The sequence below is a fragment of the Chryseobacterium indologenes genome (genome assembly GCA_016025055.1).
In the GTDB taxonomy this organism is placed as follows: Bacteria; Bacteroidota; Bacteroidia; order Flavobacteriales; family Weeksellaceae; genus Chryseobacterium; species Chryseobacterium indologenes.
The window spans coordinates 3,344,944-3,460,286 of sequence record CP065590.1; the positions used below are offsets into that span (position 1 = coordinate 3,344,944).

Sequence of the window (115,343 nt, forward strand, 5' to 3'; positions counted from 1 at the left end):
GTGGCATAAGCTCATTATCCGGGAAGAGCTGTGCTGCGGCAAGTTGGGTAAAACTGGCGTGAGGCCCCAAAAATGCAATCTTCATAAATAAATATATAGGGTATTGTTATAATTAAAAAGCAAAGGTGCGAATTAAAGTTTAAAGTTCAACGAAGAAAAGCCGGGCTTTCAGGGCTTTTCTTCCTTCCGGATCCATATTTAATAATAAACGGTAAACAGTGGGATCGTATAATCAATTATAGGCGGTAATTTTCCTAGTTTTTGATGTCCTCTGTCTCTTGCCAGTTATCTTCAATAAACTTCATCAGAAAATCAGGACATTTAATGATCTTATTGGTGTTGGCATCAAGGAAGAATAAAGTGGTGGAAGCCTCTGTGATTTTAATATGCTCTTCATTGTAGATCTCATACTCAAATTCAATTTTTACCCCCGGAATTTTTTTGATATACGTATGAATTTCTAATTTCTGATCGTACAAGGCAGGGCGTAAATATTTAATTTTATAGTCTGAAACAGGCAGCCAAATTCCTTGGTTTTCAATTTCATTGTATGAAATTCCTATGCTTCTGAAGAGCTCAACTCTTCCTACTTCGAAGTATTCGGCATAGTTACCATAGTATACATATTTCATAGGATCTGTTTCCCCGTAACGTACTCGTATTGAGTGTGTTGTGTGTATCATTTTATGTGTTAAATTATACATACAAATATATTTTTAAATAATCAATACCTGCAATATTTTTTTTGAAAAGAAAAAAATTGGACCTTTGTCTTCCTTCTAAAAACAGTACAAACAAAGAATAATCGGGGCATAAAAATGGATGACAATTTAATGATGATATGGCAGAAGTGCCTTCAGTTTATGCGTGATAACCTCAACGCAGCTGAAGATAATTCTGATCTAAAAAAACTTGAGAAATCTTTCGATATGTTATTTGATAAGGTTCAGCCGCTTTCATTAGTAGCCAATAACCTTACATTGATCGTGCCGAGTGATTTTTACAAGGAATATATCGAGGACAATTACCTGTCCTTACTTTCTGCTGCCCTGAAAAAAATGTTGGAAAAGGAGTTAAATTATGGTATTCCGTAATGGAAAACAGACCAAAAGGTGAAGAAAAACCGGTTACCATGAATATGAAGGGACAAAGTGTTCCTACTCCTAAAACACAGGAAACAATGCCTCAGGGCTTTTCCGCTAATATTGTAAATCCTTTTGTTGTACCTGGAATAAGAAAAGTAAACATCGATTCTAATCTTAAACCTGATTATTCATTCGATAGTTATGTAGAAGGAGAAAGCAATAAATTTGCAGCTACAGTAGCAAGATCTATTGCCAAAAGACCTGGTGCCACTGCATTCAACCCTTTATTTCTGTACGGAGGTTATGGAGTAGGAAAAACTCATTTAGGCCAGGCAGTTGGTCTTGAAGTAAAAAACCAGTTCCCGGATAAAGTGGTTCTTTATCTGTCTTCAGAAAAATTTATTCAGCAGTTTATTTCAGCTGCAAAAGCTCATAAGCAAACAGAATTTGCCAATTTCTACCAAATGGTGGATGTACTGATCATCGATGATATTCAGTTCTTATCAGGAAAATCTGCAACACAGGACAGTTTCTTCCATATTTTTGATCACCTGCATCAAAACGGAAAACAGATTATCCTTACCTCGGATAAAGCTCCTGCTGATATTATGGATATTCAGGACAGGATTGTATCCCGATTCAAATGGGGACTTTCCGCAGAAATAAAATCTCCTGATTTATCGACAAGAAGACAGATTATTGAAGACAAATTAAGCAGAGACGGAATTGTTCTTCCTGGAGATATGTTGGATTTCCTTGCGGCAGAAGCAAAAACTAATGTAAGAGAACTTATAGGGGTAATCAACTCCGTGATTGCATATTCTACAGTATATAAGAGAGACCTGAGTCTTGAGTTATTAAAAGAAACCATCAACAGAATTGCAGCCAACCAGAAAAAGGTCATCAATATTCCTTATATTCAGGAAGTGGTATGCGACTATTTTGGAATCAAAAAGAACAGCTTTTATCAAAGACAAGAAAAAGGGAGATAGCTTTACCAAGACAACTTGCAATGTACTTCTCTAAAGAATTTACCAATTCCACATTTACTAAAATTGGTGAAGAAATGGGAGGGAAGGATCACTCAACAGTAATGTATGCTTGTGATACCATCAAAGATGTATCAAAAATTGATAAAGAAATCAAGAAATACGTTAAAGATCTTACAGAAAGAATCAAACAATAGATTCTGGATCAAAAAATAAATTAAAATGGAGAATACTGGTATTCTTCATTTTTTATTTAGTTTTGTCTATAGAATATAAATTTTGCAATCATACAATCATGAGAATTTTGATGGTCTGTTTAGGAAATATATGCCGAAGTCCTTTGGCAGAAGGCATTATGAAAACCAAATTGCCTGAAGGTTTTGAGGTGGACTCTGCCGGAACTATTTCCATGCATGAGGGAGAACATCCTGACAAGAGGGCCATTAAAACTGCCGCCAATCATGATATTGATATTTCCAGACAAAGATCAAGACCCATTATCCGGAAAGATTTTGAAACTTTTGATAAAATCTACTGTATGGATATTGACGTCCTTGAAGATGTGATTTCTAAAACTAAAAATGAGGAAGAAAGACAAAAGGTTTCCTTATTTTTGGAAGCACTCGGTGACCATAAAAACGCTGAAGTTCCTGATCCGTATTGGGGTGATATGAGAAATTTTGAAGAGGTTTTCCAACTTTTGGATAAGGGGTGTAATGCCATCAGAAACCAAATTATAACCTCATAATCATGAAAACACTTCTGTTTTTCTTAGTATGCTTTAGTTTCTCCTTTGCGCAAACAAAAGATGAAAAAGAGATCCGTAAAGTAATGGATGACTTTATGGAATGTATTAAAACCAAAGATGAAACAAGGTATATGTCTTTATTTCAGGAGCCTGTACTCTGGACCGGAATTTATAAAGACAGAACGCAGGCTAAGCGTCTGGAAAAAAATCCTAAGGCAGAACATTACTTTGCCGATGATTATAAAGCCTTTATCAAAGGTTTTAAAGATAACAAGTCTGAAGAAAAATTTGACAATATTACAATTATTGAAGATGGGGCTATAGCTTCTGCCAATTTCGATTACAGTTTTTGGTATAACAGTACAATGGAAAACTGGGGAAAAGAAATCTGGACGTTGATGAAAATCAACGGAGTCTGGAAGATTACCTCCGTCACTTTTTCCATGGATCTGGAGAAGTACTTTCCGCAACCCTCTTTAAACGAAAGAACAAAAAAATAAAACAATGCTTTTTTTACTCCCTGCTTATTTATCAGAAAACACTTCTATCACTCATTTTGCTCCTGTAATACAAGAGTATATCATGCAAACCGATTACTTCTTTGTGGAAAATGAAAAAACAGCCAGAAAGGTCGTTAAGTTCTTTGCTCCGGAAAAAAAACAGGCGGATTTGAAGCTGTTCTTACTGGATAAATATACTGAAAACAACGATATCAAAGAGGCTCAGGAGCTGATGCTGAAAGGGCAGGACTTCGGACTATTATCAGAAGCAGGATTACCTTGTATCGCAGATCCGGGCAATCTGATGGTAAAATGGTGTCACGAGAAAAACATCCGGGTAATTCCTATTTCAGGGCCTTCCTCTATAATCCTGGCTTTGATTTCCAGTGGCTTCAACGGTCAGGAATTTACCTTCCATGGATATCTTCCGATTGATAAAGGAGAAAAAAAGAAGCAGATTCTTCATTTGGAAAGCTTAGTTCAGAAAACAGGATACTCACAGATTTTTATGGAAACTCCTTACCGGAATAATGCGCTTTTTGATGATCTTTGTAAGTTTTTATCACCCAATACAAAGCTCTGTATCGCTGCGAATATTAATGATCCGGAACATGAATTTATCAAAACAAAAACGATCAAAGAATGGCAGAAACAAAAGCCTGAACTACATAAAATCCCTGCTGTTTTTGTGCTTGGAAAATAAACTAAACTCCCGTAGATCTGATACCTTCAGAGTACGGGAGTTTTTTTATTCCTAAACAGGAGTTTTTAACTCAATCTTATAATATTTCCATATTTGGTGATAAATGTTCAGCAATTTTACGTATTTTTATCTGACAGAATATTAAAATAGTTAAGCATAAAATATTATGAATTATAGATTTTATTATTTATTTAAGATATTAACTTATTTATTTTAATCTATTTAATTTTAATTGAATAATTTATAATTTTAATTGTTTTAGTGAATCTGGATGAGAATATTTTGCATCAATGAGTAAGGATTGCATGGTTGCAACATTCATTTTGTATACAGTTGATCCCATATGAGAAACACCAAATATTTAAATATGATTACACGTAAAATTTTTTTTCCGGTATTGCTGTTTTTGGCAATGCTGCTCCCTTCTTTAAGTCATGTCTCTGCACATGGATATAATGAGTCCTGCCTCCAGAGGATATCAGGGAAGTCTCGATAGGGCCACATTAGGCTATTCTACTGCCTTTGGAATATACGGCTCGGTCATTAATGAGCCTGGTTTTCTTGAAGCTCCGAAAGGCTTTCCCGCAATGGGGCCGGCAGACGGAAAGATAGCGTCTGCTAACGGAAGTATAGGAGGAGATACTACGCTTGATATTCAGACTGCTGACCGTTGGAAGAAAACCAATATTACCACCGGGGTGAATTCCTTTATCTGGAAGTATCTGGCTTATCATGCGACCACAAAATGGCATTATTATATGACAAAACAAGGTTGGGATCCCAATAAACCCCTTAGCCGGCAGGATCTTGAGCTTATTGGTACGGTAGGGCATAATGGTACGCCACCACAGGATAATGTTTCTCACCAGATTACAATTCCTTCCAACCGTACAGGGTACCATGTTATCTTGGCAGTTTGGGATGTAGCAGATACGACCAATGCATTTTATAATGTCATTGATGTTAATGTAACATCAGGAACGGGAGTTTCTACTCCGCCGGCTACCCCTGCAGGATTAACGCAGGTGGGAGTAACCAGTTCTTCAGCTAAAATAAGCTGGACTCCACAGTCAGATGCAGTAGCCTATACTGTTTTTCGAAACGGACAAAACATTCAGCAGGTCAATACAGCTTTATTTGAGGATGCCGGTCTAACGGTTAATACGGTGTATACCTACGAAATACAGGCGAAAGGTCCTTCCGGCCTGACTTCAGGAAAAAGTGCACCACTCAGCGTAAAAACAAATAGTGAAAGCAGTCCTGAAAAGCCTACACAGCCTTCCAATCTTCATTCAATGGGGGTTACTGAAAATTCTGCTTCACTGATGTGGACTGCATCAATCCACTCGCAGGGCATTAAAAACTATGATGTCTTTGAAAATGGTGTCAAAGTTGGTGAAACAGGACAGACCAGCTTTTTACGGACGGGTCTGGTGCAGGATACAGAATATCGTTATACAGTAAGATCTGTTGCCATGAATGGTCAGGTCTCCGAGATGAGCAATGAATTAAAAATCAGAACTAAAAAGACAATACCGGGTAATGGTCAAACCTATTGTAGTGCAGAACAGTATAATATAGCCAATGCATATCCTACAGCCGGGGTAAAAGTCTTCTATGCCTGTAAAATCTGGAAAAACAAATGGTATGCAAATCCGGGAGAACAGCCGGGAACCAATATGGTATGGGAGGAAGTGAGTGCATGTACCGAAGGTCCCGGTTGTGCATCAAGCGGTCCGGCTACTTATTGTGGTGCTCAGGATTATAATCCTCTGAAAACTTATCCGACAGCGGGAGCTAAGGTTTTCCATGCCTGTAAAATCTGGGAAAACAAATGGTACGTTAATCCGGGAGAAGTTCCGGGAAGCAATCCGGTATGGAAAGTTGTAAGTGACTGCTCTGAAGGTAAACCTTGTAAAATATCAGATCTTATCTATAAAGAAAATGATCTTTCAGTGATTGTATCCGATTATGTGATCAGTTTTGCACCTGAAAGTTACTATTCTAAAATAAACCGGGTAGATATCATTACTCCTCAGGGACTGCAGGTCATGACTTTTATGAATCCTGAAAAGAATAATATGAATGTCGGCCACCTTCCATCCGGAATCTATTTTGTGAAAATCCTTTACAAGGATCGTAAAAGTATCACGAAAACCATCAGGAAGTAATAAAGGGTATAAAAAATAAAAAAACCGTCTCTGTAGACTTTTTTTTTGTTACCGGGTTGAATGTGACATGAATTTAAAATTTTCCCTTTATCAAGTTATCTTCAGTTATTTACTTTTAAAAATTTAACAGCACTTAACAAGACTATTGCATTATTCTTGTTTACAACATTTTACTGAAACATGATAAATTGTTGATAATGCAGTAAAAGTCCGGGCATCGAAGATGCCCGGACTTTTTATATGATAATATCTGAAGCTTACAGAATTTTACTTTCTCTTTGTCTTTCTGTTTTTCCATTTTTTCCACAGAAAAACCACAATCGGGATCAGTAAAAAGAATGGCCACAAGGAAATAATTCCCAGCATAAAACCCACAAAACTATTCCAGCCTTCGGTTACAGAATCTACAAAACGGCTTCCAAAGCCTATTGTAGAGGTGGCTGAACTTCTTACTTTTTCTTTGTAAAGGTTTACTTTCAGGGTGCTGTAATATACCCGGTCATCGATAAATCGTAATCTGCCTTCAGCTCCATCAATTTCATCTTCCAGCCCACGGATCTTTTCCTGAATTTCCAGCATATCCTTTGTCGTGGCAGCACTTTTCAACAGATCACGATACTTTTCAAGATAGAGTTTTTTATTAGCTAATTTGATAGAAATATCGGTGTATTCTTCAGTAACATCGTCAGAAGAAATACTTTTTGAGAGAACAGAACCTATTCCATCAGCAAATGAATTGATGATTGCATCAAAGTTTTTATGCGGTACACGTATGGTGAGGTTGAGATTTTCATCAAGGTCTGAGTTCTGAAATTCTTCCTTTTGAATATAAGCATTGTTCTTTTTTACAATTTCATTTACCTGAGCCTGAGCTTTCTTAATCTCACCAACCTGAATCCTCATATTTCCGTTTTTAATGATTTTTCTGGATAGGGTATCTGTTGTTTTAACCTCAGGAGAAGAGCCTGTAGTCTTAGCATCCGGAAGAAGTTTTTCGGAAATAGATGAAGGAAGCGGCGGAGCTTCTTCAGTTACCATTTCTGCAAGGTCAGCATTAGCGGATCGTGTTTCAATACCGGATTTACTACAATTGATAAAGGCTAAAAAAAGTAAAGGCAAAAATAATGTTCTCATGAAATGTTAGTTTTTTCATGATGAGGTATCAAAAATCATGCTTAGAAGCATAAAAAGTCTGAAAACTTAAAAAACTAATATTTTACACCGGTTTTTTTAAGGATGTAAGTTAAAAGCCAGATAGGGCCTACCAGAACGAACTGTACATCTTTCACTAAGGTTGGCTTTTTGCCTTCTATTTTGTGGCCGATAAGCTGGAAGATCCAGGTCACCACAAAAACAGCAAGATAAAGAATCCACGATTGCTTTCCCATAGTAATATTAACCTGATAAATAAAATGTTCCATAAGGACCATTATGGCGATCATAACAACTCCGATTAACAAAGAAAGTCTAACATAAAATAGGGTAATAAGAACCATACTGATCAGACTCACCATGCTGATGCATCCAAAATAGGAATTGCAGAAATGCGGTGCGGGAATAAGCGATACAAAGCCTAAAATAGTCCAGAAGATCAGAGGAACACAGATCCAGTGAATACATTTGTTAATTGCATTTCTATGGCTCTTACTATATTCTGCAAATAATAAATCAACCTTTCTCATACTCGTAGGAATTTGATAAATGCTAAAATAATAAAATTTTGCAATCAGTGATAAGAATGCTTATTTTTGTGACATGTCTGCCTTAGAAAAGTTCGGAGTTGAAATCTTTACACAGCGTAATATTTTTGAAAGAATTGCGGTGGATAAGCCATTCAGGCCGGATAATCCATCTTTTATTTTCATTAAATCAGGGACAATAAAACTCAGACAACATTTCAGCGACCTTGAAGTTTCTGCCAATATGTTTATGGTAACCGATCCCCAGACGATCTACGAAGTAGTGTCTGTAAGTGATGATTTTCAATCCCGGATGGTTTCTTATAAAAGAGAATTTATATCGGCATTATCTTTAAAATTTAACAGACTAATCACCTACCGCTATTTCAGGCAACAAATGAATAAAGGGGTTCCTTTTCCCGAAGATGAAATGGAAGTGGTCTGGAAAAGTGTCAACTTCCTCAAATATATCCTGGATTCGGAAACTGAAATGCTCTATAAAAAAGAAATGGTAGAACACCTTTTTTCCGTCTTCTGCTACCAGATGGCCGGCATTATTTCAAAAGAAGATAACAATTCTATGAATCAGATGTCGCGTCAGGAAGAAATTGTTTTTGTTTTTCTTACCAATGTTGCAGAACATCATCTTAAGGAGAGAACAGTGGAGTTTTATGCCGAACGGCAGTCTATTACAACCAGACATCTTTCAAGTGTGGTGAAATCCATTACAGGAAAGTCGGCGAGTCAGATTATTGCTTTAATCGTGATCAATGAAGCGAAGGTGCTTTTAAACTCGTCAACTAAACCGGTATCGGAGATTTCATCTATCCTCGGATTTAGTGATCAATACTCGTTTTCTCACTTCTTTAAAAAACATCTTAACGTGAGTCCCTCACAGTACAGAAATCAGTTCGAAAACTAAAATCTTACATTTGAACATCTTTTTCCAAAAATCAAACATTTGATTGATTTTGTTATTGACCTAACTTTGCATCTGTAAAACAAGGTAAAATGACACAGAAAATAAAAACAGCACTATCTGTATTGATAGCAGCTTTTCCTGCGCTGTTTTTTTCACAACAGATTAAACAGATGACCGCAGCTGAGATTGCCGAACTGGCAGTTCAGAATCATCAGCAGCTGAAAGTTTCAGCTCAGAACATAGATATTGCGCACCAGAATATTAACGTTGCAAAACTTCAAAAACTTCCTACCATTACGGCCTCTACAAGTCAGTTTTATTTAGGGGACGCAGTAGCCATCGATAAAGATTTTTCAAATTCTACAAAGATTCCGATGCCTCACTATGGAAGCTCTTATGCTGTGCAGGCAACACAGCTGATTTTTAAAGGAGGATTGGTTAACAAATCTATCGAAATGGCAGGACTTCGCGAGCAACTTTCCGAACTGGATCTGGAGAAAAATAAACAGGATGTAAAATTCCTTGTGATTTCAAATTATCTGGATGTCTATAAAGTAATAAACCAGCAGGAAGTTTTTCAGAATAATAAAAAACTTGCTCAGGAACGTCTTAAGAATATTCAGAAATTTTATCAGCAAGGAATGGTAACCAGAAATGAAGTGATTCGTGGTGAACTGGCTATTAAAAATCTGGACCAGGGAATTCTGACGCTGACAAATAATAAAAAAATCCTTAATTATAATTTAAGCCTTGCTCTGGGACTTCCCTCTGATACAGAAATCGTTCCTACTGAAAATTTAGAAAACAAAGAATCCGGAATCGGAATGGATTATTACATGAATATGGCTCATGATAGCAATCCCGCATTAAAATCTGCAAGAAAAAACATCGATATTGCTGATAAGAATATTGAAATTATCAAAACAGATAATATGCCTACAGTAGCAGGTTTTGGAGGATATACCTTACAAAGACCTATTACGACAAGAAATCCTGTTCTGGATATGTATTCAGGAGGATGGCAGACCGGTGTGTCTTTGAGTTACAATATCGATACGCTCTTTAAGACCAAAGAAAAGGTTAAGCTCGGTGAGTTACAAAAGAATCAGGCAAGTGATGCCGTAACACTGGTACAGCAAAATGTAGATATGGCAGTGAATGCAGCCTATACAAAATATCAGGAATCTATTCAGCAGGCAGATATTCTCAATGATTCCAAAAGACTGGCAGAAGAAAACTACAAAATTACGGAAGCCAAATACTTGAACCAGCTGGCTGTGCAGGCAGAAATGATTGATGCGCAAAACCAGAAATTGCAGGCAGAGCTGGATTATGCCAATGCGGAAATCAATGTTTTGTACCAATATTATAATCTTTTGAAATCTACCGGAACTCTTTAATTTTTTAAAACTGAAAATCAACACAATGGAAAACAAGGAACAAACTACTCAAAATACAACTCCAACTCCGGCAAGACCAAGTGGAGACGGCAAAAAAAAGCAAAACAAAAAAAATAAGATCAGAGCGATCATTTCAAATGTTATCGTTTTTCTGGTGATCGGTTTCGGTCTGTTCTGGTTAATAAGGGAATATTTCCACATCGGGAATAAGACCTATACAGAAGCAGCACAGGTGGAAGAATTTATCAACCCGATCAATACCAGAGTTTCCGCTTATATTAAAGATATCAGGTTTATTGAGCACCAGAAGGTTAAAAAAGGTGATACTCTGGTAATCCTTGATAACCGTGAAATTCTTACCCAGTTAGGGCAGGCGGAAGCGGCGTACCAAAATGCAATGGCCCAGAAAACAGCGACAAGCTCTTCCGTCAATACGGTTTCCAACAATATCAATGTCATGGAATCTAATATTGCCGGAGCAAAAGCCAGACTATGGAATGCAGAACAAAACTTAAACCGGTATAAAAATTTATTGGCTGCGGAAGCTGTGACCAGACAACAATATGATCAGGTGAAAACCGAATATGATGCTCAGAAAGCCGCTTATGAAACGTTGGTAAATCAAAAGCAATCTGCCAGCCTTTCTACGACTGAGGTAAAAAGTAAACTGGGAATCAATGATGCAGAGATTAAAAGGACAAAATCTGCTTTAGACATGGCAAGAATCAATTTGTCGTACACCGTGATTACTGCGCCTTATGACGGAGTAATGGGCAGAAGAACCATTTCGGAAGGGCAGTTGATTCAACCGGGCCAACAGGTAGCTACCATCGTTCTTAACGGACAAAAGTGGGTGACAGCTAACTTTTTAGAAAGCCAGATGCCTAATATCAAAGTGGGGAGAAAATTACCATGACCGCCGATGCCTTAGGCGGACAAAAGTTTGAAGGAGTTGTCACAGCAATTTCTGCAGCTACAGGATCAAGATATTCCAGTGTACCGACAGATAACTCTACCGGAAACTTTATTAAAGTTCAGCAGAGGATTCCGGTAAGAATTGAATTTACAGGTTCCAATAAAAAGGAGAACCTTGATAAATTAAGTGCCGGGATGAATATGAACGTGAATATTAATTAAGACTAAAAGATATCAGAGGTCAGATTTCAGACTTGATATGATGAATAAAGATTAAAGGCTGAATTGGTAAAGTCTGTTATCTGATATCTGTAATCTAGTATCTAGAATATGTACAACAAAGGATTATATAACGACTGGGTACCAAAACCCGTACAGCTTTTGCTGATTGTGTTGCTGCTTGCAGTAGTAATGCCAATCGGTGGAGTCTACACAGGGAATATCAGTCATCTGGTGAGTGGTACAGGAGCGTTAACAGAATATTTTATGTGGGCCAATTATGCAACCACCATTGGGATGGGAGCGTGTATGCCTGTGGTTCTCAGAATCAAGATGAGATTTAAAGTCCGCGACAAAATGGTACTGTTGCTGGTGTCATTAGGGTTGTTAAGTTACATCAATGCCACCACTTTACAACCTATGATTTTCGTATCTACTTCTTTATTGATTGGGTTTATGAAAATGATGGTAACCATAGAATTGTTTTTACCGCTGATGGTTATGATCGGAAACCGTGGAATGTTTTATGGATTGTTCTATACATTCGTTTTAGTGATGAACCAGGTGGCAGCGTATTATGCGGCAGACTTTTCCCTTCTCTACAACTGGCAGCAGTTCTATATTTTTACGGCCGTTTTATGTTTTATGTTAGCATTGATCCATTGGATTTTTATGCATAATAAGTATTTTGCCCTGAAAGTTCCGTTACATTATATCGATTGGTTAAGCATTCTACTTTTCATTTCCACCTTTATGTTTTCGGCGTATGTATATGCATTCGGACGACAACAGGATTGGTTGAATTCGCAGAAGATCATCAATGCAAGTATTGCGGCTTTTGTGAGTTTTGCATTGCTTTCGATTCGTCAGCTGACCTTGAAAAGACCCTATCTTTCGTTCAAAATTTTCTCTAAAAATAATGTACAGCACGGCTTATTTATGCTGTTTTGGCTGGGAATGTTCTTAGGAACGGCTTCCATTCAGAATACTTTTGCAGTAGGGGTGCTGGGGTATGATCAGGTGACCAATGCAAGATTAAGTTTACTGATGATCCCCGGAATTATTTTAGCGGGAGGTATTGCGGTGTTTTGGTTTTAAAAAGAGAAACCGCTGAAAATGTATATTTTTTCAGGTTTTTCAGCAATGGTAGGTTATGCCATCATCATGTACTTTTCAATGGTGCTGGAATTCAATTACGAAAACTGGTACCTGCCTATGTTTCTGAAAGGATATGGTATGTGTTCCTTATTTATTTCAGTCTGGTTTTATACGTTGGATAAATTGGAAATGGATGAAATGCTTGCTGCGATAGGACTGGTATTAGTCTGGAGAACCTTCCTGGCCGTAGGGATTTTCTCAACACTGTATTCATGGTTTCAGTACAGATTCCAGGTGAATGCAATAGGTGATCTGGCGGTTTATATGGACGGAATGACTGTGACTCCACAGAATGTTGCTGCCAATATGAAGGCTATTCAGCTTAATGCCATTATTATAGCAACTAAAAAGATATTCGGATACATTATTTTAGCCGGATTCGGGGTGCTGTTTTATGTGATCACTCACCATTTTGGGGCAAAACGTTTTCAGTATTTCAGATTTGTACGGGTTCTGGGTGGTAAATCCGTGATTGCCAGAAGAAGACTTCGGGAACGGAAAAAATTATTAGAAGAAATAAAAGACGCAGCAGGGCCTGCGATGTAAAGATACCTTGTTTTTTACTAGTAAAATCCTGGTCCTGTTTGGGGCTGGGATTTTACGCTTTTATATAGACAGTCTTAAAAATGGAAGGTAAAATGTTTCTTCACTCTTCACTCTTCAGATATAAAATCGATTCTGCTTTTTATGATGTCATGAAAAATTTCACACCAACTTATTTTTATTTAGAAACAATAAAAATTATCTTTGCAAGATTATAAAAACTATTACGTAGAAGAATGAAAAAGCAGTATGCATTCATAGGGCTGTTGGCATCGGGAATCCTATTTTCCCAAACAGCGAAGGATTCTATAACCTCTAAAGGCATTGACGATGTGGTGATCGTAGCCTCCAGAAAGCCCACCAAAATTTCAGAAATTCCTGGTACTGTCTGGGTCGTACAAAAAGAAAAAATACAGGAACAGGCAAAAAGTGGAGTTCCGATCAAAGAAATGCTCTCTATTTTAATTCCGGGCATGGATATTGGGCCTCAGGGAAGAACCAATTACGGACAGAATATGAGAGGACGTTCTGCACTGGTAATGATTGACGGAGTCTCATTAAACAGTATCCGTACAATCAGCCGTCAGCTGGATGCCATTGATCCTTTTAATATTGAAAGAATTGAAGTGCTCTCGGGAGCCAGCTCTATTTATGGAGGCAATGCGACAGGAGGAATTATCAACATCATTACCAAAACACCATCTAAAAAAGGAATCAGTGGGGAAACTGAATTGGGCATACGTACAGGTTTTATGGGAAAAGATGACCATGATTTCCGTGCGGCGCAGTCTATTGCAGGGAAAGGCGAAAAATTATTCGGTAGACTGGGAATTGCCTACCAGCAAAACGGAGGTGCTTATGGTGCAGATGAAAAACAGCTTTTTACAGACATTACCCAAACTGACCTTCAATACAACCAATCTATTGATATCTTAGCTACAGGAGGATATCAGTTCAATAATAAACATAAAATAACCGCTTCCCTTCAATATTATAATTCAAAATTCAATGGTGACAGGAGCTTGTTTTTGGGAGAGAATTTAAGTGCATTTACACAGAAGAAAGCATCGTTGCTAGAAATGAGAGACGGATTTTCATCTGATAAAAATGTAGGAACAGAAAGATATATGGGGACAATAGCCTATACCGGAAACGGAATTTTAGGAGGTCAGGATTTGTATGTGCAGTTCGCAACACGTGGCGAAAAACTGGGATTTTATCCTTTTCCGGGAAATATAACAATGAAGGACAGTAAAAAATTGGCTTATATGTCTTCTTCTCAGCAGGATACTTATTATTCCGGAATCAAGGCTTTGTTATCCAAATCATGGCGAGGACTGAATGTTACCTATGGAGCAGACATCGATTTTGAAAAGTTTGAAGGAAATCAATCGGTATATAACATTGCTAAAACGATGTCAAGTGGCGGATTGATCAATGAGACCCAATATAGATTAGGAAGATATCCTACCAATCATTCACAAAGTTATGCAGGATATGTTCAGGCTAAATATAATATTCTTCCCAAACTACAGCTTAATGCCGGGGTTCGATATCAGAATATCACTGTCAAAATGGATGATTTCGTAGGTTCTGAGCAGCAGACACAGGTAGCAATGGGCTATGGGCAATCTGCATCTGCAATTCCGGGCGGGCAAAGTTCTTACAACGTAACGCTGGCTAATGCCGGATTATTATATAAGTTTAATGAACAGCACCAGGTTTGGGGTACCTTTTCTCAGGGGGCAAGCCTCGCAGATCCGGCAAAATACTATGGTATCGGTAAGTATGAATTGCAGGGTGCCAATTGGAATGTGATATCCAGTATTAATGTCAAAGATCAGCCTTTACAAGCCATTAAAACCAATCAGTTTGAGCTGGGTTACCGTATTAATGAAGGAGGGTTGAGAGCTCAGATTGCAGGATTCATGAGTAATTCGGACAAAAGTGTAACGGTTGACAAAAAGACCTTCCAGATCCTTGTTAATGATTTGAAATTAAGAAATATGGGGATAGAGGCTGAAATTTCCTATTCCATGAATAACGGAGTTTATTTTGGAGCAAGCGGTCTTTTGATCAGATCTGAAGTAGATAATAACGGAGAATGGAAAAAACAGGAGATCTATAATGCTTCCCCCTCAAAATTGGTGACGTATATCGGGTACAATATCAATAGCTGGTCATTCAGATTCCAGTCTTTGCAGAATTTCAAACTGACTGATGAATTGAATAACGTCATTGACGGATATAATACTTCCGACCTGATGGTGGGGTATCGTTTCCGTTGGGGAAAATTCAATCTTGGAATCCAGAATATATTCAATACCGATTATCAGACCATATGGAGCAAGCGTTCCCAGGTTTTATATTCTTCTTACGGACTTCCGGAATTGTTTAATTATAAAGGAAGAGGAAGAACATTTAATCTGTCTTATACATTTGATTTTTAAAAATAAGGTTAAAGTGTTACTGCTTTAATCTGAATACTTTCCAACAAATCCGGTTTCCGACTAAAGAAATGAAACCGGATATTAACTTTAAAAATTCAGTTATGGCTAAAGTTTCAACAGGGCAGATCATTGCCGAAGTAACCAGAAAAGAATACATCACTGATCATTTTATCAGAGTGTATCTGTATTCGCCTGAAGTTCCTCAATTCAAAGGAGCTACTGTAGGTGATAACAATAAAATTGCAATTCCGCCGGTAGGATTGAATGAAATTCATTTTCCCACACTGGATGAAAATCATCAATGGGTGTATCCGCCGAAAGAAGTGGCACCGGTGATCAGGACCTATACCCACAGAGGAATTGATCTTGAAAAGAATGAGCTGATCATCGATTTTGTAGACCATGGAGACGCCGGGCCGGCTTCAAAATGGGTACGGGAAGCGGTAGCAGGCTCGAAGCTGGGGATCATGATGCGTATGAGCGAAAAAGAGCTGTATCCCGAAGCTGAATGGTATTTGCTGGTGGGAGATGCCACAGCAATTCCTGTATTAAGTGCTATTTTAGAAACACTGCCTGAATCAGCAAAAGGAGTCTGCATCATTGAAGTTCACGGGAAAGAAGACGAACAGCACCTTGAAACCAAAGCTGATATAGAGTTTACATGGGTGCATAATCCTGAACCGCAAAATACAAGCGATATTGCTGAAGTAGTACGGAATATTACCATTCCTGAAACCACGAAATTTGGTTATGTAGCCTGTGAATTTTCGAGCGTTAAAGAAATCAGAAACTATCTCAGAAAAGAGAGAAACTGGACCGCGAAAGAATTGTATGCCTATTCTTACTGGAAAGCAGGGGTAGCAGAAAATGAATCGCAGGCGGACAGACATAAAGAAAAGGATTCAATAGAATAGATTAGGCAACTGTAGCTCATCACTGCAAATCCTAAGACTTAAACTTTGAATTATGGCTTTCGAAGCTGTATCTTTGTACCTTTGACAACTACTATGAAAGATTTAATGGGTAGAGCAATCTGGGATTATTATCACAATAATACTCCTGAAGATTTGCAGACTGAAACTTCAATTTCTGAGCTGGATGAACTTCCGGTAGAATATTTATTCAGAGATTTTGATAATATGAATGCAATAGAGCAGAAAGCGCTTCAGCTATCCGAGGGAAAAGTCTTGGATATTGGAGCCGGAGCCGGATCTCATTCTTTGTATCTTCAGAATGAAAAAAATCTTGATGTTTCAGCATTGGATATTTCACCAAAGTCTATTGAAGTCTGTACACTGAGAGGAGTAAAAAAGGCTGTCGCTGAAAATATTCTCAACTTTTCGGGAGAAACTTTTGATACCATTCTCTTGCTGATGAATGGAACGGGAATTTTTGAAAGCCTGCCTAAAATTGATACTTATCTTCAAAAACTGCATACCCTGCTCAATGATAACGGACAAATCTTAATCGACAGCACGGATATTCTCTATATGTTTGACCGTGATGAAGACGGAGGAGTTTATATTCCGGCCGGAGGATATTACGGGGAACTGGATTATATTGTGCATTATAAAGGTGAATCCGAAGAGCCGATCAAATGGTTGTACCTCGATTTTAATACATTGAAAAACGCAGCAGTGAACAACGGCTTCAATATTGAAAAAGTACTGCAGGATGAGGATTCTTATCTGGCAAAACTGACTAAAAAATAAAATTATACAATAGAAACGGGTTGTAGCCCGTTTTTTTCATATCACGACAATTGCTCTATTACCAAAAGAAAAGGCTGCTTCAAAATGAAACAGCCTTCAATTTTATATCAATGGACAATTATCCGATCTCAATACCGTTTTCAACACTACTGTCATCCGGTGTTACGAAAGATAATTTACCGTCCGGTTTTGTAGTCAATAACAACATTCCCTGAGATTCAATTCCTCTGATCTTTCTTGGTGCAAGATTTAATAAAATCATTACCTGTTTTCCGATTACTTCTTCAGGCGTAAAGCTTTCTGCAATACCTGAAACTACAGTTCTTACGTCTACTCCTGTATCCACAGTCAGTTTTAGTAATTTATCTGCTTTTTCAACTTTTTCAGCTTCTGTAATCGTAGCTGTTCTTAAGTCTATTTTAGTAAAATCATCAAAAGTGATCTCCTCTTTCATAGGGTTGGCGTTAGGATTTGTTTTTTTATTGTTTTGTTTAGTTTGTTCAAGCTTCTGTACTTGCGCCTCAATTACTTCATCACTTATCATTTCAAAAATTAATTTAGGTTTGTTAATTTTTGTACCAGCAGCTAAAAATTCATAGTTTTCAAGGCTTAAATATTCCCATTTAGTTACCATAGGAACATTAAAGAGCTCTTGGATTTTTTTAGATGTAAAAGGTAAAAATGGTTCACATACGTTTGCTAAACAACCAACGACTTGTGAAGCTATATATAAAATAGTTTTTACTCTTTCGGGATCATTTTTTTGTAATTTCCAAGGCTCCTGATCAGCTAAATACTTATTTCCAATGCGAGCTATATTCATCATAACAGCCAAAGAATCTCTAAAATAATAATCTTCAAGTCTCGTTGAAATTCCATTAGAGTAATTGCTTAAATCTGTTAAAACTTGCTTATCTTCTGTTGTTAAATCTGTAGCAGGTGACGGAATTACTCCGTCATAATAGTTATTAACTAAAACAGCAACTCTGTTGATGAAGTTTCCGAAAATACCTACCAACTCAGAATTATTCTTCGTCTGGAAATCTTTCCATGTAAAGTTATTATCCTTTGTTTCCGGAGCGGAAGAAAGAAGTGCATATCTTAAAACATCCTGCTGACCGGGGAAATCTTCTACATATTCATGCGCCCATACTGCCCAGTTTCTTGACGTTGAAATTTTATCATTCTCAAGGTTCAGGAACTCAAATGCCGGAACGTTTTTAGGCATGATGTAATCTCCGTGCGCTTTCATCATCGATGGGAAGATGATACAGTGGAATACAATATTATCTTTTCCGATAAAATGTACAAGGTCACTGTCTTCACTTTGCCAGTAATCTCTCCAGTCTTTTCCGTTTTTCTCGGCCCATTCTTTCGTGAAAGAAATATACCCGATCGGAGCATCAAACCATACATAAAGAACCTTTCCTTCAGCGTTCGGAAGAGGAACAGGAACTCCCCAGTTCAGGTCTCTGGTCATGGCACGTGGTTTTAAACCGTCGTTTAGCCAAGATTTTACCTGCCCGTATACGTTAGGCTTCCAGTCGTCTTTATGACCTTCAATGATCCATTCATTTAAAAAGTCCTCATACTCATTTAAAGGAAGGTACCAGTTCTTTGTTTCTTTTAAAATAGGAACATTACCGCTTAACATTGATTTCGGATTGATCAGTTCTGAAGGAGATAGGGTAGAACCACACTTTTCGCACTGGTCTCCGTAAGCGTTTTCGTTGCCACAATTAGGACAAGTTCCTACAATATAACGGTCAGCAAGGAATTCTCCCGCCTGCTCATCAAAATATTGTTCTGAAACTTCTTCCGTAAATTTCCCTTTTTCATACAGAACCTTAAAAAAGTCCTTGCTCGTTTCATAATGATTTTTAGAAGTCGTTCTTGAATACTCATCAAAAGAAATTCCCAGATCTGAAAAGGATTTTTTGATGATCCCATGGTATTTGTCAACAATATCCTGTGGGGTTACACCTTCCTTTTTAGCTCTTATGGTAATAGGAATTCCATGTTCATCCGAACCACAGATAAACGCTACATCTTTTCCTAATCTTCTCTGAAATCTTGCGTAAACATCCGCAGGAATATAAACACCTGCCAAATGTCCTATATGAACCGGCCCGTTTGCATAAGGCAATGCTGCCGTAATCATCTTTCTGTTTGACATTTATAGTAAAGTTTTAACTGCAAAGATAAGGATTATCTCTTGAATACCGCTATTTGTGGAGTTATTATGATCTATAATGAATTTTCAGGACTTCTATATGAAATAAAGTTAAACATTTGTTTAACTTTTATGTTGCGAGAAGAATTATATTATGCAATGCATACTATCCAATAAATTATTGGACTTGAAACAACTAACTTATTTCGGTTTCGTAATATACACAATTTTAACTTAAATTATATTAAAATTATGCTAATTCTATTTTTTTTTAAATTGCGACAAGGCTTTAAGCCAAAAAAATCAATAAAACGAAACTATATTAAAAATAAGATTGTGAAGAATTTTACAACGGTATTAAAAGTTGCGCCCGCTTTTTTATTGGCCAGTACAATAATGCACGCGCAGACCACAGACTCTATCACGAAGGAGAAGAAGATCGAAGAGGTTGTATTGATCGGGTATGGGAAACAAAAAAAATCTGACCTTACAGGTTCCATTACTTCGGTTACAGCCAAAGACTTCAATGGTGGAGCTACTTCTGCAGGCCAGCTGATCCAGGGGAAAACACCGGGAGTACAGATTACCAATAACAGCGGTGCTCCGGGTTCCGGTACCAAAATCAGAATCAGGGGAACATCTTCGCTCGGGGGAGAAAACTCACCTTTGATTGTTATTGATGGCGTACCTCAGGATTTTGTCGGAGTAAACGGGGTGTCAGACCCTCTATCCCTGATTAACCCTAACGATATTGAAACATTTGATATCTTAAAAGATGCTTCTGCAACAGCAATCTATGGAAACAGAGCTTCCAACGGGGTAATTTTGATCACTACTAAAAAGGGAAGTGCCGGAAGATTCAAGGTCAACTTCTCAACAGTGACTTCACTTTCTACCAAAATGGGTAATGTAGATGTTTTAAATGCTGATGAGTTCAGACAATTTGTAAATACGTACGCTCCGGCCAACTATAAAACAAAGCTGGGGAACGCCAATACCAACTGGCAGGATGTAATTTATCAAACAGCATGGGGAACAGATAATAACGTGTCTTTCTCAGGAGGTATCAAAGCCTTACCTTACCGTTTATCGATAGGCTACAACGAACAGAATGGTATTGTAAGATCCAATTCATTCAAAAGAACTTCCGTAGGTCTGAACTTAAACCCGAAATTCTTTGATAACCATTTATCAGTAAATGTAAATGCAAAAGGTACCTTTACCGACAACAGATTTGTTGACGGAGGAGTGATAAAAGCAGCTACGTATTTTGATCCCACACAACCTGTATACTCAGGAAACTCCAAATATGGGGGATATTACGAATGGCTGGATAATAACTCTCCCAACGGATATAATGTGAACGCAAGCTCAAATCCACTGGGAATGATCGATGGACTTCGCGATGTTTCTTCCGTAACCAGAGGGTTAGGAAATATTCAGCTGGATTATAAGTTCCATTTTCTGCCGGATTTGCATTTTAATGTGAATGCAGGTTACGATTATACCAAAAGTGAGGGGCATAAAGTAAAAGACGCCAGATACAGAATAGGATACGAAGATAAAGGAAGTGAAAACTTCTATTCCATGGAAAAGAAGAACAAGTTGTTGGAAACTTATTTTAACTATACTAAGAACATTTCTGCCATTAATTCAGGAGTAGATCTTACTGCCGGATATTCTTATCAGGATTTCAATATCATCATTCCGGGAGCAATGACTTACAGAGGGATCGGAAATAATACAAAAGATGTAGATTTCGAAAGCAGGAATACCTTGATCTCTTTCTATGGTAGAGCTATCTTCACCATTGCAAACAAATATGTTATTTCCGGATCAATCCGTAGAGACGGTTCTTCCAGGTTCTATAACCTGACCCGGGATAATGTTTGGGGAGTATTTCCCGGAGTATCTTTAGCATGGAAGCTAAACGAAGAAAACTTCATTAAAAATATTTCAGCGATCAGTACTTTAAAACTGAGAGCAGGATGGGGGAAAACAGGACAACAGGAACTGCCGGCACTTGGGGTGAATGGTAATAAACCAAATAACTACCCGGCACTTGGAGCCTACAACCCAAGTAATCCTGGAGCTTATTATCAGTTTGGTAACGAATATTATTATATGTTCCGCCCTGCCAACTTCAATCCGAATCTTACTTGGGAAACAACCGTTACCAAAAACATAGGATTGGATTTTGGTTTTGCTAAAAACAGGGTAACAGGATCCATTGACCTTTTCAGAAAAGATACCAAAGATTTATTGGTATTTGCTGATGAACCGGCAGGAGGCCTGAGCAACGCCAGCTGGCAGAATATCGGAGATATGAAGAATGAAGGGATTGAAGGAAGTGTTACCGTAATCCCTGTTAAAAATGAAAATACAACCTGGGAACTGAGCTTTAACGCAACCCACTACAAACCCATCATTACAAAATTGAAAGACAGAGGAGGAGAGTCCTTTAATATGGAAGTAGGAGGTATTGAAGGAGGTTCAGGAAACAGAATTCAGGCTCATGCCGTAGGATATGCTCCTAACTCATTCTGGGTATATCAGCAGGCATATGATGCAAGTGGAAACCCGATCAGTGGAGGTTACGTAGACAGAAATGGAGATGGGGTCATCAACACAAAAGATATGTATTACTACAAATCGACAACTCCGGACGCTATCTTAGGCTTTTCGACCAAGTTATCACATAAGAAATGGGATTTTGCACTAAGTGCAAGAGCAGTGCTAGGCAACTATGTATATAATAATGCGGCTTCCAACAGTTCTTTAAAGTCTGCTTCTACCAACGAATATCTGCAGAACGTATTCTCATCAGCCGCTGATTATAAGTTCTCGGATTTCCAGTACAGATCTGACATTTATGTGGAAAATGCATCATTTTTCAGACTGGATAATATCAATATCGGATACAACTTTGGAGAAATATTCTCAAAAGGAAGTAATCTGAAAGTGTATGGTATGGCACAAAATGTTTTTGTGATCTCTAAATATTCAGGCTTAGATCCTGAAGTATACGGCGGGATAGACAACGGATATTATCAGATGCCTAAAATTTATTCTATAGGCTTTAACTTTCAATTTTAAATAAGAAGCAAGATGAGACTTAATAAGATCAGACTTAAAAATATAGTATTGCCAATTTCCGCGGCATTTCTTTTGACAACAGCGGCTTCATGCCTGAAAGACCTGGAAAGAGAGCCGGTAACGGATCAGATTGGAAACAATATATATAAAGATTTCTCCAACTACAAAAATGTATTGGCCAAGCTATATGGTGGTCTTGCCATGGGCGGACAGATCAGTGGTGACGGAGATCAGCCGGATAGTGATATTAACGGGATTAATGGGGGCTTTTCCCAATACACAAGATTGCTGTATACCCTTAATGTTGTGACCACCGATGAAGCCGTTATCGGTTGGAATGACGGAAACCTGCATACCATGCACAAAATGACATGGGATGCTTCGAACGAATTTATTGCAGCAACATATTACAGAATATATACGGAAATTGCATACTGTAATGAATTTTTAAGAAATGTTACAGATGAAAAGCTGGGCACGAACAATATTACAGGGGATAACCTTACCCAGGCAAAACTAATGAGAGCGGAGGCCCGTTTCTTGAGGGCACAATCTTATTTCCATGCGCTGGATATGTTTGGAAACGTTCCATTTGTTACCGAAGCTTATTCTCCGGCAGTGACAACCCCGCCTTCAAGAATAGAGAGAAAAGATTTGTTCAAATATATCGAAACCGAACTTTTGGCTATCGCTGATGAATTGAAAGATCCGCGAACAAACGAATACGGAAGAGCAGATAAAGCTGCCGCATGGGCTTTACTGGCAAGACTGTACCTGAATGCTGAAGTGTATACCGGAACTCAAAGAAATACAGATTGTATTACTTACTGTAATAAAGTAATCGGAGCAGGATACTCTTTAAAACCAAAATATGAAGACCTGTTTTTAGCGGATAACAACATCAGCAATTCTGAGCAGATTTTAAGTGTAAACTTTGACGGAATCAATACACAGACCAACGGAGGAACTACTTACATGGTGCATGCAGCGGTAGGAGGCGAAATGAAAGCGGCAGACTACGGAATCAACGGCGGTTGGTATGGGCTGAGAGCGACCAAGTCATTTGTAGGCTTATTCCCGGCTAACGGAAGTGATAAAAGAGGAAGATTCTTTACCCAGGGACAGAATCTTGAGATCAATGACCTGGCATCTTTCACCGATGGTTATGCATTTATAAAATATAAAAATGTTAAAAGCAACGGATCTCCGGGAGCTCATAACAACTGGGTAGAAGCTGACATTCCTTTGTACCGTTTGGGTGATATCTATCTGATGTATGCGGAAGCAGTACTCAGAGGCGGAAGCGGAGGCAGTCAGGCTACAGCTGTTGAATATGTCAATAAACTTAGAGAGCGTGCCTATGGTGATGCCAGCGGAAATGTAACCTCCATCAATCTTGATTTTATCCTGGACGAAAGGGCAAGAGAATTATCCTGGGAAATGACCAGGAGATCAGATCTTATCAGATTCGGAAAATATACAACAGGTGCTTATCTGTGGCCATGGAAAGGAAATGTTAAAGAAGGAAAAGCCGTAGACAGTTACAGAAACCTGTTCCCGATTCCGACAAGAGACCTTATTGCTAATCCGAACCTGGTACAAAACCCGGGATATTAATACAAAATAAAATTTATAAAGAGTAAAAAACGCTGCTCTGTGCAGCGTTTTCTTTTCCTAAAGTTTAATAAATAGTCATTATGAAGAAAATTACAGTTGGAGCCCTTTTGCTCTCGATGATGTTTGTAGGTGTGAAGGCACAATCTTTAAAATCACCGGACGGGAAGTTTGAAATGAATTTTCAGTTGAAAGACGGGATTCCGTTTTACAATCTGAAATATAACGGCTCAGTAGTAGTGGAAGATTCTAAATTGGGGTTAAGATTATTTAAAGACAAAGCGATAAAGTTCGCTTCTGAAATAGCAAAACCGGAAGATGCAAAATTTGACTTAAATAACGGTTTTGCCAAAGTAGATGAAAAAAGAGATTCTAAAAATGAAACCTGGCAACCGGTGCTGGGAGAAAAGAAAAATTATATCAATAACTATAATGAATTGGCGGTAACGCTGAATCAGGCTTCAACAGACAGAAGTATCGTAGTGAAATTCAGATTGTTCAACGATGGATTAGGATTCAGATATGAATTCCCACAGCAGAAAAATCTGAACTACTTTGTGATCAGGGAAGAAGATTCTGAAATCGATTTTCCAACCGACATGAAAGCGTGGTGGATGGTTGCAGACTATGACTCCCAGGAATACCAGTATCAGGAGACAAAAGTTTCCGAAATTCCCGCAAAATGGGATAAAGCATTCGATGCCAATGCCTCTCAGACCTTGGTGAAAAATGCTGTTCAGTCTCCGCTGATGCTTAAAAAAGAAGGTAAAAATCCGCTGTATATCAATGTTGCTGAAGCAGCAGTGTTAGACTATCCGGCTTCACACCTGGAAGTAGATGCGCAGAATTTTAAATTCAAAACACACCTGACCGCTGACAGGCAGGGGGCAAAAGGATATATCCAGACTCCTTCCGTAACACCCTGGAGAACGATCATCGTGGCACCAAAGGCAGAAGAAGTGATGGATTCCAAAATGATCTTCAACCTTAACGAGCCTACAAAATATAAGGATACCTCGTACATTCACCCTACAAAATATATGGGTGTATGGTGGGAAATGATCATTGGCAAATCTCAATGGGCGTATTCTACTGCTGAAAACGTACATTTAGATAAAACAGACTTTACCAAGCTTACTCCGAACGGAAAACATGCTGCCAACAATACAAAAGTGAAGGAGTATATCGACTTTGCAGCAGAAAACGGATTCCAGGGATTATTGATTGAAGGCTGGAATATCGGTTGGGAAGACTGGTTTGGAAACTCCAAGGAATATGTTTTCGATTTTGTCACTCCTTACCCGGATTTTGATATCAAAATGCTAAATGAATATGCCCATTCTAAAGGAATCAAACTGATTATGCACCATGAAACTTCAGGTTCTGCAACGAACTATGAAAGATGGGCGGACAAAGCATTCCAAACAATGAATAAATATGGTTATGATGCTGTGAAAACAGGATATGTAGGAGATATCATCCCAAGAGGTGAGCATCACTACTCTCAGTGGACCGTCAACCATTATTACAGAATTGCTGAAAAAGCCAATGACTATAAAATTATGGTCAATTCCCACGAGTCTGTACGCCCTACAGGGGAAAGCCGTACCTACCCGAACTATATCTCTGCAGAAGCAGCCCGTGGTACGGAATATGAAGCTTTTGGAGGAAACAAACCCGATCACCAGACCGTTCTTCCGTTTACAAGATGGATGGGAGGTTCTATGGATTATACGCCGGGGATTTTCCAAACCAAGTTAGATTATTATTTCCCTGGTGACAAACGATTTGTGAAAACGACATTGGCTAAGCAGCTTGCATTATATGTAACCATGTATATGCCTCTTCAGATGGCTGCAGATTTACCAGAGAACTACAAAAAACATATGGATGCTTTCCAGTTTATTAAAGATGTAGCAGCAGATTGGGATGATACGAAGATTTTATCGGCTGAGCCCGGAGATTACGTCATCACAGCCAGAAAAGCAAAAGGTACTGAAAACTGGTTTGTAGGAGGTATTACAGATGAAAACAAGCGTGAGTACACAGTAGATTTCTCATTCCTGGATAAAGGGAAAAAATATGAAGCAACGATCTACGAAGATGGAAAGGATGCCGATTATATCGATAATCCTCAAAGCTACAATATCTATAAAAGGAAATTACCAGCAAATCAAAGATTAATTTCAAAATGGTAAGAAGCGGTGGTTTTGCCGTCTCTATTAAACCGGTAAAATAATCTGAAGAAATAAAAGACCGGGACTAACACCTTCTTTTAACCTGTTTTTTCCGGTCTTTAAATTTGTTGCTTTCTCATTGAATTCGGTGCTCTTTTGTTTATTTAATGAAAAAAAAATAATTAAATTGAAAAAAAAGTTTTGTTTTCTAAAATGTTTCTTTATATTTGGTAATGTAAGTAAAATTATTAATCAAAAACTAATTAAACATGAAAAAGAAAGTTCAAATTTCTAAAAACCTTGAACAAAAGGAAATTCTTAAAAAATCAATCCAAAACTCTGAAAAGAATGTAGACCTGTATAAGTCTATCTTTGGAGGAAGAGAGATTGATGCCGTAATCGGAACTTGTGGTGTAGTAGCTATTTCGGGAGCTTCTGCAGCTTACGACAGAGCTCACGACACTTTTTTAAGAGCTTAATAATTACTTTTTTATAAAAAATTTAAGTTCTTCGTTAGTCAAATAGCGAAGAACTTTATTATTGATAGAGATATGGTTACTTCTTTTGTTCTGAAGGTTGCAAGCAGATGCAACCTCAACTGTTCTTATTGTTATATGTACAATTTAGGCGATAAAACCTACTTGAAACAGCCTAAATTTATGTCCATAGACACGATAACAATATTCGCAGAAAAATTATTACGCTATAGCACTGAAAACAGCTTGAAAGCCTTTCAGATTGTATTTCATGGAGGTGAACCTCTGCTTTTCCCTAAAGAATTTTACAGGGAAGGTATCAGGATATTTACAGAAACCCTTCCCGATGCCTATTTTGATTTTGTTATTCAAACCAATGGAGTAGGCCTGGATGAAGACTGGTACAGCCTTTTTGATGAGTTGAACATCCGGGTCGGAATCAGTATGGATGGACCTAAAGAATATCATGATAAATACCGGGTTTTTCATAATGGAAAAGGATCGTATGATGAGGTCCGTCACGCCATTCAGATCGGATTGGATAAAGGGATGCATGGCGTTTTGTCGGTAGTGAACCTCAATATTAACCCTCAGGAGCTTTACCAGGAATTTAAAAATCTCAATATCCCGAGTTTTAACCTCCTTCTTCCGGATGGTCATTTTGATAAGTTGCCGGATGATATCCTTCCGGAAAAGATCAATACTTATGGGTATACTCCGTTTGCAGATTGGCTGATAGAGCTGTTCCGGATATGGAAAAATGATCCGGAAAGACCTAATATGAGATTTTTCAAAACGCTTATCCAGCTGGTTGCAGGTGAAGAAGTGGGAGATCAGATGGTAGGATTGAAAAAAATGGAGTAGCAGTGGTGGAAACCAACGGGAACCTTGAAGTTGCAGACTCTATCAGAGCCTGCTATGAAGGTATTACCCGGAATGACATCAATATTCATACCCATGAAATTGCTGCCATCCTCGAAGATCCGCTTTTTGATATCTACATCAACTCTCATCAGATGGTGAACGAAAAGTGCCTTCAATGCCCGATTTATGAAATCTGTGGCGGAGGATTTCTGCTCAACAGGTATTCTAACGAAAAAGGTTTCGATAATCCTACTATTTATTGTCATGACATGATAAAGCTGGTCACCTACATCCAGAATGACCTGATCGACAGTCTGCCTGAAGAGGCCTGTGAAAAAATGCAGCTCACCAGAGTTTCATATGATGATATCGTAGAAGAATTGGAAAGCATAGATTATGGTTTTCCCCAGAAAGAATTTAAAGAAAAATTATTAGCCTATAGTTTAGCATGAATTTAAAAGAAGGTATTAGAATTTACAATCAGCAGATTGAAAATATAGAAGGCCAGATCAGTATCAATTCGGGGGTTTTACCTGTTGATAACACCAATCCTGAAATCGAATACTATCACAATGCCTATTTGCCCAACCTGGAGTGGCGCTCACTCACAGATCCGGAGTATAAAAAAATTCTGACACCTGATGAGGATGGCAGAATGTTTAACACGTTGGGAATGGGGACCGTTCCGCTATCGTTGGAAAAGTTGTTTAAGAGCCTTAAACTTAATGAATGTGAATCCCTTTTTGACGTGCCGAAGCAGTTTGAAAAAAATGAAGATCTTATTAAAAAACTGAATGACGAACTCAACGTCTTTTTAGAGCAGAAATCTTCAGGAGGAAAATATAAATTTCACAGAATCGCCAGGTCACTGCCTGATATGCAGAGTACGACTTTTCACCACACAGGTCAGAATACTTTTAAATATACAGGATTACACATTGATAAAAGTATTTCATTTACCCCTCACACCGCTTACAAATCAGATAACAGAATTTCCATTAATATAAGCGCTGAATCAAGATTCCTTTACTTTATTAATCTTACTTTAAGGCAGATCTACACTAAAGTTCAGAAAAAATACACCGGAAAAATTACTTCAGAGAATATTGTGGAAGAATTTTTTAAACTTTATCCGGATTATCCTGTAGTAAGGCTGGAGATTAAACCTTATCAGTATTATATCGCCCCAACGGATAACTTTATTCATGACGGAACGACATTAGGAAACAAATTTTTTGATATTACGATGGTTTATACAGGAGTATTCGACAGATACTAGACACACTTGCCAATAGTAAAATATGACATATGGAAAAACTAAAACCGGGAATTAAAATTTACCTGAACGGAAAAGAAGACACTGTTCTTATCAATTCAGGCACGATACACCATTCAAAGCAGGCTCCCAACGAACTGATTTTTAAAAATGAAAAATTTATTCAGCAGTACGAGGCAGAAGCGCATCTTCCTAAAAGAGACTGGCGTATACCGACTGAAGAGGAATATAAAATATTTACCGGAAATCATAAAAATAAAAAGGATTACAACTCTGTTTTTACCGGAGAAATGCCCCAAAATTTAAAAGAGCTTTTCGTTAAACTTGACTTACATTCCGCGACCTCAGAAGCTGAAGTATTTGAAAAATTCAGGGAAAATGAAGCATTGGTCCATGAGATGAATATCAGACTCAATGCATTTCTTGAAAGCATTTCCCTAGCCCCGTTTAAATTTATGAGCCTTGCAGCCAATTTTGCCAACAGTGAAATTGTCTCTTTAGACAAAAGAAAGCTGCCGGACGGGTATACCATTCATGATATCAGGTTTATAGGAGTGCATAAAGACAGTTCTAAAGATATGACTTTACACACAGCTCATAAATATGGCAACCGTATTGCCTTTAACCTTGGAAAAGAATCAAGATATTTACTCATTATCAACCTCTCTATGCTTCAGGTGTATGATATGATCAAAAAGAAAATCGATATCAGGGAAAACGAAGTCAACAACAAAAATATTACAGCGTATTTTCTAAAACTTTTTCCTGATTATCCCGTTTTAAGAATAGAGCATAAGCCTTATCATTATTATATTGCGCCTACGGATAATTGTTTCCATGACGGATCTACCATGGGAAGTACGTCCCTCGATATTCTTATGACGTATCTAGGTAAATTTTTAATATAATACCGAACTTTATGATGAAATATACATTCACTTTTTTATTATCATTTTTATCGGTTATTCAGATCATGGCACAGAAAAAACTCCCGGTACTGAAAGCGAATTCCTCAAAAGCAATTTTTATTGAAGAAGATAACGGACTGAAAACGGACTGGAATATTGATCCGTCTGTGAAACCCGATGTATACACCGTTTCCCGGATCATCGATGGCTCGAAGACGATCAAGGTAAAAACAGATATTGATTCTATCAGGATAAAAATAAAAAAGGGGAGAAAAAAGACTTTATCATACTTCTGAAAGGAAAAGACTCATGTTTTACCAGGATCGAAAGTGTACCCTCTAAAGATTTCAGTAGGACGACGCCCCGCTTTTCATGATACGATCCGTCTGGGGATTAATGAGCAGAATACCATGTTTGTAAAAGCAGCTTTGAACAAAACCGACTCTCTTACCCTTAATTTTGATACTGGAAGCAGCAATCTTTCCCTTACCCAGGAAACACTACAGAACAAAATTAAACAATCTTTAAAATCAGGTGTGAATATACTTTCCATCGGAAACAAAAATTATCAGGATTTCAGGATTTTTAAAGTGGAATTAACCGGGCATGGAACAGATGGGAGGTTCGGCTGGGATCTTTTTGACGGAATGGTAGTAGAGCTTGATTACGACCTGGGAAATATGATCGTTCATTCCCAACTTCCTGAAAAAGTAAAAAAAGACAAAGCCTATGAAAAACTAAACATTACTTTTTATGATAAATTATTTTTTGTCGAAACCACCATTCAGCAGGGTGCCGTAAAGAATAAAGACTGGTTCCTCTTTGATACCGGTTATCAGAGAACGGTAATGCTGGATGGCCCTCTGCTCAAAGAACAAAAATTTCCTACTGATCAGATGAAGATTATAAAAAAAGTCATTATGAAAGGCGCCAAAGGAAACGAAATCCCTGTTGTGACAGCCAACCTTGAAAGTCTGAGTCTGGGAAAATACAGCCTTAAAAATATTCCTGCACAGCTACTTTCCGAAAGCAGGCCGGTGAATGATAAAAAAATGAATATTCTGGGGAATGAAATTCTTAAAAGATTTAATGTTTTCCTGGATTTTCAAAATAATATGGTGTATATAAAGCCCAATAAACTGTATAATGAAAGCTATATTGAAAAGCAATAAACGGTCATAATAAATATTATTCCTTAACTTTATAATCCTTAATGGTTTTACCTTTAAGGATTTTTTATGTGGAAATTTTCTATTTTTAATGTTGATGGCTAAAATTTTTAATAAACAAAATGTTTTTCTCCTGCTCCTCATCGGAATGGTTTTCATGGGATACCTGATCCCTTTTCGTGAATCTTATAATTCTTATTTTAATCTTTCAGCCTTTATAGATTGGGGAATTGCAGCTATTTTTTTACTGTATGGTCTTAAACTCAACCTTAAAGAAGTAATTAAAGACATTACCAACTGGAAGCTGCATTTGCTTATCCAGTCAGGTACATTTATTCTATTTCCTCTGTTGGTGCTGATCTTTTATCCCTTGGTGAAAGGATCCGCATATCAGGAGATCTGGCTTGCCATATTTTTTCTGGCTTGCCTGCCTTCTACCGTTTCATCTTCGGTAGTAATGGTATCTATTGCTAAAGGAAATGTAACTTCTGCGATCTTTAATGCCTCCATTTCCGGTTTGATTGGTATTGTGATGACTCCGCTTCTCATGAGCTTTTTCTTAACTTCTGAAGCAGGATCGGGAAACCACGGAGACGTGTTGCAGCAACTTCTGATTAAAGTTTTATTACCCATTATTCTCGGAATCTTATTGAATCCGGTTTTTAAAAAGTGGGTAACAAAATATTCAAATAGTATCGCGGAATTTGACCGATTGATTATTTTACTCATTGTTTACGAAAGCTTTTCAACGGCATTCATAGAAAATATTTTCAGCTCAGTTCCTCCGGTGACCTTTCTGATTCTCGCATTCAGTGTCGTTTTCCTGTTCTTTACAGTATACAATATTCTTAAGTTGATTGCCGGTAAGATGGCCTTCAAAAGGGAAGATATCATTACAGTAGCTTTCTGCGGGTCAAAAAAATCCCTTGTCCACGGAAGTCTTTTCCTGTTGGTTTTAGGTATTCCTGAGGATAAAAAAGTCTTATTTCTGCTTCCTGTCATGGTATATCACAGCTTTCAGTTGTTTTACGTAAGCTGGCTGGCAGGCAAAATTGCAGAAAAATCTTCAAAAATTAACCCAAGCTAGCACCAAAGCCTGGGTTGATTATATCTTTTACCATTAAGTATATTCCGGAACTTCCGGCTGTTGAGGTTGGCCGCCATCTTTCTTGCTGATCATCTTTTCTCTATACTCTTTTTGATATTGCTTTACCGTTTTTCCCGTACCGTCATGTCTCCATCCGGGTGAGAAAAAAGATATTTGATTCTTGTGATAAAAGAAATTCCGGGTTGTCTGATATCCTTTCCAATCCTTCTCCACTCATAAAATAACATGGTAGCCGGGTCTTTCGATTTTATTTTTGGATATACTCCGTATTTTACTGGAACTTCAGGATCTTCCTTTTCGAATGTTCCGAAAATTTTGTCCCAGATAATCAGCCCCATTCCCATATTTCGGTCCAGATATTTGATGTTACAGGCATGATGTACACGATGATGTGATGGCGTTACTAAGATATATTCCAGAAAACCCATGCTTTTAATAGATTGGGTATGTACAAAAGTTCCATAGATCTGTATCGCAGAATAAGCGACCAGGATATGCCACGGATGAAAGCCTATGAATGCCAGCGGAGAGAAGAACAAATACCTGTACAAAGGTTGAAATACCGGGCTCCTGAAGCCTGTACTGATATTGAAATAATCGGAATTATGATGAGTAATATGTACCGCCCAGAAAACGCGGGAGTGATGGTCCACATAATGATGAACATAATAGGCAAAATCCTGGGCAAGGAATACCGCAATCCAATACCAGATTCCTTCCTGCCAGTCGAAAATACGGTGGTGATAAAAAAACATCATGACAAACAGAGAAAATCCCTTCATGATAATATCTAATCCATAATTGAGCAATGCAAAAAGAACATTGGTCGCCACATCTTTTGTTTCATAGATTTTCTCCTTATTAAAATGACTGTAAGCCATCTCCATAAAAATAATAGCAGCAAACACCGGAATCGTCCATGTATAGACAACATCCGGCCCTTCGACCTCGAACATAGTACTTAGGTTAAACATTTTTTTCTGTAAATCTAAAAATAAAACTGATTTGAAATTATTATTTTTAGATTAAATATTGCTTTCCGTTACTATTTTTAGTTAAAAAAATAAAATTTAAGTAATTTTATTTTTCATAAGGGTCATATTTTTAAAGATGTAAGCAATCGGTAAGGTGCAGAAGAGATCTATAATTCCCCTGGTACCAATTTTAGTGCTGATCTTTGATTTTTTTTTGTAATTTGCTGGTAAGTTGTTCATAATTAAATTGTTGTATGTTTGATGGTAACTTGTTGGTTTTCAGAATAATGAACGGTTTTTCAAATGCAGTAAATGAACTCATGACGACCTGTTAAATGGAAAACTAAGAATATTTATGAAAAAAATACCCCTGATTTTCGCACTCTCAGCAGCCTCAATCGCTTTTTCTCAGTCAAAAATCATAGAAAAAGTTGAGCCGGCCTTCTGGTGGAAAGATATGAAAAATCCTGAACTTCAGATTTTGGTCTACGGCAAAGATGTTGCCCATAATGACATTGTGCTTTCCGACAATATTCCCGTTAAAGATATTCAGAAAGTAGAAAACCCCAATTATGTCTTCGTTACCGTTAATACCAATGAAATCAACGTTCCCCAATTTACAATCAACATTAAAAAAGGCAAAAAAAATCTGGGAAGCTATCATTATGAATTGAAATCGAGAAACCCGGGTTCCGCAGACCGTGGCTCATTCAGCTCAAAAGATGTGATGTATCTTATTATGCCGGACCGTTTTGCCAATGGTGATGAGAAAAATGACTCGAGCCGTGATCTAACCGAAAAAGCAGATCGGACGCTGCCAAACGGCAGGCATGGTGGAGATTTAAAGGGAATCATCAACAATCTGGATTATATTCAAAACCTTGGGGCTACAGCCGTATGGCTGACTCCGGTTAACGAAGACAACGAAAAAGTCTATTCTTATCACGGGTATGCACAGACCGATCTATATAAAATAGATGCCCGCTACGGAACCAATGACGACTACAAAAACCTTTCCCGTGAGCTTAATAAAAGGAATATGAAGCTGGTAATGGATTATGTGACCAATCACTGGGGTATTTCACACTGGATGATTAGGGATCTTCCTTCAAAGGACTGGATTCACTGGTTCGCCGATGGTGAAAAAGGTTTTAAACGCTCAAATTACAAAACAACCACTCAATTTGATCCCAACGCTTCTGAAATTGATAAGAAATATGCGTTAAACGGCTGGTTTGATACTACAATGCCGGATATTAACCAGAAAAATCCATTGGTGTTAAAATATTTAACCCAAAATGCCATATGGTGGATTGAATACGCAGAATTGGGAGGTTTTCGTGTAGATACTTATCCGTACAACGACAAAGAAGCAATGGCCAAATGGGCTAAGGCGATCACTGACGAGTATCCGAAATTTAATATTGTAGGTGAAACCTGGCTATACACTTCCGGCCAGATCTCTGCATGGCAGAAGGATTCCAAAACAGGAGAGGCTGCAGGATATAATTCGAACCTGCCATCGGTAATGGACTTTATGCTGTTTGCAGATATGCCCAAAGCACTACAGGAAAAAGAAAGCTGGAATACAGGCATGATAAAGCTTTACGATTCTTTCACCAGCGATTTCCTGTATCCTGATATCAATAACCTTCTGATTTTTTTTGAAAACCACGACACCGAAAGATGGAATGAAATCTTTAATGCAGATCCCAAAGCTTATAAAATGGGCCTTACCCTCATTTCAACCGTTCGCGGAATTCCCCAGATTTATTACGGGTCAGAAATAGGAATGCGCGGAGATAAAAATAAAGGGGGCGATGCAGACATCCGACGTGATTTTCCTGGAGGATGGAAATCTGATCAGCAAAATGCTTTTAATCCTGCCACACAGACTCCCGAACAAAAAGAATTCTTTGATTTTACCCAAAAAATACTCAACTGGAGAAAAAATAAAGAAGTGATTCATACCGGAAAAACAAAAAATTACGTTCCTCAGGATGGAGTCTTTACTTACTTCAGATATAATGAAAAAGAAAGTGTCATGGTGATGCTCAACAACAATGATAAAGACCAACAAGTGGATCTGAAACGTTTTGAAGAATCATTACAAGGATTCTCTAAAGGAAAAGAGGTGATGTCGGGAAAAGAATGGCTACTTCAGAATAGTATCGTTATTCCGGCCAGATCATCATTAATTATTGAACTGAAAAAATAAATTATAAACTATATGAAAAAATCAATAAGTATTTATGCTGTTCTGTTATTTTTAATAGGATCTGCATTGCTTTCCGCACAAGCCAAAAATACATTTGAAAAAGAAAAATCTGAGATCAGTACCATGCTTGATGCCTTTAATGTGGCTGCAGCCAAAGCAGATTATACAACTTACTTCAACTATTTTGCAGATGAGTCCACATTTATTGGAACAGATGCGACCGAAGTTTGGGATAAAAAAGCTTTCATGCTATGGGCAAAACCTCACTTTGATAAAAAAGAACATGGAATTTTACAGCATTGAAGAGAAATATATACTTCAGCAAAGACGGAAAAATGGCCTGGTTTGATGAATTATTGGACACGCAGATGAAAATTTGCAGAGGCTCAGGTGTCGTTGAAAAAATCAATGGAAACTGGAAGGTAAAACAATATGTACTTTCCATGACCATTCCTAATGATGTGGTGGATAAGGTTGTTGATGAAAAATCGGCCCTTGAAGATCCCTTAATTCAGGAATTAAAGAAATAAGAATGAATTCTTCCCAAAATTCTATTTCAAAGAAAATAAAACCCAATCTTTCCATGCTTCAGATTATCAATATGAGTATGGGGTTTTTGGGTATTCAGATGGCTTTCGGGCTACAGAACGGAAATGCAAGCCGTATTTTGGCCAACCTCGGAGCTGATGTTCATCAATTGTCCTGGTTTTGGTTGGTGGCCCCTGTTACAGGATTGATTGTTCAGCCAATTATCGGGCACATGGGAGATAATACCTGGAGTCCCTTAGGAAGGAGAAAGCCCTATTTTCTGATAGGAGCTGTTTTGTGTTCAATAGGACTTGTATTACTGCCGAATGCAGTGTCGGTCACTCATATGTTTGCTGCCAATGCTCTTTTACTGGCTGTTATCTTCCTTGCGATGATGGATGCATCGGTCAATATAGCAATGGAACCTTTCAGGGCGTTGGTAGGAGATATGCTGCCAAAACATCAGGGAACAATAGGATTTTCCGTGCAGACCATCCTGATCGGAATTGGAGCGGTACTGGGCTCGTACCTGCCGGATTGGCTGACAAAGCTCGGGATTTCGAATGAGGCACCAAAGGGTTTCGTGGCAGATAATGTTATCTATTCCTTTTATATTGGCGCAGCATTGCTTCTCATAGCCATTTTATATACAATTATTACGACCAGAGAATATTCTCCGCAAGAGTTTGCTGAATTTGAAAACGGAAAAGAAACAGAAGAAACTCCATCGAAATTTTCAGATATTTTTAAAGATTTTGCCAATATCCCTGCACAGATGAAAAAGTTGGGGATCGTTCAGTTTTTCTCATGGTTTGCTTTATTTACCATGTGGGTATTCACCACCAGTGCTTTAGCTACCCATCATATGGGGCTTTCTCCCGAAGATACCCATTCCAGAGCATTCAATGATGCCGGGGATCTCACAGGTAAACTTTTCGGGATGTACAATCTCTGGGCAATTCCTTTTGCTTTTCTGTTAACCCCGATTGCAAAATGGATCGGAAAAAAACAAACACATGCCCTGGCTTTATTTTGCGGTGGTTTAGGGCTGATCTCTATGTATTTTATCAAAGAGGTAAGTAATCTCTGGATTTCAATGGTGGGACTTGGGTTTGCCTGGGCTAGCATTCTGGCAATGCCGTATGCAATGTTGATTGAAGTAATTCCTCAAAAGAAAATGGGCGTATACATGGGGATATTCAATTTCTTTATTGTCATTCCTCAGATTATCAACGGATTATTCGGAGGGCCTGTCGTTAGCGGGATCTTCGGTAAGCAGGCAATGGATTATGTAGTGGTAGGAGGTATCTGTATGTTGATCGGAGCACTGGTAACCATGATTTTTGTGAAATCTGAAAATGAGACGCCGAAGGAAATTGAAGAAGAAATTCAACAGGTACACTTTTAGAAGCTGAAAATTAAAAGTGGAGAATTGAAAATTGTGAATGATTGTCGTCAACGAAATTATTTGTCAAAATATCCATAGAAGCGGGTTTTAGCCCGCTTTTTTTATCCGTTTATTAATTGGCTTTAGCCGAAACCTATATGTGTAGTAAGTCAGAGTTCAATGGTTTCCCACAGATTTCACAATAACACAGACTTTTATCCTTACTTATATATACAACATCATTCCCTCAATTTATGGAGCAAATAATTACAGTCTGAAATTTTATCGCAGCCAAATCATTGTGTCTTATAGAAGATAAATAGCTTTTGGCCTTTGTATATCCAACCTGTCCATCTTTATTCCCTCAACTCTTTTGTCATAAATTTCCTTTCTTACCCTACATCAACTTTTTTAGCCTCCACATCGCGTACATTTGTACCATAAATAATCACAGAAATGAAAACAGTATATCATAAAGCAGATTCAAGAGGCCACGCCAACCACGGATGGTTAAATTCTTATCATACATTCAGTTTTGCCAACTATCAGAACAGAGACAGAACAAACTTTGGAGTATTAAGAGTATTGAACGATGATACCGTTTCCCAGGGAATGGGATTCGGAACGCACCCGCACAGAGACATGGAAATTATTTCCATTCCCTTGGAAGGAGATCTGGAACATAAAGACTCTATGGGAACTACAGCCGTGATCAGAAAAGGTGAAATTCAGGTAATGAGCGCCGGAACCGGTGTGAAACACAGTGAATACAACAAAAATAAAGACGAAGAAGTGAAATTCCTGCAAATCTGGGTTTTTCCAAGAGAGCTGGATCTGGAGCCAAGATATGATCAGAAAAGTATCAAAGAAGGTGAAAAGATCAACGGATTCCAGCAGATTTTATCTCCTAATAAAAATGATGACGGAGTCTGGATTCATCAGGATGCCTGGTTTAATCTGGCCAACTTCAAAAAAGGAAACGGCAAAAATTATATGTTGAATAAAAAAGGAAACGGCGTGTATGCATTCGTTTTAAAAGGAAGTGCAAAAGTAGGAGACCGCATTCTGAACGAAAGAGACGGATTGGGGATCTGGGATACTCAGAGCTTTAATATCGAAGCCGTGGAAGACACGGAAATATTATTGATGGAAGTCCCGATGGAATTACCTTCTTATCTTAAATAAAAAACTAAATTTGTATCCTTAAAAAATAAAAAATTACAGAAGACCGTAAGCAAAACTGACACGGTTTCTTAGAACTAAAAATAAGTACAACATATGAAAATTTTAGCAATAGCAGGAAGTAATTCAGACGTTTCCATGAACAAACAGTTGGTGGCATACGCATCAACATTATTTGAAAATGCAGAAGTAGAAGTAATCGACCTGAATCCTTTTGAAATGCCGATCTATAAGCATGAAAGAGAATTAGCAGGCGGCGTTCCCCAGGAAGCCCATGATTTTGCTGCAAAAATTGACGGAGCAGATTTATTGCTGGTCGCTTTAGGAGAGCACAACGGAACATATTCTACAGCATTCAAAAATGTATTCGACTGGGTATCCAGAATTAAAGACAGAACAGTATGGAATGAAGTACCAATGCTATTGATGTCTACATCACCAGGAGGAAGAGGTGGAGCAGGAGTTTTAGAAGCAGCTTCCAAGCGTTTCCCTTTCCACGGTGGAAATGTGGTAGAAACTTTTTCACTTCCTTTCTTCAATGATAACTTTGATAAAGCTTCTCAAAAAATTTCTAATGAAGAGAAAGACAGTGAATTAAAGGAAAAAATAAAGAAGATTGCAGCCATTGAATCTATCCTTGAAAAATAGAATTTGAATATTCATTTAAAATTACTATTTTTGCAAAAAGAAAAGAGATGAAAATTCAGACCTCCTATAAACAATGTTTTTCTCATAAAGGGAAAATTGTGGGCTCTGAAATTCTGAGATAAAATAACGGCCGATAATCTGAAAAGATTGTCGGCTTTTTTGTTTTCTAAATTTGAGTATAAAAGTTAATTGAAATATTAAAAGATAGGAAGACACAAGACATCAGATACAAGATAAGAATCATCTGAAATCTGAGATCTGAGATCTGAAATCTAAAAATCTAAGCAGACATGAGCAACACTTACAAATCAGCAGGAGTAGACAAAGAAGAAGGATACAAAACGGTTGACAAGATCAAAAAAGCGGTCGGAGAAACCCACAATGCAAATGTATTAAACCATTTGGGTAGTTTTGGTGCTTTCTATGAAATCGGAGGATACAAAAATCCCGTTCTTGTTTCAGGAACAGATGGAGTAGGAACTAAGTTGAAAGTAGCTTTGGATACCAGGAAATATGATTCTATCGGTATCGATTGCTTCGCCATGTGTGCCAACGATATCCTTTGTCACGGTGCTAAGCCTTTATTCTTCTTAGATTACTTGGCTTGTGGAAAGCTTGACTCTGAAATTGCTGCAGAAATCGTTCTTGGAATGGTGAATGCTTGTAAGGACAACAACTGCGCATTAATCGGTGGAGAAACCGCTGAAATGCCAGGGATGTACCAGCCGGGTGATTATGATGTTGCAGGATTCTGTGTAGGAATCGTAGAAAAAGATCAGATCATCGACGGTTCCAACATTAAACCGGGAAATAAAATTATTGCATTACCAAGCTCAGGATTCCACTCCAATGGATTCTCTTTAGTAAGAAAAGTATTCCCGAACTTTGAAGAGGAGTTCGAAGGAAAACCTTTATATGAAACACTTCTGGTTCCTACAAGACTATACTATAAAGACATCCACAAAGTATTGGAAGAAGTAAAAGTAAGCGGTATCGCTCACATTACCGGTGGTGGTCTTTATGAAAACGTTCCGAGGATTATCCCTGAAGGACTTTGTGCTTCAATTGACGGGGCCAAAGTAAGAATCCCAAGTGTAATGCTTGAATTGGAAAAAAGAGGTGGAGTAGCACGTGAAGAGATGTTCGGAACATTTAATATGGGGGTCGGTATGGTGATCGTAGTAGACGCGGAACATGCTGAAAAAGTATTACACCTTTTAGATGATGCTTATGAGATAGGAGAAATCACGGAAGGAGCAGAGAAAATCGATTTGAAATTTTAAATGACATCAGATTTCAGACACCGGACATCAGACTTCAGGTCTGTCATCTGATATCTGTCATCTAACATCTGAATAATGAAGAACATCGTTGTACTCGTATCCGGGTCAGGAACCAATCTGCAGAGAATCATTGATACCATTGAAGCAGGAGAAATCCAAAATGCAAAAGTAAGTCTGGTGGTTGCTGACAGAGAATGTTTCGGATTGGAAAGAGCCAGAAATCATAATATAGAAAACATACTGATTCCAAGAGGAAAGAATTTCAGCAGCGAATTGGCTAAAGTAATCCCGCAAGATACAGATCTGATTGTATTGGCAGGATTCCTATCCATTTTAAAATCTGAATTCTGTGAAAACTGGAACGGTAAAATAATCAATATTCATCCGGCATTGCTCCCGAAATTCGGTGGAAAAGGAATGTGGGGAATGAACGTTCACAACGCGGTTATCGAAGCCAAAGAAACAGAAAGCGGGGCAACGGTACATTTTGTGACTTCGGGTATTGATGAAGGAGAAGCTATTCTTCAGAAATCTTTTGAAGTAACAGCAGATGATACTCCTGAAACATTAGCTCAGAAAGTTCACCGGATTGAATATGAAATATTTCCGGTAGCGATCAATAAGGTCCTGGGAAACTGATATTGTAGCAGTTTACCCATAATTGTAATTGTCATTCTGAGCATCGCGAAGAATCTCATGGTTACATTAAATAAAAAAATCTAAGTAAAATAAAAAGTAATCCGGAAGTGAAAGACCCGGATACAGTTTGAAATAACTGTGAAAAGTAAAAATTGAAAGTAATGAGTAAAAAGAGAGTTTTAATCAGTGTTTCTGACAAAAGCGGATTAACAGAATTCGCGCAGTTTTTGGAAGCTCAGAATTATGAGTTGATCTCCACAGGAGGAACGTTCAAACATTTGAAAGACGCTGGTTTAAATCCCATTCAGATTGATGAGGTAACCAATTTTCCCGAAATGCTTGACGGAAGAGTGAAAACACTTCACCCGAAAGTTCACGGAGGTCTTTTGGCGGTTCGTAACAACGAAGAGCATATGAAGACTGTTCAGGAGCACGGAATTGGTTTGATCGACATGGTTATCGTAAACCTTTATCCTTTCTTTGAAAATGTAAACAAAGACATTTCTTTACACGAGAAAGTAGAGTTTATCGATATCGGAGGTCCTTCTATGCTTCGTTCTGCAGCGAAAAACTTTGATTCTGTAACAGTAATTACTGATGTTGAAGACTATGCAACTGTGAAAATCGAAATGGAGCAAAATGGAGATACCTACATTGAAACTCGTAAAAGGCTTGCAGGAAAAGTATTCAATCTTACTTCTGCTTACGATGCAGCGATCTCAAGAATGCTTTTAGATGAAGAATATCCTACTTATCTGAATGCATCTTACAAGAAAGTATCTGATCTGAGATATGGAGAAAACCCTCACCAGACAGCTGCTTACTACGTTTCTACTTTCGAAAACGGAGCGATGAAAGACTTCGAACAATTGGGAGGTAGAGAACTTTCTTTCAACAACCTTCGAGATATGGACCTTTGCTGGAAAGTGGTAACGGAATTCAAAGAAGAAATGGCTTGTTGTGCCGTAAAACACTCTACACCTTGCGGAGTTGCCATTGGAACCTCAGCACTGGAAACCTATCAGAAAACTTTCGAATGTGATCCCGTTTCCATCTTTGGCGGAATTGTTGCTATGAACTATAGGATCGATGCTGCAACAGCTGAAGAATTAAACAAAACATTCCTGGAGATCGTAATGGCTCCGGACTTTGATGAAGAAGCTCTTGAAATTTTAAGAAAAAAGAAAAACCTTAGAATCATTAAAATTGTAAACCCTGTTTCCGACAAGAAAACATGGGTGAAAGTTGATGGTGGTATCTTGGTTCAGGATAATGATTTGCATTTCTCTGATGATATTAAAGTAGTAACGGAAACTCAGCCTACAGAAGAGCAGAAGAAAGCCTTACTTTTCTCTCAGAGAGTAGTAAAATATGTGAAATCAAATGCTATTGTAGTTTCCAACGGGATCCAGGCTTTTGGAATCGGTGGAGGACAGGTAAACAGAATCTGGGCTACTCAGCAGGCTATCGAAAGAGCAAAAGAAAAATTCACAGGAGATTTAGTATTAGCTTCTGACGCATTTTTCCCTTTCCGTGATGTAGTAGATTTCTGCGCTCAGGAAGGTATCAAAGCCATTATCCAACCTGGTGGAAGTGTAAAAGATCAGGACAGCATAGAAGCTGCCAACGAACACGGTATTCCGATGATGTTTACCGGTGTCAGACACTTTTTCCACTAATTAAAATAGAATTAAAAAATAATTGGGGATTGTATTTATAGCATTCAAAATTATATATTTGTAAATTAGACTAGATAATAAATAAAGTATGAGAATATTAATCATAGGTGAAGGCGGTAGAGAATCGGCTTTGGCGACAAAACTTCAGAATGACTCAAGGATTTCTAAAATGTTTTTTGCTAATGGGAATGCTACCACCGATGTAATAGGAAAAAATGTTCATTTATCAGAAATCAAAGAATTGAGAGATTTCGCTATTAAAGAAAAGATCGACCTTACCATTGTAGGTCCTGAAGCTCCTTTGGTGGCAGGTATAAAGGATGAATTCAAAAAGCACGATCTTAAAGTTTTTGGCCCTAATCAGAAAGTAGCAAGCTTGGAAGGAAGTAAAGCTTTCTCCAAGAAATTCATGCAGACCTATGATATCAAAACAGCTAAAGCAGTAGTATTTGATTCATACAACGAAGCCAAAGAATATGTACAGACACAGCAGTATCCTCTAGTGATCAAGGCAAGTGGTTTAGCAGGTGGAAAAGGAGTTGTTATTTGTGACAACCTTGAAGAGGCTGAAGCTACTATCCACGATTTCATGATCAGAAGAATCTATGGTGATGCAGGTATCCGTTTAGTTATCGAAGAATATTTACAAGGTTTTGAAGCTTCTATCATTGCGTTTTCAAACGGTGATAAACTTTTCCCTTGTATTGCTGCCAAAGATTATAAAAAAGCCGGAAATGGTGATACAGGACCTAATACAGGAGGTATGGGTTCAGTAGCCCCAAGCCCGGAATTCACCCAGGAGCACTATGCAGATTTCGAGAAAAATATCCTTGAACCAACATTGAAAGGCCTTAAAGCTGAAGGATTTGGATTTAAAGGAATAATTTTCTTCGGACTGATGGTGACTAAAAACGGTGCTTACCTTCTTGAATACAATATGAGATTCGGAGATCCTGAAACTCAGGTATTGATGGCCCTTATGGAAAACAACCTGTTGGATGTAATTCAGGACTGTATGGAAGGAAAAGATATCGAGCTTAAGTTTAAAGACGAAAAAGCGGTGTGTCTGGTAATGTGTTCAGGAGGATATCCTAGAAACTTTGAAACAGGCTACGAAATTGTAGGCGAAGATAAATTAAAGCATAGTAAACTATTATATGCAGGCGCTGTCAGAAAAGGAGATAAAGTAGTTTCCAACGGTGGTAGAGTACTGAATATTGTAGCTACGGGTGCTACCTACGAAGATGCCCGCAAGAACGCTTACGAAGATGCAGGACATGTACATTTCGATTACGGCTTCTACAGAGAAGACATCGGAAAGTTTTAATAAAATCACGAAAAAAGATTTGGAGCCATTCCAAGTCTTTTTTTGTAAAACAGTTAATATTAGAAATAAGATTTAAGATTCCAGACTTCAGACCAAAAATCTGATATCTGATGTCTTACATCTGATAACTTTCAAACAAATCAATTATCAAAAATGAACAACGGTATTATTATTTTAGATTTCGGATCCCAGTACAACCAGCTTATCGGAAGAAGAATCCGTGAGATGGGGGTATACTCTGAAATCTTACCTTACAATACACCTTTACAAGATATTTTAGCAAAACAACCAAAAGGAATCATCCTTTCCGGAGGACCAAGCTCTGTAAATGCAGAAAACGCTCACCTGGTTGAAAAAGAATTATACGAGCAGGGAGTTCCCGTATTGGGAATTTGCTACGGAATGCAAATGACGGCGCACCTTTTAGGAGGAAAAGTAAATAAAGGTGAAAAAGGAGAATACGGTAAAGCAAATCTTGAAATCGTTAAAGAAAGTTCTTTATTGAAGGGCGTAACTCAGAACTCCGTTGTTTGGATGAGCCACTTTGACGAAGTAGGAGAATTGCCGGCAGGTTTTGAATTAAATGCAAAATCAGGAGTAATTGCTTCTATTGCTAATGAAGACAAAAAAATATTCTGCGTTCAGTTCCACCCTGAAGTTTCTCACACGGAAGAAGGAGGAAAAATGCTTGAGAATTTCGTGTTTGGAATCTGTAATTCAGAAAAAAACTGGAAGCTGACCAACTATATTGAAAAAACAGTTGAAGAAATCCGTGAGAAAGTAGGAGACAACAAAGTAATCCTAGGTCTTTCAGGAGGGGTTGACTCATCTGTAGCGGCAGTTCTGATCCATAAAGCTATCGGTGATCAACTGACTTGTATCTTCGTAGATACCGGATTATTGAGAAAGGATGAAGGTAAAAAAGTGATGGATCAGTATGGAGAGCATTTCCATATGAACATTAAAATGGTGGATGCTAAAGAGAGATTCCTTTCAAAATTAGCAGGAGTAGACGATCCTGAAGCAAAGAGAAAAATCATAGGAAACGAATTTATCCACGTATTTGATGAAGAATCTCACAAAATTGAAGGCGCTAAATTCTTAGCTCAAGGTACCATCTACCCAGACGTTATCGAGAGCCAGTCGGTGAACGGACCATCTGCGGTCATCAAGTCTCACCACAATGTAGGAGGACTTCCTGAAGATATGGAATTCGAATTATTAGAGCCACTAAGAGAGCTTTTCAAAGACGAAGTAAGAAGAGTAGGAGAAGAATTGGGAATTCCTCACCATTTGGTATACAGACACCCTTTCCCTGGACCTGGATTAGGAATCAGAGTATTGGGAGCGGTAGATGCTGAGAAAGTAAGAATCCTCCAGGAAGCTGATGATATCTTCATTGAAGAGTTATATAAAAACGACCTTTACGAAAAAGTATCTCAGGCATTCGTAGTATTACTTCCTGTAAAATCTGTAGGAGTAATGGGCGACGAAAGAACATATGAATACACTGCTGTAGTGCGTTCTGCCAACACGATCGACTTTATGACAGCGACATGGAGCAGACTTCCTTACGAGTTCCTGGATACGGTGTCAAGCAGGATCATCAACGAGGTAAGAGGAATCAACAGAGTAGCTTACGATATTTCAAGCAAACCACCTGCAACAATTGAGTGGGAATAATTTTTGACTTGTATATAAAAAATCCTGCCCGTTTGGGTAGGATTTTTTTTATTCAATATTTAAATATTTTTTGTAAAGGGATTACCTTATCATTCAATAGGGAGATTATGTTGCTTTAAAAATGAGAGTTTATCCCAATACCCTCTTTGGAATATGATTTTATCGTTTTTTACATGAAAAAATCCACATCCACGTAGTCCCAAAGGGTCTTTCCATTCCATTATAGTCCACTCTCCATCTTCAAAAATATTTTCTACGATGCAAACCATTTTGGCTGTTGCAAATTCATTTGCAAACATTTCATAAATAGCGGTCTTACCTTCTACTGGCTTATTTGAAACTTGGTGGTTTACCGCATCTTCTGCATATAGTTCTGCAATACGAGCCGCATCAGCTGCATTAAAGCTGTCTATCCATTTTTTCAAAACTTCTTTAGGTGTCATATCATTCTTGATTATTTGTCTGGTACTTACTTCTGAAATATCTTTTGCATGTTGTATATCTGATTTCAAAGAGAATAAATTATTAATTTAATCGTAAAGTTATTCGAAAAATATTGTTTGAAATCTATAATGATGGTTTTTTTTTATTTATTAATCAATAGGTTAGAGTAAAAAATCTTAAAATAAAAGCAGGTATACTGCTTATCAATTTTCAGGAAGTATTTCCTATTAAAACTATTTCAATGAAGAAATGATAAGTAAAATATTTAAAGCAATTAATAAGCAATATACCAGTTTGAAGACTAAATGCTTATGGAAAACAAGATAATTTACTAACATTGTAATCATTAAGTAAAAGTAAATGAAACTTTTGCTTCCCGCGGATTTATTTCAGATGCTGAAAACAAGTTTAAATTATGTGAAATATTGGCTGATGAATCTTCGTAAAAGATCCTTAAAATAAAAATAATGGTGGCGCTTATGAGTAAAGTTACTGCGTATGGTTTCATCCAGCTAATAAAAATTTAATAATAATCATTACTGTCCGATAAAAAGTATAAATACATTGAAAATATCAATATTTACAGCATGAATTAACAGGTCGCTCCTCCGGAGCTATAATTTTAAAACAAATATATCCTATTAATAGTTAGCTCCCATTGGAGCTGGATTTGATCCCGTCGGGATCTGCTGTTAGTAGAAAAAAAAGAAGTTCCTATAAAAATAAAGCTCCTGAGGAGCGGCCTGTTAATTATGCTTTAATCTAATCGGACAAGAATGATTTTTAATTTACATTGTAAAAATAAAAATCTTCAGCATAAAAAGCATTCAAATTTTCCATAAAGTCAAAATAAACATTGTAAATATCAGGATTTACAGATAGATATGGATTAGATAGTGTATGGACACTAATGTATTCTATATCGTGAAACGTATGAAGAACATTTTTTACTTGTAAAGCAAATTGGCTTTCGATAAAAATCAGAGGATAGTTTAAACAGATATATCCGATAGTTTTATTTTCAAGGCGTAGAATAGTAATTTTTTCTGTATCCATTTATATATCAGCATTATAATGGAGTGTAAGCACCTCCGTTGCAGAGCTAAAATCAGAATCTTTCCAGTAATTATTTGAATAAACTGCTGCTTGTAAAGTTTCGGTGATATCCGCTGTTAAATTTTGTATAAATAGTTTGGGAAGTACTTTGTATAAGGATTTAAGTAAAATATTTTCCCTAAATTTAAGTAAAATTACATCAAATGCAAATAGAAACGAGACCCCTGACCGTTCAGGATTATGAAGAATTGGCAGAAACCAAGAAAAGGGCTTATCCACAAATGTCAGAATCCATTTGGTCAAAAAAAAGTATTGAAAAACTAACCAGAATATTTCCTGACGGGCAAATCTGTATCACCGTAGATGGAAAGCTTGCCGCAGTAGCACTTTCTATTATTGTCAATTACGAAGAGTTCGGTGACGATCATACCTATAGTGATATTACAGGAAATTATACCTTCAATACCCATTCTTCAACGGGAAATGTTTTGTACGGAATTGAAGTCTTTGTAGACCCCGAGTTCAGAGAATTACGTCTGGGAAGGAGATTGTATGATGCCCGAAAAGAACTTTGTGAATTGCTTAATCTGAAATCAATCATACTGGGAGGCAGAATTCCGAATTATCATAAATACAGTCACGAACTTTCCGCCAGAAATTATATCCGAAAAGTCAGAGACAAGGAAATCTATGATCCTGTACTGTCTTTCCAGCTTTCCAATAATTTTCTGCCGATAAAAATTCTTAAAAAATATCTTCCCGAGGATGAAGCTTCAAGAGAAAATGCCGTTTTGCTCCAATGGAACAATATTTATTACAGCAAAAATCCTAACACAATGCAGGATAGTATCATTCGTTTAGGGTTGGTACAATGGCAGATGAGGACGTTTAAAGATATTGACGCCTTTTATGAGCAGGTAGAGTTTTTTGTGAACGTAATGGGAGATTATAAATCTGACTTTGTACTTTTTCCGGAACTCTTCAATACACCTTTGCTGGCGCCATTTAATAATCTTTCTGAAAGAGATAGTATGATAGAACTGGCCAAGCTTACAGAGCAGATTAAAGGTAGGATTTCAGAATTGGCCATCAGCTATAATGTGAATATTATTTCCGGAAGTATGCCCGTTTTTGAAAATAATGATCTGTACAACGTAAGTTATCTTCTCCATCGTGACGGACGAGTGGATGAATATAGAAAAATCCACATTACCCCAAATGAAAAGAGATATTATGGAATGAAAGGAGGGAATGAAATTAAAGTTTTTGATACCGACTGCGGTAAAATTGGACTGGTGATCTGCTACGACGTTGAATTCCCTGAATTACCAAGAATTCTTGCCGATCAGGGGATGAAAATACTATTTGTACCTTATCTTACAGATACCCAGAATGCCTATATGAGAGTGCGTCACTGTGCCGCAGCGAGAGCCATCGAAAATGAATGCTATGTAGCCATTGCAGGCTGCGTCGGAAACCTTCCGAAAGTAAATAATATGGATATTCAGTTTGGCCAGGCAGCAGTCTTTACCCCGTCAGATTTTGCTTTTCCATCCAACGCTGTAAAAGGAGAGGCTACTCCCAATACGGAAATGACATTAATCGTAGATGTAGATTTAAATTTATTAAAGGATCTTCACCATAACGGGTCTGTTCAGGTAATGAAAGATCGTCGAAAAGATTTGTACGAAACATATCTGAAATAGAAGACAAGAAATAATATAAAGAGCTATCTCACCTGAGAGGGCTCTTTTTATTTTAGGTAAAAACGATAACCCGGGCGAGATAATAAAATGAGGTCAGCTGAAAGGACAACCTCGTGGAAAGGAGTTATGAAGTCTCTTTTTGTCTCAAAATCTTCTTTTCTTGCTGGGGGGCTCTAATTCGTAAATGCGGAAGTTTCTGTTTTTTATATCAGTGGGAAACAGGGTTGTCGGGATATCCTTCCGGATTGAGAATGGTGATTGTTTTCTTATAAAAAAATATCCGAAGAAATTATTCTTCGGATTTATAGTAGCCTTATTAAGGCAAAATTTTATTTCAATATTACATATACTGAGGGCATACTACTGCAGGGCATATAAGTCTTGGACATCTCGGTCTTCCGTCAGTAGGGCAGCACTCGTTAGAACAATTACCGATAATGATACCGTTTCCTGAAATTCCTTTTAATTGCTCTCTTGATAGTTTGTTGTTACGTAAATTTTTCATGTTGTAATGATTTTATTGATTTGTTTTAATATTTGTACCTGGTAAATATAGAAAAATATATTATACATTAAGATAAATGTTGTTTTTTTATTATTATGACTGGTTTTATTGTCGTTAAAAGCGTTTTTTAGCCCTGTATTTTTAATTGAAACGAGGATAATTATTATGTTTCGCCTTCCAAAATATGCTTTTATATCCATAAAGCTTGGAGTCATTTTAGATAAAAACTAGTATTAGGAATAGTTTTTGGAGTAAATTGCACTTACTATTGACACACTATGTTTGATAAACAGCAAAGAAAACTGAAAAGATCAGCCCGTTTGATTTCCGTATTAAGTAAATATGGATTTAAAGATCTGCTGGCAAGAATGAATGGAGGAAATAAACAAGAAGAAACCTCCGGAAATTCAGATGAAGTCATTTCAAAAGGCACCGTTTACGAAAGAATCAGACTGGTTTTGGAAGAATTGGGCCCCACCTTCGTAAAACTCGGGCAGTCGTTCAGTAACAGAGAAGATCTGCTGCCTCCGGAATTGATTCAGGAGCTGCAGAAACTACAGGATAATGTAGAAACTGTAGATATGAATGTAGAAGAAGCCTTGGAAAACGAATTCAATATTTCCGTTAAAGATTATTTTCAGGAAATCCAAAAAGAGCCTCTGGCCACCGCTTCCATTGCCCAGGTGTATAAAGCTGTTTTAAAAGATGGAAGTCCGGTGATCCTGAAACTTAGGAAACCCGATGTACAATCAGTCATTGAGGATGATTTGTTGCTCATCAAAGATCTTGAAAAGCTTGTGTCAACTTATTCTGAGATAGGTGAAAAACTGAATCTTAAACAGGCTATTTCTACTTTCGAAAAATCATTACTGGAGGAAGTTTCGTTGATTAACGAGAGAAATAATATTCAGCAGTTTCGTCTTAATTTTAAAAATAATAAAGAAACTTACGTTCCGAAAGTGTACGAAGAGCTTTCCAACAATAATATTCTTTGTATGGAATTCATCGACGGAATCAAAGTGACCGATAAAAGTATCCTGCTGGCCAATAACATTGATCCTGTAAAGGTTTCTGAAGTAGGGCTGAGGTTGTTTGTATCGCAGATTTTAGATTACGGCTTTTTTCACGCAGATCCGCATGCCGGAAATATCCTTGTAAAAAAGATGGGAAGGTAGTTTTTATAGACTTCGGAGCGGTAGGGAAAATTCAGCCCAACGATAAAGAAATTCTAGAAAACCTGATCGTAAGCTTTGTCGCTAAAAATCCTCACAAAATTGTACGTTATCTGAAAAAAATGGCCGTCAGTTATGAAATTCCTGATGAAAAAAGATTTGAAAATGACGTAGAAGAAGTCTTAAATTTCGTTCACAGTTCCTCATTGCAGGATATTAACGTACAGGTTATTATCAACAAGATGAAAGACATACTGAAGGAAAACAGATTGTATATGCCTGATTATTTCTATCTTCTTTTCAAAGGAATCAGCCTGATCGAAGGAGTCGGGAGAAATATTAATCCTGATCTTGATATTGTAAAAAGCCTGAATCCATATACCCGAAAGATTTTTACCAAAAAAATCAACCCGAAAAATATTTTGAAAACCGGCGTTGACAGGATGATGAATTTCACGGATAATGTTGATGAAATACCAAGGGAATTGCGCTCCGTTCTGCAGAAACTGGACGAAAATAAATTCACGGTCTCGAGTGAAATCAAAAATATTGAAAAAACGAACCAGCTCATCAAGTCAAGTGTTATCAACCTGATTCTGGCCATGGTACTGGGGGCGAATATTATTGCGACAGCCATTGTATTTTCCTCAGAATCGGGACCAAGGATAGGAGAGTTGTCTCTTGTGGCTGTTTTAGGATTTGTTTTTTCACTTATCCTGGTATTGATCCTGTTGTTGAGAGTGACAAGAAAATAGGAAAGGGAAGGAAAATTGAAATTGAGAATGGAGAATTGCATGTTGCATGCTATAATTTTTTATCCGGGTAATTAGCCTATTATCTATATCTTTATATATTGGCTTTCGGAGGATTCCGGCCGTTGAAAACTTTTAAAACAAAAATAACAATGAAAATATCAATTATGCTTGCTCTGTTGTGCTGTAGTTCATTGACATGGGCTCAGGAAAAAAAAAGCAGAGAATGTCTCAGGAGATTTTGACGGAAACGGAACAAAAGAATATGCTTATACAAAAGTAAGTGATTGCACCGATGAGTGTGATGGCAAGTGTGAAACCACGGTCTATTTTAGTGATAAAAAAATAAAACCATTCGTTGTTTCTCCTGCTTACGACGGAACTTTATACAATCTTGGAGATCTTAACGGTGACGGAAAAGACGAAATCGGCGTCTATCCCGGATGGTGTACAAGCTGCTGGCGCGGTTTTCTCGTTTATACATCATCTAAGACAGGGTGGAAGCTTTTGGTTCCTTCTATAAGCACCCATTGTAACCAGTGGGAAGCAGATCAATTCCCTATTAAAAAAGATCCTAAAATAAAAGGAAATGTAATCATCACCTCAAGCGAGTGGAAGGATGATGATATTAAAATAAGCAGCAAAAGCGTTAAGGTTAATTGAGAATTGAGAATTGAAAATGGAGAATTGAGAATTGAGAATTGGAAATTGCCTCTTATAACCTTTAATTCCTGAAAAGGACTACCTTTTCACTTCCATTTTCCATTATACATATTAATACCTATCTTTGCAAAATGGAAAAACTCACTTTTGCAGATTTTGACCTGCCGGTTAAAATTCTTGATGTTTTAGCGGACCTGGAATTATTTGAACCCACACCTATTCAGGAAAAAAGCTTGAAGCCTATTCTTTCCGGAAGAGATATCATGGGAATCGCACAGACCGGGACCGGAAAAACATTAGCATACCTTTTACCCGTTCTTAAAACATGGAAATACAGTAAAACAGGAAACCCAACTGTTCTTGTACTTGTTCCTACAAGAGAATTGGTAGTACAGGTCGCTGAAATTCTTGAGAAACTAACAGAAAATATTACTGCAAGAGTAATCGGAATATACGGAGGAAAAAATATCAATACCCAGAAATTGTTGTTCAATGACGGATGTGATATCCTGGTGGGAACTCCGGGAAGAGTAATGGATCTTGCCATTGATAATGCAATTTCCCTGAAAGAAGTTCAGAAACTGATCATCGATGAATTTGATGAGATGCTTAATTTAGGTTTCAGACCACAGTTAAGCCACATTTTTGAAATGATGAAGGAGAAGAGACAGAATATCCTGTTCTCTGCAACAATGACGGAAGCTGTGGATGAAATGCTTGATGTATACTTTGCCAATCCGATTGAAATTTCATTGGCAAAATCCGGAACTCCACTTGAAAAAATAGAACAGACAGGGTATAAGGTAGAGAATTTTAATACTAAAATCAACCTTCTTGAACATTTGCTGAAGAGCAATGAAGATATGTCTAAGGTCTTGATTTTTAATAATAATAAAAAACATGCCGATCTCCTGTTTTCTAAAATTGATGAACTTTTCCCTGATCAGTTTGATGTAATTCACTCTAATAAATCTCAGAACTACAGGCTTAAAGCAATGAAGAGATTTGAGAATGAAGAAATCAGAGGATTGATCACTACCGATGTAATGGCCAGAGGTCTTGATATCTCAGATATTACGCATGTTATCAATTTTGAAACGCCGGATATTCCTGAGCAATACATCCACAGAATTGGTAGAACAGGTAGAGCGGATAAAGAAGGTAAAGCAGTTACATTTGTTACTAAAAAAGAAGAACCTTTGATTCTTGACATTGAATTGTTAATGGATAAAGAATTAAAATTCCATGACTTCCCGGAAGGTGTGAAAATAAACCCTGCTAAAATCGCTTCTGAGAAAGATGAAGTAGTGATGAAAAACCCGGCACAGGTTAAGCTTAATGAAGGAGGAGGAGCTTTCCACGAGAAAAAGGCTAAAAATACAAAAGAAAACTGGGGCGGGCCATCGAAAAGAAAAGCACCGAAGAAATTTGGAGCCAACAGGGCACAGCAAAAAGCAATCTCTAAATCCAAGAAAAAGAAATAGTCGTTAACGGCTCTTAAAGCAGGAAATAATTTCTGCTTTTTTTGTTTTAGTGTACGTGTTTGAAAAATAACAATTTATAGCTGATTGTGAGATGGGCAGATATTTTTTTATCATTTTTCTTATTGCATTCGGAAACAAAGGCTTTGGACAGAACGAAGCTTTAAAAGTGAATCATATTTATTTTGTACTGGATTCTGTTTCGTATAACGAAATCAGGGGAAGTAAACAATTAGCAAAATGGAGCAGCCTGGATAAAGGACTTCCTGATTTTCTGCCGATAAACCAGCAAAGTACTACATTATATTTGCGTGGAAAATCGACATATATTGAAGTCATGGGACCCGATAACAGATTCGGGGAAAAAGTAGGTTCTGTAGGAATTGGCTTTTCCTGGGATACGTCGGGAACATTTTCTGATGATATTGGAAAAAAATTAAAAAACAATAACCTTGTATTCAGCAAAAATAATGCAATGTGGAATTTTGCGGGGATAGAAGTACTATGGTATTCTGCATACTCTACAGCTTTAGAGGGAAGTATTGCCACGTGGTATGCTTTCTATAACCAGGAATTTTTAACCCGGTTATACCATAAAAAGTATGAGTTTTTTACAAGGGAAGCTTTTTTGGAAAAAATATTTGATCAGAAAAGAGAGATTACCGATCTCTCAGCCATCGTTCTTAACTGTAATACTGAAGATTACGATAAGCTGACGAAAGAACTGGATAGCTTTGGAATCATACCCGCCACCAAACATAAAGATTCTGTTGTTTTTCAGATATATTCAGTCCGGATTACGATTATTCTGACCCCCAATAAAACATCCGGTATAAAAGAGCTGAGGCTAAAAACAAAAAATAAATTGAATAAAAGCTTCAAATTGGGAAAAGTAAACTTCATGAATGATGGCAAAGAGCTGATAATGACATTTAATTGAGCTTATCATCAAAAACCTTTTAAATAGCTTGTAAAAATAGAGCCCTCCAGGTGAGGGCTCTATGCTATTTCAAATAAGGATAGATTACTTTTGCCCATATTGTATAACCCTCGGGCGTCAAATGGAGCATATCATCCAGGAAAATATCTTTTCTTACATTCCCATGGGAATCTTCCATTGCCTTGGTGACATCAATAAATTTTGACCTCGGTTGTTTTTTCATAAAAGCGGCAATTTTTTTATTGGCTTCTTTCATTTGTGGCCAAAGGACTTCTCTGCTCGGGGAAAATTTTATTGAAATATAATCCACCTCAATCATAGGAAATTTTTCACGTACTTTTTTATAGAACGTTATATAACGGTTGACCACTTCATCTGCCTTTAATTCGTGATTGTCTGCAAAATCATTATCTCCGCAATAAATAATAATTTGTTTAGGTTGATAAGGGCTTAGCAGATCCTCTGCAAAATCATTAAGATCTGTTAATCTTGAGCCTCCAAACCCCCTGTTGATAATTGTTTTATCCGGGAAGTAAGCGGCAACATCAGTCCATTTCGTAAAAGAGGAACTTCCTAAGAGGAGAATAGCATTTTTGGGAGGTGGATTTTGTTGGTTTTCCTTTTTGAAATTTTGGATGTCTTGCCAGAACATTGGTTTTTGTTCCTGCGAAAAGGCAATACTAAAACACAGCAGTAGAAATGCTGACAGAATCTTCTTCATTATTTTCAGATTTAAAATTGAAAGTAAAAGTAATAAAAAACTCCCGATCAACGGGAGTTTAGTATTTATCTTTTGTAGGTAATATAGGTTACGTCGGGAATTTTATCACCGTCCTGGTCGTAGTTCCCAAACTGCTGGGCTACTCTCAGGTCACGACTCGTAAGAATATCGACTTTGAAATTTCGATTATCATCATTGTCAAATTTGATACCCAGAATTTTGGCGTCTGCATCATACGTATATTTTCCTTCATTTTTTTGAGACATTTTACAGTCCGCTCCGGTTCCTGTAAATGCTGTATAGCTTACATAAAAATCAGTTCTGAAAAAAGAGTATTTTTCGTAGAACATCCGCTAGGAGTAGAAGAAGAAAGTACTGTTTTATTATCTTTTCCGGAAATAACCTCTGTCTTCACTTCTTTCCAATCTCCTTTCATCATATCCATTTCGTAAGCCTGAAGATCATCGTCTTTACAAGAAGTAAGTGCCAAAGCTGAAAAGGTAAATAAAAGTAGCTGTTTTTTCATTTTCACAAATTTAAGAATATGCTAAAATATAAATAAATTTGAAATATCTGCAATGAAATTGAGCTTTTTTAAACGAATGTTTATAAATAACAGGATTTAAGGTGCCATATTTAAACGGTGAACTCCTGTTTTTAACTTTCAACTTGTTATTTTACCCTTTAATAGCTCATCTCCACAATTTTGTAAGCATCCTGAGGAGTCAGCTTTCTGTACTCTCCGAGACCCAGCCAGTTTCTGTCTGTAAAGGCTTTTTCTACCCTTTCCGCAGTACCGTTATACTCTTCCGTGTATTCTGAAAGTTTAGTTTTTATATGCAGACTGTGGAAGAATTCCTCAAGCTTTTTAATTCCTGCTTCGGCTTTTTCTTCTACTGTTCCCTCTTTAATTCCCCATACTCTCTCAGCGTATTGCGCCAGTTTCCCTTTTTTATCTTCAAAATTGTAACGGTAATGGGAAGGAGCGATGATGGCTAATGTTCTCGCATGGTCAATTCCAAAATAAGCCGTTAATTCATGTCCCATGGCGTGTACTGCCCAATCGGTGATAACCCCTTTCTGGATAAGCCCGTTCAAAGCCATTGTACAACACCACATAAAATTTCCTGCAGCATCATAATTGAAATCATCGGCCAGCACTTTCGGAGCGGTTTCCTGAAGACTGATCAAAATACTTTCTGCAATCCTTTCCTGAAGATCTGCTGAAGACGGAGCTGTCATATATTGTTCCAAGACATGCGTGTAAGCATCAGTAATACCATTGACAATCTGGTTTTTAGGAATAGACCTGATCACTTCCGGATCCAGAACAGAGAATTGAGGAAAAAGTCCCGGACCGCCTGAAGAAAGTTTTTCATTGGTTTCTCTCCTTGAAATCACATATCCCGAATTCATTTCCGAGCCGGTTGCCGGTAGGGTTAAGATGCTTCCGAACGGCATTCCTTGTCCTTCAAAAGTTCTTACCTGTTTTCTCAGGATATCCCAGGGCTCACCATCGTAATTGGCCGCTGCAGAGATGAATTTAGTTCCGTCGATTACCGATCCGCCTCCCACAGCAAGAAGATAAGTGATGTTTTTTTCTTTGATGAAATCCAAAGCATTGATTAAAACTTCGTACTCAGGATTGGCAGGAACTCCGCCAAATTCGTACAACTCATGATCTTTCAAAGCATCCTTCACCTGATCATAAACACCATTGCTTTTGATACTTCCTCCGCCATAGATCATTAATATTTTAGCATCTTTAGGAATTTCTTTGGAAATTTTTGCAATTTCACCCTTCCCGAAAAGTATTTTTGTTGGATTTTTAAACTCGAAATTAAGCATTGTTCTTAAATTTATTTTAATTCAAATGTACGGAATGAAAAAGGAAAATTGAGTTAATGAAATTTTAAAATTCCTATTGCCGGATTTAATGAAAGCTATTACGTATTCCTGATAAAAATTAAAAATAATTATGTAGCCCCAATGATTCCGGATTATCTGATATTTAGCCTTCCGAAAGATAAGATTTTGCTCTTTTGATAAAACTTTCCTTATCTTTTTTAATATTATCCAGCAGCTCTTTTTTGTCATCAGGAATCGTAAGGTATTTATCACCCCAAAGATTGATCTCAACGATCAGAGGAACCAGGTCGATACCCTTTTCTGTAAGGTGATACAGAATCTTCAGTTTATTATCAGGATGATCTTTTTTGGTAATAATGCCATTTTCCAGGAGATGCTGAAGTCGGGAGGCCAGAATATTGGAGGCTATTTTTTCATCCGCTTTCTGAAGTTCCCCATACGTACATTCTTTTTTAATCATCAGATCCCGGATGATTAATAATGACCATTTATCTCCCCATATTTCGAGGGAGCAGCTTATAGGACAATCGGATCTTTTCTTACTCATCATGTTAATATTGAAATAATACTTGCAAATTGAAAGTGTTTATTTTAAATTTGCTTTTATTTTGCAAGTAAAATTAATCATTAAAAATTAATAAATCAAATGGAAAATTATGATATTGCCGTCATCGGTTCAGGTCCCGGCGGATACGTAGCTGCAATAAGAAGTGCACAGCTCGGATACAAAACCGTGATCATTGAAAAATACGATACCCTTGGAGGAACCTGCACCAATGTAGGTTGTATTCCCACAAAAGCTTTACTGGACAGTACGCATCATTATGCCGAAGCTCATCATACGTTTGCTGAGCACGGAATTAGACTGGACGAAATACGTCTCGACTTTTCCCAGATGTACAAAAGGAAATCAGATGTCGTTTCAAAAAATACCGATGGCCTTACTTTTTTAATGAGTAAAAATAAGATTACCCGCCTGAAAGGAACGGCTGGTTTTATCAATAATTCAACCATACGAATACAAAGTGAAAATGAAACGGTAGAGCTTACCGCTAAAAATTACATTATAGCTACAGGGTCAAAACCGTCAACTATTCCCGGCGTACAGATAGATAAAAAAGAATCATTACTTCCACGGAAGCTCTTTCTTTAGATGAAAAGCCAACATCTATGGTAATTATCGGCGGCGGAGTCATAGGGGTGGAAATGGCTTCTATTTTCAACAGAATCGGTACCCGGGTAACTATACTTGAATATGCAGATCATTTGATTGCCACTATGGATCATGAATTAGGAAAAAGTCTTCATAAAATTCTGAAAAAGGAAGGGATTGATATCCGTTTGAACCACGCAGTCTATAAAACCGAAAGTTCGGAGTCCGGAACTAAAGTCTTTTTTAAAGATAAAAATGGTGCAGATAATGAGCTGGCAGCTGATTACATTTTGGTTGCCGTGGGAAGAAGTCCGTACGTAAAAGGCCTCGGACTTGAAAATACAGGGGTAGAGCTCGACAGTCGGGGATTTATTAAAGTGAACGAAAGCAATCGTACGGCTGTATCTCATATTTACGCCATCGGCGATGTGACCGGTGGAGCTATGTTGGCCCATAAAGCGGAAGAAGAAGGCGTTTTTGTAGCGGAAACTATTAATGGTCAGACCAAGCATTCTATTCATTACAATCGTATTCCTTCAGTAGTGTACACCTGGCCTGAAGTAGCTTCTGTAGGGTATACGGAAGAGCATCTGAAAAATAATAATATCCCTTACCAGGTAGGAAAGTTTCCTTTCTCAGCGAGCGCACGGGCGCGGGCTGCCATGGATACGGAGGGATTTGCCAAAGTATTGGTTGATCCTAAATATGGTGAAGTTCTGGGGGTACATATTATCGGGGCCAGGGCCGCAGATCTTATCGCTCAGGGAGTGATTGCCCAGGAGTATGAAGTAACTGCTGAAGATATGTTCCGTATCTCCTATGCCCATCCAACTTATTCAGAAACGTTAAAAGAAGCTTATCTGATGGCTTCCGGCCAGGGAGCTGTAAATATATAGCCAAACAATAATATATAGACTTTTTGATTGCTACGGATGCGCGGATTATTTTATTAGTGCATCCGCGGCATTAAAATATAATGAATAAAACTATTCTTTACATCGGTTTATTACAAGGTAGAGCAGTCATCGCCTTTTGCGTAGATACCGTTGCTTTTTGCTTCAAGTTTTCCGTTTTTTCGATTGATTTTTATCAGAAAAGATTCTTTGACTGCAGGGCAACCTTTAGATTGTAAAGCGTATAATGAAATATACCGGTCATCAATTTTATAAGCCCCGGTAAAACGGTTCTTCGGATCTACAGAATATCCATATGTTTTAGCAATTAAAATAGCCTCAGGAAGATTGTCAATACTTCCTATAAAATCCCTCAGTTGTACTTCATCGGAGAAATAGACGGACCTTTCCTTTTTGCACGCAAGGATATAGGAGAAGCAATTATTACCCATACATTTTTGAAAAAAACCTTTTTCCGGAACAGGTTCATTGATGGTCATAAAATCAGGAGCTTGACTTTCATAAATAACTGCTTTTTCATAATCGGTATCATTGCTGAGCACACGCCAATATGCATAATCTTTATCCGGAACAATGAAAGGATAAAGATAATCAACAGTATCCATAATATCAGGGATCTTTTTGTAATCAGCAGGAACCTTGATCTGGCTGTAAAGCAGATTGGAGAAGATCAGGGAAAATGCGATGATTGCTTTCATAGAGAAGGTGTTTCGGTTGCAAATGTAAAGATTATTGCAATACAATTTTATAATATCCTTTTTCATCCGTGACATCAATTTTTATACCTGTAAAAGTCAGTTTATTGATTTGAAAACCATCACATCCCCCTTTAAATTCTGATGACTGTATTGAGAAATCAAGGTTTTTAATATTAGAAGAGAATTTATAATTTTTTGTTCCGTTATAAGCACCTACATTTTCTAAAATAATCTTATCGTCAGAGGTTTTGGTTAATTGTACACTGATATTATTTTCATCCTGAATGGAATAGGCTGCTAATGTTCCGTTGGTTATAAGATTTTCATTATTGGAATTGACAAACTCAAAAATGACGGGCAGTGGCGCATTATAACAATCTTTTCCACAGGAGATGACCAGAAATATTATAAGTAAGAAGGTACATATTTTTTGCATAATTATGGTGTGAAAAGTAAAATTACTTAATAATATTCTGCAGTCAAAATTATATTACCGATGAATTATTAAAACGGACTCTGAATATTTTCAAAATCCGTCCACGATCATACGTCTGAAGCAAACCTAGATTTACAAAAACTTCATCGGATATCCGGCTGTGACATTCCTATTGATAATTTTTTTAAGCTTAGATTCCATCATTTTTTTGGTCAGAGGTTTCAGACGGTCAGTATATAAAATTCCCAAAGTATGATCGTATTCATGCTGCACAATTCTTGCAGTTTGTCCCGTAAAGGTTTTCGTATGTTTGATAAAATCCTGATCAAGATATTCAATAGTAATTTCCCAGGGTCTTTCTACCTTTTGCGAAAGTCCCGGAATGCTCAGGCAGCCTTCATAATCCTCCCATGTTTCTTCCGATGTTCCGATGATCCTTGCATTGATGAAAGTCTCTCTGATTCCTTTGTCATCTTTCCCGAAATATAAGAGCTGATCTTCTGTATCCATATTTTGATAGACGATCCGGCTGTCTGCTACAAAAAGCTGCAAAGGTTTTCCTACCTGGGAACATGAAAGACCACATCCGTTAGCATTTTCCATGGTCTCCCACATATCTTGTATGAGTTGCTGAACTTTGGGACTATTTTCAGTAACTATTGAGCATTTTTGTCTTAAAACCGAGTTTCCGTATGCTATAATTGGTAAATTCATTGTCGTATTTTGCTGCAAAGTTCTTAAGAGCAAAACAAGTATACAATGAACCTATGTTAATTAATTTGTCTGCGGATCCTGCTTAAGGCCTGTGGTGTAATCCCAATGTACGAAGCTATATACTTTAAAGGAACAAGCTTCAGCAGTTCAGGCTGCTCTGTAAATAATTTTAAATAGCGCTCCTTGGCTGTAAGTTGTAATAAGGAAAGTTCACGTTTGTTCTTAGCGAGGAATAATTTTTCAGAAGCAAAACGTCCCAGATGATTTCCTACATGGGTCTGGCTGTATACCTGTTGCAGGTCATCATACGAAATTTGCCATACCACGGTCTCCGTCAGTGCCTGCATTTCATAGTCTGAAGGAGTTTGGGTAAGGAAAGAATCATAGGCACAGGTAAACTCCTTTTCAAATCCAAAATTGAAAGTGTAGCCATATTCATCATCAGGAATATAGGATCTGACCAATCCGGATTCAACAAAAGACAAGAAATTTTCAATATTTCCTTGCTGGGTTATTACTTCATTTTTAGCATACATCTTTCTATGGAAATGCCCAGCAATAAATGCCCATTCCGATTCCTGTAGTTTGACGATTTGCTCGTAGTATGCTCTGATGTATCCCATAACATTTTTTGATTGATTTTTACCAGAAGATCAATAATACTAATGCTATTATTAGCTATATTTAGAAATTAATTAAAGTACAAAGTTACGAAATGTTTACCGGGAATTAAGATGTATGGGACGGATCTCTTTTTGTCATTTGTCAATTCAGTTAATTCCAAAATCACTTACATTTGTTATTATGATACACGACCAACGCGCAGAAAAATTCAGGCAGATTGTGGAAAATAAGTTCCAGATCTATAATTCATTATTTATGAGCCTGCCTTATGATAAAATGACGAATATCGGGATGCTGCTCCCATTCCTGTATGAAGAAAGCAGAACCGGCTATGATGCAGGAAAAACACCTGAAGAGATTGTCGAAGAATTTTTTAAAAACCACACCGATCTTCAAAGTGAAGAGCAGAAGCTTGAACTTCTTTTTAAGATCATCCAGTATATCGAAAGACAGGTTGTTTTATTCGACAGTATTGAAGACGCTGCTTTCCCAAATCTTCATTCAGAAAGTGATAATGGGACCGTTACCAACCTTTTTGAACGTTCTTACCAGGATCATAAAATTGAAAAGGTACGTGAAAAATTAAAGGATTTCAGCGTAAAAGTGGTCTTCACTGCTCACCCTACGCAATTTTATCCTAGTTCGGTGCAGAGAATCATTCAGGATTTAAGGGGAGCTATTGCCGGTGATTCTGTGACACAGATCGATATGCTTTTGCAGCAGCTGGGGAAAACACCTTTTGTGAATAAAGAAAAACCCACTCCGATAGATGAGGCATTGAGTATCATTTCTTATCTGAGATATGTGTATTACGATACCATTGGAGAACTGTTTACGAAAATTAAAAAAACTTTCGGGAACGGACATTTTCATCTGCATGAAGATATTATCCAGCTGGGTTTCTGGCCTGGCGGAGATAGAGACGGTAATCCCTTTGTGACAGCTGATGTTACCAAAAGAGTAGCAGAGGAACTGCGCTCGGCTATTTTGAAATCCTACTACAGTCATTTGAAATTTATCCGAAGAAGATTAAGTTTCAGAGGTGTTTCTGAAGTGTTGACTAAGTTGAGCGAAAAGCTGTATACTGCCATTTTTGATGGAAAAAATATCACTTCCGAAGATATTTTAAAGTTTACGGATGAGGCAGAAAAGATATTGATCAACGAGCATAATTCTTTGTTTTTAGATCTTTTGATAAATTTCAGAGATCGTGTGAAGATCTTCGGGACACACTTTGCCACGTTGGATATCCGTCAGGACAGCAGAATTCATCAGCAGGTCATAGATGAGGTTTTTGCTAAAGTATCCGGCGAAGAAAATGCCGATGCAGAGCAAAAATTTACTCGATTAATTCAGACCTCCGGGAAAGTGAATGCTGACGATTTTAATGATATTGTAAAAGATACCTTATTAACGGTTTCACAGGTTTCTGAAATTCAGCACCTAAACGGATTGAGAGGAATGAACCGATATATTATTTCCAATTCAGATGCAGTGAAAGATGTGATGAACGTGTATGCATTTTTCAAAATCTGTGGGTATAAAGATGAAGAGATCAATATGGATATTGTTCCGCTTTTTGAAACCATGGAAGGACTCGCCAATGCTGAAAATGTGATGAAGGAGCTTTACCATCATCCTGTATACAAAAAGCATCTTGAGAGAAGAGGAAATCAACAGACCATTATGCTGGGCTTCTCGGATGGAACAAAAGACGGAGGATATCTGAAAGCCAACTGGGAGATTTACAAGGCAAAAGAAGTTCTGACAAAACTGTCCGAACAGAATAATATTAAAGTTGTTTTCTTTGACGGTAGAGGAGGTCCGCCGGCAAGAGGAGGAGGGAAAACCCACGACTTCTACGCTTCACAGGGAAAAACAATTGCCAATAATAAAATAGAACTGACCATTCAGGGACAAACCATTACCAGTATTTTTGGAAATAAGGAACAGGCGAAATATAATTTTGAACAATTACTTACTGCCGGAGTAGAAAATGACGTATTTAAAAACGCTAAAAAAGACCTTACGGAAAAAGAACGCGAACTGATAGTTGAGCTTGCCGAAATCAGTTATCAGAAATATTCTGACCTTAAAGCCCATCCGATGTTTGTTCCTTATCTACAGGAAATGAGCACCCTTGAGTACTACGGAAAAACCAATATCGGGAGCCGTCCATCCAAAAGAGGAAACGGCAGTGAGTTGAAGTTTGAAGACCTGAGAGCAATTCCTTTCGTGGGCTCATGGTCGCAGCTAAAACAAAATGTTCCCGGTTTCTTTGGTTTCGGATATGCCATGCAACAGCTGAAAGAGCAGGGAAGGTTTGAAGAAGTAAGAGAGCTCTACAAAGGATCGGATTTCTTTAAAACTTTAGTTCTGAATTCGATGATGAGTATGAATAAATCCTACTTCCCGCTGACTTATTATATCAAAAATAATCCGAAATTCGGTGCTTTCTGGAATGTGCTTTTTGATGAATATGAGCTTTCAAGAGAAATTATGCTGGAACTGACAGGCTTTAAATTACTGCAGGAAGAAGATCCTTTGTCAAGAAAATCTGTGAAGATTCGCGAGAAAATCGTACTTCCGTTATTAAGTATTCAGCAATATGCGCTTATGAAAATTCAGAAAGGAGAGGGTAACAAAGAGGCCTATGAAAAGCTGGTCACCAGATCCCTGTTCGGAAATATTAATGCGAGTAGAAACTCAGCATAATGTAAAACTTATACGATAAATTATATTATCATGTATCAATGGGAACGGGCTTTAGCCCGTTCTTTATTATAAACGGCGTCCATTGTCTTTAACCAAAAAAATATATGATGTTTTTTGATAAAAATTAATCTTTGATGAGTTTTTCGTAAATCGTTTTATTTTTTGTCCGGAGTTTCAAATAATAGGTTCCCTTTGCAAAACCCTCCACGTTTACGCTTTTTTGTTGATTGTTTTTTTGGATCAGCCTTCCCAGGTTATCATATATTTCCAATGATTGTATTTCATCTTTAGATACTATATGGAGAATGTTTTTGACAGGATTGGGATAAATTTTCAATATCTCTTTTTTCGAAGATTCGGAAGTACCCAGCACAGCATTGTAAATACTGCCAAAATTAAGAATTCCATATCCCATTTGATCCGTGTGATTAGGATAGAGTGAAGCGGTTTGTCTTAATTTTGTTCTGATCTGCTCTCTGTTCATATTCGGAAAAGCCTGGATAAAGCAAGCCACTCCTCCGGCAGCGATGGGTGTTGCAATAGAAGTTCCGTTCACTGTTATAGTGGCGTTATCGAAAACAGTCGTAGTGTTCGTTCCCTGTGCACTTCCATCAGGTTTTATGACCCCCGCGGAATTCGGTCCGAAAGAAGAAAAAACTGAAGAATTTCCTGTAGAATCTACTCCTCCGATAGAAAATACATTCGTATTGTCAGAAGGTGTCAAAAGGTAATGCCAAGGTTTATCTCCTGAATTTCCGGCTGCTGCAAGTACGAAAATCCCTTTTTCAGCAGCAATCCCGGCAGCACGGGCGATAAAAGAGATGCTTCCGTTCATATCTGCATACGTATAATTGTACTTTGAGTCATCAAAAACATGATATCCCAGTGATGAGGTGATGATCTCGACCCCTTTTCGATCGGCTTCCTCTGCAGCTTCAATCCAGTATAGTTCTTCTTCTGGAATTTCTACGGCTGCGTTTTCCGTTCGGTAAAGATAAAAATCAGCGTCAGGAGCAGAACCTACGAAAATATTTTCAAGATAGCCTCCAATAGCTCCTAAAATCGCAGTACCATGAGAATTTAAAGTGGTATTGTAAATATCACCGGTTTTTGTTACAAAATCATAGCCTGCTTTGATCTGATTGTTATTCCATATTTTTGAAAAGGCAGCTCCGGTATTTACTGTCGGAAATCCGGAATCGATCACGGCAATGGAAATTCCGGTTCCTGTAAAACCTGCTATATGGAGCGGCCTTATATTAACCTGGTCAATCTGTGCGGAACCGGAACCATAATTGAAATTTGTCAGTATTTTATTGGAAGTTGCCTGATCATCCCACTTGTGAGAAGGAAGCTGTTTGACTGTGGTTGATGCATTTCTGGCAAAACTTTCTACAGACAATACAAAGGGTTGGGTCTGCAAAAGAGTAATCTGGGCAGGAGTTGCGTTTACAGCAGCACCATTGAGCCATTTTGAGTAGTCGGTAACGGTAAAGCCTAAATTCTGGAGATTCTGAATATAAGATTGTTCGATAGGGGCATCCTGGTCATTTAAAGAAATTCCCAGTGTCAGTCGTCTGTTGAGGGACTTTTGCGTCAGCTCTGAAAGAGGGTTGGCAAAGAAGGCTGCTTTATTCGGTTTATCTTTAAAATAGACAAAAACAAGTTCAGTTTGAGCAAATGCACTGGAGTAACCTGTTAAGATACAAAACAATAAAATTTTTTTCATAGTATTATTTTGTATAAAGATAAAAACAAAATCAATAAAATTTTTGATAGGATTTTAAATTCCTTATTTTTACAGAAATATTTATTATATGAAAAAGATTCAGATGGTTGACTTGCAAAGTCAGTATTACAAAATAAAGAATGATGTAGACAATGCAGTTTTAAATGTAATGGATTCGGCAGCTTTTATTAACGGCCCTGAAGTAAAGTCTTTCCAGAATGAATTGGAGTCTTATTTAGACGTAAAACATGTGATCCCATGTGCCAATGGTACAGATGCATTACAGATTGCCCTGATGGCTTTGGACCTTAAAGAGGGAGATGAAATCATTACGGCTGATTTTACTTTTGCTGCAACGGTAGAAGTAATTCACCTTCTTAAACTGAAATCGGTTTTGGTGGACGTAGACTATGATACCTTCACGATTTCTACTGAGCAGATTAAAAAAGCAATCACTCCAAGAACAAAAGCGATCATTCCGGTACACATATTCGGACAGTGTGCCAATATGGAAGAGATTTTGAAAATCGCGGAAGAGAATAATTTATACGTTATCGAAGACAATGCTCAGGCGATCGGTTCAGAGTATACATTTTCTAACGGAGAGGTAAAACAGGCAGGAACAATGTCTACGGTAGGAACAACTTCTTTCTTTCCATCCAAAAACTTAGGATGTTATGGAGATGGTGGAGCTATTTTTACCAACAACGATGAGCTGGCTCACCGTTTGAGAGGAATTGTAAACCATGGAATGTATGAAAGATACTACCATGATGAGGTAGGAGTGAATTCCCGTTTAGACAGTATTCAGGCAGCAGTTTTAAGAAAAAAACTTCCTCACCTGGATTCTTATAATGAAGCAAGAAGAAAAGCAGCAGATTTCTATGACGAGGCGTTTGCAGGAAACCCGAATATCCTTACTCCCAAAAGAGCTGAAAATTCTACCCATGTATTTCACCAGTATACCTTAAGAATTCTTAACGGGAAACGTAATGAACTACAGAAATTCTTAACTGAAAAAGAAATTCCTGCGATGATTTATTATCCGGTAGCTTTAAGAAAGCAAAAAGCTTACTTCCAGGAAAGTAATGATGCAGATTTCGTGAATACGGATAAGCTTTTGGATCAGGTAATTTCTTTACCGATGCATACAGAACTTGACGAAGAGCAGCTGAAGTATATTACGGATGCAGTGCTTGAGTTTATGGGATAATGAAAAAAGAATATTTAAATTTGGAGCTGTAAGAGCTATTGTATTAGTGTTAAGTTTTTTAATACTTATCATGACGGGTTTTGCAACTTTTGATGTATATATTCTTTTTAAAAGTGAGGGAGACGTTTTTGTCGGAGGATATTCTGCAATAGCTTTATTAGGTTTTATTTATTAAGCTGTATAAGATTAATAATGGTTTTACTAAAATCTTCAAAAAGTATATTTATATTGAATGTGCTTTAACAGTTCTCTCTTATTTTTATTTTCTCTTATATTAAAGGGAAGAGATCCTACTGAAGCAAGCACTCCTTCATTAAATGATGTAACAATTGTTGGATGTATATATTTATAATTACTTTAATAATGGTACTATTTAATAAATTCAGGTACAAAGAACGATATGGAAATATCGAATTTATAGGAAAACATGAAGAATAAAAAAATGGTAATACTTGTTACCGGAGGACTTGGATATATCGGTTCTCACACTGTAGTAGAGTTAATGAACAATGACTTTGAAGTAGTTATTGTAGATGATTTATCTAATTCAGAAAGATTTATTTTAAATAATATCGAGGAAATTACAGGCAAAAAGCCTGTTTTTTATCCCTTCGATTTAAAAAGAAGAGAGCTTCTTACTCAGGTTTTTGAAGCCCACAACATTGATGGTTGTATTAACTTTGCTGCTTCGAAAGCAGTAGGAGAGAGCCAGGTAATTCCTGTAGATTACTATGAAAATAATTTGTTTTCTCTGATCAATATCCTTCAGGAGTTTAAAGAAAGAGAAATTTCAAACTTTATTTTCAGTTCATCCTGTACCGTCTATGGGCAGGCTGACAAAATGCCTATAGATGAAAATACACCTTTGAAATTACCGGAAAGTGTTTATGGAAAAACAAAGCAAATGGGGGAAGAAATCTTAATTGATTTTGCAAAAGCTTATAAGAGTAAAATTTCTTTATTAAGATATTTTAATCCCATCGGAGCACATGCGTCGGGAAAAATAGGAGAATTACCAATTGGTGTTCCAAATAATTTAGTACCTTACGTGATGCAAACTGCTGCAGGAATTCGCGAGCAATTGAATATCTGGGGAGATGATTATCCTACAGAAGACGGTACCGCGATTCGTGATTATATCTATGTAGTAGACCTGGCAAAGGCTCACGTAGCTGCTTTGAAAAAACTGATAGAAGATCAGTCGGCAGATACTGTGGTCGATATTTATAATCTGGGAACAGGGAAAGGATCTTCTGTTTTGGAAGTGGTAAAAGCTTTTGAAAAAGCAAATAATGTAGAAGTTCCTTATCAGATTTGTCCCAGAAGAGAGGGAGATGTTATTGTGGCGTATGCCAATCCTGAGAAAGCGGAAAAAGAACTGGGATGGAAGTCAGAAACATCTTTGGAAGAATCTCTAAGGACCGTTTGGGAGTGGCAGAAGTACCTGAAGACCAGAAATTAAAATACAGAAACTATGGCTTGGAATCCGGAAGTATATGACCAGTTTAAAGAAGAGCGTTCGGCGCCATTCTTTGATTTATTGAAGCTTGTAGAGTCAAAGACCGGCTTATCTGTGATCGACTTAGGATGCGGAACCGGCGAACTGACCTCAAAGCTTTTGGACTATCTTGAAGATTCTAAAGTATTGGGAATTGACTCTTCTGAAGAAATGCTTGAAAAAGCAGCTCACTTTGCAACAAGCAGACTGCATTTTGACAAAAGAAGTATCGAAGAACAACTTCATATGGGTGATACCTATGATCTTATTATTTCCAATGCAGCCATTCAGTGGTGTAGTAACCACAAAGAGCTTTTTCCAAGAATTATCAGTAAAATTAAACCTGGCGGGCAATTGGCCGTACAGATCCCATCCAATCACGAATATATCGTACACCAGTTATTAAGAAAAATTGCTGGAACAGAACCTTATAAAACAGCTTATAACTCCTGGGAAAGAGAATATACTGTTTTAAAAGTCGAGGACTATGCCCGAATATTATTCGACAACAAAGGAAGAGAAATCACGGTATTTGAAAAAGTATTCCCTCATGTTCTTGAGGATGCCGCAGCAGTATATACATGGGCTTCAGGAACAGCAATGATTCCATATATTGAAAATCTTCCTGATGATTTGAAAGAGCAATTTAAAAACGATTATAAACAACAATTACAAAACAGCTTTCCTGAATCACCGGTTTTTTATCCCTTTAAAAGAACGTTTATTTCAGCGAAATTTTAATTTAATATTAATATGAAGACACAAAGAATAGGTATTACATTTTCCTCATTTGATTTATTACACGCCGGGCATATTAAAATGCTTGAAGAAGCTAAAACAGTTTGCGATTATTTGATCGTAGGACTTCAGATTGACCCCTCTCACGATCGCCCGAATAAGAACAAACCGAGCCAGACGATTGTTGAACGCTACATCCAGCTGAAAGCTGTAAATGCGGTAGACGAAATTATTCCTTATTACACAGAAGAAGATCTTTTAGACATTCTGAAATCTTTTGTAATTGACGTAAGAATTATAGGAGACGATTATCTGGACAGAGACTTTACAGGAAAGAAATACTGTGAAGAAAAAGGAATAGAAATTTTTTATAACAAAAGAGACCACAGGTTTTCTACCAGTGATCTGAGAAGAAGAATTTATGAAGCAGAGAAGGACAAATACTCCAAGCCTGAACCTGTAAAGTAAACAGATAAAAAAATCCCGAAAAACAATTTTCGGGATTTTTATTTTTTGAATTACATGGGACCACCCTGTTGGTCGTCACCTGTTTCATTGGAATTGATATCTTTTTTCTTCTTCGGCTGCTCTATTTTTTCTCCTTGTTTAAATCTGTATGTCAGGGAAATAGAGAATTGTCTTGGCTGCCATTGCATGTAGTTTCTACGGGTATAGTCACTGTTGAAGCTAAATACTTCTCTGCTTCTGGTATTGAAGATATCCTGGATATTGAAAGATATCGTTCCGTCGCCCTTCCAAATTGTTTTTGAGGCTCCGAAATTCAACGCATACATGTCCTGGGTATTCTGGTTAGCAGATTTTTGTGCCCCTCTGTAGAATCCTTGCAGCTGCACACTTAACGTTTTATCAAGTTTAAACGTTGTATTAAGACGTGCTCTTGTAGAAAAACCGCTTCCCGTGAAGTCCATAGATCCTGTTTTTTTAACACCGTTTACATCTGTTGCATCATAATAGGCGATTCCGGTAGTTTTATATCCGAACATATCTAAGCTCCCCATTATTTTTAACCATGCAAAAGGATCATAGGTAAAGTTGAGGTCCAAACCATATCGATCGTCGTTTCCAAGGTTAATCGGTTTGGTATAGAATACACTCATGCTTTCGTCTGGCCTGTATACCAACATTTTGGTGTCATCAGTAGCATGTCTGTAATATAAAGTAGGATTGATCGTAAACTTCTTTCTGGTGATGTTATAGCCTACCTCATAAGAATCCACATACGATGGGTTCAGGTCAATATTTCCTTCAAAAATATTCTGGCTGTTGCTGTAGTTCGGGAAAGGAACCATAAAGAATGATCTTGGCCTGTCAATTCTTCGGGAATAATTTACTAAAATCTGATTGTTCTTGGATATATCATAGCTTAAGAATACACTCGGAAACAAATTATTGTAGTTTTTCGTTTTATCTATAGCCGGTGTATTCGGATTCTGATTGGCATAATTGATCTTCACATTAGAAAGCTCATCCCTTAATCCTAACTGATAACCAAAGTTGCCGATTTTACTCCTGAACTGAAGATAAAAGGCATTGAAAATCTCACGGTAATCCGTGTTGTTATTATAATCAGGAATGTATTTGTTATTGGAAGTGCTGCTTACGAAATTATCATAAGTGTTATCATTTACATCCAATCTGTATCCCGCCTCAAGTTTTGAATTTTCTCCTATCGGCAATTCATAATCTGCTTTTCCAATGATGGTCTTGCTTACAGAATGTCTTCTGGTAATATCCAGTACATCAGGACGCAGATCATTCGTTTCAAGGATATTGGCGCTGTTATTACTTCTGTTTCTCTGTAAACTTAGTGAAACGGATAAATTCTGTCCTTTGTCATCAAATTTATGATCTAATCCCACATCCCCCTGGAAGGCAAGATTATTGAATAAGCTCTTAGAGTCCCTTAGTCCGTGAGGGTTAAGAAGACTCCATTTTCCGGCTGTAGTCTGAAGGTCTGCAGGATTATCTCTGTAAAACCTGTAGAAGCTGTCATAAGTGTCCAGAAGCTCATTGCCGTCTCCCTCAAAAGTTCTTACCAATCCGGTTAAATTGATGGATGTTTTATCGGAAAGGTCATATACAAATCCTGCGCTTACGTTGTAATTTTTATTGTAAGTTTTATTGGTGGAGTTTTGAAGTTGATGTACCGGTACATCGTTCGGTTGTTCTCCTTTTATAATATCAGGATAAGCGAGACTGTGATAGGTTGTTTCAGAATTATTTTTTGTTCTGTTTTCCGTATAGCCACCGCCACCGTTCAAGAACCATGTCCAGTTGTTTTTTCTCCAGCTTAAATTCGTATTTAGCGCAGTTCTCGGAAAATATCCCAAAGTGCCGACCACGCTACCGTTAAACCCTATTTTTTTATTCTTTTTAAGAATGATATTCAAAATACCTGAAGTTCCGCTTGCTTCAAACTTTGAGGATGGGTTGGTGATAACTTCTATTCTTTCAATCTGATCCGCGGGAATACTTTGCAATGCGTTGGCTCCGTCATCAATTCCCAGCAGGGAAGAAGGTTTTCCATTGATCAAAAACTTCACATTGGTGCTGCCTCTCATAGAAACCGTTCCGTCGGTATCTACAGAAACAGAAGGCACATTGGTTAAAACATCCTGCAGGCTACCTCCTTTACTTACAATATCCTGTGATGGGTCATAAGTCTTTTTGTCAAGCTCCACTTTATAAGGCTTTGTTGCCGAAGCAGTGATCACCACTCCCTGCAGTTCCTGTGTTTTACCATCCATGGTTGTAGTGGCCTCAGGTTCTATGGATAAAGCCCCGATATTTCCGTTGGTCGTAATATTTTTGCTGACTACGTTTTTTTTGTAATCAATAGCTTCTACGGTGATGTCGTATTCTCCTGGAGCAAGCTGCAGTTTATACTGTCCTTTTTCGTCAGTTAATATCGCATCACTTAAAGATTTGTTTGCTTTGTTACTGAAAGTGACAGAAGCATAGGGTACAGGCTGGTTTTTCTTATTGACAATAGTTCCTGTGATTCCTGCTTTTTCTTGCGCAAAAGCCATTGCCGCTGCAGAAAGTACTAACGTAAGTCCTAAGGTTTTTCTGGTGAAAATATTGACAATTTCTGTCTTATTCTTCATAGGTTATTTTTTTGTATAAAATCGTGAAGGGATAACCCTAATATTTTAAAAATCTTCAGTGAGTTGATTTATAAAATATTATGATTCTTTATTATTTTTCTAACTGTATAAAATTTCAGGTGCTTGCTGAGCCTATTTTATATTTTTTGAGTTGAGCCAGTCCTGATAGGCCTTAGCATTCACAGCGTGTTCTTCCGCACTTGCTGTAAACTTGTGATATCCAAATCTGGCAGGATCGGCACACATAAATATATAATTATTGTTTTCTGCATTTAAAACAGCATCTACCGAATTTTTATCCACCACACAAATCGGTCCCGGAGGGATTCCTGCATTTGCATAGGTATTGTATGGAGATGGGGTAGACAGATGCTTATATAATACTCTTTTAATAGGTTCTTTAAAATTAGTCTCCTTATTGATCGCATAGATTACCGTAGGATCAGACTGGAGTTTCATTCCTTTTCTGTATCGGTTCAGGTATAATCCTGCAATCGTTTTCATTTCATCTTTTTTCCTCCTGATTCTTTATAGACAATAGAGGCAAGCGCGTAAATCTGATCTCTTGTCAATCCAGACCCTTGCTCTTTATTTTTTCTTTCACTGGTCCAGAATTCATTGTACTGATCATCAAACTTTGCAAAAAATTCTCTCGGGCTTACCGTCCAGAAAAAATTATAAGTATCAATGAAAAAATATTTTTTAAATCTTCAGCATTTTTATATCCTTTCTCCTGTGCAATTCCGTCCAGATCTTTCACAAAATGTAAAGAATCCAATTCTGTTTTTCTGGTCACTTTACCAATCATCTGGTACATATCTCCGAAATCACCGATTCTGAAGGAATTAGGCGTTTGATTACCGGCTTTAATCATATTGATCAGATCTGTATTTCCCTTACCACTCTGGATATGATATCGGCCCGCTTTAAAATGAGCATCAAGACCTTTATCCTTAGCTACTGCTTCAAAAGACTCAATGTCTTTGATATAAGGAGCTATAGAATCCATGATCTGTTTGAAGTCTGCTTTATGAGAAATCAACACGTAGCCTTCTTTTTCTACATTGCTTCCGTAATATTTATTATAAAATCTCAAACCAAAAAATCCTGCCACCACAAAGACAAGCAGAATAACAATGAGAATTGCTTTTTTCATTCTTATACTATTGATTAAAAGTTTTGTTTTTAAAGAAGATCTACTTTACCTCTAAAAACTTGCTTCGCCGGACCCTCAAGCCAAATGTTGTGAAATGAATCTCCATTTTTTTCAGCATACACTTTAAGGTTGCCGCCTAAAGTTTTAACTTTTACAGAGGTTAGATTGTCATTTTGTAGAAAAGTTAAAGCAGAAGCTGTAACTCCTGTTCCACAGCTGTAAGTTTCGTCCTCAACGCCTCGTTCATAGGTTCTTACAAAAATTTCATTTTCAGAAATTTTTTCCACAAAGTTCACATTGATCCCGTTTTCTTTATAATTTTCTGAATTTCTGATCCCGTAGCCATTATCATACACATCATAGTCAGCCAGCTTATCTACATACTTTACGTAATGCGGAGAACCGGTATTAAGAACGGAATCATTTCCGTCATGAGAAACAGTTTCTACATCAATCATTTTCAGTTTGATAATTCCGTTGTGAATTTCTGCCTCATGCTCTCCGTCTATTGCTATGAATTTGCATCGGTCTTCGAATATATCCAGGAAGAAAGCAAATGCGACAAGACATCTTCCTCCGTTTCCACACATCGTACTCTCACCGCCGTCAGAATTGTAATACACCATCTTAAAATCATAATCAGGATCATTTTCCAGCAGAATAAGCCCGTCGGCACCTATTCCAAAACGTCTGTCGCACAATTTTTCAATGATTTTCTTGTCTTTAGGAAACTGAAGGTCACGGTTATCTACCATCACGAAGTCATTTCCCGTTCCCTGATATTTATAAAATTCCATATTGTTTTTGTCTTAAATGAAGAAACAAAATTAGTATATTTAAAATGAAAAACGAACAGTGTTAACTGTTCGTTTCCTTATTTATAATCGTTTTATCTAAAACCACCGGTATTTCTTTCTGAACCGCCTGAGCTACCTGAACTCGTTGATCCGCTTGATCCACTTCTGAATCCACTACCGCTCGAAGATTCTGAACGGTAACTGCTGTTGCTGTTACTGCTGCTTTCATTTCTGAAACCTCCGTTGTTCGAGTTTGTGCTTCTTTGATTGTTTTGAAAACCACTACCTTGTCTGAAGCCTCCGCTGTTTTGATTTCCCTGGTTGTTCTGGTAACCGCTGTTGTTTTGGTTTCTGAAACCTCCGCTGTTGCTGTTGTTTCTGCTACTGTTATTATTTTTGTTGTAGAAGCCACTACCATTGTTGCTGCCTCCGTTATTATAAAAACCACTACCACTGTTGGTCTGACCTCTGAAACCGTCAGGTCTTGAAGTTCCTGATCCCGATCTTCTTTCTACATATACCTTCCTTCTGGAGTTGTTATAATTGTAGTAGTAATACGGAGCTCCGTTATCGTAGTAATAATTAATATTGTTTCTATAATAATAGCCGTCATTTCCCCAGTATCCGCCACTTCCATAATATCCGGAAGGTGCATAATAATATCCATTATTATAATATGAATCACCATAACCTCCATTGTATCCATAGCCATCCGAATAGGCCATACAAGATGTTAAACTACTAATAGCTATAATACTGAACGCTATTTTTAATAAATTTTTCATGACTTTATTGTACTTTTTTCTTTAAAACTTTTTTTTCCAATTTAGATATCCTAAGATAGCCATTATAGTAAATACCAAATATTGAACCGAAGTGATTCCAAGACCCTTAAAAATCATCATAGGGATACAAATAAGATCTCCGATAATCCAGAAAATCCAGTTCTCAATGCGTTGTTTGGCCATAAACCACATTCCTACTAAAAATATGGATGTGGTAAAAATATCCATCCAATTGGCCCAGTCGAGATGATATAATCCGAAACTAGCTCCTTCCATATTATCAATATAAGGTTTGCAATAATAAATAAAAGTGACAAATGCCAGGCTAAAGACAAAAAGAAAACTTGCAAAAACCCATTCTTTTCTGGTGGCCCATGTAACGTCCACATGCACATGATCTTCTGAATTTTTTGCCCATAAAATCCAGCCATAGATACTCATTATTGTATAGTATACATTAATCAGACAATCTCCGAGCAATCCGAAGTTGAAGAGAATATATACATAGATCAGGGTAGAAATAATGCCGGTAGGGTAGACCCATATATTTTTCTTAATGGAAAAATATACGCTCAATGTTCCGAAAATAGCACCTGCCGTTTCCAGTGCGATTTGTAAAGAATCGTAGCTTTCATAAGGCTTTACAAAAAGTTCATATAAATTCATGCGATCAAAAATAAGCAAAAATAAGGACTTTTTAAAATGGATTAAATAATGTGTTGTTTGGGTTTTTAAGACATTAATGTAAAATAAATCATGAAAGTTTAACGATAAACGTGAGAGTTCCTAAATTTTTTATATTTTCGTGAATCCTTAATAAATAAAAAAACATGTCGAAAATTTGGGTTAAGAAGCCACTAAGTGCCTATGAGGCAGATATGAAGAAAAGTGAGCTGAAAAAAGTCCTTGGAAAATGGAGTTTAACAGCAATTGGAGTAGGTGCTATCATTGGTGGTGGAATCTTTGTTCTTACCGGAACCGGAGCCTATTATCATGCCGGGCCGGCACTGGCAATCTCTTTTATTATAGCAGGTCTTGCCTGTGTTTTTGCAGCATTATGTTATGCGGAATTTGCATCTATTATCCCTGTTGAAGGTTCTGCATATGCTTACGCTTATGGTACGGTAGGTGAAATTTTCGCCTGGGCCATGGGGTGGTGTCTCATCCTCGAGTATGCGATGGCCAGTATGGCTGTTTCGGTGAGCTGGTCCGGATATTTTAATAAGTTTTTGAAGATCTTTAACATTCATTTGCCTGCTTATCTCACTTCAGATCCTGCAAGTTATACAGGGGAAGGTTTTTCGATGAACCTGCCTGCATTTATTCTTGTATTATTAATTACTGCATTGTTGGTAAAAGGAACTAAAGAAGCTGCAGGAGCAAATAACCTGATCGTTTTAATGAAAACTTCTGCTGTTATTTTTGTGATCATAGCAGGTGTTTACATCATATTTTCTAATAATGACCTTTATAATGCGGTTGACGGAGTTAAAAACTGGAAACCTTTCATTCCGGATCAGATAAAAATTAAAAACTCTGAAGGTGATATGGTTTCAGCCTATGGTATTCAGGGAATTATTTCCGGAGCAGCAGCCATTTTCTTTGCTTATATTGGTTTTGATGCTGTATCTACACAGGCTGGAGAAGCGATCAACCCTAAGAAAGATGTGCCTTTTGCCATTATCGCTTCATTATTGATCTGTACGGCTTTATATATTTGTGTATCTCTTGTATTGACAGGGATGATGCATTATTCTGATTTTGATCCTGAAGGAAAATATCCTGATGCAATTAAAGCACCGGTTGCCTATGCATTTGAAATCGCCGGAAAACACTGGGCAAGTAATATTGTAACCATTGCAGCTACCGTAGGATTGATCTCTGTAGTAATGGTAATGATGATGGGGCAGTCAAGAATCTTCATCGGAATGGCAAAAGATGGGTTAATTCCAAGATTCTTCGGTGAACTTCATCCAAAAACAAGAACGCCTTACAAAGGAATTATTCTTCTGGGAATAGTGGTAGCACTTATTGCTGCCCTTACTCCAATTTCAACATTAGCCGATATGACCAGCTTTGGAACTTTGTTTGCGTTTACCCTGGTTTGTATCGCCGTTTGGGTGATGAGAAAGAAAGAACCTACTTTAATCAGACCTTTTAAAGTACCTGCTTACAAGCTGGTAGTAGCTTTGGGAGTGATTATCAATCTATACTTAATATACAACTTAAGTGATCACGCAAAAGAGCTTTCAGGAGCTTGGTTGTTGTTAGGTGGTGTTGTATATTTCGCTTACGGAAAAAGAAACAGTAAACTTAACAATCCTGAAAAATATCAGGACGAAAAATAATAATATAAACCGCTTCGGCGGTTTTTTTTAGCCCTATCACTATGAAAAAAATATTTTCCCTGGTATTTCTGTCCGCAGGAATCTGTACATTTTCTCAACAAATAGAAAGTGTTGAAACTCTTTTAAATGATAAAATAAGCATTCGTGCACTGGAACTGTATGACCATAAAGTGTGGTATAGCGGAACCGATTCTAAGTTTGGATTTGTAGATATAAAAGATACTAAGAATCAGAAACAGATTACATTATCACCAGATAAACTTCAGTTCAGAACGTTGGGACAGGATAAAACTGATTTTTATACCATTAATATTGAAAGTCCCGCTCGTTTTTTTAAAATCAGTAAAAAAGATCTGACCTCTGAAATTGTGTATACAGATACGGCAAAAACGGCGTTTTACGATGCACTGCATTTTGTCAATGATAAATTAGCTTATACTTTCAGTGATGCTGATAAGGATAATATACTGAAACTGGCCGTATATAAAGACGGAAAATGGGGAATGTTGAAAAATGATGTTGTCTTAAATCCGGGTGAAGCCGCTTTTGCAGCAAGTAATACCAATATCTCATCCTCCAGAAATTATATGTGGATTGCGACAGGTGGAAAAGCATCAAGAATTCTAAGGCTGGATTTTAAAAATGAAAAATTCGAAATTTTCACAACTCCTTTTGTTCAGGGCGAATCTTCACAGGGAATGTATTCAATAGACTTTTATAATGACCAGTTTGGAGTTGCCGTAGGAGGAGATTACACCAAACAGGATGCAAATATTGATAATATCGCTACAACCTATGATGGCGGGAAAACATGGCAGATACAGGCTTCAGGACAAAATGCAGGGTATACAACTTGTGTGAAAATAAAACCGGGCTCGAAAGGGAAAGAAATGATTGCCCTAGGAGACCGGCACATCAGCTATTCTTCAGACTTTGGAAAAACATGGAAGAAAATTTCTGATGAAAAAGGACTTTTCGTTGGGCAATGGGTGGATGGAAATAGGGTAGTAGCTGCCGGCAATAACAGGATAGTACTCTTGAAATTAAAATTTTAAATATAACGAATAGAATTTATCATTATTACACCAATGCCCCGATACGGCGTATTTAGATTCATTATAAAATAGAACCTAATATAATTCATAGATTGAAATTCATAACTAATGGTTAATTTTGTAGGATGGAAGTTGAACGATGTTAAACTTCCCCACCGTATAAAATTTTATTTTCAAAATGAATTCTTTAATAGATAAGTATAATATTCCCGGGCCGCGTTACACCTCTTATCCTACCGTTCCGTATTGGGATGAGTCAAGTTTTTCTCCGGAAAAGTGGAAGGAGACTGTGATCAGATCTTTTCATGAGACCAATGTAGCAGAGGGAATTTCTATTTATATCCATTTGCCTTTTTGTGAAGCTCTATGTACGTTTTGTGCATGTCATAAACGCATTACAAAACAGCATAGCGTTGAAATTCCTTACCTGGAAAGTGTATTGAAAGAATGGAAACTATATCTTGAACTTTTCAATGAAAGACCAAAATTAAAAGAGCTTCACCTGGGAGGTGGCACTCCGACGTTCTTCTCACCTGAGAATTTAAGAATATTGCTGGAAGGTATTTTTACAACAGTAGATATTGCAGAGCATCCTGAATTTTCTTTCGAAGGACATCCGAATAATACTACTAAAGAACATCTTCAGACTCTATATGATCTGGGCTTCAGAAGGGTAAGCTTTGGAGTGCAGGATTATGACCCTAAAGTACAGAAGGCGATTAACAGAATCCAGCCTTTTGAGAATGTGAAAAACGTAACAGAGTGGGCTAAGGAAATCGGGTACAGAGGTATCAGCCACGATTTGGTTTTCGGATTGCCACACCAGAACTGGGAAGCGATGGAACATACCATCAGAAAAACGATGGAATTGAAACCTGACAGACTCGCGTTTTATTCTTATGCCCATGTTCCATGGGTAAAAGGTGTTGGCCAGAGAGGTTTCGATGAGAATGATCTGCCTAGTGGAGAAGAAAAACGCCGTCTGTATGAAGATGGTAAAAAACTTCTTCAGGATTTAGGGTATATCGAAGTAGGAATGGATCACTTTTCTCTTGAGCATGATGATCTGTACCAGTCTTTGATCCATAAGAAACTTCACAGAAACTTTATGGGGTACACCTCAAGCAATACACAGCTCATGGTAGGATTGGGAATGTCTGCTATTTCAGATTCATGGTATGCTTTCGCTCAAAACGTAAAAACAGTGGAAGATTATCAGAAAATGGTTGAAGAAGGAGAAATCCCTGTAGTGAAAGGCCACGTTCTGAACGAAGAAGACCTGATTGTAAGAAGACATATTCTGAATCTTATGTGTCAGCTTGAAACCACTTTCACCCGCAATACGTCTTTCCCTGAGCTTGAAAATGCCCTTGATATGCTGAAAGAAATGGAAAATGACGGATTGGTAGAAATCAACGGTAAAGAAATTAAAATCACAGAAGCCGGAAGAGCTTTCACAAGAAATGTAGCGATGGTTTTTGACCTTCGTATGCTGAGGAATAAACCTGAGACGAGAATTTTCTCTATGACTATATAAAACAAAAGCGGTTCATCATCTGAACCGCTTTTTTTATTGATTGTAAAATCTTGTTCGAAAACATCTGTTTGTGAGGCCGATAATTAAAGCATCGTAAAAATCGGTCATTTTATTTAATAATCAATTTTTGACTGTATGATTTAAGATCTCCTGATTTCAGGTTAATAAAATAGACTCCGGCCGGAATTTTCGAAATATCAATACTTTTGTTCGCCGCATTTGCTTCCAGTACTTTTCTGCCCTCTGTGTTGATGATTTCTACACTTGCTTTTTTATCTTCTACTCCTTCTATAAAGATTTCTTTACTTGCCGGATTAGGATAAACACTTATTTTTTCTAAACTCTTATTGTCCTGTGTTCCCAAAGTTCCCGTGGTCACTTTGAAAATTTTTCCGCTATTCACTGCTGCAACGTAAAGTTCCTTCTGATAATCCTGCCCGAAGGTAGAAAAATTGTTTCCGGTGTAAGCTGAAGTCCATGTAATGGTATTATTCTCATCCAGAATACCGATCTGAGTAGAGCAGTAGTCTGCAAAGAAATATTTTCCCTGAAGTGACGGATACTGGGCACCCCGGTAAACATATCCTCCTGTGATGGAACATTTGCCTCCGGAGTGGTCATATACCGCAACAGGGAATGTCATTGTTGATTGTGCGGGACATCCTGCCGTGTTGTACGCATTATTTCCTTCATAGCAACGCCATCCGTAATTGAGCCCTGCCTGTGTGATAGGCATTTTATTGATTTCCTCAATGGCACCTTGTCCTACATCGGCGATCCATGCATTTCCGGTCGTAAGATCAAAAGAAAATTTCCATGCATTTCTTAGGCCATAAGCCCAGATTTCATCCAAACCATCTACACCAGCCCCTGCGAAAGGATTATCTGCCGGAATATTATAAGGCCCGGTAGCATCTACGTCGATTCTCAGCATTTTTCCAAGAAATGCATTCTTGTTTTGCGCATTGTTGTTGGGGTCGCCACCACTGCCTCCGTCACCGGTAATGATCCATAATTTTCCATCCGGTGCAAAATGAATGCTTCCTCCATTATGGTTGTCGAAAGGTTTTGGAATATTCAGGAGAATTTTTTCAGAATTGGCATCAGCTACATTCGGATCAGCTGCACTTACAGAATATCTGGCTACAACTACATTTCCTGCCGGGTTGTTATAATACACAAAAAAATACCCATTCGTTGAGTATTGCGGATGGAATGCGAGTCCTAAAAGTCCTCTTTCGCCTCCAAAAACAATTTTTGAACTGATGTTGAGAAAATTTGTAGTATTTACAGCTCCGTTGGGTTGTACAATTTTTATAATCCCGTTCTGTTGTACGACAAATAACCGGCTGTCATTGGCGTTCGTAATCTCCACGGGACTGGTTAATCCCGAGACAAATTCTTCCAAATTAATGCTCTGCGCATTAACGATTAAGGAAGAAAAAATACTTAATGCAAAAAGTAGATTTTTCATAATATTTTGATATTTAGTGCGTTGATGTAAGAATGAAAATTTTATACCAATTAAAAATTGAAAAATTTATTACTATACCATGAAAAAATTGTTAAATCTAAAATAGAGGTCAGGATGTCAATATATCTGAAAATAAACCATTTCTGTTGTTAAAAATTCATAAAATACAAGAAAATCATTATATTTGCCGACTTAATTTAACGTAGTTATAACAAAATGCAAGGAAAAGGACTTATTACAATTGTTGCTATTGTCCTGGGGTTGATTTGCTTAAACGAGCTATTACCAACCTGGTACGCCAGCAAAATTGAATCGCAGATCGAAGCTGCGAAAGGAAACGAGAAAGAGATCAAACGAATCAAAGAAGATACTCTTAATCTTGGGTATACGAAGCTTTATTATTCAAAAGCTAAGGATAAGGAAATGAAATTGGGTCTTGACCTAAAAGGAGGGATCAACGTCCTTTTGGAAATCAACCAAAGAGATCTGGTAAATGATTTAACAAATTATTCTACCAATCCTGTTCTTATTGAGGCTTTAAACAAGACTGATGAAGTTCAGAAAAACTCAACAAAATCTTATATCGATAACTTCTTTGAGCAGTTCGATGTAATAAACAAAGCAAAAGGAACGAACCTTAAGCTTGCAGATCCGGAACTTTTCGGTAACACCAATTTATCTGAAATCAAGTATAATACCACTGATGAGCAGGTAAAAAGTATTGTTAAAAGAAGAATTGATCTTTCTGTAGGAACGGCTTTCGAGGTAATCAGAACGAGAATTGATAAGCTTGGAGCGATCCAGCCGAACGTTCAGAGAGTACCTGGTACAGCCAGAATCTCTGTGGAGATGCCTGGTATGAAAGACATTGATAAAGTAAAGAAAATGCTTCAGACTTCTGCAAAACTTCAGTTTTGGGAAGTACAGCAGGTTCCTGAAATCGGGCCTTATTTCCAGACGTTGACAACTATGGTTGCTGCAAAAGGAGATTCAATGGGAGTTGCAAAGAATGTAAACTTCATGAACCTTTTACAGCTTGACAAATTAAGAAGTAATGGTGTTGCTAACGTAAAATTATCTGATACCGCTGCTGTAAATAAAATTCTAAACAGCAAAATAGGTATTGCTTCACGTCCTGCAAACATTAAATATACACAGTTTATGTGGGGTTACAAGCCTGAAGCTACAAGTCCTGATGATTTGGTATTGTATGCGATCAGAAGTAACATCAATCAGAAAGCTCCGGTGGACGGTGCTGTAGAATCTGCAAACATTAGCTATGACGAGCTTGGAAGAGTAGTAGTAGACATGCAAATGGATTCTAAAGGTGCTAAAGAATGGAAAACTTTAACAGAAAAAAACGTAGGGAAGCCGGTTGCTGTAACGCTTGATGGTAGAGTATATACGGCGCCAAACGTTGTTAATGCCATTCCTAACGGTAGAACTCAGATTTCCGGTAACTTCTCTCAGGAAGAAGCTAAAGAATTGGTAGATGTTTTAGGAGCTGGTAAATTACCTGCAGGTGCAAAAGTAGTACAGGCGACTCAGGTAGGTCCGTCTTTAGGACAGGAGTCTATCAACGCAGGTATGATTTCATTTGCCATTGCATTCATGATTATCATTGTTTATATCATTTTCTATTACGGTGGTGCCGGTGTGTACGCAGTAATTGCAATGGTTATCAACTTATTCTATATTTTCGGAATTATGGATTCCGGAGACTTTACCCTTACGCTTCCTGGTATCGCAGGTATCGTATTGACGATGGCGATGGCGGTAGATACGAACGTAATTATCTACGAAAGAACGAAAGAAGAATTATTTGCAGGGAAGAGTATCCTGGAAGCTTATAAAGATGGTTTCAAGCATGCATTAAGTGCGATTATTGACGGTCACTCAACAACGTTGTTGACCGCTGTGGTATTATTCTTCTTCGGAACAGGTCCTATTAAAGGATTTGCACTGACGTTGATGATCGGTATTATCATGACATTGTTCACGTCTGTATTGTTATCAAGAGTAATGATTTTCCACAGACTGAACAAAGGGAAGCACCTTTCTGTATGGACTCCGCCTACGAAAAATTTATTCAGAAATACCTGGATAGATTTCATCGGAAAGAGAAAATATGCATACATTATTTCTGCTGTTTTAACGGTGATTTCTATTGGTTCTATGGTAACCCATGGTTTCAAATACGGGATCGACTTTACAGGAGGTAGAAATTATGTGGTAAGATTTGATAAAGCTGTAAATGCTAATGATGTTGAAGAAAAATTAGTAAAACTATTCAAAACTGAAGACGGTAAAAACTCTTCTGTAGAAGCTAAGACATTCGGAAACGCCAATCAGTTGAAAATTTCTACGGATTACCTTATTGAAGATGAATCTTTAAAGGCTGACCAGACGATCGAGCAAAAACTATATGAAGGATTGAAAGCAGAACTTCCTGCCAACATTACTTTAACGGATTTCAAATCTGCAGATAAAGATCACGCGGGGATCATCTCTTCAGAAAAAGTAGGTCCTACAGTAGCTGATGACATTCAGACACACGGTATTCTTGCTGTAGTAGCTGCATTAGCTGGTATCTTTATCTATATTTTATTCAGATTTAGAAAATGGCAGTTCTCTCTGGGTGCTGTAGCAGCATTATTCCACGATGCGGTTATTATTCTGGGAACGTATTCATTACTTCACAAATACATGCCGTTCAATATGGAGATCAACCAGGATTTCATCGCTGCCATCCTTACAGTATTAGGATACTCTATTAATGACACGGTGATTATCTTTGACAGAATCAGAGAGTATTTGAGAGAGAAGAAATCTTTAACATTAGCTGGATTATTTGATGACTCTATTTCAAGTACATTAGGTAGAACATTCAACACTTCATTCACTACAATTCTTGTGATCCTTGCGATCTTCATCTTTGGTGGTGATAACTTAAGAGGATTTATGTTTGCCATGTTAATCGGTATTGGATTCGGTACGTACTCATCTATTTTTATTGCATCAGCAATTGCTTATGACTTCCTTAAAAAAGGAAAAGAAGATGAAGTACACGGGAAGACCACTTCCAATAAAGAAGTACTTGCTTCGAAGTAAGACAAACTACAATAAATTAGTAAAGGCCGTTTCTTTTTGAAGCGGCCTTTTTTTAATTTAAAACTTCGATATTCAATGTTTTTTTTACCAATTAACTTATCATAATTTAGAATCATTATACTTTTCTATTTGATTAATTTTGCACCATCATGGAAAACTCAAAGAAAAAGGCAGCCATTGGCTTTATATTTATTACTTTATTGATTGATATTACGGGATGGGGTATCATTATTCCTGTGGTCCCTAAACTCATCGAAGAATTGATTCATGCAGATATCAGTGAGGCTGCAAAATATGGCGGCTGGCTTGGATTTGCCTACGCTTTTACTCAATTTATATTCTCTCCGCTCGTGGGGAATCTTAGTGATAAATACGGGCGAAGACCGATTATCCTGATTTCTCTTTTCGGGTTTGCTGTAGACTATATTTTCCTCGCACTGGCTCCCACGATCTGGTGGCTGTTTTTAGGAAGGATTATTGCAGGAATTACCGGAGCAAGTATCACGACTGCGAGTGCCTATATTGCAGACATTTCGAACGATGAAGACCGTGCCAAAAATTTTGGATTAATCGGGGCGGCTTTCGGACTAGGCTTTATTATTGGGCCTGTAATTGGAGGAGTATTGGGACATTATGGAGCCAGAGTACCTTTCTATGCAGCGGCAGGTCTTTGTCTGCTTAATTTCTTGTACGGATACTTTATTCTTCCTGAAAGTTTGGATAAGGATAAAAGAAGAGAATTTGACTGGAAGCGCGCCAATCCCATCGGATCATTTAAGTTTTTAGGAAAGCATCCTGAGATTTCGGGATTAATTGTTTCGTTAATTCTAATCTATATTGCAGGCCACGCAGTACAAAGTAACTGGAGCTTCTTTACCATGTATAAATTCAACTGGACGGAAAGGATGGTAGGAATTTCACTGGGGGTCGTGGGCTTATTGGTTGGACTCGTACAGGGAGGTCTTATCAGATGGACGACTCCAAGGCTGGGAGAGCAGAAAAGCATTTATTACGGATTGGCATTTTACGCTGTCGGAATGTTATTGTTTGCTTTTGCGTCAGAGGGTTGGATGATGTTTGTATTTTTAATTCCATATTGTCTGGGAGGAATCTGTGGGCCGGCCCTGCAATCCGTGATTACCAAAAGTGTTCCTTCTAACGAACAGGGAGAGCTTCAGGGAGCATTGACCAGTCTAATGAGCGCAACCTCTATTATCGGTCCTCCGATGATGACCAACCTCTTTTACTTTTTTACGCATGATGAAGCACCGTTTAAGTTTTCAGGAGCGCCATTTTTCCTTGCGTTTATATTAATGGCAGTGAGTGTGATCGTTACGTATTCCGTGTTTAATAAAAAGAAAGATAAGATTAAAGAGCTTTAGAAAAGATAAAAAGTCAGAAAATAAGGTTAAGGTGTTGATTACTTTAACCTTATTTTTTTGATCATCATTCAAGGGTTATTTTCCAAAATATTCTATAATTTTACAATAATAAATCAGTTGCAGAGCTGAGAAAATAAAACACATAAATTATGAATCAGTCAAAGCTTGAAAAATACCTGGAGAGAATCTATTATTCAGGTGAGCTGGGAAATGATATGTCGGTACTAAAGAAAATTCATCAGCTGCATCCTAAATACATTTCTTTTGAAAATATCGATTCTTTTACAGGAAAAGTTCCGTCTCTGAATGCGGATGATATTTTCACCAAATTGGTCGTGAACGGCAGAGGAGGCTATTGCTATGAACAAAATCTGCTCTTAAGCGAAGTCCTGAAATTTTTGGGCTTTAACGTAAAGCTGCAATTGGGAAGAGTAGTATGGAAAAGGGAAGTGGATAGTATGGCTGCCAAGAGTCACCTGTTGCTGATCGTCAATAATGACGGACAGGACTATCTGGCAGACTGTGGTTTTGGAACTGTAACATTAACCACACCTTTGCTTTTACATGAAGAAGAACCCCAGCAGACACCTAACGGTTTGTTTAAGATTTCACAACAAAACGGGATGTATGCATTATGGACCTGGAAAGACAAATGGCTGCCTATTTACAGGTTTGCCCTCAAGCAGGTAGATCCAATAGACCTTGATATCGTGAACTGGTATCTTTCTACGTATCCTGAGTCCAATTTCAAAAAGAATCTTGTTCTTTCTAAGGTGGACGAAAATGCAAGGTATACTTTTACCGGTCATACGTTAAATATACGCAGAACCACAGGAGAAAAAGAAACGGTTTCTATAGAAAATAACGAAACCCTGTATCAAATGATAAGAGAAACTTTTGGGCTGCAGGAAAATGCCGTTGAGCAATTAAAACAGAAGTTGGAGAAATAATAGCGATAGTTTAAAAAATAAAAAGGAAGCCAACCGGCTTCCTTTTTTTAATCATTTTGAATTCTGAAGTTTATGGATAAAGTGATTTGGTACCATTGGCTACAATATTACTTCCCAGTCCTGAAAATGATACTGAGAATTTACTTGCATTAAAGCTCAGAGAGCCTGTAGGAGTACAAAGTCCCAGTGCATACTGGCATTGTCCGAAAGCTCCTGTCCTTCTCAGGATTTTACTTTCACTTTTTGCTTTTCCTAAACTGATATTTCCCCAGTCATTTACATCAGCATTAGAAACAGAGGAACCTGTGTAATAAATGGTGATCTGATACCCGATTTCACCTCTTTTAGATCCCCAAAGCCAGTTGGCAGTCCACCATTCCTTATACCATTTGGAAACTACTTTTGAAGCCTGATTGGTGTCTGATATTTCGGTTTGCCCTCTGGTATCCATCATCACCAGGCCTCCAAAGACATTGTCCCAGATTATTCCTGAATCATTATAAAAGCATAATGTGGTAAATTTTCCCGCTTTGCTGTTCCAGGTTACTTCCATAACATTGGTTCCGGTTTTAATTTCGTCGGTAACTGTTTCTTTTAATCCTTTTTGAGCAAGAATTAAATCGTCTCCGGAGTATAAATCACTTATTTTTCCAATTTTTACCGAAGATGGTTCCATGATATTTCCCATGGCAATAAACTGATCTCTATCAGCGACCAGATTTTGAGAAATCTCAATACCTTTTACAGTAGAAATTTTACCTATGACATTGATTGCTGTAACCTGTAAATCATTTTTCAGATACTTTTCAATATTTTTCTGTGATTCATTCAGTTGAGCTTGCACAGTTTCAGGAATTACAGCAGAAACCGGAGTTGTTTCTTTTTTAAGATCAGCTGTTGAAACTTTAGCCTGAACGCTTTCCTGTTGAGCTGTTTCATTATTTTCATCTCGGCAGCTGTTAAGCAGCAATACTGAAAATACGGCTAACACTTTAAAAGTAGTAAGTAGTTTTTTCATAAAATATTATTTTGTTGTGTGTAGTAAATATACTAAAATGTTATATTATTCTCATTGTTTTGAATTAATTGTTTGTTAATAATTGATAATTGTTTTAAAATAGTAAGTATCAGGGAATAATAGAGATGAAGCTTACTCTATGAAATTCAGAGATAGAAATAGTACAGGTGAGAAATGGAAATAATAAAATCAGCAGCCAATACCTGCTTTGTACGTTGCTTTCATTTTCAACCTTCAACTTTCCATTGAGTAAATCTTAAAATTTGTTTAAAATTTTTAGTTTACGACAAATAAATGTATAATCTTTTGTAATTTTACCCCATGGAATTAAGCATTGGAGAAATGGCACTCATTGCCATTGCAATCGTTGTATTATTCGGACCGGATAAACTTCCTCAGATTGCGCGTGACTTAGGTGCAGGCGTGAGAAAAATGCGTGGAGCAGTGGAGGATATTAAAACGGAGATCATGAAGGAAACGGATAATCCGGTTTCTGAGATTAAACGTGAAATTGAAAAAGTGAAAGATGCTGCCAAAGATTTCAATCCGGTGAATGATATCAAGAAAGATATTTTAACAGAACCTACTGCATCCAACGAACCTCCGAAGCAGAAGCCTTCTGAAGATGAGACGTATGAAGGGCCTGTAAGCAGATAAGGTATGGAAGAAATTATTCTGGAAGATAAAAAGGTTTTTTTATACCTTAATAATCTGGGGGATCCCGCTTTTGATCAGCTCTGGATGTTGATTTCCAGCACATGGATATGGGTTCCGCTTTATATTATATTTCTTTATTTTTTATACAAAAATTTTAAACTAAGATCTTTAGTTTTCATTCTTATATTTTTGGCGCTTGGGGCAACGGTTTCTGACCAGTTGGCCAATGTATTTAAGTACGGAGTGGCAAGGTTAAGGCCATGTCATGACCCTTCTTTAGAACCTTATATGAGAATTGTAAAATGTGGCGGGCAGTACGGATTCTATTCTGCACATGCTTCCAATACATTTTACCTGGCTGTTTATTTAGGGATTTTATTAAAGAAGAAAGTAAGATGGTTCCCCTATGCTATATTGGCGTGGGCAATAGTTGTGTCTTACAGCCGGATTTATTTAGGAGTGCATTTTCCTATAGATGTGTTGGTGGGAGCGTTTGCTGGTTCTTTAGTGGGAGTGATCTTTGGTGCACTCGCGCAAAAAGTGATCAACAAACAAAACATAACACCATGAAAAAATCTTTTTTACTCCTTGTTTGCCTTGGAGTTTCTTTTCTGAATGCCCAGGATAAAACTCTGGCAGAAGACTGCTTTAAAAAGGCAGATTATAAATGTGCTGAAGAGCAATATGCAAAGCTGGCAGAAAAAGAACAAATCCAGAAATTCAAATCCGAATATTATGACAAGCTGGGAACCGCGCAGAGAAGACTGGGAAAGACCGCACTTGCCTTTAAATCTTATGAATCAGCTTTGAAATCAAATCCGATGTCTGCCCCGGTCTATGCTGATCTTGCATCACTGCACAGCCAGAAAGGGAACAAAGCAAAAGCACTGGAATATATTGATAAAGGTCTTCAGGTAGATGATAAAAACCCTGAGTTCTATCTTACGCGTTCCAAAATCTATGACAGCCAGGGAAAAAAAGATCTGGCTATCAGGGATCTTAATCAGATTTTGAGTTTTGCCCCGGATAATATTTTTGCAAAAACGGGCCTGGCAAATTTAAAAAAAATAACGGCGACCTTGAAGGTGCCCTGAAAGACTATAACCAACTTATTGCTGAGAAACCCGAATCATTATTATACAATAGCCGGGCAGAAGTATATTTAAAAATGAAAAAATATAAAGAAGCTCTTGCAGACGTCAATAAAGCCGTTTCCATTGATCCGAAATTTTTGCAGACGTATGTGACTAAAGCTTTATTATTATTTGATACTGCTAAACCAAAAGAAGCTTGTGAGAATCTGGATAAGGCAGTGTCACTAGGCTATGAGAAAGCCGTTCTGGCCGAATATTATGCGAAATGCATCAAAAAGTAAAAAACTTAAAACTATAATAACAGATACACAGGAGCCTGTTGTCAAGTAAACAGCTTATTGTGGATTTAAAATATATATTAAAGAGGAAGGATATATGCTGAATATTGTTCTTGTAGAACCCGAAATACCCAACAATACCGGTAATATCGGAAGATTATGTGTAGGTACTGAAAGCAGGTTGCACCTGATTCATCCGTTTGGATTTGTCATCAACGATAAAAATCTAAAGCGTTCCGGATTAGATTATTGGGTACATCTGGATGTTTCCGAATACGACAATGTTGAAGAGTGGATGAAGAAAGTTCCCGATTTGTCAAGAGTTTTCTTAATGAGTTCTCATGCCGAAAAATCGTATTTGGATAATGAATTTCAGGATGGTGACTGGCTGGTATTCGGGAAAGAAAGTGTGGGATTGAGCCAGGAAGTTTTGGCGCTTTTTGAAAATCATCTGACGATTCCGATGTCAAACTTAATACGCAGTTTTAATATTGCCAATTCTGTAGCTTTTGTCGTGGGAGAAGCCAAAAGGCAGATCAATGTAAAAGCTGGAATTTAGCAGATAAATTGTGGTAAATATAAAAAAAAGCCTCATGATTTTGAGGCTTTTTTTTATTGGAAAAAATTTTTAGTCGTTGTGATATGGCTTTCCCTGAAGGATCTGATCAGCACGATAAAGCTGTTCTACAATAAACAACCTTATCATCTGGTGGGTAAACGTCATTTTAGAAAGAGACATCTTTTCATTGGCTCTGCTGTACATTTCCTCTGAAAAACCATAAGCACCACCTATGAGAATATGTACTTTTTTAACGGAAGAATTCATCCAGGCATCAATTTTCTGGGAAAACTCTCGGCTGGTCAGCTGTTTCCCTTTTTCATCAAGAATCACAACCAGATCATTTTTATCAATATGGTTTAAAAACAACTTTGCTTCTTCCTTTTTAAGAAGATCCGAAGACAGGTTTCTGGCATTTTTTACATCCGGAATTTCTGTAATTTCAAAATTCCAGTGTTTGGGAAGGCGATTGAGATAATAATTAATTAAAGAGGTAATTTCCTTATCGTCCGTTTTGCCGATACAAAGTAAACTGATTCGCATTATAAGAAGTTTCAGGCCGCAAAGATACTGCTTTAAAGTGGAAACAGGAAAAAGACAAATGAAGGATAAGGGTATTCCTGTCTTTAGTATCTATTCCGTCAAGCTGCCCCGGAATCTGTTTCTGTAATCGACGGGTGTACATCCTGTTATTCTTTTAAATAACGTCCTGAATGTTTTCAAATCACTATATCCGATGCTATAAGTAACATCAGCGATATTGGCTTCTCCCGTTTCCAGTGCTTTTTTGGCAGCTTCTATTTTTATTCGCTGAATATATTCTATAGGATTCAGAGCAGTGGCATTTTTAAACCTCCGGATAAAATTTCTTTTACTCATGTTGACTTCGCCTGCAATTTGCTCTACAGAAATGTCTGACTTGAACTTTTCCTCAATATAGCGCTGCGCTTTGTGAATTTCAGGATCATCATGGAGACGCTGGCCAGAAAAAATACTAAAAACACTTTGTGAAATACGACCGTAATCTAACGCGTAATATTTACTTAGCTCAACTGATATTTCTTTAGAGGAATTCTTTTCTATAAAATAAAGCAGAGCATTGAGGGATGAAAAGCCTCCTCCTCCGGTAATAATAGCTTTTGAATGAGTTACGACATGATCCGGTTTAAAATCGATCAGAGGATATCTCTTTTGGAGATCTTCCATTGCTCCCCAGTGGGAGGTAGCCGGCATTCCATTTAATATACCTGATTCAGCCAGGAAATAAGCACCGGTACAAAGGCTGATGATTTCAGCTTTCTGATCATATTTTTCCTTTATCCAGTCAACAAGTTTTCTATTTTGCACCAGTAAAGAATCAATAGCCTCTTGATCCGTATTCATAGGGGGAATAATGACAACTTCCGTATCGAAATGATCCGAAATGATTTTGCTGCACTCAAATAAAATGGGAAGGGCAGATTGTACCTTTTTTGCTTCAATACCTATTAAATCAATTTGAAACGGCACAGGCATTCCTTTTCTTACAGCAGCTTCATTAGCACTTGTAAGCAATGCCAGGGTGTTGGAAATCGCAGTAGATAATACGCCTTCATATACTACGAGTGAAATATGCTTCATTATAATGATTTGGTAGTTAAATATACTTAAAATCTGGCACAAAATCCACTCTTTAATGTCATTTTTACGTAGTAATCTTTAGGGCAGGTGGTCATAATTTTACAAAAAGATTTATTATGAAAACAATATTTGATCCTGCAACAAGAGAGGAGCTGGTAAGAAGGATTACTATGCTCACCCCGGAAAATAAAGCTGAATGGGGGAAAATGAACCAGTACCAGATGATAAAACATTGCACGACATGGAATGATTGGGTCCAGGGAAACGGAAAATATCAGTACAGGCAGGAATTCTTAGGCAAGCTTTTTGGAAAAATGGTTTTAAAAGGTATTACCAGGAATGAGAAGCCTCTGGGAAAAAATGCACCGGCAGGTATTTTCACCATTAAAGAAACGGATGGTGATACTGAGTTGCAGAAAAAAGTATGGCTTGAGCAGATCAGGGCATATGGCAATTTTTCAAATCCCGGCTTCATCCATGATTTCTTTGGGAAAATGACCATGGAAGAGATCGGTATTTTTGTATATAAACATATGGACCATCATTTACGGCAGTTCAAAGCATAGAAATGATATGAATTAACGTATTGTAAATATTTTTAAGATAAATGTAGAGCCCATTCATCTATAAATGATAAAACATCGGCATTTTTATGATTTGTCATCTGCCGGTGCCAGGTTTATACAATTCACCTTGGAGAAGAGCAAAGGGAAATTGTTTATATTTGTAAGCAGAGAGATAAAATATTTAAAAGCTCATGTAGCGATTCCGGTTTTGAGTTTTTTTAATCTTTCTTTTTAATTGTGAAATGGCAACATAGATGAGTATAAAAGTTCCCCGATTTGTCCTGAAGATTCAGGAATTTTTTGACAACATACATATTCCTGTTTTAGGGATATCGCTTTGGCAGATGTTTCAGATTTATATTTCGGGAATTTTTAAAGGAAAAATAGGACGAAAAGCAGCGGCGATTTCATGGAGTTTTACCATCAGTCTGTTTCCTTTTATCCTTTTTTTGCTTTCTGTTTTGCCGTACATGCCCCATTACGATAAATTGCAGTTTTATATTTTTGAAGTACTGATGCATAATGTTTTCCCTTCCAATATGGAAAGTGATGTAAGGGATTATATCGAGCACAGCATAATCCCTAATATGAAAGGAATCAGTAATCTGACCATCGTGTTGGCCCTGGTTTTTGCAACAAACGGTACTTTTTCCCTGATCAACGGGTTTAATGAAAATTCGGATGAAAAACTGAGTGATGTAAAGGAATTTATACTGTCTTTTTTATAACAATAGGCTTTATTACCATTGTATTTTTAACCCTTTTTGGGGTTTATTATGTAGAAGTTGTAATGAAACTCTTTGCTCCGGCTTATGATATTCCGTGGCTGGTGGATAATTTGTCAAGTATCATAGGGTTTGTATCCTTTCCGTTATTTTACTTTATTCTTCTGACTTTATTTTATTGGTTGGGAACTGTAAAGATTGCCAGATTCAGACAGGCGATTCCCGGGGCTATTCTCACCACCATATTGTTTTTCCTTACCACATATGTATTTGCAATTTATGTAAAAGATATAGCAAGGTATAACGTTCTTTACGGGTCCATCGGAAGTATGATCCTGCTGATGGTATGGGTAAATGTGAACGTGTATCTTCTTTTATTCGGAAATGAACTGAATATGGCTATCAGAAAATTAAGAATAGAAAAGCTACTGTCTGACGAGATTCAGCGGGAAACCATTCAGTATCATACAGGAATCGCTGAACCTGATTTTGACAACAATGAAGAACACCGGAGAAAGCTGGAAGACCGGAAAAAGAATTAATCTTCTTCCGGCTCCATATTTTCTTTTGAACTTATGCTTAAGATTGTAAAACCTGCGATCGCAGCCACAAAAGAGGCAATTAAAATAGCAAATTTAGCTTCATCCTGAATCTCAATCTCTCCTTTAAAAGACAGCAGTGCAATAAAGATAGACATGGTAAATCCTATCCCTGCCAGTAGGCCTACACCGATCATTTGAGTCCAGTTGCTGTTTTGTGGTAAGGTGCTGAGCTTTAGTTTGATGGCGATCATCGAAAACAGATTGATACCGATAAGCTTTCCGAGAATTAACCCTCCAATAATTCCCATTCCCAAAGTACTTGTAATTCCTGTAACCATATGACTTGTAAAAGTAATATTGGTATTGGTAAGCGCAAATATAGGCATGATCAGGAAGCTTACGGGGATGTGAAGCTGATGCTCCAGTTTCTCTAAAGGAGAAATTTCTACATGAGAAGCATTCGTAGGAATACTAAATGCCAGTAAAACTCCTGCAATTGTTGCATGAATTCCTGAATGATGAAGGAAATACCATAAAAAAAGACCTGGAATAATATAAAATATAATACGCGTAACTTTTAGGAAGTTTAACAGGAATAATAAGGCTGTCACTCCCAAAGAAAGCAGTAAATAACTCCAGTGAATCTGCTCGGTGTAAAAGATGGCAATCACCAGGATCGCTCCCAGGTCGTCTACGATAGCCAATGCTGCCAGAAAAATCTTGATAGAGTTTGGAATTTTCTTTCCCAGCATTGAAATAATAGCAAGCGAAAAAGCAATATCTGTAGCCATCGGAATTCCCCATCCGTTGCTGTATTCAGTTCCTGTGTTGAAAATACTGTAGATTACAGCCGGAACCAGCATTCCTCCCACGGCCGCAAAAATCGGTAATGAAGCATTCCTAAAAGATGAAAGTTCTCCTTCTACCAGTTCTCTCTTGATTTCAAGGCCAACCAAAAGAAAGAAGACAGCCATCAGCCCGTCATTGATCCAGATGCTCACAGGGTATTCAAGCCCAAACAGGTGAGTACCTGCTTCTTTGTCCAGGAAATGTTGAAAGCCTTCTGCTAAAGAGGAGTTGGCGATAAGTAATGAAATCAGGACACAGAAAATAAGGATAATTCCTGATGCCTGGCTGTTGTTGAAAAATTTTTTAAAATAAAGAGATAAATTCATATTTATGATTGTAGTCGTCTCACTCTTGAAACACCGTTGATATTTTTTAGTTTTTTAAAGGTTTCTTCCAATTGGCCTTTATTTTTAACTTCAAGCGTAATGTTTCCGGTGAAAACGCCGTTATTAGACTCAATGGACATGCTTTTCATGTCCATTCCCATGCTTCCACTGATTACTGTAGTGATATCATTGATCATTCCCATTCGGTCAAGTCCTTCAATTTCAATCTTAACTCTGTTTTTGAAGCTTTCAGCATTGACCCATTTGGCCGGAATGACACGGTAATCGTATTGTGCCCTCAGGTTGATTGCATTGGGACAGTTGTCGCTGTGCACCTTAATTCCGTCTGAAATGGTAATAAATCCGAAAATTTTATCACCCGGAATGACCGTACAACACTTGGCATAGCTGTAATTCAGTTTTTCTTCATCCTTTCCGAAGACGATCATATCGAGATTTTCCTCTTTCGGTTCTTCAAAATGATGGTTTTTCGTAGGAGATTTTCTGAATCTTGAAAGTAAGTTATTGAATACGTTTTTACTTTCAATATATTTTCTTAAGCTGCTGACGTCAAGCTCGTTGCTTTGGAATTTAAGGAATAACTCCTGAGATGATTTAAGATTAAAAAACTTCTGAAGTTTATTAATTTCTTCGTCATTAAAGTTGATTTTCGCATGTCGCAGTTTTCGCTGCAGGATTTCCTTTCCTTCTTCTACCAACTGGTTTTTCTGAGAGTTCAGATAACTTTTGATTTTTGACTTCGCTTTGGAGGTAACGACAAATTCCAGCCAGTCAGACTTTGGTTTCTGATTTTGGGAAGAAAGAATGTCTACCTGATCTCCGTTCTGGAGAATATAGGAAATCGGAACCAGTTTTCCGTTGATCTTTGCTCCTAAACATTTCATTCCCAAATCGGAATGCACAGAAAATGCAAAATCCAGAGCCGTAGCATTGGTAGGAAGGATCTTAATTTCTCCTTTCGGGGTAAATACAAATACCTCTTTGGAATAAAGGTTAAGTTTGATATTATCCAAAAGTTCAGAAGTAGAAAGATTCTGCTGCTGTTCCAATACTTCCCGGATTTCTGTTACCCATTTTTCAAAATTACGGTCATCAGAGCTTTGTTTGTATCCTTCTTTATATTTGTAATGGGCAGCAACCCCTTTTTCAGCGATTTCATCCATTCGTTCCGAACGAATCTGTACTTCAATCCATTTTTTATCCGGACCCAGAACAGTTAAATGTAAACTCTCATATCCTGTAGAACGTGGCTGAGTGATCCAGTCACGCATCCTTGATGGATTACTGTGGTATACATCGGTAACGATAGAGTAGATTTTCCATGCCAGGAACTTTTCATTTTTAGCATCAGATTTATAAATAATTCTGATCGCATAATTATCAAAAACCTCTTCAAATGAAACACCCTGCTTCAGCATTTTTCTGTAAATGGAAGAGATGGCCTTGGCGCGGCCTTTGATTTTGAAATTCAAGCCTTCTTCCCTTAGCCTTTCCGAAACTTCTTTTGTGAATTCCTGAATATATCTTTCACGGTTTTCCTTGGCCAATTCCAATTTTTCCGTGATTTCATTATAGATTTCCGGGTTATTGTATTTTAACGAAAGATCTTCCAGTTCGGACTTGATGTTATACAATCCCAGACGGTGAGCCATCGGAGCATAAATATAAACCGTTTCTGAAGCGATTTTTTTCTGCTTATCGGGAGCCATGCTTTCCAGGGTTCTCATATTGTGAAGACGGTCCGCAATTTTAATGAGGATGACCCTGAAATCTTCAGAAAGCGTCAATAAAAGCTTCCTGTAGTTTTCAGACTGCACAGAGATATTCTGATGGTTCATGATGGATATTTTCGTTAATCCGTTCACGATAGCAGCAATTTTTTCTCCGAAGATTTTTTTCAGATCTTCATAGGTGTAGTCAGAATCCTCGATCACGTCATGCAGGAGCGCACACGCAATAGACGTTGCTCCCAAACCAATTTCTGTTGCCACAATTTTGGCTACAGCAATGGGATGGTAGATGTAGGGCTCTCCGGTTTTTCTCCTTTGATCTTTATGGGCATCCAACGCAATATCAAATGCCTTTCGGATAAGTTTGTTGTTTTCCTCATCCAAAGTTCTGTATGTGTTCGAAATCAGATCCTTATATCTGGCAAGGATCTCTTTGTTCTCTTGTTCTAAGTCGTAACTCATTTGTGCAACTGCCTATATTTGAACGAAAATACGAAAATTTTTACGTTTTTCAAACATAAAAGATCCGCAGAAGGCTCTACGGATCTTTTGCAGTTATTAGCTTTTAAGTCGTTTAAAACTTTACTTCCGAGTTCATACCGTCACTTGACGTTTTTATTTTTATATCAGGACTATTATGGATATCAGCCCTGTTTCTCGCATCAATGTATTTCTTAATAGTATCATAATTGGTCTCTGCCATACTCATACCCTCAAACAAATAGGTTTTTAGAGCCGTATTCTGAATAAAAATATTCCGGGCACTTTCTATCTGACTGTTGTCCTTTACAGTAACACTTGCCAGATACTGAGAATTATGAGAATTATTATTAAGGTATATCATGTAATCTGAATCTTCAAATCCTGAATTTTCTAAATCACTTTCAAGCTTCTTGTAATCGCTGTGGTGCTCAAATAGCCCCGCTAGTATATTTGACATAGTTAATTGGTTTAAAGTTATGACTAAAGTTAATGATTATTTTTCTATTTATTTAATAAAAATTGTTAATTAACATTCTGATCATAACATAAATTACAATTGATTAAAATTATACTAAACAAACGTTTGATTTATAATGATTGTAGTAATTTTTTTTGATCAGTCTCGAAAATTGGGGAATGTGGGCCTCTACGTTTTGTGAAATTTTAGAATACTACCAAGCGGTGTAAAGAATGGAACCTTTTTCTATTCAGATTAACAATTTTTTTTTTGCTAAGTTCCGCAACTTTTGTACTTACTCCGTTTTTTTTTCAATTATTGAACGTGATGATTGAAAACTCTGAATTTTTCGATGTGGGATAAAAAATAAAAGCCCTGGCAGTGACTCCGGGGCTTTCTATTTGTGTATATTAAATTCTTTCGTTCTTTATTTCTTCTACGATTTCAGGGTTTAGAAGAGTAGAAATATCTCCAAAGTTACTGAAATCACCTTCTGCGATTTTTCTCAATATTCTTCTCATAATCTTTCCTGAACGTGTTTTAGGAAGCCCTGAAACAAATTGTATCTTATCCAGTTTGGCAATCGGTCCGATCTGATCAGCAATCAGCTGGTTGATTTCTTTCTTAAGATTTTCCTTATCACGGCTTTCTCCGGTTTCTTTAAGGGTTACATAGCCATATAAACCGTTTCCTTTGATGTCATGCGGGTAACCTACGATGGCAGATTCCGCAACGGCAGGATGCTGATTGATGCTGTCTTCGATAGGAGCCGTTCCCAAATTGTGTCCGGAAACGATAATCACATCGTCTACACGTCCTGTAATTCTGTAATAACCCACTACATCCCTTAAAGCACCGTCACCGGTAAAGTATTTTCCCGGAAAAGCAGTGAAGTAAGTTTCTTTATATCTTTGGTGGTCTCCCCAGATGGTTCTTGCGATCCCCGGCCATGGAAAACGGATGCATAGATTTCCGGTCACCTGGTTTCCTGTAATTTCGTTACGTTTATCATCCATCAGCACCGGTTGGATACCCGGTAAAGGCAGGGTAGCATAGGTGGGTTTTGTAGGGGTAACAAAAGGAAGTGGTGAAATCATAATTCCTCCCGTTTCGGTTTGCCACCACGTATCTACAATAGGACATTTTTTCTTACCTACATGATCGTTAAACCAGTGCCACGCTTCGTCATTGATCGGCTCACCCACAGATCCGATCACCTTTAATGTGCTTAAATCATGCTTGTCTACCCATTCCGTACTTTCTTTTGCCAGTGAACGGATAGCGGTAGGAGCGGTATAAAATTGTGTGATTTTATGTTTTTCAATGACTTCCCAGAAACGATCCGGCTCCGGATAAGTAGGAACTCCTTCGAAAATAACTGTAGTGGCACCATTCAATAAAGGTCCGTAAAGAATATAAGAGTGGCCTGTAATCCAACCGATGTCGGCGGTACACCAATAAATATCATTTTCCTTATAATTAAAGACATTTTTAAAAGTATATGCGGTATAAACCATATAACCGGCAGAAGTATGAAGCATTCCTTTTGGCTTTCCTGTAGATCCTGAAGTATACAGAATGAAAAGAGGATCTTCTGAGTCCATGATAACCGTTACGAAATCCGGGGAAGCTTTATCGTATAAGTCGGCCATCCAGTAATCGCGGCCTTCTTTCATGTTGATTTCATTATGAGTCCTTTTCACTACAAGCACCTTTTCAACCGTTGGTGTTTTTTCCAGGGCTTCATCCACAATAGTCTTTAAATCCAGAACTTTACTGCCTCTATAACTTCCGTCTGAGGTAATGACCATTTTAGCTTCGCAATCATTTACTCTTGAGGCCACGGCCGCTGCCGAGAATCCTGCAAAAATAACGGAATGAACTGCTCCCAGTTTGGCACAGGCCAGCATCGTAATAGCCAGTTCGGGAATCATAGGAAGGTAGATGCATACCCTGTCGCCTTTTTGAATTCCCATTTCACTGAGAACATTGGCGGTTTTATTGACACGGGTGTAGAGTTCGTTATAGGAGATATGTTGTGCGTCTTCTTTCGGATCATTCGGTTCCCAGATAATAGCAGTTTTATCTCCTCTTACAGAAAGGTGTCTGTCAATACAGTTTTTAGTAATATTAAGTTTGGCATTTTTAAACCATGTGATTTTGGCTTCATTCATATCGTACTTAACAACCTTGCTCCATCTCTGATACCACACAAAGTTTTGATCGGCTACCTTATCCCAGAATTTTTTAGGATTTTTGATAGACTTCTTATATTCTTCAAAATAATGTGGTAAGTCTTCTATTAAGTAATTTCTCATATCCCTTTCGTTTTTGAAATTTGAATTGTTTATATTTTAAATTTATGTTTAATTTCCGGTTTTACCCCTATATTCCCTGATTTTTTCCTGAATTTCCTCAATGATTTTTTCGTCATCTATCGTCGATGGAATCTGGAAATCTTTTCCATCCAATAAGGTTCGGATAAGCTTTCTTAAAATCTTTCCCGAACGGGTTTTGGGTAAACGCTTGACAACCATAGCGTTTTTTAAAAATGCAACAGCACCAATTTTTTCGCGAACCATTCCGATGATGTCTTTTTCAACTTCTTTTTCAGAAATGCCCGATCCGTTTTTTAAAACCACGGCAGCAAAAGGAACCTGACCTTTTAAATCGTCATCAATTCCCACTACTGCACATTCTGCCACATCAGGGTGTGACGAGACAATTTCTTCCATTTCGGAAGTAGAAAGTCTGTGTCCGGCCACATTAATGACATCATCAACTCTTCCCGTAATGAAAATATATCCGTCTTCGTCCCGTATGGCGCCGTCTCCTGAAAAATAATACCCTGTATACTGAGAAAGATAGCTGCTTTGGAAACGCTCATCATCTTTCCAGATTCCCAGCATAGCTCCTGGAGGAAGCGGAAGTTTTATAACCAGATATCCTTCATGGTGCGGATCGAGCTCTAAGCCGTTTTCGTCAAATATTTTAATATCATATCCGGGAATAGGTTTTCCTGCAGAAGCTCTCTTGATATGATAATCTTCACCGGAAGTCAGTAATCCCAGCATAGGCCAGCCAGATTCGGTCTGCCACCAGTGATCAATAGCAGGAACTCCGATGTGCTCTGCAAACCAGTCTAAGGTCGCCACATCACATCTTTCACCGGCAAGAAATTGCTTCCTGAAGTGGCTAAGATCATATTTTTTTACCAGTTCCCCGTTCGGGTCTTCTTTTTAATGGCTCTGATAGCAGTAGGCGCAGTAAACATCACAGAGACTTTGTATTCTGAAATAATTCTCCAGAACGTTCCTGCGTCAGGAGTCATGATCGGTTTTCCTTCAAAAATAATCGTTGTATTTCTATTAATTAATGGTCCGTAAACAGAGAAGCTGTGTCCGACTGCCCAGCCAAAATCGGATGCTGCCCAATACGTTTCTCCGGGTTCAACACCATAAACGTATTTCATAGAAAATTTCAGGGCTGTAGCATAGCCTCCGGTATCCCGGACAATTCCCTTAGGTTTTCCTGTTGTTCCTGAAGTGTAAAGTACATAAAGAGGATGTGTAGACTCAACCGATACACAGTCAACCGGCTTTGATTTTTGAACCAATTCTTCGTAATCAATCAAGCCGTCAAACATTTCGTCTTGATTGTCAACTAATTTTCTGTTGTAAACAATAATATTATCGACTTTGTCCTGTGCAAGCTCGATTGCTTTTTCCACGAGAGGTAAATAAGGGATTCTTTTGGCGATTTCTATTCCTGCTGTTGCTGTAATTAAGACTTTAGGTTTGCAATCGTCAATTCTTACAACTAATTCGTGAGGTGCGAAACCTCCGAAAACGACATTGTGAATGACACCAATCCTTGCACAGGCCAGCATGGCAAAAAGCGTCTGCGGAATCATCGGCATATAGATAACAGCAGTGTCTCCTTTTTGTAATCCTAATGAAGAAAGGCCTCCTGCAAGTTTTGAAATTTCTTCCTGAGCTTGTTTGAAGGTGTATGTTTTCTTCTGATGAGTTACAGGAGAGTCGTAAACAATCGCTGTCTGATCCCCAAAACCATCTTCAATGTGTTTATCTATGCATAAATAGCACATATTAAGCTGCCCGTCCGTAAACCACTCAGGGTAATTATTCTGATCAGTTGAAAGAATCTGTTGTGGAAACTGAAACCATGGTATTGCTTCAGCTTGTTCCTTCCAGAAAGCTTCCTTATCTTCTATACTTTGTTTAAATAAAATATCTGTATCCATATCAATATTCGTGTATTTGGTGGTTTCTGTCATTGCAGGTTGTAAAGCAACAAAGTAATCTTCTGTTTACCCAAACATCTCCTCAATCTGCTGCATCAGCTTCTTAATTGAGTAGGGCTTCGTTACGTACGCATCGGCTCCCATTTCCATTCCTTTTTCAATATCCCGAGGATTGTTTTTAGCGCTCAGGAAAATGACCTTTGTGTCTTTTAGTTTTTCATCCTGCTTAATGATGTCCAAAGTACTGTAACCGTCAAGATTAGGCATCATGATATCGAGAAGAATGACATCCGGAACCATGGTTTTCAGAAAGTCGAGCACTTCAGTTCCGTCCCGTGCAATATAAACATCATAGCCGTTTTTCTTAAAACTGTATTCGAGGGACATTAATATTTTGTGTTCGTCATCGGCAATGATTATCTTTTTCATACATAGGTTTTAATGGTGTTCAACTTCATTTTTTATCTCTTTTATAGTTTTTTCAGGAATGCTTATGATGAAGGTCACACCCAGTCCACTGTTTTCAGCTTTGATGTTTCCACCGTGCGCTTGCACAATTTTTTTAGAAATAGCAAGACCCAGTCCGCTTCCTGTAGGTTTTAAAATATTCTGATTTCTGGATTGATAAAACTTGTCAAAAATCATTTCCAGATCTTCTTCAGGAATGTGTTTCCCGGTATTGAAGAAGCTGATGATTAATTTTTCGTCTTTTTCTGATAATTTGGTTTGAATGGTGCCTTGTTCATCCGTGAATTTTAAGGCGTTTCCCAAAATATTCTGAAACAATTGAATCATCCTCGCTTCATCATATTCAAATATAAACTGATTTAAAAGATTAACTTCACTTAAATGAATGTTTTTCTGCTGTATCAGGTGAAGAAGAGGGTTTACGGCTTTTTTATACGTTTCAATAATGTTGTTTTTCCGGATATGCAAAGATATTTCCCCGTGTTGCAGCTTATCCAGATACAGGATATCGTTGATGATTTCACTTAAGCGGTCAGATTCTGTAATAATATTATTTAAAAATTCCTGTTTGATTTCAAAAGGAATGTCATCGTCATCTGCCAAGATTTCTCCTGCAGAACGGATGGCAGTGATAGGAGTTCTTAATTCGTGAGCTACAGAATCAAGGAAGTCGTCTTTCTGGCGATCTTTAATGATCAGGCTTTCGTTGGCGGTTCGCAAATCGTCGGAAAGCTTTTGTAATTCTTCAGATTGTTCGGTAAGTTTTTTATTTAAGCTGATATTTTCCTGAGACTCTTCAAGGATATTCAATACTTCCTTCAAAGATATTTTATCTTCTTTCGTAACGCCTTCAATTAAGATTTTGGCTGAAGCAGTACCGATTCGTCCTGCCAGAAGGTTTTCTGAGAATTTAATAAACCGCGAATCTGCGGTTTCGGTTTGGGAATCAATATTATATTTTAAATTGAAAATCCGCAGTGCCTGTTCTGTTTTATTTTTACCCAAAAATCGTTCAAGAATATTTTTAATATCCGAAACATAAGCCGTTCCGCGCCAGATAAATGCGTTTTCATGATTTTGAATATATTTATCTATATCTACATAAAGCTCGGCAAAATTCCGTTCCCTGTAATTTCCTTTTGTACTCACTGAAATAATGGTGAATAAACCGGTATTTACCAAAAGAGACCAGAAGAAAATCTGGGAAATCCTGCCGAGATAAGGAATGGCGAAAAAACCGAAACCATCATACATATCTCTTAGAATTCCCTTGAGTTCCTGGTTGTAAGAAAAATAATACTGTGGAATAATTAATCCGAAATAACAAATGACCAAGCCGGCAGCCAACCCGACAACAGCTCCTTTATAACTTCCGCGTCTCCAGAATAACGCGCCAAAAAAAGCAGGGGCCAGCTGTCCGATGATCACAAAAGAGATAAGGCCCACTGAATCCAGTGATGTCTTTAAAATAAAATATTTATAGAACACAAACGCCATAATGATCAGGGCAAAAATGCTGAATTTCCTGATATTGGTAATGTTTCTTGTATTTTGTTCCTCATTTTCAGATTTAAACTTACCAAGTAAACCGTAAGGAATAATCAGGTTGTTGGAAAGCATGATGGATAAAGTGATTGCCGAAATGATAATCATCGAAATACACGAGCTTAATCCTCCAAGGAAAACTAAAACGGTAATTAAAGTATTGCCAAAATGCTGCGGAATTAAAATAGAATAGAACTCCGGATTGACTTTCTGGCCGTCAAAAATCAGCCTTCCTCCCCAAGCAATCGGAAAAATGAATACCGTAAATATCAGGAGATAAAGAGGGAAAAACCAGATCGCTGTTTTGATATGTTTTTCCTGTCTGTTTTCTACGATCGCCGTATGAAACTGTCTGGGAAGGATGCAGATTGCCGTTGCAGAAATCATGCATAAAACCATCCAGTTCATTGCGCCCTCAATCCCGTTGAAGGTATTTTTTTCTTTAAAATCTTCAAACCGACTGGCCTTTTGGTAAATATCCGAAAACCCGTCGAATACGTAATAAATAACAAAAAAGCCAAGGATGATAATGAAGAATAGTTTTAAAAAACTTTCCAAAGCAATCGCTGAGATGATCCCTAATCGTTTTTCAGACGCATCTACATATCGTGTTCCGTAATACGATGAAAATAAAGCAATCAGTATAACTACGAATGTGGCGTTGTCAGTGAGGATATCCTGAGACATCGCTGTTTCTGTTACGAGGTGAAAAGTTTCAGAAATTGCTTTAATCTGCAGGCCAATATAGGGAACAATCGCTAAAAGGCATACAATAGTGATGATGGCACTCAGGCTTCTGCTGTTTCCGTACCGTAACGAAATGAAATCTGCCAGACTGCTTATTTTATTAACCCTGGAAATTCTTACGATCCTTGTATTAATATAAATCCATGCAGGAATGATCATGATGGGGCCAATGTAAATAGGAAGGTAATTAAGTCCGCTTGTCGCAGCTACGCCGATACTTCCGTAGTAGGTCCATGCTGTACAGTATACAGCTAATGATAAAGCGTAGATGTATGGATTATTGATCCAGAGCTTGCTTCTTTTCTTCTCTGCCAGATGAGCAACTAAGAACAGAAGAGCCAGGTAAAAAAGAACCACGAAAAATAATGCAAAACTATTCATCATACTTTTTTACGATGGTCAATGAGATGAGAATGGAAATCATCCAGACTGCGAACAGGTAGATTAAAATCATCGGGTACCCGAAAACTTCCTTTTCGCTGTTGAAAAGAAGTGAGATGGGAATACTGAAAGCAATCATTAATCCGATGCTCAGGATAATCAGTTTTTGTTCGTGTCTCTTTTTCATAAGTGATAATCGAAAAAAGATAATTGATGAACAAATGGGTTGTGGTATCGTTCATCAATTATCATTCATCTCTGTTAATTATATTTTGTCGTCAGAGTATTCCCCTGTTAAGGCGTAATAGCCAAAAACAGCCAGTCCGCCTGAGATAATGGGCATCAGTACAAACAGAATGATAATTCCGAAAACCAGATCTTCTTGTTTTCCTGAGGAAATCTTTGGGATTCCCAGCACTGTAATTCCAAAATATCCTACCACCACAGCAATGGCGATCCAGAGAATACCTAATATTTTTTTTAGTCCGTTCATTTTAGTAGTTTAAAATTAATAAAAATTTGATTGATTCAGTGGTTAATCGTGAAGATTATTGTTCTTATTTTTAAGATAAAACAATCCGATGATTAAACATACTGTAGCCACTCCGATCGGATACCAGAGTCCCTCGAGATACCAGGTGGCGTGGCCCGCGTCTTTTCCTGTGGTAACCAGATAAGTGGCTACTGCCGGAAGAAGTCCTCCAAACACTCCGTTTCCAATATGGTACGGTAAAGACATTGAGGTGTAGCGGATTCTCACCGGGAACATTTCTACAAGAAACGCTGCAATAGGTCCATATACCATGGTTACAAAAATCACCTGGATAAATACTAAAAAGATCAGGTACCATTTAGTGTCATCACTTAATTTTAAACTTTGCGAAACCTTTGCTTCTTCCGCCTTTCCGTCTTTCATAACCGGTCCGGTCGGAGACCAGTGGGTAATGCTGTCTTTCTTGATTAATGTTCCATCGGTATACAACGTCTCTTTATGAAAGGTGATCAGGCTGTCGGTCGCAATATCTTTATGAATTTTTGCTGTTCTTTTTCGGTAATTCCGTTGGCGGCTATCGTTTTGCTTTCCAGATTGACGCTTTTAAACATGCTGTCATAAATCGGTCTGTAGGCGAGGATCGCGACCAGCATACCGGTCATCATCACTGCTTTTCTACCAATTTTATCAGACAGCCAACCGAAAAACACGAAGAATGGTGTTCCTAGAAATAGAGCAGTGGCCATGAGGGAATCTACCTGCGCGGATTCTACATTCATTACTTTCTGAAGGAAACTCATTGCATAGAACTGTCCCGTGTACCATATGACTCCTTGTCCCATCGCTGCTCCAAAGAGAGCCAGTAGAACGAATTTAAAGTTATATTTATTTCCGAAGCTTTCTTTTAAAGGATTTTTTGAAGTTTTTCCCTCGCTTTTAGCTTTCGCAAAAAGAGGAGATTCTTTCATGTTTTTTCTGATAATGTAAGAAACCGCAACCATTAAAATGGAAATCCAGAAAGGAACTCTCCATCCCCAGGTATCAAATTCTTCAGCAGAAAGGGTGGTTTTGGTAATTAAAATAACGATCAGTGAAATGAAAAGCCCTGCAGTTGCTGTAGTCTGAATCCACGACGTCCAGTATCCTCTTCGGTGAGGTTGTGCATATTCTGCAACATAAGTGGCTGCGCCTCCATATTCACCTCCAAGTGCTAATCCCTGTAAAAGTCTTAAAATAAGAACTAAAACCGGAGCCATAAAGCCTATGGTTTCATAGCTGGGAATACATCCGATCAGGAATGTAGAAAATCCCATAATTAATAAAGTAACCAGGAAGGTATATTTTCTGCCGATTATATCTCCGAGTCTTCCAAAAAATAAAGCCCCGAATGGTCTTACCACAAATCCTGCCGCAAAAGTGGCTAAGGTTGATAAAAATGCTGCCGTGGGATTATCTGCGGGGAAAAACTTGGTGGCCAGAACAACAGCCAGACTTCCGAAAATATAGAAGTCGTACCATTCGATCAGGGTGCCGAGTGAGGAAGCAGTAATAACGCCCCATATAGTGCGGTTTTTCTGCCGGTCGGTCATGTTTTCGTAGCTTTCGTGGTGATTTTCACTCATATTGATTGATTTTGATGTTAGTGGAAAATACTATTTAATTCATCCGAAATTGTAGGAAATTGAAATTGATTTTTAAACCATTAATAGTCTTTAAATGAGTAAGGAAAACTGAGATAATGGCTTCAGTTTTGAAACTGCATGCTTATTTTTCATATTTAAATCTTAGCCGCCTTAAAACTTTCACTTTTCTTAATGATTAAAATTATTTTACAAGTAGATTTGAAACTGTACAATAAATTCTCCTTTTGAAGAAGGGCTTTCTGTAGGGCTTGTGTAAACCGGCCTTGTTGAATATTGGGTCGTGATTTTTGCATGATGCCCGTCGATAAACCAGTTGGCTCCCACATCGAATTGGGAAGAAGATTTGTCAAAAGCCTCAAAGCTCTTATGGGTGTACGCCGCAAAAGGCTGTATTCTGATTTTTGGCTTTTCTGCCTGACTGGGTAATAGCAAACCGGCCTGTGCGTAGATAATATTACCTGTTCCGATCGTTGGTTGTAGATTTCCGGGTCCTGCGATGGCTTTGTTGCCTATAAAATTAGGATCGGGCGCTGCAATATTCATTGTTCCCAGGTTTCTTACGTAATTCGGGCCGAAATTGTAGTTATAATATCCGGCATATGCAGAAACGGCCATTTTGTTTTTTGCTTCTCCCAGTGGAATGTCTGCAAACGCATCTACAGCGAAAAGAGTGATGTCATGTTTTTCGATGGTTGAATTCACGGATGTTCTTGTACCATCCGCCTGATGATAGAATCCCGCTCCCACATTGAAAACTTTCTTCGTTCCCAGATAAGAACCTACCTTAAAGGGAAGAGTATTTGATTCTTCGTCAAGGAATTGATATTCAACATATCCTGCCTTTGAGAAGCTCGGGTTGCCATTGTTGTCTACCGCAACAGCTTTTGACGGGTCTGTAACATTGACTGGGGTGAGGTCTGTAGCAAATGGCTTGTTTAAACTAAAACGATATTCAAGTTTTCCGTATTTTCCTTTAGCAAACATCCCAAGCTGTCTGGCAAACTGGTCGGAATTATCGATAAGGGGCCATGAGAAAACAGGCGAGTCAATCGTAAGGAAGTTCAGTGTTGACGCCATGGTCATACGGGAAAGCCCCATATAGTAATGAAGTCCCGCCCCTAAAGATAAACTGAATTTTCCGGCTTCTCCAGGTAAAATAACTGCGTATTCGTTCCAGGCATCATGAAAAAACAATTGAGTCTTCTTTCCGTTTCCGTATCCTCCTGTACCTGTAGTTCCTGTTGCTCCGCCATTGATAAAAGTCTGGTTGTTGATTCCAAAATGAAGGAGAATCATATATCTTTTGGAGATCTGGGCATAGGTCAGGGCGCGTAATCGTCTGTTTCCGATGCTCCAGGAATTGTCTGTGGGCTCCCCTCCAACCATACTTCCCGGATTCATAGAGGTGTTGCGCAACCAAAGCTGATCCCAGAGAATAAATCTGATAAATTTATCTCCGGCAGGATTAAGGTTGACTTTTAATCCATTGCCATAATCAGGAGAGCCCTGCGAATATAAGGATCCACTGATTAGTGCTACTCCAATGAATGTAAGTAATTTCTTCATAAATTATCAATTTTTGGCGTTGTTTTTTGTGAAAGCCAAATTGTAATTAATAATTTATTTATGAAAATTTAATATATATTACTGCTAATACTATAGGTAAAAATTGAGAATTGAAAATTGAAAGTTGAAAATTATTTTATATATAATTGTTTATCAGATGTTTGTTTTTAATTTTCTATTGTTATTTTCCGCTATTTTTTGAATCTTTCCCATTTGATCAGCATGTACTTGTCTGCAAATTGAGTAATGATAATTCCTGAATTTTTAATATTTTCTTCCTGGGCAATATACTCAATAAGCTCGTTTTGCTTGAGGATTTTATAGACAGGATGAAATTCAGAATGGGGAGGTCTTGTGATGTTGTATTTTTTAATCCACGAGCTGATGGTGACATGAGAAACACCGATAATTCGTTCAATTTCACGATAACTTAAGCCTTCCAGATAAAGCTGCAGTGCTTTAGTGACATAATAATCGTCAATCTGTTTTCCGAGCTTTTTTACCGTAAAATAATAGTTGCAATTCTTGCAGTGAAAACGTTGTTTTTCATTAATGATCCCGCTTTTTACCACTTTGCTGCTGTTGCATTTTGGACATGTGTTTTCCATAACTATATTATTTTAGCAAATATATAATAAATTAGCAAATATTGATTTTTGGTTAAAGATAATTTTACCTGTGTAATTTTTTAAAACCAAAAAAATATCTTTTTTATTTGCATTTGAAAGAAAATATATTTTAAATTTGCCAAAAAATTTAGATAAATAAATGGAAATAGAAATTTCCTCATGCGAACATCTAATGTATGTGAGTGAAATACAGCAGGAAATGTATGATTCTGCACAGCGTAGAGGAACGGGAATCGCAAAACGTTCTATCGAATATTTGAGTAAGAAGATTTCAGAGGGCAATGCTGTGGTGGCCACTGAAAACGGAGAGTGGGTAGGTTTCTGTTATATAGAGACCTGGTCACATGGGAAGTTTGTAGCCAATTCGGGACTGATTGTATCGCCCAAATTCAGGAACGGGGGAGTAGCGACTCAGATCAAACATAAGGTTTTCCAGTTATCTAGAGAAAAATACCCGGAAGCAAAAGTATTCGGGTTAACAACAGGACTTGCGGTAATGAAAATCAACAGTGATTTAGGATATAAGCCGGTCATTTATTCTGAACTGACTCAGGATGAAGAGTTTTGGAACGGTTGTAAGAACTGTGTGAATTATGAAATTTTAATGATGAAGGAACGTAAAAACTGTCTTTGTACAGCAATGCTTTTCGTTCCTGATAATAATAAAGTAAACGGTGTTGTCCATAAGCAACCAGAAATTAAATATAACAATGAACAAGAAAGTCATCTTAGCGTTTAGCGGAGGTTTGGATACTTCCTATTGTGCTAAATATCTTAGTGAAACACTAGGGTATGATGTGTACGCAGTTACTGTAAATACCGGAGGTTTTTCGAAAGAAGAAGAAAAAGAGTTGGAGAGAAAAGCTTTACATCTTGGGGTAAAGGAATACAGGTGCGTGGACGCTCAGGAGGATTATTACAATTCATGTGTGAAGTATTTGATTTTCGGAAATGTATTGAAAAATAATACCTATCCTCTTTCTGTAAGTGCTGAGCGTACGATTCAGGCCCAGGAAATTGCAAAATATGCAATGGAAGTGAATGCGGACGCTATTGCCCACGGAAGTACAGGGGCCGGAAATGACCAGGTTCGTTTTGATCTGATCTTTCAGGTGATGTGCCCTGATGTAGAAATTATTACGCCAATCCGTGATATGACTTTGTCCCGTGAAGAGGAGATTGAGTTTTTGAAAAACCATGGCTATGACATGGAGTTCCATAAAGCCCAGTATTCAGTCAATAAAGGTCTTTGGGGAACTTCTGTAGGAGGAAAAGAAACTTTGACGTCAAGAAATTATCTTCCGGAAGAAGCTTTTCCATCTCAGGTAAAAGAAACTCAGCCTTCAGAGCTTGAAGTTGAATTTAAAAACGGAGAAGTGATTGCTGTGAACGGCGAGCGTTTTGAACATTCAGTATATGCTATCCAAAAAATTGAAGAGTTAGCTTCTGTTTACGGAATCGGGCGTGATATCCATGTGGGAGATACCATTGTGGGAATCAAAGGAAGAGTAGGATTTGAAGCTGCGGCCGCTTCGGTTATTATCAAAGCACACCATTTACTGGAAAAGCACACGCTTTCAAAATATCAGCAAATGATGAAATCCCAATTGTCTGACTGGTATGGAAACTGGCTGCATGAAGCGCTTTTCCTGGATCCTGTGATGAGAAATATCGAATCTTTCTTAACCGATTCTCAGAAAACAGTAAGCGGAAAAGTATTTATAACACTTCATCCATATCGGTTTGTTTTAAACGGAATTGAGTCTGATCACGATTTGATGTCTGATCAATTCGGAAGCTATGGAGAGGCGAACAGAGCATGGACAGGAGAAGATGTAAAAGGATATACCAAGATTGTAAGCAATTCTTTGAATATATATCATCAGATCAACCAAAATATCAACTAGAGTTCCGAAGGAACGATTTAACCCAGGGTAGGAAGCAATCCTATCAGATTAAAGCATGAAAAAAACAGTAGGAATAGTTGGTGCCAATGGTTATACAGGAAGCGAGTTGATTCGTATACTGGCTTTCCATCCTTATGTGACATTGAGTTTTTTATATAGTCGTTCGAATTCGGGAACAAGAATATCGGATTTGTACCCGGATTTAACGACGGTTTGTGATCAGGTATTAACCCATCAGACAGAAGAGGTTGATGTTCTTTTCCTTTGTCTTCCGCATAAGGAAAGCCAAAACTGGTTAACACAAAATCCGGTTAAGGATGAAACTTTGGTCATTGACCTTGGAAATGATTTCCGTCTCGATGGAAATTTTGAAAACAGAAATTTTATCTACGGATTGCCGGAAATACATAAAAAACAACTGGTGGGGTCGAAGAGTATCGCCAACCCCGGATGTTTTGCAACGGCAATTCAGTTGGCATTACTGCCGTTAGCGGAAAAAGGACTGTTGAACGAGGTTTATACCACAGGAATTACAGGTTCTACAGGTGCCGGACAGTCTTTACAGGCCACGACGCATTTTACCTGGAGAAATGATAATATATCAGCGTATAAAACCTTGACCCACCAGCATGTGGATGAGATTTTACAACAGTTGATTGCATATAATAATAAAGAAGTAAACCTGAACTTCGTTCCATGGAGGGGAGATTTTGCAAGAGGGATTTTTACAAGTTCCACCATGAAGACGGAAATGAAATTGGAGGAAATAGAACAATTGTATCAGGAATTTTATGCAGGACAGCCTTTCGTGACGGTAAGTCTGAGGGCGGTTGATTTAAAGCAGGTTGTCAATACGAATCGCTGTGTGATTCAGATCGAAAAGAGTGGAAATGTTGCCGTTATTCATTCAGCGATTGACAATTTGTTAAAAGGTGCTTCAGGACAGGCAGTACAGAATATGAATATCGCAATGGGCTGGGAAGAAAATGCCGGATTACACTTAAAACCTATAGCATTTTAAACCTGTTAATGTAAAAAGTATTAATAAAGTCGGAGGTTACGGATCATAGATTACAGGTATTAAGAGAAATGATTATCTATTAATGGTCAACTTTCAACTTTCAATTTTCAACTAAAAAGACATGAATTTATTCAACGTATATCCATTATTCAATATAAACCCGGTTAAAGCTCAGGGATCTTTCCTTTGGGACGATAAAGGAAAACAGTATCTTGACTTTTACGGAGGTCATGCGGTAATCTCTATCGGACATAACCACCCGCATTATCAGACGAAGCTGAAAGAACAATTGGAAAAAATTTCTTTCTACTCCAACTCCGTTCAGAATGAATTGCAGACGGAACTCGCAGAAAAGCTTGGAAAACTGTCAGGATATGAAGATTACAATCTTTTCCTGTGTAATTCAGGAGCTGAAGCTAATGAAAATGCATTGAAACTGGCTTCTTTTCATAACGGAAAGAACAAAGTTTTGTATTTCTCAGGTTCATTTCATGGGAGAACTTCTGCAGCGGTCTCGGTAACAGATAATCCCAAAATCGTCGCACCTGTCAATTTCTCTGAAAGATTTATCAAATCAGAATGGAATGATATTGAACAGCTTGAAAAAACTTTCGAACAGCATGGAAACGAAATTTCTTCCGTAATTATCGAAGGAATTCAGGGTGTAGGTGGAATTATGATTCCAACACCGGAATTTTTATCGAAAATCAAAGACCTGTGTGAAAAATATAACACGGTTTTGATTCTGGATGAGGTACAGTCAGGGTACGGAAGAAGCGGATATTTCTTTGCACATCAGGAATTCGGAATTGAACCGGATATCATTACAACGGCAAAAGGAATGGGAAATGGTTTCCCTGTCGGCGGAGTTTTAATTCATCCGAAATTTGAAGCAAGCAATGGCTTACTGGGAACGACATTCGGGGGAAATCACCTGGCATGTATCGCTTCAATTGCTGTGCTGGATGTGATGAAAGATGAAAACCTCATCGAAAATGCTCAGAAAATGGGCGGGTATATTGAAAACGAAATTAAAGATTTACCACATATTAAATCGATCCGAAGGAAAGGATTGATGATCGGAATAGAACTCGATAGAGACTGTTCAGAAGTAAGGAAAAGCTTGCTGTTTGATCATCATATCTTCACCGGAAACTCCAATGATAAAAGTGTTTTAAGGATTCTTCCTGCACTGAATATCAAAAAAGAGGAGACGGATCTATTCATCAACGCTTTGAAAGAGGTGTTGGCAAATATGTAACGAGAAAGAGTAAAATAGCAAAAAAGAGCAGGAACGCTATAATCAAAATGCTTGTTTGTCATTCTGAAAGCAAACTGAAATGAAGGATATGAAACTGTACAAAATAATATTTCCCTTTCATCAGAATGACAAACTCTTTCCAACGACTAAGCGAAATCTCAATAAAAGAGTACGCGACAATCTTTAAAATCAATTTTAAAATGAAAAAATTTACAGCTGTAAGCGATGTTGAAAACTTACAGGAAATCATAAAAAAAGCTTTAGAAATCAAAGCAAATCCACTTTCTGAAACAGAAAAAGGAAAGGGAAAGACCATAGGACTTGTATTTTTAAACTCAAGTTTAAGAACCCGTTTAAGCAGTCAGATTGCAGCTCAAAACCTAGGGTTAAATGTTTTAACGTTAAATGCAGCCCAGGAAGCGTGGAATCTTGAATTTGCGGACGGAGCAGTAATGAACGGTGATACGGTAGAACATATCAAAGATGCCATTGAAGTTTTGAATCAATATTGTGATATTATTGCCGTACGTTGTTTCGCAGGAATGAAGAGCAAAGAAGATGATGTGAATGAAAGTATTCTGAGCCAGTTTGAAAAACATGCAAAAGTACCTGTTATTTCCCTGGAATCTGCAACTCGCCACCCGCTTCAGAGTTTAGCAGACTGTATTACCATTACGGAAAACTGGAAAAAAGATCACAAGCCAAAAGTAGTTCTTACCTGGGCACCGCATATCAAGCCGATCGCCCATGCTGTAGGAAATTCTTTTGCAGAATGGATGCAGGAAATGGATGTTGAGCTGCTGATTGCCAATCCGGAAGGATATGACCTGGATCCTGTTTTTACAAAAGATACAAAAGTAATTCATGATCAGGATGAAGCATTGAAAGATGCGGATTTTATTTATGTTAAAAACTGGTCATCCTTTGACGACTATGCTGCGATGCCTGAAGTAAAAGGAGACTGGATGCTGACCAACGAAAAGCTGGAGAGTACCAACAATGCCAAAGTAATGCACTGCCTGCCGGTTCGTCGTAATGTTGAATTAAGCGATGAAGTAATGGATGGCGAAAATTCAATTATTTACCAACAGGCAAAGAATCGTATTTTCTCAGCCCAAGCCGTCTTCAGTGAAATTTTAGACAGTATATAAAGTCCCGAAGGGACGATTTAACCCCAAGATAGGAATCCATTCCTAATTAGTTCTAATGTAAAGTAAAAATGAAACAGAAAATATACATCATAAAAATAGGCGGAGCGCTCATTGATGATGAACGATTACTGGATCAGTTTTTAGATCAGTTTTCCGATATCAAAGAAAGAAAGATCCTTGTGCACGGCGGAGGGAAGCTGGCTACCACCTTAGCTGATAAGCTGGGAATCGAGCAGAAAATGATCAACGGAAGGAGGATTACCGATAAGGAAACA

82 protein-coding genes and 16 pseudogenes (2 of these 98 only partly in view) are annotated in these 115,343 nt (G+C 37.7%); 60 read left to right on the plus strand and 38 right to left on the minus strand.

Translation table 11 applies throughout. The features are described 5' to 3' along the window. On the minus strand, positions 1–85 hold the beginning of the coding sequence (gene pheA / locus H3Z85_15400) for a prephenate dehydratase (GenBank protein QPQ50782.1). Its footprint begins 764 nt before the window's first position; 85 of the gene's 849 nt are visible here — the first part of the coding sequence; the start codon lies at positions 83–85; its stop codon lies off the left edge, out of view. A 169-nt stretch (positions 86–254) separates the two neighbouring features. Next, positions 255–683, minus strand: a complete 429-nt coding sequence (locus tag H3Z85_15405) for an acyl-CoA thioesterase (protein QPQ53915.1) — start codon at positions 681–683, stop codon at positions 255–257. Between the two features lie 135 nt (positions 684–818). On the opposite strand from H3Z85_15405, the pseudogene dnaA reads away from it, so the two are divergent. The 5 genes and pseudogenes from dnaA (at position 819) to H3Z85_15430 (ending at position 6,196) form a co-directional block, all read left to right on the plus strand. Next, a pseudogene (dnaA, locus tag H3Z85_15410) lies at positions 819–2,271 on the plus strand (chromosomal replication initiator protein DnaA). 98 nt (positions 2,272–2,369) lie between these two features. Then, the gene (locus tag H3Z85_15415; GenBank protein QPQ50783.1) at positions 2,370–2,822 is read left to right on the plus strand and encodes a low molecular weight phosphotyrosine protein phosphatase; all 453 of its coding nucleotides are present in this window, start codon (positions 2,370–2,372) and stop codon (positions 2,820–2,822) included. Beyond that, positions 2,822–3,322 carry a nuclear transport factor 2 family protein gene (locus H3Z85_15420; GenBank protein ID QPQ53916.1) on the plus strand — a complete coding sequence of 167 codons (501 nt, stop codon included), beginning with the start codon at positions 2,822–2,824 and terminating at the stop codon, positions 3,320–3,322. The genes H3Z85_15415 and H3Z85_15420 overlap by 1 nt, the downstream gene beginning before the upstream one ends. Before the next feature lie 4 nt (positions 3,323–3,326). Beyond that, on the plus strand, positions 3,327–4,025 hold the full coding sequence (locus H3Z85_15425) for an SAM-dependent methyltransferase (GenBank protein QPQ50784.1): 699 nt from the start codon (positions 3,327–3,329) through the stop codon (positions 4,023–4,025). Positions 4,026–4,480: 455 nt separating this feature from the next. Next, positions 4,481–6,196, plus strand: a complete 1,716-nt coding sequence (locus tag H3Z85_15430; GenBank protein QPQ50785.1) for a lytic polysaccharide monooxygenase — start codon at positions 4,481–4,483, stop codon at positions 6,194–6,196. 267 nt (positions 6,197–6,463) lie between these two features. On the opposite strand, the gene H3Z85_15435 is transcribed toward H3Z85_15430, so the two are convergent. Continuing rightward, positions 6,464–7,330 (minus strand): DUF4349 domain-containing protein, encoded by an 867-nt coding sequence (locus H3Z85_15435; protein QPQ50786.1) that lies wholly within the window; start codon positions 7,328–7,330, stop codon positions 6,464–6,466. 74 nt (positions 7,331–7,404) lie between these two features. Next, positions 7,405–7,878, minus strand: coding sequence for a DUF962 domain-containing protein (locus tag H3Z85_15440; protein ID QPQ50787.1), 474 nt, complete (start codon positions 7,876–7,878; stop codon positions 7,405–7,407). A 73-nt stretch (positions 7,879–7,951) separates the two neighbouring features. Here H3Z85_15440 and H3Z85_15445 point away from each other — a divergent pair, with 73 nt between their 5' ends. The 7 genes and pseudogenes from H3Z85_15445 (at position 7,952) to H3Z85_15475 (ending at position 17,194) form a co-directional block, all read left to right on the plus strand. Next, positions 7,952–8,797, plus strand: coding sequence for a helix-turn-helix transcriptional regulator (locus H3Z85_15445; protein QPQ50788.1), 846 nt, complete (start codon positions 7,952–7,954; stop codon positions 8,795–8,797). A gap of 89 nt (positions 8,798–8,886) precedes the next feature. Then, entirely contained in the window at positions 8,887–10,197 is a 1,311-nt protein-coding gene (locus H3Z85_15450; protein ID QPQ50789.1) for a TolC family protein, read from the plus strand. Between the two features lie 25 nt (positions 10,198–10,222). Next, positions 10,223–11,334: pseudogene (locus H3Z85_15455) on the plus strand (HlyD family secretion protein). A gap of 108 nt (positions 11,335–11,442) precedes the next feature. Continuing rightward, positions 11,443–13,035: pseudogene (locus H3Z85_15460) on the plus strand (MFS transporter). Positions 13,036–13,268: 233 nt separating this feature from the next. Further along, entirely contained in the window at positions 13,269–15,482 is a 2,214-nt protein-coding gene (locus H3Z85_15465; protein ID QPQ50790.1) for a TonB-dependent receptor, read from the plus strand. Between the two features lie 101 nt (positions 15,483–15,583). Beyond that, the gene (locus H3Z85_15470; protein ID QPQ50791.1) at positions 15,584–16,396 is read left to right on the plus strand and encodes a siderophore-interacting protein; all 813 of its coding nucleotides are present in this window, start codon (positions 15,584–15,586) and stop codon (positions 16,394–16,396) included. Positions 16,397–16,489: 93 nt separating this feature from the next. Continuing rightward, complete coding sequence (locus H3Z85_15475) at positions 16,490–17,194, plus strand: class I SAM-dependent methyltransferase (protein QPQ50792.1); 705 nt, start codon at positions 16,490–16,492, stop codon at positions 17,192–17,194. Between the two features lie 118 nt (positions 17,195–17,312). Here the strand turns inward: H3Z85_15475 and metG are convergent, their stop codons facing one another. Then, the gene (gene metG, locus H3Z85_15480) at positions 17,313–19,370 is read right to left on the minus strand and encodes a methionine--tRNA ligase (protein ID QPQ50793.1); all 2,058 of its coding nucleotides are present in this window, start codon (positions 19,368–19,370) and stop codon (positions 17,313–17,315) included. 333 nt (positions 19,371–19,703) lie between these two features. On the opposite strand from metG, the gene H3Z85_15485 reads away from it, so the two are divergent. The 10 genes and pseudogenes from H3Z85_15485 to H3Z85_15530 all read left to right on the plus strand — a co-directional run bounded on the left by H3Z85_15485 (position 19,704) and on the right by H3Z85_15530 (position 32,034). Continuing rightward, a complete protein-coding gene (locus H3Z85_15485) occupies positions 19,704–22,463 on the plus strand; it encodes a SusC/RagA family TonB-linked outer membrane protein (GenBank protein ID QPQ50794.1) in 2,760 nt (919 codons plus the stop codon). Positions 22,464–22,475: 12 nt separating this feature from the next. Continuing rightward, entirely contained in the window at positions 22,476–24,080 is a 1,605-nt protein-coding gene (locus H3Z85_15490; GenBank protein QPQ50795.1) for a RagB/SusD family nutrient uptake outer membrane protein, read from the plus strand. 80 nt (positions 24,081–24,160) lie between these two features. Further along, positions 24,161–26,316: pseudogene (locus H3Z85_15495) on the plus strand (glycoside hydrolase family 97 protein). A 207-nt stretch (positions 26,317–26,523) separates the two neighbouring features. Continuing rightward, positions 26,524–26,733, plus strand: a complete 210-nt coding sequence (locus tag H3Z85_15500; GenBank protein QPQ50796.1) for a hypothetical protein — start codon at positions 26,524–26,526, stop codon at positions 26,731–26,733. Between the two features lie 135 nt (positions 26,734–26,868). Next, positions 26,869–27,594 (plus strand): radical SAM protein, encoded by a 726-nt coding sequence (locus H3Z85_15505; GenBank protein QPQ50797.1) that lies wholly within the window; start codon positions 26,869–26,871, stop codon positions 27,592–27,594. A gap of 5 nt (positions 27,595–27,599) precedes the next feature. Beyond that, positions 27,600–28,046 (plus strand): hypothetical protein, encoded by a 447-nt coding sequence (locus H3Z85_15510; GenBank protein QPQ50798.1) that lies wholly within the window; start codon positions 27,600–27,602, stop codon positions 28,044–28,046. Next, entirely contained in the window at positions 28,043–28,873 is an 831-nt protein-coding gene (locus tag H3Z85_15515; protein ID QPQ50799.1) for a hypothetical protein, read from the plus strand. The genes H3Z85_15510 and H3Z85_15515 overlap by 4 nt, the downstream gene beginning before the upstream one ends. A 29-nt stretch (positions 28,874–28,902) precedes the next feature. Continuing rightward, complete coding sequence (locus H3Z85_15520) at positions 28,903–29,778, plus strand: hypothetical protein (protein QPQ50800.1); 876 nt, start codon at positions 28,903–28,905, stop codon at positions 29,776–29,778. Between the two features lie 14 nt (positions 29,779–29,792). Further along, positions 29,793–30,950, plus strand: a pseudogene (locus H3Z85_15525) (aspartyl protease family protein). A gap of 94 nt (positions 30,951–31,044) precedes the next feature. Continuing rightward, complete coding sequence (locus H3Z85_15530) at positions 31,045–32,034, plus strand: bile acid:sodium symporter (GenBank protein ID QPQ50801.1); 990 nt, start codon at positions 31,045–31,047, stop codon at positions 32,032–32,034. A gap of 33 nt (positions 32,035–32,067) precedes the next feature. Here H3Z85_15530 and H3Z85_15535 read toward each other — a convergent pair. Continuing rightward, positions 32,068–33,029 (minus strand): annotated as a pseudogene (locus H3Z85_15535) (sterol desaturase family protein). Between the two features lie 355 nt (positions 33,030–33,384). On the opposite strand from H3Z85_15535, the gene H3Z85_15540 reads away from it, so the two are divergent. The 10 genes and pseudogenes from H3Z85_15540 (at position 33,385) to guaA (ending at position 45,603) form a co-directional block, all read left to right on the plus strand. Continuing rightward, positions 33,385–35,247, plus strand: a complete 1,863-nt coding sequence (locus tag H3Z85_15540) for a glycoside hydrolase family 13 protein (GenBank protein ID QPQ50802.1) — start codon at positions 33,385–33,387, stop codon at positions 35,245–35,247. 12 nt (positions 35,248–35,259) lie between these two features. Next, positions 35,260–35,777, plus strand: a pseudogene (locus H3Z85_15545) (nuclear transport factor 2 family protein). Positions 35,778–35,779: 2 nt separating this feature from the next. Next, entirely contained in the window at positions 35,780–37,183 is a 1,404-nt protein-coding gene (locus H3Z85_15550) for an MFS transporter (protein ID QPQ50803.1), read from the plus strand. A 435-nt stretch (positions 37,184–37,618) separates the two neighbouring features. Continuing rightward, positions 37,619–38,347, plus strand: coding sequence for a pirin family protein (locus tag H3Z85_15555; GenBank protein ID QPQ50804.1), 729 nt, complete (start codon positions 37,619–37,621; stop codon positions 38,345–38,347). Between the two features lie 93 nt (positions 38,348–38,440). Then, entirely contained in the window at positions 38,441–38,992 is a 552-nt protein-coding gene (locus tag H3Z85_15560; protein ID QPQ50805.1) for an NAD(P)H-dependent oxidoreductase, read from the plus strand. Between the two features lie 290 nt (positions 38,993–39,282). Then, positions 39,283–40,275, plus strand: a complete 993-nt coding sequence (locus H3Z85_15565) for a phosphoribosylformylglycinamidine cyclo-ligase (protein ID QPQ50806.1) — start codon at positions 39,283–39,285, stop codon at positions 40,273–40,275. Between the two features lie 75 nt (positions 40,276–40,350). Beyond that, a complete protein-coding gene (gene purN / locus H3Z85_15570; GenBank protein ID QPQ50807.1) occupies positions 40,351–40,914 on the plus strand; it encodes a phosphoribosylglycinamide formyltransferase in 564 nt (187 codons plus the stop codon). 161 nt (positions 40,915–41,075) lie between these two features. Continuing rightward, entirely contained in the window at positions 41,076–42,593 is a 1,518-nt protein-coding gene (purH, locus tag H3Z85_15575) for a bifunctional phosphoribosylaminoimidazolecarboxamide formyltransferase/IMP cyclohydrolase (GenBank protein QPQ50808.1), read from the plus strand. An 88-nt stretch (positions 42,594–42,681) separates the two neighbouring features. Beyond that, positions 42,682–43,920 carry a phosphoribosylamine--glycine ligase gene (gene purD / locus H3Z85_15580; GenBank protein QPQ50809.1) on the plus strand — a complete coding sequence of 413 codons (1,239 nt, stop codon included), beginning with the start codon at positions 42,682–42,684 and terminating at the stop codon, positions 43,918–43,920. Positions 43,921–44,073: 153 nt separating this feature from the next. Then, on the plus strand, positions 44,074–45,603 hold the full coding sequence (gene guaA, locus H3Z85_15585; protein QPQ50810.1) for a glutamine-hydrolyzing GMP synthase: 1,530 nt from the start codon (positions 44,074–44,076) through the stop codon (positions 45,601–45,603). 89 nt (positions 45,604–45,692) lie between these two features. Here guaA and H3Z85_15590 read toward each other — a convergent pair whose 3' ends face one another. Beyond that, positions 45,693–46,046: a nuclear transport factor 2 family protein gene (locus H3Z85_15590; protein QPQ53917.1), complete on the minus strand. Its 354-nt coding sequence runs from the start codon at positions 46,044–46,046 to the stop codon at positions 45,693–45,695. A gap of 1,260 nt (positions 46,047–47,306) precedes the next feature. On the opposite strand from H3Z85_15590, the gene H3Z85_15595 reads away from it, so the two are divergent. Beyond that, positions 47,307–48,809, plus strand: coding sequence for a carbon-nitrogen hydrolase family protein (locus H3Z85_15595; protein QPQ50811.1), 1,503 nt, complete (start codon positions 47,307–47,309; stop codon positions 48,807–48,809). 340 nt (positions 48,810–49,149) lie between these two features. Here the strand turns inward: H3Z85_15595 and H3Z85_15600 are convergent, their stop codons facing one another. Beyond that, a complete protein-coding gene (locus H3Z85_15600) occupies positions 49,150–49,314 on the minus strand; it encodes a hypothetical protein (GenBank protein QPQ50812.1) in 165 nt (54 codons plus the stop codon). Positions 49,315–49,592: 278 nt separating this feature from the next. Here H3Z85_15600 and H3Z85_15605 point away from each other — a divergent pair. The 3 genes and pseudogenes from H3Z85_15605 to H3Z85_15615 all read left to right on the plus strand — a co-directional run bounded on the left by H3Z85_15605 (position 49,593) and on the right by H3Z85_15615 (position 54,322). Continuing rightward, positions 49,593–51,241: pseudogene (locus H3Z85_15605) on the plus strand (AarF/ABC1/UbiB kinase family protein). 791 nt (positions 51,242–52,032) lie between these two features. Beyond that, positions 52,033–53,385 carry a DEAD/DEAH box helicase gene (locus H3Z85_15610; protein QPQ50813.1) on the plus strand — a complete coding sequence of 451 codons (1,353 nt, stop codon included), beginning with the start codon at positions 52,033–52,035 and terminating at the stop codon, positions 53,383–53,385. Positions 53,386–53,476: 91 nt separating this feature from the next. Continuing rightward, the gene (locus tag H3Z85_15615; GenBank protein QPQ50814.1) at positions 53,477–54,322 is read left to right on the plus strand and encodes a hypothetical protein; all 846 of its coding nucleotides are present in this window, start codon (positions 53,477–53,479) and stop codon (positions 54,320–54,322) included. Between the two features lie 64 nt (positions 54,323–54,386). Here the strand turns inward: H3Z85_15615 and H3Z85_15620 are convergent, their stop codons facing one another. The 4 genes and pseudogenes from H3Z85_15620 to H3Z85_15635 all read right to left on the minus strand — a co-directional run bounded on the left by H3Z85_15620 (position 54,387) and on the right by H3Z85_15635 (position 57,459). Then, positions 54,387–55,043, minus strand: coding sequence for a G-D-S-L family lipolytic protein (locus tag H3Z85_15620; GenBank protein QPQ50815.1), 657 nt, complete (start codon positions 55,041–55,043; stop codon positions 54,387–54,389). A gap of 65 nt (positions 55,044–55,108) precedes the next feature. Next, positions 55,109–55,569, minus strand: a pseudogene (locus H3Z85_15625) (lipocalin family protein). A gap of 158 nt (positions 55,570–55,727) precedes the next feature. Then, positions 55,728–56,891: an iron-containing alcohol dehydrogenase gene (locus H3Z85_15630; GenBank protein ID QPQ50816.1), complete on the minus strand. Its 1,164-nt coding sequence runs from the start codon at positions 56,889–56,891 to the stop codon at positions 55,728–55,730. 163 nt (positions 56,892–57,054) lie between these two features. Then, on the minus strand, positions 57,055–57,459 hold the full coding sequence (locus tag H3Z85_15635) for a helix-turn-helix transcriptional regulator (GenBank protein QPQ53918.1): 405 nt from the start codon (positions 57,457–57,459) through the stop codon (positions 57,055–57,057). A 99-nt stretch (positions 57,460–57,558) separates the two neighbouring features. Between H3Z85_15635 and lpdA the strand changes: the two are divergent. After that, positions 57,559–58,961 (plus strand): annotated as a pseudogene (gene lpdA / locus H3Z85_15640) (dihydrolipoyl dehydrogenase). Between the two features lie 110 nt (positions 58,962–59,071). Here lpdA and H3Z85_15645 read toward each other — a convergent pair. The 4 genes from H3Z85_15645 to H3Z85_15660 form a co-directional block, all read right to left on the minus strand. Beyond that, a complete protein-coding gene (locus H3Z85_15645) occupies positions 59,072–59,677 on the minus strand; it encodes a hypothetical protein (GenBank protein ID QPQ50817.1) in 606 nt (201 codons plus the stop codon). 31 nt (positions 59,678–59,708) lie between these two features. After that, the gene (locus tag H3Z85_15650; protein ID QPQ50818.1) at positions 59,709–60,113 is read right to left on the minus strand and encodes a hypothetical protein; all 405 of its coding nucleotides are present in this window, start codon (positions 60,111–60,113) and stop codon (positions 59,709–59,711) included. Between the two features lie 132 nt (positions 60,114–60,245). Then, positions 60,246–60,827 carry a peptide deformylase gene (gene def, locus H3Z85_15655; protein QPQ50819.1) on the minus strand — a complete coding sequence of 194 codons (582 nt, stop codon included), beginning with the start codon at positions 60,825–60,827 and terminating at the stop codon, positions 60,246–60,248. A 56-nt stretch (positions 60,828–60,883) separates the two neighbouring features. Next, positions 60,884–61,450, minus strand: a complete 567-nt coding sequence (locus H3Z85_15660; protein ID QPQ50820.1) for a Crp/Fnr family transcriptional regulator — start codon at positions 61,448–61,450, stop codon at positions 60,884–60,886. 181 nt (positions 61,451–61,631) lie between these two features. Between H3Z85_15660 and H3Z85_15665 the strand changes: the two genes are divergently transcribed. Continuing rightward, a complete protein-coding gene (locus H3Z85_15665; protein ID QPQ50821.1) occupies positions 61,632–64,166 on the plus strand; it encodes a phosphoenolpyruvate carboxylase in 2,535 nt (844 codons plus the stop codon). Positions 64,167–64,290: 124 nt separating this feature from the next. Here H3Z85_15665 and H3Z85_15670 read toward each other — a convergent pair whose 3' ends face one another. Continuing rightward, the gene (locus tag H3Z85_15670) at positions 64,291–65,895 is read right to left on the minus strand and encodes a S8 family peptidase (GenBank protein ID QPQ50822.1); all 1,605 of its coding nucleotides are present in this window, start codon (positions 65,893–65,895) and stop codon (positions 64,291–64,293) included. A gap of 88 nt (positions 65,896–65,983) precedes the next feature. Here H3Z85_15670 and H3Z85_15675 point away from each other — a divergent pair, with 88 nt between their 5' ends. From H3Z85_15675 to H3Z85_15690, 4 genes are all read left to right on the plus strand, one after another. Continuing rightward, positions 65,984–67,108, plus strand: coding sequence for a DegT/DnrJ/EryC1/StrS family aminotransferase (locus tag H3Z85_15675; GenBank protein ID QPQ50823.1), 1,125 nt, complete (start codon positions 65,984–65,986; stop codon positions 67,106–67,108). Between the two features lie 442 nt (positions 67,109–67,550). Next, positions 67,551–68,570 carry a UDP-glucose 4-epimerase GalE gene (gene galE, locus H3Z85_15680; GenBank protein ID QPQ53919.1) on the plus strand — a complete coding sequence of 340 codons (1,020 nt, stop codon included), beginning with the start codon at positions 67,551–67,553 and terminating at the stop codon, positions 68,568–68,570. A 12-nt stretch (positions 68,571–68,582) separates the two neighbouring features. Next, entirely contained in the window at positions 68,583–69,347 is a 765-nt protein-coding gene (locus H3Z85_15685) for a methyltransferase domain-containing protein (GenBank protein QPQ50824.1), read from the plus strand. Positions 69,348–69,359: 12 nt separating this feature from the next. Further along, the gene (locus H3Z85_15690) at positions 69,360–69,812 is read left to right on the plus strand and encodes an adenylyltransferase/cytidyltransferase family protein (GenBank protein ID QPQ50825.1); all 453 of its coding nucleotides are present in this window, start codon (positions 69,360–69,362) and stop codon (positions 69,810–69,812) included. Between the two features lie 50 nt (positions 69,813–69,862). On the opposite strand, the gene H3Z85_15695 is transcribed toward H3Z85_15690, so the two are convergent. From H3Z85_15695 to H3Z85_15715, 5 genes and pseudogenes are all read right to left on the minus strand, one after another. After that, complete coding sequence (locus tag H3Z85_15695; protein ID QPQ50826.1) at positions 69,863–72,472, minus strand: TonB-dependent receptor; 2,610 nt, start codon at positions 72,470–72,472, stop codon at positions 69,863–69,865. 132 nt (positions 72,473–72,604) lie between these two features. Further along, positions 72,605–73,628: pseudogene (gene mltG, locus H3Z85_15700) on the minus strand (endolytic transglycosylase MltG). 29 nt (positions 73,629–73,657) lie between these two features. Then, a complete protein-coding gene (locus tag H3Z85_15705; protein ID QPQ50827.1) occupies positions 73,658–74,425 on the minus strand; it encodes a diaminopimelate epimerase in 768 nt (255 codons plus the stop codon). 92 nt (positions 74,426–74,517) lie between these two features. Continuing rightward, positions 74,518–75,210 (minus strand): hypothetical protein, encoded by a 693-nt coding sequence (locus H3Z85_15710; protein ID QPQ50828.1) that lies wholly within the window; start codon positions 75,208–75,210, stop codon positions 74,518–74,520. A gap of 21 nt (positions 75,211–75,231) precedes the next feature. Next, positions 75,232–75,876, minus strand: a complete 645-nt coding sequence (locus tag H3Z85_15715) for a nicotinamide mononucleotide transporter (protein ID QPQ50829.1) — start codon at positions 75,874–75,876, stop codon at positions 75,232–75,234. Positions 75,877–76,040: 164 nt separating this feature from the next. Here H3Z85_15715 and H3Z85_15720 point away from each other — a divergent pair, with 164 nt between their 5' ends. The 3 genes from H3Z85_15720 to hemN all read left to right on the plus strand — a co-directional run bounded on the left by H3Z85_15720 (position 76,041) and on the right by hemN (position 80,150). Then, positions 76,041–77,558 (plus strand): amino acid permease, encoded by a 1,518-nt coding sequence (locus tag H3Z85_15720; protein ID QPQ50830.1) that lies wholly within the window; start codon positions 76,041–76,043, stop codon positions 77,556–77,558. A 41-nt stretch (positions 77,559–77,599) separates the two neighbouring features. Further along, on the plus strand, positions 77,600–78,613 hold the full coding sequence (locus H3Z85_15725; GenBank protein QPQ50831.1) for a glycosyl hydrolase: 1,014 nt from the start codon (positions 77,600–77,602) through the stop codon (positions 78,611–78,613). A 178-nt stretch (positions 78,614–78,791) separates the two neighbouring features. Beyond that, complete coding sequence (gene hemN / locus H3Z85_15730) at positions 78,792–80,150, plus strand: oxygen-independent coproporphyrinogen III oxidase (GenBank protein ID QPQ50832.1); 1,359 nt, start codon at positions 78,792–78,794, stop codon at positions 80,148–80,150. Positions 80,151–80,259: 109 nt separating this feature from the next. On the opposite strand, the gene H3Z85_15735 is transcribed toward hemN, so the two are convergent. Then, entirely contained in the window at positions 80,260–81,624 is a 1,365-nt protein-coding gene (locus H3Z85_15735) for a PQQ-dependent sugar dehydrogenase (GenBank protein ID QPQ50833.1), read from the minus strand. A 216-nt stretch (positions 81,625–81,840) separates the two neighbouring features. On the opposite strand from H3Z85_15735, the gene H3Z85_15740 reads away from it, so the two are divergent. The 3 genes from H3Z85_15740 (at position 81,841) to H3Z85_15750 (ending at position 87,067) form a co-directional block, all read left to right on the plus strand. Beyond that, positions 81,841–84,735, plus strand: coding sequence for a protein translocase subunit SecDF (locus tag H3Z85_15740; protein ID QPQ50834.1), 2,895 nt, complete (start codon positions 81,841–81,843; stop codon positions 84,733–84,735). A 149-nt stretch (positions 84,736–84,884) separates the two neighbouring features. After that, positions 84,885–86,117: a tetracycline resistance MFS efflux pump gene (locus H3Z85_15745; GenBank protein ID QPQ50835.1), complete on the plus strand. Its 1,233-nt coding sequence runs from the start codon at positions 84,885–84,887 to the stop codon at positions 86,115–86,117. A 149-nt stretch (positions 86,118–86,266) separates the two neighbouring features. Next, positions 86,267–87,067 (plus strand): arylamine N-acetyltransferase, encoded by an 801-nt coding sequence (locus H3Z85_15750; protein QPQ50836.1) that lies wholly within the window; start codon positions 86,267–86,269, stop codon positions 87,065–87,067. 70 nt (positions 87,068–87,137) lie between these two features. Here H3Z85_15750 and H3Z85_15755 read toward each other — a convergent pair whose 3' ends face one another. After that, entirely contained in the window at positions 87,138–88,085 is a 948-nt protein-coding gene (locus H3Z85_15755; GenBank protein QPQ50837.1) for a hypothetical protein, read from the minus strand. Between the two features lie 321 nt (positions 88,086–88,406). Here H3Z85_15755 and H3Z85_15760 point away from each other — a divergent pair, with 321 nt between their 5' ends. The 4 genes and pseudogenes from H3Z85_15760 (at position 88,407) to H3Z85_15775 (ending at position 90,673) form a co-directional block, all read left to right on the plus strand. Further along, positions 88,407–88,742 carry a twin-arginine translocase TatA/TatE family subunit gene (locus H3Z85_15760; GenBank protein QPQ50838.1) on the plus strand — a complete coding sequence of 112 codons (336 nt, stop codon included), beginning with the start codon at positions 88,407–88,409 and terminating at the stop codon, positions 88,740–88,742. A 3-nt stretch (positions 88,743–88,745) separates the two neighbouring features. After that, the gene (locus H3Z85_15765) at positions 88,746–89,312 is read left to right on the plus strand and encodes a phosphatase PAP2 family protein (GenBank protein QPQ50839.1); all 567 of its coding nucleotides are present in this window, start codon (positions 88,746–88,748) and stop codon (positions 89,310–89,312) included. Next, positions 89,309–90,117: pseudogene (locus H3Z85_15770) on the plus strand (tetratricopeptide repeat protein). Before H3Z85_15765 ends, H3Z85_15770 begins: the two are co-directional and overlap by 4 nt. Before the next feature lie 94 nt (positions 90,118–90,211). Further along, positions 90,212–90,673 carry a tRNA (cytidine(34)-2'-O)-methyltransferase gene (locus H3Z85_15775; GenBank protein ID QPQ50840.1) on the plus strand — a complete coding sequence of 154 codons (462 nt, stop codon included), beginning with the start codon at positions 90,212–90,214 and terminating at the stop codon, positions 90,671–90,673. A 69-nt stretch (positions 90,674–90,742) separates the two neighbouring features. Here H3Z85_15775 and H3Z85_15780 read toward each other — a convergent pair whose 3' ends face one another. Next, positions 90,743–91,216, minus strand: a complete 474-nt coding sequence (locus H3Z85_15780; GenBank protein ID QPQ50841.1) for a 23S rRNA (pseudouridine(1915)-N(3))-methyltransferase RlmH — start codon at positions 91,214–91,216, stop codon at positions 90,743–90,745. A 90-nt stretch (positions 91,217–91,306) separates the two neighbouring features. Then, complete coding sequence (locus H3Z85_15785; protein ID QPQ50842.1) at positions 91,307–92,293, minus strand: helix-turn-helix domain-containing protein; 987 nt, start codon at positions 92,291–92,293, stop codon at positions 91,307–91,309. 116 nt (positions 92,294–92,409) lie between these two features. On the opposite strand from H3Z85_15785, the gene H3Z85_15790 reads away from it, so the two are divergent. Beyond that, entirely contained in the window at positions 92,410–92,859 is a 450-nt protein-coding gene (locus H3Z85_15790; protein ID QPQ50843.1) for a DUF1569 domain-containing protein, read from the plus strand. Positions 92,860–93,113: 254 nt separating this feature from the next. After that, positions 93,114–94,126, plus strand: a pseudogene (locus H3Z85_15795) (YihY/virulence factor BrkB family protein). Here H3Z85_15795 and nhaA read toward each other — a convergent pair. From nhaA to H3Z85_15855, 12 genes and pseudogenes are all read right to left on the minus strand, one after another. Beyond that, positions 94,123–95,301 carry a Na+/H+ antiporter NhaA gene (gene nhaA / locus H3Z85_15800; GenBank protein QPQ50844.1) on the minus strand — a complete coding sequence of 393 codons (1,179 nt, stop codon included), beginning with the start codon at positions 95,299–95,301 and terminating at the stop codon, positions 94,123–94,125. The pseudogene H3Z85_15795 and the gene nhaA overlap by 4 nt on opposite strands. A 2-nt stretch (positions 95,302–95,303) precedes the next feature. Then, positions 95,304–97,514, minus strand: a complete 2,211-nt coding sequence (locus H3Z85_15805) for a bifunctional (p)ppGpp synthetase/guanosine-3',5'-bis(diphosphate) 3'-pyrophosphohydrolase (GenBank protein QPQ50845.1) — start codon at positions 97,512–97,514, stop codon at positions 95,304–95,306. Between the two features lie 112 nt (positions 97,515–97,626). Then, complete coding sequence (locus H3Z85_15810) at positions 97,627–97,992, minus strand: hypothetical protein (protein ID QPQ50846.1); 366 nt, start codon at positions 97,990–97,992, stop codon at positions 97,627–97,629. Positions 97,993–98,402: 410 nt separating this feature from the next. Continuing rightward, positions 98,403–100,310 (minus strand): acetate--CoA ligase, encoded by a 1,908-nt coding sequence (gene acs, locus H3Z85_15815; protein ID QPQ50847.1) that lies wholly within the window; start codon positions 100,308–100,310, stop codon positions 98,403–98,405. A 48-nt stretch (positions 100,311–100,358) separates the two neighbouring features. After that, positions 100,359–102,256, minus strand: a pseudogene (locus H3Z85_15820) (AMP-binding protein). A gap of 66 nt (positions 102,257–102,322) precedes the next feature. Beyond that, complete coding sequence (locus H3Z85_15825; GenBank protein ID QPQ50848.1) at positions 102,323–102,685, minus strand: response regulator; 363 nt, start codon at positions 102,683–102,685, stop codon at positions 102,323–102,325. Between the two features lie 9 nt (positions 102,686–102,694). Beyond that, entirely contained in the window at positions 102,695–105,397 is a 2,703-nt protein-coding gene (locus tag H3Z85_15830) for a GHKL domain-containing protein (protein QPQ53920.1), read from the minus strand. Next, positions 105,390–105,584, minus strand: a complete 195-nt coding sequence (locus H3Z85_15835) for a hypothetical protein (GenBank protein QPQ50849.1) — start codon at positions 105,582–105,584, stop codon at positions 105,390–105,392. The genes H3Z85_15830 and H3Z85_15835 overlap by 8 nt, the downstream gene beginning before the upstream one ends. A gap of 78 nt (positions 105,585–105,662) precedes the next feature. After that, a complete protein-coding gene (locus tag H3Z85_15840) occupies positions 105,663–105,890 on the minus strand; it encodes a hypothetical protein (GenBank protein QPQ50850.1) in 228 nt (75 codons plus the stop codon). Positions 105,891–105,932: 42 nt separating this feature from the next. Further along, positions 105,933–107,512, minus strand: a pseudogene (locus H3Z85_15845) (MHS family MFS transporter). Between the two features lie 207 nt (positions 107,513–107,719). Beyond that, positions 107,720–109,099 carry a porin gene (locus tag H3Z85_15850; protein QPQ50851.1) on the minus strand — a complete coding sequence of 460 codons (1,380 nt, stop codon included), beginning with the start codon at positions 109,097–109,099 and terminating at the stop codon, positions 107,720–107,722. Between the two features lie 191 nt (positions 109,100–109,290). Then, complete coding sequence (locus tag H3Z85_15855) at positions 109,291–109,707, minus strand: IS1 family transposase (protein QPQ50852.1); 417 nt, start codon at positions 109,705–109,707, stop codon at positions 109,291–109,293. Between the two features lie 160 nt (positions 109,708–109,867). Here H3Z85_15855 and H3Z85_15860 point away from each other — a divergent pair. From H3Z85_15860 to argB, 6 genes and pseudogenes are all read left to right on the plus strand, one after another. Further along, positions 109,868–110,377: pseudogene (locus H3Z85_15860) on the plus strand (GNAT family N-acetyltransferase). Positions 110,378–110,438: 61 nt separating this feature from the next. Continuing rightward, positions 110,439–111,635, plus strand: a complete 1,197-nt coding sequence (locus H3Z85_15865; GenBank protein QPQ50853.1) for an argininosuccinate synthase — start codon at positions 110,439–110,441, stop codon at positions 111,633–111,635. Positions 111,636–111,690: 55 nt separating this feature from the next. Then, on the plus strand, positions 111,691–112,656 hold the full coding sequence (locus H3Z85_15870; protein ID QPQ50854.1) for an N-acetyl-gamma-glutamyl-phosphate reductase: 966 nt from the start codon (positions 111,691–111,693) through the stop codon (positions 112,654–112,656). A gap of 121 nt (positions 112,657–112,777) precedes the next feature. Next, positions 112,778–113,917, plus strand: a complete 1,140-nt coding sequence (locus H3Z85_15875; protein ID QPQ50855.1) for an aspartate aminotransferase family protein — start codon at positions 112,778–112,780, stop codon at positions 113,915–113,917. A gap of 200 nt (positions 113,918–114,117) precedes the next feature. Further along, positions 114,118–115,068, plus strand: a complete 951-nt coding sequence (locus H3Z85_15880) for an N-acetylornithine carbamoyltransferase (GenBank protein QPQ50856.1) — start codon at positions 114,118–114,120, stop codon at positions 115,066–115,068. Positions 115,069–115,136: 68 nt separating this feature from the next. Continuing rightward, positions 115,137–115,343: the start of an acetylglutamate kinase gene (gene argB / locus H3Z85_15885; protein QPQ50857.1), read on the plus strand. 588 nt of this gene lie beyond the right edge of the window; the window shows 207 of its 795 coding nt (coding positions 1–207); the start codon lies at positions 115,137–115,139; the stop codon falls past the right edge of the window.

Excerpts from the sequence above, each read along its gene's own strand:
- H3Z85_15405 (QPQ53915.1), bottom strand. The coding sequence starts at position 683 with ATGATACACACAACACACTCAATACGAGTACGTTACGGGGAAACAGAT.
- H3Z85_15415 (QPQ50783.1), top strand. The coding sequence starts at position 2,370 with ATGAGAATTTTGATGGTCTGTTTAGGAAATATATGCCGAAGTCCTTTG.
- H3Z85_15425 (QPQ50784.1), top strand. The coding sequence starts at position 3,327 with ATGCTTTTTTTACTCCCTGCTTATTTATCAGAAAACACTTCTATCACT.
- H3Z85_15430 (QPQ50785.1), top strand. The coding sequence starts at position 4,481 with ATGAGTCCTGCCTCCAGAGGATATCAGGGAAGTCTCGATAGGGCCACA.
- H3Z85_15435 (QPQ50786.1), bottom strand. The coding sequence starts at position 7,330 with ATGAGAACATTATTTTTGCCTTTACTTTTTTTAGCCTTTATCAATTGT.
- H3Z85_15440 (QPQ50787.1), bottom strand. The coding sequence starts at position 7,878 with ATGAGAAAGGTTGATTTATTATTTGCAGAATATAGTAAGAGCCATAGA.
- H3Z85_15445 (QPQ50788.1), top strand. The coding sequence starts at position 7,952 with ATGTCTGCCTTAGAAAAGTTCGGAGTTGAAATCTTTACACAGCGTAAT.
- H3Z85_15450 (QPQ50789.1), top strand. The coding sequence starts at position 8,887 with ATGACACAGAAAATAAAAACAGCACTATCTGTATTGATAGCAGCTTTT.
- H3Z85_15465 (QPQ50790.1), top strand. The coding sequence starts at position 13,269 with ATGAAAAAGCAGTATGCATTCATAGGGCTGTTGGCATCGGGAATCCTA.
- H3Z85_15470 (QPQ50791.1), top strand. The coding sequence starts at position 15,584 with ATGGCTAAAGTTTCAACAGGGCAGATCATTGCCGAAGTAACCAGAAAA.
- H3Z85_15475 (QPQ50792.1), top strand. The coding sequence starts at position 16,490 with ATGAAAGATTTAATGGGTAGAGCAATCTGGGATTATTATCACAATAAT.
- metG (QPQ50793.1), bottom strand. The coding sequence starts at position 19,370 with ATGTCAAACAGAAAGATGATTACGGCAGCATTGCCTTATGCAAACGGG.
- H3Z85_15490 (QPQ50795.1), top strand. The coding sequence starts at position 22,476 with ATGAGACTTAATAAGATCAGACTTAAAAATATAGTATTGCCAATTTCC.
- H3Z85_15500 (QPQ50796.1), top strand. The coding sequence starts at position 26,524 with ATGAAAAAGAAAGTTCAAATTTCTAAAAACCTTGAACAAAAGGAAATT.
- H3Z85_15505 (QPQ50797.1), top strand. The coding sequence starts at position 26,869 with ATGTACAATTTAGGCGATAAAACCTACTTGAAACAGCCTAAATTTATG.
- H3Z85_15515 (QPQ50799.1), top strand. The coding sequence starts at position 28,043 with ATGAATTTAAAAGAAGGTATTAGAATTTACAATCAGCAGATTGAAAAT.
- H3Z85_15520 (QPQ50800.1), top strand. The coding sequence starts at position 28,903 with ATGGAAAAACTAAAACCGGGAATTAAAATTTACCTGAACGGAAAAGAA.
- H3Z85_15530 (QPQ50801.1), top strand. The coding sequence starts at position 31,045 with ATGGCTAAAATTTTTAATAAACAAAATGTTTTTCTCCTGCTCCTCATC.
- H3Z85_15540 (QPQ50802.1), top strand. The coding sequence starts at position 33,385 with ATGAAAAAAATACCCCTGATTTTCGCACTCTCAGCAGCCTCAATCGCT.
- H3Z85_15550 (QPQ50803.1), top strand. The coding sequence starts at position 35,780 with ATGAATTCTTCCCAAAATTCTATTTCAAAGAAAATAAAACCCAATCTT.
- H3Z85_15555 (QPQ50804.1), top strand. The coding sequence starts at position 37,619 with ATGAAAACAGTATATCATAAAGCAGATTCAAGAGGCCACGCCAACCAC.
- H3Z85_15560 (QPQ50805.1), top strand. The coding sequence starts at position 38,441 with ATGAAAATTTTAGCAATAGCAGGAAGTAATTCAGACGTTTCCATGAAC.
- H3Z85_15565 (QPQ50806.1), top strand. The coding sequence starts at position 39,283 with ATGAGCAACACTTACAAATCAGCAGGAGTAGACAAAGAAGAAGGATAC.
- purN (QPQ50807.1), top strand. The coding sequence starts at position 40,351 with ATGAAGAACATCGTTGTACTCGTATCCGGGTCAGGAACCAATCTGCAG.
- purH (QPQ50808.1), top strand. The coding sequence starts at position 41,076 with ATGAGTAAAAAGAGAGTTTTAATCAGTGTTTCTGACAAAAGCGGATTA.
- purD (QPQ50809.1), top strand. The coding sequence starts at position 42,682 with ATGAGAATATTAATCATAGGTGAAGGCGGTAGAGAATCGGCTTTGGCG.
- guaA (QPQ50810.1), top strand. The coding sequence starts at position 44,074 with ATGAACAACGGTATTATTATTTTAGATTTCGGATCCCAGTACAACCAG.
- H3Z85_15590 (QPQ53917.1), bottom strand. The coding sequence starts at position 46,046 with ATGACACCTAAAGAAGTTTTGAAAAAATGGATAGACAGCTTTAATGCA.
- H3Z85_15595 (QPQ50811.1), top strand. The coding sequence starts at position 47,307 with ATGCAAATAGAAACGAGACCCCTGACCGTTCAGGATTATGAAGAATTG.
- H3Z85_15600 (QPQ50812.1), bottom strand. The coding sequence starts at position 49,314 with ATGAAAAATTTACGTAACAACAAACTATCAAGAGAGCAATTAAAAGGA.
- H3Z85_15610 (QPQ50813.1), top strand. The coding sequence starts at position 52,033 with ATGGAAAAACTCACTTTTGCAGATTTTGACCTGCCGGTTAAAATTCTT.
- H3Z85_15615 (QPQ50814.1), top strand. The coding sequence starts at position 53,477 with ATGGGCAGATATTTTTTTATCATTTTTCTTATTGCATTCGGAAACAAA.
- H3Z85_15620 (QPQ50815.1), bottom strand. The coding sequence starts at position 55,043 with ATGAAGAAGATTCTGTCAGCATTTCTACTGCTGTGTTTTAGTATTGCC.
- H3Z85_15630 (QPQ50816.1), bottom strand. The coding sequence starts at position 56,891 with ATGCTTAATTTCGAGTTTAAAAATCCAACAAAAATACTTTTCGGGAAG.
- H3Z85_15635 (QPQ53918.1), bottom strand. The coding sequence starts at position 57,459 with ATGAGTAAGAAAAGATCCGATTGTCCTATAAGCTGCTCCCTCGAAATA.
- H3Z85_15645 (QPQ50817.1), bottom strand. The coding sequence starts at position 59,677 with ATGAAAGCAATCATCGCATTTTCCCTGATCTTCTCCAATCTGCTTTAC.
- H3Z85_15650 (QPQ50818.1), bottom strand. The coding sequence starts at position 60,113 with ATGCAAAAAATATGTACCTTCTTACTTATAATATTTCTGGTCATCTCC.
- def (QPQ50819.1), bottom strand. The coding sequence starts at position 60,827 with ATGAATTTACCAATTATAGCATACGGAAACTCGGTTTTAAGACAAAAA.
- H3Z85_15660 (QPQ50820.1), bottom strand. The coding sequence starts at position 61,450 with ATGGGATACATCAGAGCATACTACGAGCAAATCGTCAAACTACAGGAA.
- H3Z85_15665 (QPQ50821.1), top strand. The coding sequence starts at position 61,632 with ATGATACACGACCAACGCGCAGAAAAATTCAGGCAGATTGTGGAAAAT.
- H3Z85_15670 (QPQ50822.1), bottom strand. The coding sequence starts at position 65,895 with ATGAAAAAAATTTTATTGTTTTGTATCTTAACAGGTTACTCCAGTGCA.
- H3Z85_15675 (QPQ50823.1), top strand. The coding sequence starts at position 65,984 with ATGAAAAAGATTCAGATGGTTGACTTGCAAAGTCAGTATTACAAAATA.
- galE (QPQ53919.1), top strand. The coding sequence starts at position 67,551 with ATGGTAATACTTGTTACCGGAGGACTTGGATATATCGGTTCTCACACT.
- H3Z85_15685 (QPQ50824.1), top strand. The coding sequence starts at position 68,583 with ATGGCTTGGAATCCGGAAGTATATGACCAGTTTAAAGAAGAGCGTTCG.
- H3Z85_15690 (QPQ50825.1), top strand. The coding sequence starts at position 69,360 with ATGAAGACACAAAGAATAGGTATTACATTTTCCTCATTTGATTTATTA.
- H3Z85_15695 (QPQ50826.1), bottom strand. The coding sequence starts at position 72,472 with ATGAAGAATAAGACAGAAATTGTCAATATTTTCACCAGAAAAACCTTA.
- H3Z85_15705 (QPQ50827.1), bottom strand. The coding sequence starts at position 74,425 with ATGGAATTTTATAAATATCAGGGAACGGGAAATGACTTCGTGATGGTA.
- H3Z85_15710 (QPQ50828.1), bottom strand. The coding sequence starts at position 75,210 with ATGAAAAATTTATTAAAAATAGCGTTCAGTATTATAGCTATTAGTAGT.
- H3Z85_15715 (QPQ50829.1), bottom strand. The coding sequence starts at position 75,876 with ATGAATTTATATGAACTTTTTGTAAAGCCTTATGAAAGCTACGATTCT.
- H3Z85_15720 (QPQ50830.1), top strand. The coding sequence starts at position 76,041 with ATGTCGAAAATTTGGGTTAAGAAGCCACTAAGTGCCTATGAGGCAGAT.
- H3Z85_15725 (QPQ50831.1), top strand. The coding sequence starts at position 77,600 with ATGAAAAAAATATTTTCCCTGGTATTTCTGTCCGCAGGAATCTGTACA.
- hemN (QPQ50832.1), top strand. The coding sequence starts at position 78,792 with ATGAATTCTTTAATAGATAAGTATAATATTCCCGGGCCGCGTTACACC.
- H3Z85_15735 (QPQ50833.1), bottom strand. The coding sequence starts at position 81,624 with ATGAAAAATCTACTTTTTGCATTAAGTATTTTTTCTTCCTTAATCGTT.
- H3Z85_15740 (QPQ50834.1), top strand. The coding sequence starts at position 81,841 with ATGCAAGGAAAAGGACTTATTACAATTGTTGCTATTGTCCTGGGGTTG.
- H3Z85_15745 (QPQ50835.1), top strand. The coding sequence starts at position 84,885 with ATGGAAAACTCAAAGAAAAAGGCAGCCATTGGCTTTATATTTATTACT.
- H3Z85_15750 (QPQ50836.1), top strand. The coding sequence starts at position 86,267 with ATGAATCAGTCAAAGCTTGAAAAATACCTGGAGAGAATCTATTATTCA.
- H3Z85_15755 (QPQ50837.1), bottom strand. The coding sequence starts at position 88,085 with ATGAAAAAACTACTTACTACTTTTAAAGTGTTAGCCGTATTTTCAGTA.
- H3Z85_15760 (QPQ50838.1), top strand. The coding sequence starts at position 88,407 with ATGGAATTAAGCATTGGAGAAATGGCACTCATTGCCATTGCAATCGTT.
- H3Z85_15765 (QPQ50839.1), top strand. The coding sequence starts at position 88,746 with ATGGAAGAAATTATTCTGGAAGATAAAAAGGTTTTTTTATACCTTAAT.
- H3Z85_15775 (QPQ50840.1), top strand. The coding sequence starts at position 90,212 with ATGCTGAATATTGTTCTTGTAGAACCCGAAATACCCAACAATACCGGT.
- H3Z85_15780 (QPQ50841.1), bottom strand. The coding sequence starts at position 91,216 with ATGCGAATCAGTTTACTTTGTATCGGCAAAACGGACGATAAGGAAATT.
- H3Z85_15785 (QPQ50842.1), bottom strand. The coding sequence starts at position 92,293 with ATGAAGCATATTTCACTCGTAGTATATGAAGGCGTATTATCTACTGCG.
- H3Z85_15790 (QPQ50843.1), top strand. The coding sequence starts at position 92,410 with ATGAAAACAATATTTGATCCTGCAACAAGAGAGGAGCTGGTAAGAAGG.
- nhaA (QPQ50844.1), bottom strand. The coding sequence starts at position 95,301 with ATGAATTTATCTCTTTATTTTAAAAAATTTTTCAACAACAGCCAGGCA.
- H3Z85_15805 (QPQ50845.1), bottom strand. The coding sequence starts at position 97,514 with ATGAGTTACGACTTAGAACAAGAGAACAAAGAGATCCTTGCCAGATAT.
- H3Z85_15810 (QPQ50846.1), bottom strand. The coding sequence starts at position 97,992 with ATGTCAAATATACTAGCGGGGCTATTTGAGCACCACAGCGATTACAAG.
- acs (QPQ50847.1), bottom strand. The coding sequence starts at position 100,310 with ATGAGAAATTACTTAATAGAAGACTTACCACATTATTTTGAAGAATAT.
- H3Z85_15825 (QPQ50848.1), bottom strand. The coding sequence starts at position 102,685 with ATGAAAAAGATAATCATTGCCGATGACGAACACAAAATATTAATGTCC.
- H3Z85_15830 (QPQ53920.1), bottom strand. The coding sequence starts at position 105,397 with ATGAATAGTTTTGCATTATTTTTCGTGGTTCTTTTTTACCTGGCTCTT.
- H3Z85_15835 (QPQ50849.1), bottom strand. The coding sequence starts at position 105,584 with ATGAAAAAGAGACACGAACAAAAACTGATTATCCTGAGCATCGGATTA.
- H3Z85_15840 (QPQ50850.1), bottom strand. The coding sequence starts at position 105,890 with ATGAACGGACTAAAAAAAATATTAGGTATTCTCTGGATCGCCATTGCT.
- H3Z85_15850 (QPQ50851.1), bottom strand. The coding sequence starts at position 109,099 with ATGAAGAAATTACTTACATTCATTGGAGTAGCACTAATCAGTGGATCC.
- H3Z85_15855 (QPQ50852.1), bottom strand. The coding sequence starts at position 109,707 with ATGGAAAACACATGTCCAAAATGCAACAGCAGCAAAGTGGTAAAAAGC.
- H3Z85_15865 (QPQ50853.1), top strand. The coding sequence starts at position 110,439 with ATGAACAAGAAAGTCATCTTAGCGTTTAGCGGAGGTTTGGATACTTCC.
- H3Z85_15870 (QPQ50854.1), top strand. The coding sequence starts at position 111,691 with ATGAAAAAAACAGTAGGAATAGTTGGTGCCAATGGTTATACAGGAAGC.
- H3Z85_15875 (QPQ50855.1), top strand. The coding sequence starts at position 112,778 with ATGAATTTATTCAACGTATATCCATTATTCAATATAAACCCGGTTAAA.
- H3Z85_15880 (QPQ50856.1), top strand. The coding sequence starts at position 114,118 with ATGAAAAAATTTACAGCTGTAAGCGATGTTGAAAACTTACAGGAAATC.